Source organism: Streptomyces cucumeris (assembly GCF_024295805.1).
Taxonomy (GTDB): domain Bacteria; phylum Actinomycetota; class Actinomycetes; order Streptomycetales; family Streptomycetaceae; genus Streptomyces; species Streptomyces cucumeris.
Genome location: NZ_JANCLX010000023.1, coordinates 55,880 through 140,471 on the forward strand (window position 1 = coordinate 55,880; position 84,592 = coordinate 140,471).

At 71.3% G+C, this 84,592-nt stretch carries 78 protein-coding genes, 1 tRNA gene and 1 other RNA gene; 54 read left to right on the forward strand and 26 right to left on the reverse strand.

The window, feature by feature from the left end; all coding sequences use genetic code 11:
- Positions 1-276: 276 nt before the first annotated feature.
- The 3 genes from NMK44_RS28230 (at position 277) to NMK44_RS28240 (ending at position 3,739) form a co-directional block, all read left to right on the forward strand.
- A complete protein-coding gene (locus tag NMK44_RS28230; protein WP_254748224.1) occupies positions 277-1,587 on the forward strand; it encodes a serine/threonine-protein kinase in 1,311 nt (436 codons plus the stop codon).
- Positions 1,588-1,627: 40 nt separating this feature from the next.
- On the forward strand, positions 1,628-2,734 hold the full coding sequence (prfB, locus tag NMK44_RS28235; protein ID WP_254748226.1) for a peptide chain release factor 2: 1,107 nt from the start codon (positions 1,628-1,630) through the stop codon (positions 2,732-2,734).
- Positions 2,735-3,022: 288 nt separating this feature from the next.
- On the forward strand, positions 3,023-3,739 hold the full coding sequence (locus NMK44_RS28240) for a hypothetical protein (protein WP_254748228.1): 717 nt from the start codon (positions 3,023-3,025) through the stop codon (positions 3,737-3,739).
- A 120-nt stretch (positions 3,740-3,859) separates the two neighbouring features.
- Here the strand turns inward: NMK44_RS28240 and NMK44_RS28245 are convergent, their stop codons facing one another.
- Positions 3,860-4,063, reverse strand: a complete 204-nt coding sequence (locus tag NMK44_RS28245) for a hypothetical protein (protein WP_254748230.1) — start codon at positions 4,061-4,063, stop codon at positions 3,860-3,862.
- Positions 4,064-4,391: 328 nt separating this feature from the next.
- On the opposite strand from NMK44_RS28245, the gene ftsE reads away from it, so the two are divergent.
- The 5 genes from ftsE to ssrA all read left to right on the forward strand — a co-directional run bounded on the left by ftsE (position 4,392) and on the right by ssrA (position 8,263).
- Positions 4,392-5,081 (forward strand): cell division ATP-binding protein FtsE, encoded by a 690-nt coding sequence (gene ftsE, locus NMK44_RS28250; protein ID WP_254748232.1) that lies wholly within the window; start codon positions 4,392-4,394, stop codon positions 5,079-5,081.
- Between the two features lie 9 nt (positions 5,082-5,090).
- Positions 5,091-6,002 carry a permease-like cell division protein FtsX gene (gene ftsX, locus NMK44_RS28255; protein WP_254748234.1) on the forward strand — a complete coding sequence of 304 codons (912 nt, stop codon included), beginning with the start codon at positions 5,091-5,093 and terminating at the stop codon, positions 6,000-6,002.
- A 68-nt stretch (positions 6,003-6,070) separates the two neighbouring features.
- The gene (locus NMK44_RS28260; RefSeq protein ID WP_254748236.1) at positions 6,071-7,273 is read left to right on the forward strand and encodes a S41 family peptidase; all 1,203 of its coding nucleotides are present in this window, start codon (positions 6,071-6,073) and stop codon (positions 7,271-7,273) included.
- Between the two features lie 18 nt (positions 7,274-7,291).
- The gene (smpB, locus tag NMK44_RS28265) at positions 7,292-7,771 is read left to right on the forward strand and encodes an SsrA-binding protein SmpB (RefSeq protein WP_254748238.1); all 480 of its coding nucleotides are present in this window, start codon (positions 7,292-7,294) and stop codon (positions 7,769-7,771) included.
- Between the two features lie 122 nt (positions 7,772-7,893).
- Positions 7,894-8,263, forward strand: a transfer-messenger RNA (tmRNA) gene (gene ssrA / locus NMK44_RS28270).
- Positions 8,264-8,320: 57 nt separating this feature from the next.
- Here ssrA and NMK44_RS28275 read toward each other — a convergent pair.
- Entirely contained in the window at positions 8,321-9,217 is an 897-nt protein-coding gene (locus tag NMK44_RS28275) for a DUF2867 domain-containing protein (protein ID WP_254748240.1), read from the reverse strand.
- A gap of 51 nt (positions 9,218-9,268) precedes the next feature.
- Here NMK44_RS28275 and NMK44_RS28280 point away from each other — a divergent pair, with 51 nt between their 5' ends.
- Together NMK44_RS28280 and dacB are read left to right on the forward strand one after the other, a co-directional pair.
- Positions 9,269-9,874 (forward strand): TetR/AcrR family transcriptional regulator, encoded by a 606-nt coding sequence (locus NMK44_RS28280; RefSeq protein WP_254748242.1) that lies wholly within the window; start codon positions 9,269-9,271, stop codon positions 9,872-9,874.
- Positions 9,875-9,933: 59 nt separating this feature from the next.
- On the forward strand, positions 9,934-11,529 hold the full coding sequence (gene dacB / locus NMK44_RS28285) for a D-alanyl-D-alanine carboxypeptidase/D-alanyl-D-alanine endopeptidase (RefSeq protein WP_254748244.1): 1,596 nt from the start codon (positions 9,934-9,936) through the stop codon (positions 11,527-11,529).
- A gap of 219 nt (positions 11,530-11,748) precedes the next feature.
- On the opposite strand, the gene NMK44_RS28290 is transcribed toward dacB, so the two are convergent.
- Positions 11,749-14,649: a glycoside hydrolase family 3 C-terminal domain-containing protein gene (locus NMK44_RS28290; protein WP_374215359.1), complete on the reverse strand. Its 2,901-nt coding sequence runs from the start codon at positions 14,647-14,649 to the stop codon at positions 11,749-11,751.
- A gap of 402 nt (positions 14,650-15,051) precedes the next feature.
- Complete coding sequence (locus NMK44_RS28295) at positions 15,052-16,338, reverse strand: MFS transporter (RefSeq protein WP_254748246.1); 1,287 nt, start codon at positions 16,336-16,338, stop codon at positions 15,052-15,054.
- Between the two features lie 84 nt (positions 16,339-16,422).
- On the opposite strand from NMK44_RS28295, the gene NMK44_RS28300 reads away from it, so the two are divergent.
- The 6 genes from NMK44_RS28300 (at position 16,423) to NMK44_RS28325 (ending at position 24,457) form a co-directional block, all read left to right on the forward strand.
- Positions 16,423-17,379, forward strand: a complete 957-nt coding sequence (locus NMK44_RS28300) for a LysR family transcriptional regulator (RefSeq protein ID WP_254748248.1) — start codon at positions 16,423-16,425, stop codon at positions 17,377-17,379.
- A gap of 151 nt (positions 17,380-17,530) precedes the next feature.
- The gene (locus NMK44_RS28305; RefSeq protein WP_254748250.1) at positions 17,531-18,958 is read left to right on the forward strand and encodes a nitrate/nitrite transporter; all 1,428 of its coding nucleotides are present in this window, start codon (positions 17,531-17,533) and stop codon (positions 18,956-18,958) included.
- 155 nt (positions 18,959-19,113) lie between these two features.
- Positions 19,114-20,268, forward strand: coding sequence for a uroporphyrinogen-III synthase (locus tag NMK44_RS28310; RefSeq protein ID WP_254748252.1), 1,155 nt, complete (start codon positions 19,114-19,116; stop codon positions 20,266-20,268).
- 374 nt (positions 20,269-20,642) lie between these two features.
- A complete protein-coding gene (locus NMK44_RS28315; protein ID WP_308358591.1) occupies positions 20,643-21,164 on the forward strand; it encodes a sigma-70 family RNA polymerase sigma factor in 522 nt (173 codons plus the stop codon).
- Positions 21,161-21,922 carry an anti-sigma factor family protein gene (locus NMK44_RS28320; protein ID WP_254748254.1) on the forward strand — a complete coding sequence of 254 codons (762 nt, stop codon included), beginning with the start codon at positions 21,161-21,163 and terminating at the stop codon, positions 21,920-21,922. The genes NMK44_RS28315 and NMK44_RS28320 overlap by 4 nt, the downstream gene beginning before the upstream one ends.
- 147 nt (positions 21,923-22,069) lie before the next feature.
- Positions 22,070-24,457 (forward strand): HelD family protein, encoded by a 2,388-nt coding sequence (locus tag NMK44_RS28325; RefSeq protein ID WP_254748256.1) that lies wholly within the window; start codon positions 22,070-22,072, stop codon positions 24,455-24,457.
- A gap of 227 nt (positions 24,458-24,684) precedes the next feature.
- Here NMK44_RS28325 and NMK44_RS28330 read toward each other — a convergent pair whose 3' ends face one another.
- Entirely contained in the window at positions 24,685-24,891 is a 207-nt protein-coding gene (locus NMK44_RS28330) for a cold-shock protein (protein WP_254748258.1), read from the reverse strand.
- A gap of 261 nt (positions 24,892-25,152) precedes the next feature.
- Between NMK44_RS28330 and NMK44_RS28335 the strand changes: the two genes are divergently transcribed.
- Positions 25,153-26,574 carry an NAD-dependent malic enzyme gene (locus NMK44_RS28335; RefSeq protein WP_254748260.1) on the forward strand — a complete coding sequence of 474 codons (1,422 nt, stop codon included), beginning with the start codon at positions 25,153-25,155 and terminating at the stop codon, positions 26,572-26,574.
- Between the two features lie 255 nt (positions 26,575-26,829).
- Positions 26,830-27,111 carry an HU family DNA-binding protein gene (locus NMK44_RS28340; protein ID WP_014179130.1) on the forward strand — a complete coding sequence of 94 codons (282 nt, stop codon included), beginning with the start codon at positions 26,830-26,832 and terminating at the stop codon, positions 27,109-27,111.
- Positions 27,112-27,294: 183 nt separating this feature from the next.
- Here the strand turns inward: NMK44_RS28340 and murA are convergent, their stop codons facing one another.
- On the reverse strand, positions 27,295-28,638 hold the full coding sequence (gene murA / locus NMK44_RS28345; protein ID WP_254748262.1) for a UDP-N-acetylglucosamine 1-carboxyvinyltransferase: 1,344 nt from the start codon (positions 28,636-28,638) through the stop codon (positions 27,295-27,297).
- 240 nt (positions 28,639-28,878) lie between these two features.
- On the opposite strand from murA, the gene NMK44_RS28350 reads away from it, so the two are divergent.
- From NMK44_RS28350 to NMK44_RS28395, 10 genes are all read left to right on the forward strand, one after another.
- Positions 28,879-29,466, forward strand: coding sequence for a YqgE/AlgH family protein (locus tag NMK44_RS28350; protein WP_254748264.1), 588 nt, complete (start codon positions 28,879-28,881; stop codon positions 29,464-29,466).
- Between the two features lie 106 nt (positions 29,467-29,572).
- Positions 29,573-29,872: a DUF3039 domain-containing protein gene (locus NMK44_RS28355; protein WP_254748266.1), complete on the forward strand. Its 300-nt coding sequence runs from the start codon at positions 29,573-29,575 to the stop codon at positions 29,870-29,872.
- 176 nt (positions 29,873-30,048) lie between these two features.
- Positions 30,049-30,471, forward strand: a complete 423-nt coding sequence (locus tag NMK44_RS28360; RefSeq protein ID WP_254748268.1) for a recombinase family protein — start codon at positions 30,049-30,051, stop codon at positions 30,469-30,471.
- A gap of 133 nt (positions 30,472-30,604) precedes the next feature.
- On the forward strand, positions 30,605-31,933 hold the full coding sequence (locus NMK44_RS28365) for an extracellular solute-binding protein (protein ID WP_254748270.1): 1,329 nt from the start codon (positions 30,605-30,607) through the stop codon (positions 31,931-31,933).
- On the forward strand, positions 31,930-32,919 hold the full coding sequence (locus NMK44_RS28370) for a carbohydrate ABC transporter permease (protein WP_254748271.1): 990 nt from the start codon (positions 31,930-31,932) through the stop codon (positions 32,917-32,919). Before NMK44_RS28365 ends, NMK44_RS28370 begins: the two co-directional genes overlap by 4 nt.
- The gene (locus NMK44_RS28375) at positions 32,916-33,785 is read left to right on the forward strand and encodes a carbohydrate ABC transporter permease (protein ID WP_254748272.1); all 870 of its coding nucleotides are present in this window, start codon (positions 32,916-32,918) and stop codon (positions 33,783-33,785) included. The genes NMK44_RS28370 and NMK44_RS28375 overlap by 4 nt, the downstream gene beginning before the upstream one ends.
- Positions 33,786-33,804: 19 nt before the next feature.
- The gene (locus NMK44_RS28380) at positions 33,805-35,511 is read left to right on the forward strand and encodes a beta-N-acetylhexosaminidase (protein WP_254748273.1); all 1,707 of its coding nucleotides are present in this window, start codon (positions 33,805-33,807) and stop codon (positions 35,509-35,511) included.
- Between the two features lie 272 nt (positions 35,512-35,783).
- Positions 35,784-36,683 (forward strand): FAD binding domain-containing protein, encoded by a 900-nt coding sequence (locus tag NMK44_RS28385; RefSeq protein WP_254748274.1) that lies wholly within the window; start codon positions 35,784-35,786, stop codon positions 36,681-36,683.
- Positions 36,680-38,833, forward strand: a complete 2,154-nt coding sequence (locus NMK44_RS42150; protein WP_308358593.1) for a 2Fe-2S iron-sulfur cluster-binding protein — start codon at positions 36,680-36,682, stop codon at positions 38,831-38,833. The genes NMK44_RS28385 and NMK44_RS42150 overlap by 4 nt, the downstream gene beginning before the upstream one ends.
- Entirely contained in the window at positions 38,830-41,154 is a 2,325-nt protein-coding gene (locus NMK44_RS28395) for a xanthine dehydrogenase family protein molybdopterin-binding subunit (protein ID WP_254748275.1), read from the forward strand. The genes NMK44_RS42150 and NMK44_RS28395 overlap by 4 nt, the downstream gene beginning before the upstream one ends.
- 96 nt (positions 41,155-41,250) lie before the next feature.
- Here NMK44_RS28395 and NMK44_RS28400 read toward each other — a convergent pair whose 3' ends face one another.
- The 4 genes from NMK44_RS28400 to NMK44_RS28415 all read right to left on the reverse strand — a co-directional run bounded on the left by NMK44_RS28400 (position 41,251) and on the right by NMK44_RS28415 (position 45,171).
- A complete protein-coding gene (locus NMK44_RS28400) occupies positions 41,251-41,985 on the reverse strand; it encodes an ATP-binding cassette domain-containing protein (RefSeq protein ID WP_254748276.1) in 735 nt (244 codons plus the stop codon).
- A complete protein-coding gene (locus NMK44_RS28405) occupies positions 41,982-42,569 on the reverse strand; it encodes a hypothetical protein (protein ID WP_254748277.1) in 588 nt (195 codons plus the stop codon). Before NMK44_RS28405 ends, NMK44_RS28400 begins: the two co-directional genes overlap by 4 nt.
- Positions 42,566-43,849 carry a DUF7224 domain-containing protein gene (locus NMK44_RS28410; RefSeq protein WP_254748279.1) on the reverse strand — a complete coding sequence of 428 codons (1,284 nt, stop codon included), beginning with the start codon at positions 43,847-43,849 and terminating at the stop codon, positions 42,566-42,568. Before NMK44_RS28410 ends, NMK44_RS28405 begins: the two co-directional genes overlap by 4 nt.
- A gap of 839 nt (positions 43,850-44,688) precedes the next feature.
- Entirely contained in the window at positions 44,689-45,171 is a 483-nt protein-coding gene (locus tag NMK44_RS28415; protein ID WP_254748281.1) for a hypothetical protein, read from the reverse strand.
- Positions 45,172-45,393: 222 nt separating this feature from the next.
- Here NMK44_RS28415 and NMK44_RS28420 point away from each other — a divergent pair, with 222 nt between their 5' ends.
- On the forward strand, positions 45,394-46,191 hold the full coding sequence (locus tag NMK44_RS28420; RefSeq protein WP_254748404.1) for a polysaccharide deacetylase family protein: 798 nt from the start codon (positions 45,394-45,396) through the stop codon (positions 46,189-46,191).
- 16 nt (positions 46,192-46,207) lie between these two features.
- On the opposite strand, the gene NMK44_RS28425 is transcribed toward NMK44_RS28420, so the two are convergent.
- Positions 46,208-47,056 carry a DUF1963 domain-containing protein gene (locus NMK44_RS28425; protein WP_254748283.1) on the reverse strand — a complete coding sequence of 283 codons (849 nt, stop codon included), beginning with the start codon at positions 47,054-47,056 and terminating at the stop codon, positions 46,208-46,210.
- Between the two features lie 80 nt (positions 47,057-47,136).
- On the opposite strand from NMK44_RS28425, the gene NMK44_RS28430 reads away from it, so the two are divergent.
- Both NMK44_RS28430 and NMK44_RS28435 read left to right on the forward strand, forming a co-directional pair.
- Positions 47,137-47,832: an alpha/beta fold hydrolase gene (locus NMK44_RS28430; RefSeq protein WP_254748285.1), complete on the forward strand. Its 696-nt coding sequence runs from the start codon at positions 47,137-47,139 to the stop codon at positions 47,830-47,832.
- A gap of 14 nt (positions 47,833-47,846) precedes the next feature.
- Positions 47,847-48,650 carry a HEAT repeat domain-containing protein gene (locus NMK44_RS28435; protein ID WP_254748287.1) on the forward strand — a complete coding sequence of 268 codons (804 nt, stop codon included), beginning with the start codon at positions 47,847-47,849 and terminating at the stop codon, positions 48,648-48,650.
- On the opposite strand, the gene NMK44_RS28440 is transcribed toward NMK44_RS28435, so the two are convergent.
- Positions 48,651-49,076: an ATP-binding protein gene (locus tag NMK44_RS28440; RefSeq protein WP_254748289.1), complete on the reverse strand. Its 426-nt coding sequence runs from the start codon at positions 49,074-49,076 to the stop codon at positions 48,651-48,653.
- 112 nt (positions 49,077-49,188) lie between these two features.
- On the opposite strand from NMK44_RS28440, the gene NMK44_RS28445 reads away from it, so the two are divergent.
- Together NMK44_RS28445 and NMK44_RS28450 are read left to right on the forward strand one after the other, a co-directional pair.
- A complete protein-coding gene (locus NMK44_RS28445) occupies positions 49,189-49,998 on the forward strand; it encodes a helix-turn-helix domain-containing protein (RefSeq protein WP_254748291.1) in 810 nt (269 codons plus the stop codon).
- Complete coding sequence (locus tag NMK44_RS28450; RefSeq protein WP_254748293.1) at positions 49,995-50,183, forward strand: DUF397 domain-containing protein; 189 nt, start codon at positions 49,995-49,997, stop codon at positions 50,181-50,183. Before NMK44_RS28445 ends, NMK44_RS28450 begins: the two co-directional genes overlap by 4 nt.
- Here the strand turns inward: NMK44_RS28450 and NMK44_RS28455 are convergent.
- From NMK44_RS28455 to gntA, 4 genes are all read right to left on the reverse strand, one after another.
- Positions 50,165-51,085 carry an AraC family transcriptional regulator gene (locus NMK44_RS28455; protein ID WP_254748295.1) on the reverse strand — a complete coding sequence of 307 codons (921 nt, stop codon included), beginning with the start codon at positions 51,083-51,085 and terminating at the stop codon, positions 50,165-50,167. The genes NMK44_RS28450 and NMK44_RS28455 overlap by 19 nt on opposite strands.
- A 98-nt stretch (positions 51,086-51,183) precedes the next feature.
- Entirely contained in the window at positions 51,184-51,981 is a 798-nt protein-coding gene (locus NMK44_RS28460) for an RNA polymerase sigma factor (RefSeq protein WP_254748297.1), read from the reverse strand.
- Positions 51,974-53,020 (reverse strand): hypothetical protein, encoded by a 1,047-nt coding sequence (locus tag NMK44_RS28465; RefSeq protein WP_254748298.1) that lies wholly within the window; start codon positions 53,018-53,020, stop codon positions 51,974-51,976. The genes NMK44_RS28460 and NMK44_RS28465 overlap by 8 nt, the downstream gene beginning before the upstream one ends.
- Positions 53,021-53,239: 219 nt before the next feature.
- Entirely contained in the window at positions 53,240-53,932 is a 693-nt protein-coding gene (gene gntA, locus NMK44_RS28470; protein WP_254748300.1) for a guanitoxin biosynthesis heme-dependent pre-guanitoxin N-hydroxylase GntA, read from the reverse strand.
- 389 nt (positions 53,933-54,321) lie between these two features.
- Here gntA and NMK44_RS28475 point away from each other — a divergent pair, with 389 nt between their 5' ends.
- From NMK44_RS28475 to NMK44_RS28485, 3 genes are all read left to right on the forward strand, one after another.
- A complete protein-coding gene (locus tag NMK44_RS28475) occupies positions 54,322-54,885 on the forward strand; it encodes an RNA polymerase sigma factor (protein WP_254748301.1) in 564 nt (187 codons plus the stop codon).
- 26 nt (positions 54,886-54,911) lie between these two features.
- Positions 54,912-55,655 carry a hypothetical protein gene (locus tag NMK44_RS28480; protein ID WP_254748303.1) on the forward strand — a complete coding sequence of 248 codons (744 nt, stop codon included), beginning with the start codon at positions 54,912-54,914 and terminating at the stop codon, positions 55,653-55,655.
- Between the two features lie 220 nt (positions 55,656-55,875).
- Positions 55,876-56,487: a hypothetical protein gene (locus NMK44_RS28485; protein WP_254748304.1), complete on the forward strand. Its 612-nt coding sequence runs from the start codon at positions 55,876-55,878 to the stop codon at positions 56,485-56,487.
- A 116-nt stretch (positions 56,488-56,603) separates the two neighbouring features.
- Here NMK44_RS28485 and NMK44_RS28490 read toward each other — a convergent pair whose 3' ends face one another.
- Positions 56,604-57,371 carry a sulfite exporter TauE/SafE family protein gene (locus tag NMK44_RS28490; protein WP_254748315.1) on the reverse strand — a complete coding sequence of 256 codons (768 nt, stop codon included), beginning with the start codon at positions 57,369-57,371 and terminating at the stop codon, positions 56,604-56,606.
- 114 nt (positions 57,372-57,485) lie between these two features.
- Here NMK44_RS28490 and NMK44_RS28495 point away from each other — a divergent pair, with 114 nt between their 5' ends.
- The 5 genes from NMK44_RS28495 (at position 57,486) to NMK44_RS28515 (ending at position 61,652) form a co-directional block, all read left to right on the forward strand.
- A complete protein-coding gene (locus NMK44_RS28495; RefSeq protein ID WP_254748317.1) occupies positions 57,486-58,508 on the forward strand; it encodes an L-histidine N(alpha)-methyltransferase in 1,023 nt (340 codons plus the stop codon).
- Positions 58,509-58,609: 101 nt separating this feature from the next.
- The gene (locus NMK44_RS28500) at positions 58,610-58,753 is read left to right on the forward strand and encodes a hypothetical protein (protein WP_254748319.1); all 144 of its coding nucleotides are present in this window, start codon (positions 58,610-58,612) and stop codon (positions 58,751-58,753) included.
- Positions 58,754-58,811: 58 nt separating this feature from the next.
- Positions 58,812-58,955: a hypothetical protein gene (locus NMK44_RS28505; protein ID WP_254748321.1), complete on the forward strand. Its 144-nt coding sequence runs from the start codon at positions 58,812-58,814 to the stop codon at positions 58,953-58,955.
- Positions 58,956-58,965: 10 nt separating this feature from the next.
- A complete protein-coding gene (locus NMK44_RS28510) occupies positions 58,966-60,192 on the forward strand; it encodes a YcaO-like family protein (protein ID WP_254748323.1) in 1,227 nt (408 codons plus the stop codon).
- Positions 60,189-61,652, forward strand: coding sequence for a TfuA-like protein (locus NMK44_RS28515; protein WP_254748325.1), 1,464 nt, complete (start codon positions 60,189-60,191; stop codon positions 61,650-61,652). Before NMK44_RS28510 ends, NMK44_RS28515 begins: the two co-directional genes overlap by 4 nt.
- Here NMK44_RS28515 and NMK44_RS28520 read toward each other — a convergent pair.
- The 3 genes from NMK44_RS28520 to NMK44_RS28530 form a co-directional block, all read right to left on the reverse strand.
- Positions 61,624-61,695: transfer RNA gene (locus NMK44_RS28520), tRNA-Cys, on the reverse strand. The genes NMK44_RS28515 and NMK44_RS28520 overlap by 29 nt on opposite strands.
- 124 nt (positions 61,696-61,819) lie before the next feature.
- Positions 61,820-62,698 carry an alpha/beta fold hydrolase gene (locus NMK44_RS28525; RefSeq protein ID WP_254748406.1) on the reverse strand — a complete coding sequence of 293 codons (879 nt, stop codon included), beginning with the start codon at positions 62,696-62,698 and terminating at the stop codon, positions 61,820-61,822.
- An 83-nt stretch (positions 62,699-62,781) separates the two neighbouring features.
- A complete protein-coding gene (locus tag NMK44_RS28530; protein WP_302888738.1) occupies positions 62,782-63,609 on the reverse strand; it encodes an SAM-dependent methyltransferase in 828 nt (275 codons plus the stop codon).
- A 151-nt stretch (positions 63,610-63,760) separates the two neighbouring features.
- Between NMK44_RS28530 and NMK44_RS28535 the strand changes: the two genes are divergently transcribed.
- From NMK44_RS28535 to NMK44_RS28560, 6 genes are all read left to right on the forward strand, one after another.
- Positions 63,761-64,666 (forward strand): LysR family transcriptional regulator, encoded by a 906-nt coding sequence (locus NMK44_RS28535; protein WP_254748329.1) that lies wholly within the window; start codon positions 63,761-63,763, stop codon positions 64,664-64,666.
- A gap of 177 nt (positions 64,667-64,843) precedes the next feature.
- Entirely contained in the window at positions 64,844-65,413 is a 570-nt protein-coding gene (locus tag NMK44_RS28540) for a cysteine dioxygenase family protein (RefSeq protein WP_254748331.1), read from the forward strand.
- A gap of 43 nt (positions 65,414-65,456) precedes the next feature.
- A complete protein-coding gene (locus NMK44_RS28545; protein ID WP_374215358.1) occupies positions 65,457-66,599 on the forward strand; it encodes a YeiH family protein in 1,143 nt (380 codons plus the stop codon).
- 357 nt (positions 66,600-66,956) lie between these two features.
- The gene (locus NMK44_RS28550) at positions 66,957-68,753 is read left to right on the forward strand and encodes a DEAD/DEAH box helicase (RefSeq protein ID WP_254748333.1); all 1,797 of its coding nucleotides are present in this window, start codon (positions 66,957-66,959) and stop codon (positions 68,751-68,753) included.
- A gap of 413 nt (positions 68,754-69,166) precedes the next feature.
- Entirely contained in the window at positions 69,167-69,808 is a 642-nt protein-coding gene (locus NMK44_RS28555; protein WP_254748335.1) for an IclR family transcriptional regulator, read from the forward strand.
- A 91-nt stretch (positions 69,809-69,899) separates the two neighbouring features.
- Entirely contained in the window at positions 69,900-70,685 is a 786-nt protein-coding gene (locus NMK44_RS28560; protein ID WP_254748337.1) for a S16 family serine protease, read from the forward strand.
- Here NMK44_RS28560 and NMK44_RS28565 read toward each other — a convergent pair.
- From NMK44_RS28565 to NMK44_RS28580, 4 genes are all read right to left on the reverse strand, one after another.
- Positions 70,624-71,979: an MFS transporter gene (locus NMK44_RS28565; RefSeq protein WP_254748339.1), complete on the reverse strand. Its 1,356-nt coding sequence runs from the start codon at positions 71,977-71,979 to the stop codon at positions 70,624-70,626. The genes NMK44_RS28560 and NMK44_RS28565 overlap by 62 nt on opposite strands.
- A gap of 21 nt (positions 71,980-72,000) precedes the next feature.
- Positions 72,001-72,213, reverse strand: coding sequence for a hypothetical protein (locus tag NMK44_RS28570; RefSeq protein ID WP_254748342.1), 213 nt, complete (start codon positions 72,211-72,213; stop codon positions 72,001-72,003).
- Positions 72,214-72,235: 22 nt separating this feature from the next.
- Complete coding sequence (locus tag NMK44_RS28575; RefSeq protein ID WP_254748344.1) at positions 72,236-72,829, reverse strand: ArsR/SmtB family transcription factor; 594 nt, start codon at positions 72,827-72,829, stop codon at positions 72,236-72,238.
- Positions 72,830-72,911: 82 nt separating this feature from the next.
- Positions 72,912-73,379 carry an Lrp/AsnC family transcriptional regulator gene (locus NMK44_RS28580; protein WP_254748410.1) on the reverse strand — a complete coding sequence of 156 codons (468 nt, stop codon included), beginning with the start codon at positions 73,377-73,379 and terminating at the stop codon, positions 72,912-72,914.
- 146 nt (positions 73,380-73,525) lie between these two features.
- Here NMK44_RS28580 and hppD point away from each other — a divergent pair, with 146 nt between their 5' ends.
- From hppD to NMK44_RS28595, 3 genes are all read left to right on the forward strand, one after another.
- Positions 73,526-74,671 (forward strand): 4-hydroxyphenylpyruvate dioxygenase, encoded by a 1,146-nt coding sequence (gene hppD, locus NMK44_RS28585; protein WP_254748355.1) that lies wholly within the window; start codon positions 73,526-73,528, stop codon positions 74,669-74,671.
- Between the two features lie 209 nt (positions 74,672-74,880).
- Entirely contained in the window at positions 74,881-75,906 is a 1,026-nt protein-coding gene (locus tag NMK44_RS28590; protein ID WP_254748357.1) for a phage baseplate protein, read from the forward strand.
- 73 nt (positions 75,907-75,979) lie between these two features.
- On the forward strand, positions 75,980-77,347 hold the full coding sequence (locus NMK44_RS28595) for an FAD-binding oxidoreductase (RefSeq protein WP_254748359.1): 1,368 nt from the start codon (positions 75,980-75,982) through the stop codon (positions 77,345-77,347).
- Here the strand turns inward: NMK44_RS28595 and NMK44_RS28600 are convergent, their stop codons facing one another.
- Positions 77,348-78,097: an SCO2400 family protein gene (locus NMK44_RS28600; RefSeq protein ID WP_254748362.1), complete on the reverse strand. Its 750-nt coding sequence runs from the start codon at positions 78,095-78,097 to the stop codon at positions 77,348-77,350.
- Positions 78,098-78,596: 499 nt separating this feature from the next.
- On the opposite strand from NMK44_RS28600, the gene NMK44_RS28605 reads away from it, so the two are divergent.
- The 3 genes from NMK44_RS28605 (at position 78,597) to NMK44_RS28615 (ending at position 81,498) form a co-directional block, all read left to right on the forward strand.
- Positions 78,597-80,237 (forward strand): RDD family protein, encoded by a 1,641-nt coding sequence (locus NMK44_RS28605; protein WP_254748364.1) that lies wholly within the window; start codon positions 78,597-78,599, stop codon positions 80,235-80,237.
- Between the two features lie 76 nt (positions 80,238-80,313).
- Entirely contained in the window at positions 80,314-80,925 is a 612-nt protein-coding gene (locus NMK44_RS28610; protein WP_254748366.1) for an RDD family protein, read from the forward strand.
- A gap of 72 nt (positions 80,926-80,997) precedes the next feature.
- Entirely contained in the window at positions 80,998-81,498 is a 501-nt protein-coding gene (locus tag NMK44_RS28615) for an RDD family protein (RefSeq protein ID WP_254748377.1), read from the forward strand.
- An 11-nt stretch (positions 81,499-81,509) separates the two neighbouring features.
- Here the strand turns inward: NMK44_RS28615 and NMK44_RS28620 are convergent, their stop codons facing one another.
- Positions 81,510-81,806 (reverse strand): hypothetical protein, encoded by a 297-nt coding sequence (locus NMK44_RS28620; RefSeq protein ID WP_254748390.1) that lies wholly within the window; start codon positions 81,804-81,806, stop codon positions 81,510-81,512.
- 331 nt (positions 81,807-82,137) lie between these two features.
- On the opposite strand from NMK44_RS28620, the gene NMK44_RS28625 reads away from it, so the two are divergent.
- Positions 82,138-84,525, forward strand: coding sequence for an immune inhibitor A domain-containing protein (locus NMK44_RS28625; protein ID WP_254748392.1), 2,388 nt, complete (start codon positions 82,138-82,140; stop codon positions 84,523-84,525).
- Positions 84,526-84,592: the final 67 nt, after the last annotated feature.

The following is an 84,592-nucleotide window of genomic DNA, read 5'->3' on the forward strand; positions in this document are numbered from 1 at the left end:
GCGCCCGCCCCGCCGCCCCCCCCGGGGGCCCCCCCCCCCCCCGGGGGGGGGGGCGCCCCGCCCCCGGCCCCCCCCCCCCGTCCGTTCCCCGCTGCCCGTCCCTTTTTCCCCTTCCCGCGCCCTCCGATATCCCTCCGGCTTCGGTGATTTGTCGACATCTGAAGGGTGTTTTCCGCCGCAGAAGTGACAGTTGGCGTGGTCTGGCGCACCCAACGCGCCAGTAGCCGCGTAGCTTTGTCGCCAACGTGCCCCCCTGTCGGAGGATTCGGAGCAGTCTTGTCACGGAAGATCGGCAGCCGGTACACCGCGCACCAGGTCCTGGGACGCGGTAGCGCCGGCACGGTGTGGCTGGGCGAGGGGCCCGAGGGCCCCGTCGCCATCAAGCTCCTGCGCGAGGACCTCTCCTCCGACCAGGAGCTGGTCGGCCGTTTCGTACAGGAGCGCACCGCGCTGCTCGGCCTCGACCACCCCCGGGTGGTCGGCGTGCGCGACCTGGTGGTCGACGGCAACGACCTGGCGCTCGTCATGGACCTGGTCCGCGGTACGGATCTGCGCACCCGGCTCGACCGCGAGCGGCGGCTCGCCCCGGAGGCGGCGGTCGCCATCGCCGCGGACGTGGCGGACGCGCTGGCCGCGGCGCACGCGGCCGGGGTGGTCCACCGCGACGTCAAACCGGAGAACGTGCTGCTGGACATGCAGGGCCCGCTGGGGCCCGGCGGCGCGCACCCCGCCCTGCTCACCGACTTCGGTATCGCGCGCCTGGTCGACGCCCCCAGCCGGATCCGCGAGCGGCAGCCGCGCGGCCAGCAGCAGGGCCAGGGCCGCTCACCGAACCCGCGCAGTGTCATCGGCACCCCGGACTATCTGGCCCCGGAGATCATCGAGGGGCTGCCGCCGCGCGCCAGTGTCGATGTGTACGCCCTGGCCACCGTGCTCTACGAGCTGCTGGCCGGGTTCACCCCGTTCGGCGGCGGCCACCCCGGCGCGATCCTGCGCCGCCATGTGACCGAGACCGTGGCGCCGCTGCCCGGGATCCCCGACGAGCTGTGGCAGCTCCTGCTCCAGTGCCTGGCCAAGGCGCCCGCCTCCCGGCTGCGCGCCTCCGAGCTGGCGGCGCGGCTGCGCGAGCTGCTGCCGAGTCTGGCCGGATATCCGCCGCTGGACATCGACGAGCCCGATGAGCAGGAGGACGAGCGCGAGGGCGGCTATGAGGAGCCCGCCCCACGCGGCCCGGCCGCCGGGCAGCCGCAGCGGCGGCGTGGCGCGGTGCCGCTGGTCCCCGGCGCCGTACCGGACTCCAGCCGGGACACCCACACCAGCATGCGGGTGCCCAGCGCCGATGAGCTTGCGGGCGGCGCCCACGGCACCGCGCGCGCCCCCCGGGTGCACGGCCAGCGCCGGGCGGGCTCGGCCCGCAACCGGCCCTCGGAGGCGGTCCGCCGCCGCCGGGTGAAGGCCGCGGTGGTCTCGGTGGCCGCGCTGATCGCCATCGCGGTCGGCGGATGGCTGGCCACCGGCGGCGATGACGGCGGCGATCCGCCCAAGGGAGGGGAGCACTCCAGCTCCCAGGACGCCGGGAGTCCGTGACCGGGGCCGGTCAGTCTCCGGCAGCGGTTACGCTGGTGCCGTGGCAGTCGTCGATGTATCCGAAGAGCTGAAGTCCCTCTCCTCGACCATGGGGTCGATCGAGGCCGTCCTGGACCTCGACAAGATGAGGGCCGACATCGCCGTGCTCGAGGAGCAGGCGGCGGCCCCGTCCCTGTGGGACGACCCGGAGAACGCGCAGAAGATCACCAGCAAGCTCTCCTATCTCCAGGGGCACCTCCGCCGGACCGAGGAGCTCCGCGGCCGTATCGACGACCTCGAGGTGCTCTTCGAGCTCGCCGCGGACGAGGGCGACGATGACGCCCGCGCCGAGGCCGAGGCCGAGCTCGAGTCCGTGCGCAAGGCGGTCGACGAGATGGAGGTGCGCACCCTCCTGTCCGGCGAGTACGACGCCCGCGAGGCGCTCGTCAACATCCGCGCCGAGGCGGGCGGTGTGGACGCCGCCGACTTCGCCGAGCAGCTCCAGCGGATGTATCTGCGCTGGGCCGAGCGCCACGGCTACAAGACCGAGGTCTACGAGACCTCGTACGCGGAGGAGGCCGGTATCAAGTCGACCACCTTCGCCGTCCAGACCCCGTACGCCTACGGCACCCTCTCGGTCGAGCAGGGCACCCACCGGCTGGTGCGGATCTCGCCCTTCGACAACCAGGGGCGCCGCCAGACGTCGTTCGCCGGTGTCGAGGTGCTGCCGGTGGTCGAGCAGACCGACCACATCGAGATCGACGAGTCCGAGCTGCGGGTCGATGTGTACCGCTCCTCCGGTCCCGGCGGCCAGGGCGTCAACACCACCGACTCCGCGGTGCGGTTGACCCACATCCCCACCGGGATCGTGGTCTCCTGCCAGAACGAGCGGTCGCAGATCCAGAACAAGGCCACCGCGATGAACGTCCTCCAGGCGAAGCTGCTCGAGCGGCGCCGCCAGGAGGAGCAGGCCAAGATGGACGCGCTCAAGGGCGACGGCGGCAACTCCTGGGGCAACCAGATGCGTTCCTACGTCCTGCACCCGTACCAGATGGTCAAGGACCTGCGCACCGAGTTCGAGGTCGGCAACCCGCAGGCGGTGCTCGACGGCGAGCTGGACGGCTTCTTGGAGGCCGGGATCCGCTGGCGGAAGCAGCAGGAGAAGTAGTACCGCTCGATCCCCAAGTGGCCGCGTCCACGCCCTTTTTGGTCACAGTCCTGTACCCATGCATCACTCAAGGAAATGCATAGCGGACATCTCGGATGGAAATGACCTTGACGGTGATTTCAGATCACGGAAGGCTGACGCGCGGCATGCGTATGTCCGGGGCGCGTGTGAACGGGGACCAGCGGACCGCCGGTTAGGGCGGTGACCGCGGAACATGACACCCCGAGGGCCGTGGCCCCGCGCATAGCTGCTCCATTGACGAGTACAGCTACTGGGGGTAGCAGGCAGATGACGAAGAAGACGCGGCTGCGGATCGCGCGCATAGCCGCCGGCGCGGTGATCGCCGCCGGTGCGTCGCTCACCGCCGCCGGCGCCGCATCGGCCGTGGGTGTGGATGTCGGCATCGGTGGTGTCGGAGCCTCGGTCAGCGCCGATGAGCAGGGTGTGGACATCGGTGCGAGCGTGGGTGCTCCCGCGCCCGACCCGACCGATGAGCCCACGGACGACCCGACCGTGATCCCGACGCCGCCGACGGACCCGCCGACCGATGACCCGACGGACCCGCCCACGGACGACCCGACGGTCCCGCCCACCGGCGAGCCGACGGACCCGCCGACCGATGAGCCGACGGACCCGCCCACGGACGAGCCGACGGACCCGCCGACCGATGAGCCGACGGACCCGCCGACCAATGAGCCCACCGACCCGCCGTCGACGGACGACCCGACCGACGAGCCCACCAAGCCCGCCCCGGGCGGTGGCGGCGGTGACAACGGCGACGACTCCACCTGCACGGTGGACCTCGACAGCACCGACTGCGACGACAACACGGACACCGACAACGTCGGCTCCAAGCCGGTCGAGCAGGGCAAGGCCAAGGAGCAGCTCGCCGAGACCGGTGCCGGTCAGACCACGTTCCTGCTGGTCGGCGCCGCGACGATGATCGCGGGCGGAATCGGCTTCCGCTTCGTTCCGCGTCTGGTCAACCGCAACAACGTGGCCTGATCACCGAACGTAGCCACGATGGCCTGATCGTTCACAGGCCGTGAGTACGACGAGGGGCCCGGAGCGCTGCAGAGCTCCGGGCCCCTCGGTATGTCGGGGTGTGTGGTCGGCTACCGGGCGTCACGCTCCGGCGGCGGCCACCTCATGGGCGAGCAGGGCCACCGCGATCAGCCCCACCAGCAGCGCTATCAGAGCGGCCGGCGTCATACCGCCGAACAGCCCGTCCTGCTGCTGAAGGCGCTCCCTGCTGGCCCGGCAGACCGGGCAGCGGCCCTCGCTGACCGGGCTCGCGCAGTTGGCGCAGACGAGCCTGTCGTACGTCATGCGCTTTCTCCTCCCGCGCGGCGGTGCCGCAGTAGACACGGGCCCAACGCTCACGGAAATCGGTTGGTTCCCCTTCCACTGTGCCAGCTTCCGCCCGGTTCGGCGCGCCCCGCACGATTCCGTGCCGTATCCGTACCGGTTCCGTGGCCGCACCGAATGGCCCAGCGGTCAGTTTGTCAACCGTTTGCCCCCAATAGTGCCGTGAATAAACGCACCAAGGTGGATCGGCGCTGCGAGCTTGCACACGGTTCGCGTATGGTCACGCTCACCGACGGGAGCCGCTCAGGCAGCTGCCCGTACCGCTATCCAGGTCGACCGTGGTGCTTCAGTGATCCGATTCGACAACGTATCCAAGACCTACCCCAAGCAGACCCGGCCCGCACTCCGGGACGTCTCGCTCGAGATCGAGAAGGGCGAGTTCGTCTTCCTGGTGGGTTCCTCGGGGTCGGGAAAGTCCACCTTCCTGCGACTTCTCCTACGGGAGGAGCGGGCCAGCCATGGCGCGGTCCATGTGCTGGGCAAGGATCTCGCGCGGCTGTCCAACTGGAAGGTGCCGCAGATGCGCCGCCAGCTCGGGACGGTCTTCCAGGACTTCCGGCTGCTGCCCAACAAGACGGTCGGCGAGAACGTGGCCTTCGCGCTCGAGGTGATCGGCAAGCCGCGGACCGCGATCCGCAAGACCGTGCCCGAGGTGCTCGACCTGGTGGGGCTGGGGGGCAAGGACGACCGGATGCCCGGTGAGCTCTCCGGCGGTGAGCAGCAGCGGGTGGCCATCGCGCGCGCGTTCGTCAACCGTCCGATGCTGCTGATCGCCGACGAGCCGACCGGCAACCTGGACCCGCAGACCTCCGTCGGGATCATGAAGCTGCTGGACCGGATCAACCGGACCGGTACCACCGTCGTCATGGCCACGCACGACCAGCAGATCGTGGACCAGATGCGTAAGCGCGTGATCGAACTTGAAAAGGGCCGTCTCGTCCGCGACCAGTCCCGCGGCGTCTACGGCTACCAGCACTGAAAGGACGCCATGCGCGCCCAGTTCGTCCTGTCGGAGATCGGCGTCGGTCTCCGCCGCAATCTCACGATGACCTTCGCGGTGATCGTCTCCGTCGCCCTCTCGCTCGCCCTGTTCGGCGGGTCCCTGCTCATGCGCGAGCAGGTGAGCACGATGAAGGGCTACTGGTACGACAAGGTCAACGTCTCGATCTTCCTCTGCAACAAGAACGACAAGGAGACCTCGGCCAACTGTGCCAAGGGGGCCGTCACCGAGGCCCAGAAGCAGGACATCAAGTCCGAGCTCAAGCAGATGAACATCGTGGAGTCGGTGCACTTCGAGACGAGTGAGGAGGCGTACAAGCACTACAAGGAGCAGTTCGGGGACTCGCCGCTCGCCGACTCGCTGACCCCGGATCAGATGCAGGAGTCCTTCCGCATCAAGCTGAAGGACCCCGAGCGCTATGACGTCATCTCCACCGCCTTCGCCGCCCGTCCAGGGGTGCAGGAGGTGCAGGACCAGAAGAAACTGGTCGACGACCTCTTCAACCTGCTCAACGGTATGAACTTCGCGGCACTCGCGGTGATGGCGCTGATGCTGGTGGTCGCGCTGATGCTGATCGTCAACACGGTCCGGGTCTCGGCGTTCAGCCGCCGCCGGGAGACCGGGATCATGCGGCTGGTCGGCGCGTCCAGTTTCTATATCCAGATGCCGTTCATCATGGAGGCCGCCATCGCGGGGCTGCTGGGCGCGGGCTTCGCCTGCGTACTGCTGGTCAGCGGGCAGTACTTCCTGGTCAACAACTGGCTGGTGGACAAGATCGACGTGATCAACTTCATCGGCTGGGACGCGGTGCTCGCCAAGTTGCCGCTGGTACTGGCGATCGGGCTGCTGATGCCCGCCCTCGCGGCCTTCTTCGCGCTCCGCAAGTATCTCAAGGTGTGACATTCGCCCCGGGCGCCGTACCGGACAACCCCCCGTACGGCGCCCGTTGGTGCCCTACACTCACCGGCATGTCGGGCCCGTGTTTGTTCGTCCAACCCCGCCGCATTCGCCGTGGGGCCGCCCTGACATTGGTCTTCGTGAGCGTGCTGGCCACCGGCGCGGCAGCCGGTTCCTGGGACGCCGAGGCGGAGAACGGACGCCACCCCGGAGCGGATCGGATACCGGCGCACGCGGTCCTGGGCTCCGTGGAGAGCGAACAGGTGAAGGCGGCCGCGGCCGCCGCCCAGCAGGACGGCAAGTCCGGCTCCGAGGCCGCCCGCGAGGTCGTCAGCCGCAGCGGCGACCGCTGGGGCGCCGTCTACAGCGCCCGGGAGTACGAGGGGTTCCGCCGCAATCTCGACGGTGTCTACGTGGGCACCGGCATCTCCGCCCGCCAGGGCCGCGAGGGCCGGATCGAGGTGGACCGGGTGCAGCCCGGCAGCCCCGCCCGCAAGGCCGGGATCCGCTCCGGTGACCGGCTGCTGACCGTCGACGGGGTACGCGTCACCGGGCGTCCCGTCACCGATGTCGTCACCCGGCTGCGCGGCCGCGCCGAGCATGCCGCGGGCAGCCCGGTGACCCTCGGACTGCGACGTGACGGGCAGAGCTGGCGGCAGACCCTGCACCGGGCCCGGCTGGCCACCGAACCGGTGACCGTGGACCGCCTCGGCGGTCCGGACGCCGGGGCGGTACGGATCAAGGTCGACTCCTTCACCCGGGGCTCGGGCGAGCGGGTCCGCCGCGCCGTACGCCGCGTCCCGGACGGCGAGGGGATCCTGCTCGACCTCCGCGGCAACTCCGGCGGACTGGTCACCGAGGCCGTGACCACCGCCTCCTCCTTCCTCGACGGCGGCCTGGTCGCCACCTACGACGTCCGCGGTTCCCAGCGCGTTCTGGAGGCCAGGCCGGGCGGGGACACCCGCAGCCCGCTGGTGGTCCTGGTCGACGGCGGCACCATGAGCGCCGCCGAGCTGCTCACCGGCGCCCTCCAGGACCGTGGCCGCGCCGTGGTCGTCGGCTCCCGGACCTTCGGCAAGGGGTCGGTGCAGATGCCCAGCGAGCTGCCGGACGGCTCGGTCGCCGAGCTCACCGTCGGCCACTACCGCACCCCCGCCGGCCGCAGTGTGGACGGCGAGGGCATCTCCCCCGATCTGTCGGTCACGGGCGACAGCGGACCCGGCGCCGAAGCCCGCGCCCGCACGGTATTGAGTGGCCTCGGGGGCGGGTCCTAGTGCGAGAATGGCCTCGCTATGGCTAAAGAGACGGGTCGCAAGCTGATCGCGCAGAACAAGAAGGCGCGGCACGACTACAACATCCTGGACACGTACGAGTGCGGTCTGGTGCTCACCGGGACCGAGGTGAAGTCGCTGCGCCAGGGCCGGGCCTCGCTCGCGGACGGCTTCGCGCAGCTCGACGGCGGCGAGGCGTGGCTGCACAACGTGCACATCCCCGAGTACTCCCAGGGGACCTGGACCAATCACTCCGCGCGGCGCAGGCGGAAGCTGCTGCTGCACCGGGCGGAGATCGACAAGCTGCTCGGCAAGACCCAGGAGACCGGGCATACGCTCGTTCCGCTGGCGCTGTACTTCAAGGACGGCCGGGCCAAGGTCGAGATCGCCCTCGCCAAGGGCAAGAAGGAGTACGACAAGCGGCAGACCCTGCGCGAGAAGCAGGACCGCCGTGAGACCGACCGGGCGATCTCGGCGGCCAAGCGCCGCCAGCGCGCCTGACCGGCCCTGCCGGGACGGCAGCGGCGGGGCGGCGGGAATGATGTGGCCCCCTCGCGCGTTGGTCACCTATGATGGCGCTGTGCCCCTCCGAGGGCGCGGCACCACCTTTGAAAACACCACATGGGGATGATCGGTTTCGACAGCGGCTGTCGAAGCAGGGGAAGCGAGCCGAGGAAGCGGCAATGATCTCGTAAACCATATGTCGCAACCAATAATCGCCAACACCAAGCGCGATTCCTTCGCCCTCGCTGCCTAAGTAGCGACTTGCGAAGTGTCAGCCCGGGGATGTTCCCGACCCGGATCCTGGCATCGACTAGGGAACTAAACCACTAGACCCGGTCACGGGGTGTAGTGGGAAATCAAACAGTGACTGAGCCCGTCGGAGACTTGTCCGCGTGATCTCCGGGGCCGAGAAAATCACAGCGGACTGCGCTCGGAGAAGCCCTGTTTCCGCACCGGTGGACGCGGGTTCGATTCCCGCCATCTCCACTCATCCCATGTACGACGAAGGCCCTGCCGGAAGGCAGGGCCTTCGTCGTTGTCACGTGTTCACTGGCCTACTCGCAGTGCCCGTTCCCCGGCGCTCGGTGCGGCCAGGGCCAGACGGCGGTGGGTGCGGCGCAGCGCCAGCCGGGCCATGACCGGGTGGAAGCGTCTGACCACCCCGAAGTAGAGGCGTCCGCGTGCGTTGTGCGTGCGGACGACCGTGCTGAGCGTGATGTGCCCGGGCTCGACGAGGACGGACGCCCGGAAGTCCAGATGCCCGGCGTCCTCGCCCAGCAGCACTTCGCCGTCGGCGCGCCCCCGGACGGGGAAGGACGCGCCGCGCAGCACGTCCCGCCACGCTTCCGGGTCCCGGGGCATCCCGGGGTGCAGCTCCATGCGCCAGGCGTCGGAGAAGTCGGTCCGCTCGAAGGCGGTACGGGCCAGCCGGGCGGCGTCCGGCACGGTTGCGGCGACCGGCTTGTCCCACAGCACCCGGTGCAGCAGCCGGACCCACGGCGACCAGAGGAGCGGGGCCCGGTGCGTTCCGGCCGCGACCCGCTCGATGTTGTCGAAGAGCTCCTCGACCACCGTGTCATGGGCCCAGCGGACGGCCAGGGTCCACACCAGCCACTGCGTACCGCGCTGCCGTTCCTCCAGTACGTGGCGGACCCGGCAGCGGCCGGGCGCCAGCGGCTCCACGGCCAGTTCGTGGAAGCCGTGCTCCCCGGGGGTGAAGACGAACCGGACCCGGCGGCCCGGCTCGTAGGCGGTGACCCGGTAGTGGACGAAACCGTGGCCGCCCTCGGCGCCGACGCCGAGCGGGCGGTCGAAGCGCATCGGCGGCCAGGCCGGGCTCGGCCAGATCGGGTCATGGGCGGAGGAGAGCCGGTCGAGCAGGGCTCCGACCGCCTCGGCGGGGGCTTCGATGGTGCGTTCGTGGATGTTGCGGACCGTACGCATGCGTACCGTGCACCTCCATACGCTGCCGTATGTTTTACCGTACGGTACCGTATGGTCATGGTGCAGCGGCGAGTGCGGGGTCCCCAACGCGACGGCGCCAAGCGGCGGTTGAGCGCGCGGGACTGGGCCGACGCGGCACTCACCGCCATCGGCGAGGGCGGGCTCGCGGCCGTGGCCGTCGAACCGCTCGCCGCCCGGCTGGGCGCCACCAAGGGCAGCTTCTACTGGCACTTCCCCCACCGGGACGCGCTGATCGAGGCCGCGCTCGCCCGGTGGGAGGAGATCTCCACCGAGGCGATCATCGCCGAGCTGGAGGGCGACCCGGATCCCGAGCGGCGGCTGCGCAGGCTCTTCGCGGAGGCGACCGCGTCCGCCGCCGAGGACACGCTGGAGGTCTCCCTGCTGGCCACCGCCAACCATCCGCAGGTGGCCGCGGCGCTGGGGCGGGTGAGCGACCGCCGGATCGGCTATCTGGCACGGCTCTTCACCGAACTGGGCTTCCCGCCGGAAGAGGCGCGCCGCCGGGGGCTGCTGGCCTACACCAGCTATCTCGGCCACACCCAGCTCGTCCACGCGGTGCCCCGGTCCCTGCCCGCCGACGCGGAGCGGACCCGCTATCTGGAGTCGGTCATCGCCACGCTGCTGCGCCGGGACTGACGCGCCGCGGCGTGCGGCGCCCTGTCGCCGCGGTCCGCGGTGCGGGATGCTCCGGTGGCATGAGGAGACCTGAGAGTCGCGTGAACCGCCGTACGCGCGCCTGGACCTGGCCCGTGGTCCCCCTTGTCATCGGGCTGGCCTGCACGCTGAGCTGGAGCTCCCCGGCCGGTGCGGACACCTCCCGCCCCGGACTCGGCGGGGCCATCGACACCATCCTCGACGACCCCTCCCTGAAGGGCGGCGCCGCGGGGGTGGTGGTCGCCGACGCCAGGAGCGGCGCCCTGCTCTACCGGCACCGGCCCGACGACCGGCTGATGCCCGCCTCCAACACCAAACTGCTCACCTCCGCCGCCGCGATGGGGGTGCTCGGCCCCGACCACCGCTTCCGCACCGACGTCCTGACCGACGGCACCGGCCACGGCCGTACCCTCCGCGGCGATCTGTATCTGCGCGGCACCGGTGATCCGACCCTGCTCGCCGCCGACTACGAGCGGCTGGCCGAGGCGGTCGCCGATGCCGGGATCCGCCGGGTGACCGGGCGGCTGGTCGCCGATGACACCCGGTTCGACGACCAGCGGGTCGGCCGCTCCTGGGCCGCCGACGACGAGTCCTCGTACTACGCCGCCCAGATCTCCGCGCTGAGCGTGGCCCCGGACACCGACTACGACGCGGGCAGCGTCATCGTCGAGACCACCCCGGGCGCCCGGCCCGGCGCCCGCCCGACGGTCGCGGTCACCCCCAGGACCCCGTACGCGCGCGTGGTGAACCACGCCACCACCGGTGCCGCGGGCAGCGGCAGCACCCTCACCGTCGAGCGCGGCCACGGCTCCAACACCCTCACGCTCAGCGGCAGCGTCCCCGCCGGGGCGGCCGCCGCCAAGGAGTGGGTCAGCGTCTGGGAGCCCACCGGCCACGCCGCCGCCGTCTTCGCCGACGCGCTGGCACGGCACGGGGTGCGCGTCGCCGGTGACACCCGGCTCGGCCGGGCCACCCCGGACGGTGCCCGGCCGCTGGCCGCGCACCGCTCCATGCCGCTCAAGCGGCTGCTGGTCCCCTTCATGAAGCTGTCCAACAACATCCACGCCGAAGTGCTCACCAAGGCCATCGGCTACGAGACGGCGGGGCGCGGCACCTGGACCGCGGGACTGGCCGGTGTCTCCGACTGGCTGAAGAAGCAGGGCGTGGACGTCGGCACGCTGCGCCAGGTCGACGGCTCGGGGCTGTCCCGGATGGACAACGTGACGGCCGGGCACTTCACCGAACTGCTGCTCTCGGTGCGGCGCCAGCCCTGGTACGCCGACTGGTACGCGGCCCTGCCGGTGGCCTGCGACCCCGACCGGCTCATCGGCGGCACCCTGCGCACCCGGATGTGCGGCACCCCCGCCGCGGGCAACGCCCGCGGCAAGACCGGCTCCCTGACCGGCGCCTCCGCGCTCTCCGGGTACGTCACCGACGCGGACGGCAGGGAGCTGGTCTACAGCGTGGTGTTCAACAACTACCTCGTGCCGTCGGTGAAGCGGCTGGAGGACGCGATCGTGGTCACCCTGGCGAAGTCCGGCGCGGACGGCACGGAGACGGTCCGCCCCCGCCCGGCCCCCCGCTCGGCCCAGTCCCCGGCCCTGGAATGCGCCTGGACCAAACCACACACCTGCTAGGTCCTGTCCTGTCGATCTTCGTGGATCAGGCCGCGGCGTCTGGTGCCGTAGCTCGCAAGGCGGAGGGTCGTCCTTGTACTGGGCGTACTCGGATGATCCCGACAACGCGGCGAGGTGCGGTGCCAGGCGTCGCGGGCCCACGAAGATCGGCAGGACAGGGCCTAGCCGCCGACGGGGGCCCGCCCGACGCCCGGGCGGCCCCCGCTTTCCCAGCGGATCTCAGCGGAGCGCGAACGTGGTGACGCGGACGCCCTTGCCGAGGATCAGGTGGACGTCGCGGCGGCCCGCCGCGGCGGTCAGAGCGGTGGTCACCGTGCGGTAGGCGTAGCGCGAACCCGTGCTCGGGACACGGGCCGTGGCGGCGAGCGGGCCGGTGGGGGAGTCCAGGCGGACCTGGATCGTGGCGGCGCCCGCCGTCTCCTTCGCCGCCCGCACGGTGAACCGTGACGCGCCCCGGCCGAGGTCCGCGTCGCGGAAGACCAGACGCCCGCCGCCCGGACCCGCGGCGACCGCGTCCCCGCGCACCTTGGAGGCGTCGGCCAGACGGGTGCCCGCATAGTCGTCGAAGTCCGCCGCCCGTGTACGCCGGGACAGATCGCGGGGCGGGATCGTCTCACCGCGCACCCGCCACTCCGTACGGGTGCGGATGTCGCCCGCGGAGGCGCCCATCCGCAGGTCGTAGGTGCCGCTCTCCACCACCCAGCGGCGCCGGGTGACGTCCCAGTGCGCGAGGTCGGCGGTGCGCAGCGGCAGCCGGACCGTCGTCGTCCGGCCGGGCTCCAGCGTCACCCGGCGGAACGCCCGGAGCCGCTGCCGCGGCTGCTTGTCGCGGGAGGTCCGCTGGTGGGTGTAGAGCTGGACGACCTCGTCGCCCGTCCGGGACCCGGTGTTGGTCACCGGGACCTCGACCCCGCCCGGGACCCGCCGCGCCTGGCCGTAGCGGAAGCTGGTGTACGACAGCCCGTGGCCGAAGGGGTAGAGCGGACGGCCGCGGAAGTACTGGTAGGTGCGGTCGGAGCGGATGATGTCGTAGTCGAGGATGCTCGGCAGGTCCCGCTGCGAGCGGTACCAGGTCTGGGTGAGCCGTCCGGCCGGGTTCACCCGGCCGAAGAGGACGTCGGCGAGGGCGTGGCCGGTTTCCTGGCCCGCGTGGGTGGTCCACAGCAGCGCCGGGGCGTGCTCCTGCTCCCAGTTGAGGGTGGTGGGGTAGCTGTTCTCGACCACCACGACGGTGCGCGGGTTGGCCCGTTTGACCGCCCTGACCATCTCCTCCTGCTGCCGGGCGAGACCCATGTCGGTGCGGTCGTGGTCCTCCTTGCCGTTGATCAGCGGCATCGAGCCGACCACGACGACGGCGGCGTCCGCGCCACGGGCGGCCTCGGCGGCCTCCCGCGCCCCGTCCTTCCGGACCTCCCGGGTGTAGTGGGTGGCGTCCTCGCGGGTGGCGAGGGCGAGCGTGCCGTCCGCGCGCGCCGCCAGGTACTCCTTGTCGCCGAACCAGCTCTCCTGGGTGTCATAGCCCGCGTAGCGCAGCAGGTACGTGCCGTCGGGCTGCCGTTCCAGCCGGAACTGCTGCTGGACGAACCAGCCGTTGGGCTCGGTCTGGTCGTTGACGAAGGTGCCGTCCTCGTGGAGCCCGACGTAACGGCCGTTGGCGGCGGCCCGCAGGGCCGCCACTCCGCCGCCCCAGTCGTAGACGTCGAACTCCCCGGCCGACCCGGCCGGGCCGGCGCTCTCCCTGAGCGGGGCCCCCGCGGCACCGCCGCCCGCGGTGACGTAGGCGCCGGTCTCCGCGTTCCGCAGGGCGATACGGTCCACGCCCTCGCGGCTGGTGACGGTGCCGGAGCCGGCGGCCGCCAGCCGCTCGGCGATGCCCTTCCGCGGGGTGACCCGGTAGGGAAGGGTGCCGGAGTACCAGTCGGTGTAGAGGGTGTCGGAGAGCGGGCCGACCACCGCGACCCGGCGGGTGTGCGCGGGATCCAGCGGAAGGGTCCGGTTCCGGTTCTTCAGCAGCACCATCGCCTTGGCCGCGGTCTCGCGCGCCAGCGCCCGGTGGGCGGGGCTGTCGATGACCGACGGGCCGATGTCGCCGTAGCGGCCGCCGCCCGGGTCGAACTCGCCGAGCCGAATGCGCAGGGAGACGGTGTGCCGGACGGCCCGGTCCACGTCCGCGACGCGGATCAGCCCCCGGTCCAGCGCGGTGCGCAGGGCGGCGCGGGTGGGGCCGGGGTCGGTGTTGTCGTTGGTGAAGCTGTCGATGCCCGCCTTGAGGGCGGCGGCGTCCGCCTCGGGCGGGGTGGGGTAGTAGTTCTGCACCCCCGGCAGCAGATTGCCCGGCGCCTGGGCGTCGGTGACGTGGAACAGATCGCGCCGGGTCCAGCGGCGCACGGTGTCGTTGAGATCCGGGTTGACCGTGTTGGGACGGCCGTTGACCAGGTTGTACGCCGACATCACCCCGGTCGCGGCATCGGCGGCGACCGCGGGCCGGAACGCGCCCTCGTCGTACTCGTGCAGCACGCGGGGGCGGAGGTCGGAGGAGGTGGTGGTGCGGTTCACCTCGTTGTTGTTGGCGAGGTAGTGCTTCAGGGTGGGGGCGGTCTTGAGGTGGTCGGGGTCGTCGCCCTGGAGCCCCTTGCCGTACGCGGTGGAGAGGGCGCCGGTCAGGAACGGGTCCTCGGAGTAGCCCTCCTCGTTGCGGCCCCAGCGGGGGTCGCGCAGCAGATTGACCACCGGGGCCCAGACGTTGAGCCCCCAGCCGGCCGGGCGCTCCCGCTGGAAGCCGCGGGTCTCGTCGCCCACGGCCGAACCGACCCGCCGCATCAGCGAGGGGTCCCAGGCCGAGGCGAGCCCGATCGCCTGCGGGAAGACGGTGGCCTCGCCGAGCCAGGCCACTCCGTGCAGGGCCTCGGTGCCGGTCTTGAACGGCCGGATGCCGAGTCGGGGGATGGCGGGCTGGTACTGGTGGAGCAGCGAGATCTTCTCGTCGAGTGTGAGCCGGTGCAGCAGATCGTCCACCCGTGTCCGCAGCGGCAGCCGCGGATCGCGGAACGGATAGCCGCTCTGCGCCCCGGCCGGGACCGGGCTCGCCGGTGGTAAGCCGGTCAACAGGGCGACGGCCAGGGCTGATGCGGCGAAGGCGCGGAGGGCCGCGCGACGGCGCTGGGGCCGGGCGGCGGAGCCTGTCACGAACACGTACGTCCCCTCGGGTAGCGGCGGTTCGACGTCCGGGCGCGAAACCGCACCGTAGCGCCGCCGTATACCCACTCGCGCCCCCACACCCGCAAGTTGCCCCCATCGGCCCAGCGGTGGCCTCCCCGGCCGGGGAGAGCGGGGAGGCCCGCGGCCACCACCCCCGGGACCTCCCCGGCCGGTCGGTCCGGCCGGGGCGCGGGCTTCGGGCCCGACCGGTGGGCCGGTGCGGGCGGTGCGGCGCGCATCCGTCCGGCGGGCCGTCGGCCCAGCGGTCTGCCGCGGGCCCGCGCGGGTCCGGGCCCGGGAGGTGCTCCTCCCGGGGCCCCGGGGTCAGGTTGGCGTTCTCCGGCGGTGGGTCGTCAGGGCCGCGGTCAGGGCGAGGGTGGCGGCTGTTACCGGGGTGGTGTAGGCGGAGGCGGAGCCCAGGTGGTCCGCCGTCCAGCCGCCCGCCGCCGCGCCCGCCGAGATGCCGATGAGCAGAGCGGTGTAGACCGTGGTCATCCCCTCGTTGAGGCGGGCGGCCGGGACCAGCCGGTGGACCAGGGACATCCCGGTGATCATCGTGGGCGCGGTCGCCATGCCCGCCAGGAAGAGCAGCGGGGCCAGGGCCGCCAGGCTGTCCGCCGCCAGCAGCGGGAGGACGGCCACGGCCATCGCGGCCACCCCTGTCACGAACCGGGTGGACAGCGCGCCCCGCAGCGGGAGCGCCCCGAAGACCAGCCCGGCGGCGCAGGAACCGGCCGCCTGGAGGGCGAGGACCGCGCCGCTCGCCCCGGCGCCGCCGAAGGACCGTACGGTGGCGACCGTCGCGACCTCCATGGAGCCGAACACCGCGCCCGTCGCCAGGAACGTGCCCAGCAGGGCCCGCATCCCCGGGGTGCGCGCCAGCGGGACGGCGCGCTCCCCGGCGGCGAGGGGCGGGTGCGGCGGGGGTTCGGTGCGGCGCCGGGCGGCGAACAGCAGGGTGCCGGTCACCAGCAGCGCCGCCGCCGTGATCAGACCGGCCTCCGGGAAGACCGCCGTGCACAGCACCATGGCCAGCGCGGGGCCCGCCATGAAGCAGACCTCGTCCACGACCTGCTCGAAGGAGGCGGCCGTGTGCCGGGCGGCCGCGTCGTCGGGGTGGAGCGCCGCCCAGCGGGCGCGGGTCATCGCACCGAGGCTGGGGACGCCCGAGGAGCCCGCCGCGCAGAGGAACAGCGCCCAGGCCGGGGCGCCGTGGTGGACGCACAGCACCATCGCGGTGGCGCCCAGCGCGAACACCGCCACCGAGGGCACCGCGATCCGCGCCTGTCCGTACCGGTCCACCAGCCGTCCGAGCAGCGGGCCGGTCACCGCGGTGACCGCGACCCCGGTCGCCGAGACGGCGCCCGCCAGGGCGTAGGAGTCCCGCGCGATGGCGACCATCAGCACGTTGGCCACCCCGAGCATCGCCCCCGCCAGCCGTCCGGTGAACGCCGCGAGCGTGAACGCCAGGGCGCCCGGGGTGGCGAGCAGCCGCCCGTACGGGGCCAGGAACGCCGGGAGCCGACGCGGACGACGACGGCGGCGGGTCCGGCCGCGGGCGGGCGGCGGAACACGGCGGACGACGGGCCGGGAGGCAAGGAAGAGGATCACCCCTCTACGGTCCTGGCCGGGCCCGTTTCCCGTCCAACACCTGATCGGGCCCCATTGACGCATCTGGGTTGTCAATATGGAGGGGTGAACCGGGACATCGAACCGCGGCTGCTGCGGGCCTTCGCCGCCGTCGCCGACGAACTGCACTTCACCCGTGCCGCCGCCCGCCTCTACGTCGCGCAGCAGGCGCTCAGCCGCGACATCCGCAGGCTGGAACGGGAGTTGGGCGCCGAGCTGTTCGTCCGCACCACCCGTCAGGTCGCCCTGACCGCCGAGGGCGAGCGGCTGCTGCCGTACGCGCGGCGGGTGCTCGCGGCGCAGGACGAACTGGCCGCGGCCGCGGGCGGCGGGAGCGACCGTCCGCTGCTGGTGGACGTGGGGGCGCCGGTGTCCACCGGCAGCCGGGTGCTGGACGAGGCGCGGCGGCGGCTCGCCGCCGACACCGAGCTGGTGGCCCGCTATCACAGCGGCCTCACCGGCGCCGCCGCCGAACTGCTCGCCGGGCGCCTGGACGTCTCCTTCGGCCGCGCCCGCGGTCTGGACCCGGCGGTGCTGGCCGGTCTCGAACACCGCCCGGTGCGGTACGAGCGGATCGCGGTCGTCCTGCGTGAGGACCACCCGCTCGCCCACCGGGAGCGGATCCCGCTGGCCGCCCTCGCGGGCGAGACCCTCTACGCCGCCGCGGGCAATGCCGCCACCGCCGAGTGGACCGATCTGGCCGGGCAGTTGTTCGCCGGGCGCGGGATCGCGGTGGCCGAGCCGTTCCCGGAGATCGAGGGCGAGGCGGAGTTCATCCGGATGGTGACCAAACGGCGCTGGTCGGTGCTGGCGAGCGAGGAGTTCGTCCAGGTGCCCGGTACGGTGCTGCGCCCGCTGATCGACCCGGTGCCGCTCTCCCCGGTCTCCGTCGTCTGGCGCAGGGGTCTGCGCCACCCCGGGCTGACCGCGCTGCTCACCGCCGCGCACGACCTCGGCGCCCGTCACCGCTGGCTGGACCGCCCCCGCAACGCCTGGCTGCCGCGCCCGGAGGACAGGCACTGACGACCGCGGCGCGCACATGCTCCCCCGGCCCTCACCGCCCCGTGTCCGCCCGGGTGAGAGCAAGGTTTCGCCGGTGTCACCTGCCGCCACAGGCCGGTAACGCGCCCTCCCTAGCGTCGGTGGCGACACCGAGCACCGTGGAGGCGCCGCGATGACTGCCCCGACCACCACCACCGCACGCAAGGGGGGCCGCTGGATCGAGCGGTGGGACCCGGAGGACGAGACGTTCTGGCGGGAGACCGGCCGCCGGACCGCCACCCGCAACCTGGTCTTCTCCATCCTGTCCGAGCACATCGGCTTCTCGCTGTGGAGCCTGTGGTCGGTGATGGTCCTGTTCATGGGGCCCGAGTACGGCGTGGACCCGGCCGGGAAGTTCTTCCTGGTCGCGATACCGACCCTGGTCGGCGGGGTGCTGCGGGTGCCGTACACCTTCGCGGTGGCCCGCTTCGGCGGCCGCAACTGGACGGTGATCAGCGCCGCGCTGCTGCTGGTCCCGGCCGTCGCCGCCGCCGTGGTGATGGAACCGGGCACCTCGTACACCACGTTCCTGGTGGTGGCGGCGCTCACCGGGGTGGGCGGCGGTAACTTCGCCTCCTCGATGACCAACATCAACTCCTTCTACCCGCTGCGCGAGAAGGGCTGGGCGCTCGGGCTGAACGCCGGGGGCGGCAACATCGGCGTCCCGGTGATCCAGCTCGTCGCCCTGCTGGTCATCGGGACGGCCGGGGCCGCCCATCCGCGGATCGTGCTCGCCGTCTACATCCCGCTCGTCGTGGTGGCGGCGGTGCTCGCGGCGCTGTTCATGGACAACCTGGCGCCGGTGCGCAACGACACCGGCGCGGCGCGGGAGGCGGCCCGCGATCCGCACACCTGGATCATGGCGCTGCTCTACGTCGGCACCTTCGGTTCCTTCATCGGCTACAGCTTCGCCTTCGGCCTGGTGCTCCAGAACCAGTTCGACCGCACCCCGCTCCAGGCCGCCTCGCTCACCTTCATCGGCCCGCTGCTGGGCTCGCTCATCCGCCCGGTCGGCGGGCGGCTCGCCGACACCTACGGCGGGGCGCGCATCACCCTGGTGAACTTCGCCGCCATGGCCGCCGCGACCCTCGTGGTCGTCTACGCCTCCGCCCAGCGCTCCCTGGGGATCTTCCTCACCGGGTTCATCGCCCTGTTCGTCCTCAGCGGCCTGGGCAACGGCTCCACCTACAAGATGATCCCCGGGATCTTCCAGGCCAAGGCCGTCGCCCGCGGTCTGGCGGGGGAGGAGGCCGCGGCGTACGGACGGCGGCTGTCCGGTGCGGCGATGGGGCTGATCGGGGCGGTCGGCGCGCTCGGCGGGCTGGGGATCAACCTCGCCTTCCGGGAGGCGTTCCTGACCGCCCACTCCGGCACCCCCGCCTTCGTCTCCTTCCTCGCCTACTACGCCCTGTGCTCCGCGGTCACCTGGGCCGTATACCTGCGTGGCGGCCGCGCGGCGGTGCCGTCCGACGAGGCCGGGACACGGGCGCCGGGGACGCCTGGGACGCCTGGGACGCATGAGCCGCGGGCCCAGCGGCAACCCGCCTACGCGGACGTCTGAGCCTCCCCGCGGCACGCGGCGTGCGGCCGGCGGGAAGCCACCGGCCGTACGCCGCGTTACACCTGGGTAACCTCCGCGAACCGCGGCCGTCACGGGGCGGCGGCAGGATGCGGAGTCCGGAGGGGCCCATACGACAGTGAACCGGGACGAGAGCCATGCACCGAGACCAGAACACCGTGGGCCCGCTGGCCGGGTTCACCGTCGGTGTCACCGCCGCCCGCCGGGCCGATGAGCTCGGCGCCCTGCTGCGGCGGCGCGGCGCCGAGGTGATGCACGCGCCCGCACTGCGCATCGTGCCGCTCGCCGATGACTCCGAGCTGCTCACGGCCACCAAGCGGCTGCTCGACCAGGCCCCCGACGTGGTCGTGGCCACCACCGCCATCGGCTTCCGCGGCTGGGTCGAGGCCGCCGACGGCTGGGGTCTGGGCGAGGCGCTGCTGGACCGGTTGCGCGGCGTCCGGCTGCTGGCCCGCGGACCCAAGGTGCGCGGCGCCATCCGTGCCGCCGGGCTCACCGAGGAGTGGTCACCGGCCTCCGAGTCGATGGCCGAGGTGCTGGACCGGCTGCTGGAGGAGGGGGTCGACGGCCACCGGGTCGCGGTCCAGCTCCACGGTGAACCGCTGCCCGGTTTCGTGGAGTCGCTGCGCGCCGGGGGAGCGGAGGTGGTCGGGGTGCCGGTCTACCGCTGGATGCCGCCGGAGGACATCGCGCCGGTGGACCGGCTGCTGGACGCCACCGTCGCCCGCACCCTGGACGCGGTCACGTTCACCAGCGCCCCCGCCGCCGCGAGTCTGCTGGACCGGGCCGAACAGCGGGGTTTGCAGAGCGAGTTGCTCGACGCGCTGCGCCATGACGTACTGCCCGCGTGCGTCGGTCCGGTGACCGCCCTGCCGCTGGAGGCCCATGATGTGCCGACCAGCCAGCCCGAACGGTTCCGGCTCGGTCCGCTCGTCCAGCTCCTGTCCCAGGAACTCCCCGGCCGGGTGCGGCCGTTGCCGGTGGCCGGACGGCGGCTGGAGATCCGCGGCCACGCCGTGGTCGTGGACGGTGAACTGCGCGCCGTACCGCCCGCGGGGATGGCCCTGCTGCGCGCCCTGGCCCGCCGTCCGGGGTGGGTGGTCGCGCGCGCCGAACTGCTGCGCGCGCTGCCGGGGGCGGGGCGCGACGAGCACGCCGTGGAGACGGCGATGGCCCGGCTGCGGACCGCGCTGGGCGCCCCGAAGCTGATCCAGACCGTGGTCAAACGCGGCTACCGGCTGGCGCTGGACCCGGCCGCGGACACCAAGTACGGCGATGAGGCGGCCGGTTAGCTCAGGGCGAGTGAGCCGAAGGGGCGCGACCCTGTCGAAAGGGAGAGCGCGCGGAGGCCCCGAGGAACGAGGGGTCGAGCACGGTCGACCGTCGGCAGGGGCTTCAGCGCCCCGGAGGCGAACCGAGCCCCAAGTGCGCATGACGCAGGCCCCGGATGGGGGGACCGGGGCCTGCGGGGCGGAGATGGGGAGGGAGCCCTTCCTGGTGACCGGCACCCGCCCGGTGCCGGCTTCTCGGTCTCCAGTACGTGCCGAATACCCGGAAGCGTTCAGTCCGGAATTGCGGTGAACGTCACAGGAATCACGGTGAACGCCGTGCCATTCCCGCCCGTACCCCCCTCGACCCGGCGGCTTGCGTACGCAAAGATGCCCTCGTGACCGAGAGGACGACACCGGACGACGCGCTGATGCGCGCGCTCTACGCGGATCACGCGGGCCCGCTTCTCGCGTTCGTCCTGCGCTTGGTGGCGGGCGACCGCCACCGCGCGGAGGACGTGGTCCAGGAGACGCTGCTGCGGGCCTGGCGCAATGCGGACCAACTCCAGCGCGCGGGAGGGTCGGTGCGCCCCTGGCTGGTGACCGTGGCCCGCCGCATCGTCATCGACGGCCACCGCCAACGCCGCGCGCGCCCCCATGAGGTGGACGCCTCGCCCCTCGAGGTCATGCCCGCCGCGGACGACATCGACCGCGCCCTGCGCCAGATGACCCTCTCCGACGCCCTCGCCGATCTCACCGATGCGCACAGACAGGCGCTCGTCGAGACATACTTCAAGGGACGGACGGTGAGTGAGGCGGCCGAGGTGTTGCGCGTACCGCCGGGGACGGTGCGTTCCCGGGTCTTCTACGCGCTGCGCTCCCTGAAGCTCTCGCTCGAGGAAAGGGGGGTGACGGCATGATGCCGGCAGCGGACGACCAGCAGCACACCGCCGTCGGCGCCTACGCGCTCGGCGTGCTCGACCCCGCCGACGCGGCGCGCTTCGAGGAGCACCTCATCGGCTGCGACCGGTGCGCCGCCGAACTCGACGAGCTGATGGGCATCCCGCCGCTGCTGGCGGAGTTCGCCACCGCCCCCGACGGCCGGCCGATCCCGGATCCCGCCGGGCTCACCAGCGGCCCCGGGCCCGAGCTGCTCGACCGGCTGCTGGAGGACGTCACCGCCGGCCGCAAGGCGGCCGGCAGACGGCGGCTCTACCTCGTCGCCGCGGCCGCCGCCCTCATCGTCGGCGGCCCGCTCGCGGGTGCGGCCCTCACCTCCTCCTCCGGGGACGACGGCACGAAGCCGGTGGCCGGCGCGGCCAAGGAGATCTACGAGCAGGGTCAGCGGAAGTTCACCGCGGTCGACCCCGTCACCAAGGTGGACGCCTCCGTCTCCCTCGAACAGAAGGGCTGGGGCACCGCCGTCGCCCTGAAGCTGGGCAATGTGAAGGGCCCGCGCTCCTGCGACCTGGTCGCCGTCGGCAAGGACGGCCACGAGGAGACGGTGACCACCTGGGCCGTGCCCACCTCGGGCTACGGCGTCAAGGACGGCGACGGCTCGCGCTGGAGCAAGGAGCCGCTGTACGCCCAGGGCGGCGCGGCGATGAACCAGGAGGACATCGCCCGGTTCGAGATCCGCACCCTGGACGGCGAACGGCTGGCCAAGGTCGAGCTCTGAGGGTGCCCGGGGCGCCCTCCCCGGTCACCGCCGCGATCGGCGGTGACCGGTCCGACCTGCGGGCCCGACCCGCACGGGAGACGCCCGAGCCGGTGCAAAAGGGGTGTACGGTTGACGGCTGCCCTAGGGAGACAGAAGGGGGCTTGGGTGGCCGCGCAGAACGCCACGCATGACAGCCGCACGGCTCCGCCGCCGGGCGGCGGGGACGGGATCCGGGACCGCGAGATCCGGACCGAGCAGGCACATCTGGACCGGGTGTACCGGCGCCTCGAGGAGAAGATCCACGAGGCGGAGTTCCTCATGGACGACGCCGCCAAGCGCGGCCAGGTCGGCACGCCCGGCGCGCTCGCCGAGCGGGACGCCCAGGTGTTCCGTGCCGGGGTCCACCTCAACCGGCTGAACAGCGAGTTCGAGGACTTCCTCTTCGGCCGGATCGACCTGCTGCTCGGCAAGGACGGCGAACGCGGTCCGGACGGTGCCTACACCTCGGTGGAGCCCGCCGACGGCGCCATCCGCGCCGGGGAGGACGGCGACCGCGCGGAGATCGCCGAAACCCTGCACATCGGCCGGATAGGGGTGCTGGACGCCGACTACGCCCCGCTGGTGATCGACTGGCGGGCACCCGCAGCCGCGCCGTTCTACCGCTCCACCCCGGTCGCCCCCGGCCGGGTGGTCCGCCGCCGGGTCATCCGCAGCAAGGGCCGCCGGGTGCTCGGCGTCGAGGACGACCTGCTGCGCCCGGAGCTGACCGCGACCCTCGACGGCGGCGCGCTGCCGGTGGTCGGGGACGGGGCGCTGATGGCCGCGCTGGGCCAGGCCCGCGGCCACACCATGCGCGACATCGTCGCCTCCATCCAGGCCGAACAGGACATGGTGATCCGGGCCCCCGCCGCCTCCGTCACCGAGGTCGAGGGCGGCCCCGGCACCGGCAAGACCGCCGTCGCGCTGCACCGCGCCGCCTACCTGCTCTACCAGGACCGGCGCCGCTACGCGGGCGGCATCCTGGTGGTCAGCCCCACCCCGCTGCTGGTCGCCTATACCGAGGGCGTGCTGCCCTCGCTGGGCGAGGAGGGCCAGGTCGCCATCCGCGCGGTCGGCTCCCTGGTGGACGGCGCCGAGGCCACCACCTACGACGATCCGGCCGTGGCCCGGATCAAGGGCTCCTCACGGATGCAGAAGGTGCTGCGCAGGGCCGCCCGCGGCGCCCTGGAGATGCCCCGCGGGGGCAGACCCGGTGCGGGCCGCGGGGAGAGACCCGGCCGCCCGCCCGAGCGGCTGCGGGTGGTCGCCTTCGGCGCCCGTGTGGAGCTGGAGGCCGATGAGCTGCGCCGGATCCGCCAGCACGCGCTGGGCGGCACCGCCCCGGTCAACCTGCTGCGCCCCCGTGCCCGCCGGCTGCTGCTGGACGCGCTGTGGACGCGCTCCGGCGCCCAGCGGCGCTACACCGACCCCGAGCTGGCCGCCGAGGCCCGGGAGGGGTTCGACGAGGACATCTCCACCGAGGACGTCTTCCAGGACTTCCTGGACGCCTGGTGGCCCGAGCTGACCCCGCGCTCGGTGCTCGCCGCGATGGCCGACGAGAAGCGGCTCGGACGCTGGTCCCGCCGGGTGCTCAACCCGCGCGAGACCCGGCTGGTGGCCCGCTCCCTCACCCGCCTGGGCGAGGACGGCCAGGGTCCGCTGTCCGTCCACGACGTGGCGCTGCTGGACGAGCTCCAGATGGTGCTGGGCGCCCCCGCGCGCCCCGCCGCGCCCCGGGAGGCCGATCCGCTGGACCACCTCACCGGACTGGACGAGCTGACCACCCACGCCGACCGGACCGCGCAGCGCCGCGGCCGCGCCGACCGGCTGGAGCGCGAACGGACCGACTACGCCCACGTCATCGTGGACGAGGCACAGGATCTGACGCCCATGCAGTGGCGGATGGTGGGCCGGCGCGGCCGGCACGCCACGTGGACGGTGGTCGGCGACCCCGCGCAGAGCTCCTGGTCCGATCCGGAGGAGGCGGGGGCCGCACGGGACGAGGCGCTGGGCACCCGGCCGCGCCGCCGCTTCACCCTGACCGTCAACTACCGCAATCCGGCGGAGATCGCGGACCTGGCCGCCCGGGTGCTGGCGCTCGCCATGCCCGGCACCCCGTCGCCCGAGGCGGTCCGCTCCACCGGTGTCGCACCGCGGTTCGCGGCGGGGGAGAACGGCGGCTTGGGCGCGGCGGCGCGCGCGGAGGCGGTGCGGCTGCTGGAGGAGGTCGACGGCACCGTCGGCGTCGTCGTGGCGATGAACCGGCGTGAGCAGGCGCGCGGATGGCTGGAGGGCCTCGGCGACCGGGTGGTGGCACTGGGCAGTCTGGAGGCCAAGGGGCTTGAGTACGACGCGACGGTGGTGGTCTCCCCGGCGGAGATCGCCGATGAGTCCCCGGCGGGTCTGCGGGTGCTCTACGTGGCGCTGACCCGGGCCACCCAGCGGCTGACGGTGGTGTCGGGGGAGCGGGACGAGCCGGATCCGCAGGGCGTCCCGGACCTGCTGCGGGACTGACGCGGCCGGTGCCGGCGGGCGCCGTCCGGAGGGTGACGACAGCCCCGGAAATCAACCCCCGAGGAGGGAATCGCTTCCGGGGATGGTTTGTTAGCCTTGCTGTGGCACCGGCTCGATCCAAGCCCCCGGGCCCAACCTTCGTCGCTTCGAGCGACCACTTGCCGCGAGGCGAGCATGGCGGGTCGGTGCCACCCTACGCATCGGAAGAGGTCCGTTTCCTGGGCGGTCTAGCCCAGGACGCGGACCTCTTCGGCCTGCGGGCCCTTGCGGCCCTGGACGATCTGGAACTCCACCCGCTGATCGTCGGCGAGGCTGCGGTAGCCGTTGCCGTCGATCGAGCTGTAGTGGACGAAGACGTCCGGCCCGCCGCCCTCCTGGGCGATGAATCCGTAGCCCTTCTCGGCGTTGAACCACTTGACCGTGCCCTGAGCCATGCCTGCGCTCCTCGCTGTCCTTCGACGCTGTGCGCGGCAGAGCCTAGGACGGCGCGGTCGGCGGACGGTCCGCCTCGCGGGGGGTTCGCGCGAAGGAGTGGGGCTTTCCACTCCGCTGACCCCACTCTCGTATGTCAGAACAATATGTCCGAAAGTCGGGCCGGGTTACCTGGTACCGGAAGGTAGGTGTAACCATCTGAGGATGCGGCCGCTTCCCCGTGGCCGTACACCTGAAACAAGGGAAAGCAGAGGAAGACGGCCATGGCAACGGCGCCCAGCGTCTCGTACTCGATGACGGTCCGGCTGGAGGTGCCCGCGAGCGGTACCGCGGTCAGCCAGCTGACCACGGCCGTGGAGTCCTCCGGTGGCTCCGTCACCGGCCTCGACGTGACCGCCTCCGGTCACGAGAAGCTCCGGATCGACGTCACCATCGCCGCGACCTCGACCGCCCACGCGGACGAGATCGTCGAGAAGCTGCGGGGCATCGACGGGGTCACCCTCGGCAAGGTCTCGGACCGTACGTTCCTGATGCACCTCGGCGGCAAGATCGAGATGTCGTCGAAACACCCGATCCGCAACCGTGACGACCTCTCCATGGTCTACACCCCCGGTGTCGCCCGGGTCTGCCAGGCGATCGCGGACAACCCCGAGGACGCCCGGCGGCTGACCATCAAGCGCAACAGCGTCGCGGTGGTCACCGACGGCTCCGCGGTGCTGGGCCTGGGCAATATCGGCCCCAAGGCCGCGCTGCCGGTCATGGAGGGCAAGGCGGCCCTGTTCAAGCGGTTCGCGGGCATCGACGCCTGGCCGCTCTGCCTGGACACCCAGAACACCGACGAGATCGTCGCGATCGTGAAGGCCATCGCCCCGGGTTTCGCCGGGATCAACCTGGAGGACATCTCCGCGCCCCGCTGCTTCGAGATCGAGGCCCGGCTGCGCGAGGCGCTGGACATCCCGGTCTTCCACGACGACCAGCACGGCACCGCCATCGTGGTGCTCGCGGCGCTGACCAACGCGCTGCGGGTGGTCGACAAGAAGATCGGCGACGTGCGGGTGGTGATGTCCGGCGCGGGCGCCGCGGGCACCGCGATCCTGCGACTGCTGATCGCCGCGGGCGTCAAGCACGCGGTCGTCGCGGACATCCACGGTGTGGTGCACGCCGGGCGCCAGGACCTGGTCTCCGCGGACCCGGAGTCCCCGCTGCGCTGGATCGCCGACAACACCAACCCCGAGGGCGTCACCGGCACCCTGTGCGAGGCGGTGCGGGAGGCCGACGTCTTCATCGGCGTCTCCGCCCCGAACGTGCTGGGCGGCGAGGACGTGGCCGCCATGGCCGATGACGCGATCGTGTTCGCGCTGGCCAACCCCGACCCCGAGGTGGAGCCGGCGATCGCCCGCCAGACCGCCGCCGTGGTCGCCACCGGCCGCTCGGACTTCCCCAACCAGATCAACAACGTACTGGTCTTCCCGGGTGTCTTCCGCGGGCTCCTGGATGCGCAGTCCCGTACCGTGAACACGGAAATGATGCTGGCGGCGGCCCGCGCGCTGGCGGATGTGGTCCACGACGAAGAGCTCAACGCGAACTACATCATCCCCAGCGTCTTCAACGACAAGGTGGCGGGCGCGGTCGCCGGAGCCGTGCGCGACGCGGCCAAGGCTGTGACCGGTACCACGGCGGTCTAGGCCGGGCACGGCGCGTCGCGTGCTGTGGGGTCCACGGCGCACCCATAGGGTGGCGGGCAGAAAAACGACCGCCCTGGCGCTTTTCGTGTGACTCTCCGGGGTTCCGGATTGGCTTTCCCGCCACAGGTGGGGGCAGGATGCGTTCCGGGCGCGAGGGTCTGAACAGCAGACCCGGGTCCGGGGACTGTCCGAGGGCCCTGGCAGCATCGGCTTCGATCTCACGCCTCATTGGCAAGATGAACACGGGAGTACAACATGAACCGCAGTGAGCTGGTGGCCGCTCTGTCCGAGCGCGCCGAGGTGACCCGCAAGGACGCCGACGCCGTTCTGGCCGCCCTCGCAGAGGTGACCGGCGAGATTGTCGCCAAGGGCGACGAGAAGGTCACCATCCCCGGCTTCCTGACCTTCGAGCGCACCCACCGTGCCGCTCGCACCGCGCGCAACCCGCAGACCGGCGAGCCGATCGAGATCCCGGCCGGCTACAGCGTGAAGGTGTCCGCGGGCTCCAAGCTCAAGGAAGCCGCCAAGGGCAAGTAAGCGTCCGTACGAAGGGGCGGCCACCCGTTGGGGTGGCCGCCCCTTCGCCGTGTTCCGGGGCCGCTGAACCGCCTTCTGGCGCCGTTCTCGCCCCGTTCACGCCGAGCGCCGGGCCGCGGGAGCGGCCCGGCGCGGGCTCAGGGGTCGGTCACGGGCGGATATGCCCGGAATGGTGCAGTCGGGTCAGACCGTGTCGCCGCCGCCCGGCAGCTCGACCTTGGCGCCCAGCTCCATCAGCTTCGCCATGAAGTTCTCGTAGCCGCGGTTGATCAGGTCGATGCCGTGCACCCGCGAGGTGCCCTGCGCGGCCAGCGCCGCGATCAGGTAGGAGAAGCCGCCGCGCAGGTCGGGGATGACCAGATCGGAGCCCTGGAGCCTGGTGGGGCCGGAGACGACCGCCGAATGGAGGAAGTTGCGCTGGCCGAAGCGGCAGGCGGAGCCGCCCAGGCACTCCCGGTAGAGCTGGATGTGCGCGCCCATCTGGTTCAGCGCCGAGGTGAATCCCAGCCGGGATTCGTAGACCGTCTCGTGCACGATGGACAGGCCCGACGCCTGCGTCAGGGCGACCACCAGCGGCTGCTGCCAGTCGGTCTGGAAACCGGGGTGGACATCGGTCTCCAGCGCGATGGCGTTGAGTTTGCCGCCGGGGTGCCAGAACCGTATGCCCTCGTCGCCGATGTCGAACGCGCCGCCGACCTTCCGGAAGGTGTTGAGGAAGGTCATCATCTCGCGCTGGCGGGCGCCGCGGACGAAGATGCTGCCCTCGGTCGCCAGCGCCGCGCTCGCCCAGGAGGCGGCCTCCAGCCGGTCCGGCAGGGCGCGGTGGTTGTAGCCGCCCAGTTTGTCGACACCGGTGATCCGGATGGTCCGGTCGGTGTCCATGGAGATGATGGCGCCCATCTTCTGCAGGACGCAGATGAGGTCCTCGATCTCCGGCTCGACGGCGGCGTTGGAGAGTTCCGTCACACCCTCGGCGAGCACCGCGGTCAGCAGCACCTGCTCGGTGGAGCCCACCGAGGGGTACGGCAGCCGGATCTTCGTGCCGCGCAGCCGGTGCGGGGCCTCCAGGTACTGGCCGTCGTCGCGCTTCTCGATGGTCGCGCCGAACTGGCGGAGCACGTCGAAGTGGAAGTCGATCGGACGGCCGCCGATGTCGCAGCCGCCGAGGCCGGGGATGAAGGCGTGGCCGAGGCGGTGCAGCAGCGGACCGCAGAAGAGGATCGGGATCCGCGACGAACCGGCGTGCGCGTCGATGTCGGCGACGTTGGCGCTCTCCACGTGCGTGGGGTCGAGCACCAGTTCGCCGGACTCCTCGCCGGGGCGCACGGTGACCCCGTGCAGCTGGAGCAGACCGCGGACCACCCGGACATCACGGATGTCGGGGACGTTGCGCAGCCGGCTCGGCGCACTGCCGAGGAGAGCGGCGACCATGGCCTTCGGCACGAGGTTCTTCGCGCCGCGGACACGGATCTCGCCCTCGAGCGGCGTACCGCCATGGACGAGCAGGACATCGTTCTCGCGGGTCATCTGGTCTCGCGTTCCTGTGACGGGCAAGGGGCCAAAAGGCAAGAGTAATGGCCGTCGAGACCCCCTCCGTAAGCCTCCTGCACCGGTCGTGACGTCATGAATCGGACGGAACACGTTCCGTTTCCGTCCGCGAGCCGACAGTCATGTGCGCCGCTCCTGCTGTCGTACGCCCCGACCTGCCCTCATACGGGAGTCGGATTCCACTCCCCGTCCGGGGCGGATTTGCGGGATCATGTGGCCATGACGGAGGTGTCCTCGCTCACAGGACGGCTGCTTGTCGCGACACCCGCGCTGGCCGACCCGAACTTCGACCGCGCGGTGGTGCTGCTCCTCGACCACGACGAGGAGGGCTCCCTCGGTGTGGTGCTGAACCGTCCCACCCCGGTGGGGGTCGGCGACATCCTGGAGTCCTGGGCCTCGCTGGCCGGGGAGCCCGGGGTGGTCTTCCAGGGCGGTCCGGTGTCGCTGGACTCCGCGCTGGGCGTGGCCGTGGTGCCGGGCGAGAGCGGCCGGGAGTCGGCGCACAGCGAGGACGGACCACTCGGGTGGCGCAGAGTGCACGGGGCGATCGGACTGGTCGACCTGGAGGCGCCGCCGGAGCTGCTGGCGGCTGCCGTGGGCAGTCTGCGGATCTTCGCGGGGTACGCGGGCTGGGGGCCGGGCCAGCTCGAGGACGAGCTGTCCGACGGCGCCTGGTACGTGGTGGAGTCCGAGCCCGGGGACGTCTCCTCACCGGCTCCGGAGCGGCTGTGGCGGGCGGTGCTGCGGCGCCAGCGCAGCGAGCTGGCGATGGTCGCCACCTATCCGGACGACCCCTCGCTGAACTAGTCCGGTGAACTGGGCGGGCCCGGGGCGGTCCTGGGCCGGTCACCGGCCGGAACGTGGCCGGTCGCACATCCGCCGCACCGTGCGGGCATGAGTACCCTAGGGCTGTATGAGCACTCTTGAGCCCGAGCGCGGGGCAGGCACGGGGACCCTCGTTGAGCCGACACCGCAGGTGTCGCACGGTGACGGCGACCACGAGCGCTATGCCCACTATGTGCAGAAAGACAAGATCATGGAGAGCGCGCTCTCCGGATCTCCGGTGGTCGCACTCTGCGGCAAGGTCTGGGTCCCGGGACGGGACCCGAAGAAGTACCCGGTGTGCCCGATGTGCAAGGAGATCTTCGAGGGCATGGGCTCCGGCGGAGACGACAAGGGCAAGGACGGCGGCAAGGGCGGCGGCAAGAAGTAGCCCCCCGGCGCCCTAGGGCCCGCCCCCGCTTCACGGCCCCGCGTCCCCGTTTCGGATTCCGGTTGCGTTCCGCTTCGCCTTCCGCGCGGGTGGTCCGGGAGCGCCGCCCGCACCGGCCGGTGACGGTTGACGCGTTCCCGGCGTCACGGCCGTGCCCGACCACTAGTGTCGCTCCCATGAGCGGGCGTGCGGAGAGCGGATCGGTGTCGCGCGCGGTCTGTCTGGTGTTCGGGGCGCGGGAACTCGACGAGTCCGACGCGCCCGACACGGAAGCCGCGGGCACCTACTGCCAGTTCGAGAAGGACTGGGACGCCCAGCTTGCGCGCTGTGCGCGGCTGGCGGAGGAGCGCGGCTACGCGTCCGCGGGCAGTTGTGTGGTCTCGGCGTCGCAGCCGGCCCTGCCGCGCCTCCTGGACTGGGCGGACGACCCGGGGTGCGAGATCGTCCTCGTCGCGAGCGCCCGTCTCCTGGCGCGGATCGAGCGCTCCTGGCCGGACTGGACCGAGGTGACGGACCGTCTGAAGAGGTCCGGCGCACGGGTCGAGGCGGTTCCGTATCCCGAACCGACCTACCCCGGCGAAGAGTTGCAGAAGCGGTAGCGGCAAACTTCCTGTGTCACGGAGTGGTTGAGACCTCTTGTCGCGGGCACCCAACGTTCCTTAGCCTCACGCATATTGTGCTGAGCGAAATGCGCGTTGCGTTATGTGCAACGCCCTGCTGCTAAGGGTGTCCATGAAGCTGTCCAAGCCCCCCATGCTCTCCCGACGTGTCACCGCTCCCGCGGCGGCGCTGGTCCTCGCGGGGCTGACCGCCACCGCCTGTGCGCCCTCCACGTCCGACAACAGTTCCAAGAACGACGAGAAGACCGGCACCATGCGGGTCTGGCTCTTCCGCGAGGTCAACAACAAGCCGAAAGAAGACGTGGTCGATGCCGCCGTCGCCGACTTCAAAAAGGAACATGACGACGTAAAGGTCGATGTCAGCTACATTCCCGTCAACACCCGGGCACAGAAGATCAAGGCGGCCTTCAACGACCCCAAGAGCGCTCCCGACCTGATCGAGTACGGCAACACGGACACCGCCGGGTATGTGAAGGACGGCGGACTGCTCGACATCAGCAAGGAGTTCGGGGCCTGGGACGAGGCCATGAACACCGACCCGACCACGGAGTACTCGGTCACCATCGGCGGCAAGGTGTACGGTGCGCCGCTCTTCGTCGGGGTGCGGGCGCTCTATTACCGCAAGGACGTCTTCAAGGACCTCGGCCTCAAGCCGCCGGCCACCCAGGACGAGCTGATTTCGACCGCCAAGAAGATCCGTTCCAAGCGTCCGAATATGTACGGTCTCGCGGTGGGTGGCGCCTCCACCTATGCCGCGATGCCGTTTATCTGGGCCAACGGCGGCGATATCGCGACGGAAAAGGGCAAGTTCGGCTCCAACGAGTACGACGCGGCCATCGACAGCGCGGATGCCAAAAAGGGCATCAAGGCGTACAGCTCGCTCTTCGGGAACGACAACTGCCCGGCCGCCAAGTGCGCCCAGTGGGGCGGCAACGACACCGTCCAGGCGTTCGCCTCGGGCAAGGCGGCCATGGCGATCGCCGGTGACTTCAACCATCAGGCCATCGAGGCGGGCAAGGCCAAGGGCAAGTACGCGGTCGTCCCGCTGCCGGGTGTGAAGAAGGGCCAGGTGGCCCCCGCGTTCGCAGGTGGGAACAATCTGGGCATCCTCAAGAGCACCAGCCACCGCACCCTCTCGGTCGAGCTGCTGAAGGTCCTGGCGGGCAAGAAGACCCAGACGAAGCTGTTCGGCGCGATGGGCTTCCTGCCCACGTTCACCGATGTCCGGGGCGCCGTCGCGCAGCAGGACCCGTTCGTCAAGCCGTTCGTCAAGACCCTCTCGGACAGCGCCAAGTTCGTCCCGGCCCACCCCGGATGGGCGGCGATCGACGCCCAGCTTGTGCTGCCCACCATGTTCCAGCAGGTCGTCAGCGGCCGGAAGAGCGTCGATGACGCCGCCTCCGACGCGGCGAAGAAAATGGACGAGGCATTCGCACAGTGAGTCCCGGCACCACCACCAAGCACGGCAGGCCGCGCGCGGCCGCGCCCGCCCACCGGCGCGGGCCGGGCGGGGGAGGAGCCACGGGAGCCAGGCGGCGGAGGGCCTGGACTCCCTGGTTCTACCTCGCCCCGGCCCTCGTCGTCCTGGCCGGGCTGCTCGTCTACCCGATCTACCAGCTCGGGCTGATCTCCTTCCTGGAGTACACCCAGGCCCAGGTCAGCGGTGGCGAGCCCACCACCTTCCAGGGCTTCGCCAACTACTCCCAGCTCTTCGGCGACAGCCAGTTCTGGGAGGTCACCACCGCCACCCTGGTCTTCGCCGCCGTGTGCGTGGTCTCCACCCTCGCGGTGGGCTGCGCGCTGGCGGTGCTGCTGACCCGGGTGCGCGCCCTGCCGCGGCTGGCGCTGATGCTGGCCGCGCTGGGCGCCTGGGCCACCCCTGGCATCACCGGCTCCACCGTCTGGGTCTTCCTCTTCGACCCCGACTACGGACCGGTGAACAAGGCCCTGGTGTGGCTCGGGCTCTCCGGGTTCGAGGACTACTCCTGGACCTACGACCGCTACAGCGCCTTCGCGCTGGTGCTGCTCGAAGTGGTCTGGTGCTCGTTCCCGTTCGTCATGGTCACCGTCTACGCGGGCATCAAGGCCATCCCGGAGGAGGTGCTGGAGGCCGCCTCCCTCGACGGCGCCTCCCACTGGCGGACCTGGCGTTCGGTCATGGCCCCCATGCTCCGGCCGATCCTGATCGTCGTCACCATCCAGTCGATCATCTGGGACTTCAAGATCTTCACCCAGATCTATGTGATGACCGACGGCGGCGGGATCGCCGGGCAGAACCTCACGCTCAACGTGTACGCGTACCAGAAGGCGTTCGCGTCCTCGCAGTACAGCCTGGGCTCGGCGATCGGCGTGGTGATGCTGCTGATCCTGCTGGTGGTCACCCTGGTCTATCTGCGGCTGCTGCGACGTCAGGGAGAAGAACTGTGAGCCGTTCCCGCGCCCGGCTGCGGGTGCGCCGCCCCTGGCGGCTGCTGGCCGAGGCCACCGCGCTGCTGGTGGCCGCCGTGGTCGCCTTCCCGCTCTACTGGATGGTGCTGTCCGCCTTCAAACCCGAGGGCGAGATCCAGTCCACCCACCCCCGCCCCTGGACCACCTCGCCCTCGCTGGACTCCTTCCGGCGCGTCTTCCAGCAGGAGGACTTCGGGCGCTACTTCCTCAACAGCCTGTTCGTGGCGGTCGTGGTGGTGGTCGCCTCCGCGCTGATCGCCTTCCTCGCCGCGACCGCGGTCACCCGGTTCCGCTTCCGGTTCCGCACCACCTTGCTGATCATGTTCCTGGTGGCCCAGATGGTGCCGATCGAGGCCCTGACCATCCCCATGTTCTTCCTGATGCGGGACCTGGGGGAGTCGGTGCCGGGCATCGGGCTCAACACCCTGGGCTCGCTGATCGTGCCGCATATCGCCTTCTCGCTGCCGTTCGCCATCTGGATGCTGCGCGGCTTCGTCAAGGCGGTGCCCGAATCGCTGGAGGAGGCGGCCCACCTCGACGGCGCCAGCCGGTCCCGCTTCCTGTGGCAGATCCTCTTCCCCCTGGTCTTTCCCGGACTGGTCGCGACGAGCGTCTTCTCCTTCATCTCCGCCTGGAACGACTTCCTCTTCGCCAAGTCGTTCATCATCAGCGCGACCGAGAACTCCACGCTCCCGATGGCGCTGCTGGTCTTCTTCAAGGACGAGGGCAACGACTGGGGAGGGATCATGGCCGGGTCCACCGTCATGACCCTCCCCGTGCTGGTCTTCTTCGTACTCGTACAGCGCCGACTGGTCTCCGGGCTGGGCGGCGCCGTGAAGGACTAAGGACTAAGGACACACATCCATGCCCGGACCCGCCGGTCCCCACCCCGCCCCGACCCCCGCCCACGGTCTGATCCCGGCCCCGCGGACGAGCTGGGCCACCCGGCCCGGCGGCGGGGCGGGGTACGTACTCGACGAGCACACCCGGATCGAGGCCCGTCCCGGCACCGAGCGGGTGGCCCGCTGGCTGCGCGCCACCGTCGGCGCGGCCACCGGCCTCCCGCTGGCGCCGCACCACCCCGCGGAGGGCGACGGCGGGCAGGTCGTCCTGCGCCTGGACCCCGACCTGGAGCGGCGGCTCGGCGCCGAGGGCCACCGCGTCGTGGTGGACGGCCGGGGAGCCGTCATCGAGGGCGGCAGCGAGACCGGAGTCTTCTGGGGCGCCCAGACCTTCCGTCAGCTCCTGGGCCCGGAGGTCTTCCGCCGGGCGCCCGTCGACCCCGCCCGGCGCCAGTGGCGGCTGCCCGCCCTCGGCGTCGAGGACGCGCCCCGCTTCGGCTGGCGCGGTCTGATGCTGGACGTGGCACGGCACTTCCTGCCCAAGGACGGGGTCTTCGCCTATATCGACCTGCTCGCCGCGCACAAGCTCAACGTGCTGCATCTGCACCTCACCGACGACCAGGGCTGGCGACTGGAGATCCGCCGCTATCCGAAGCTCACCGAGGTCGGCGGCTGGCGTCCGCGCACCAAACTGGGCCACCGCGCCTCCCCGCTGTGGGACCCGCGCCCGCACGGCGGTCACTACACCCAGGACGACATCCGCGAGATCGTGGCCTACGCCGCCGAGCGGCACATCACCGTGGTCCCCGAGATCGACATCCCCGGGCACTCGGGCGCCGCCATCGCCGCCTATCCGGAGCTGGGCAACTCCGACGTCGTCGACACCTCCTCGCTCGGTGTGCTCACCACCTGGCGCACCAATCCGAACGTACTCTCCCCCACCGACCACACGCTCCGGTTCTACGAGAACGTGCTGGAGGAGGTGCTCGAACTGTTTCCCGGCACCTTCGTGCACCTCGGCGGCGACGAATGCCCCAAGGACCAGTGGAAGGCGTCCCCGGCCGCCCAGGCGCGTATCCGCGACCTCGGCCTGGCGGACGAGGACGAGCTCCAGAGCTGGTTCATCCGGCACTTCGGGCTCTGGCTCCGGGAGCGCGGCCGTCGGCTGATCGGCTGGGACGAGATCCTGGAGGGCGGCACCGCGCGCAGCGGCGGACTCGCGCCCGGCGCCGCGGTGGCCTCCTGGCGCGGCTACGCGGGCGGTATCGCCGCGGCCCGCGCCGGTCACGACGTGGTCATGTGCCCCGAACAACAGGTCTACTTCGACCACCGGCAGGCGGCGGGCGACGACGAGCCGGCGCCCATCGGCTACGTCCGCACCCTGGAGGACGTCTACCGCTTCGAGCCGGTTCCCCCACAGCTCGGCGAGGACGAGAGGGACCGGGTGCTGGGCGCCCAGGCGAATGTCTGGACCGAGGTGATGGAGGACCGCCGCCGCGTCGACTACCAGACCTTTCCCCGCCTCGCCGCCTTCGCCGAGGTCGTCTGGTCCGCCCTCCCGCAGCCGTCCGAGCGGGACTTCACGGAGTTCACCGGACGGATGACGGAGCACTACGCGCGGCTGGACGCCCTGGGCGTGAGCTACCGGCCGCCCAGCGGCCCCCACCCCTGGCAGCGGCGCCCCGGCATCCTCGGACGTCCGCTCGACGGAGCGCCCCCGATCGTGTGAGCCGTCCGCAAGCGGCGCACTCCGGCGCCCCGCCCCTGCCACCGTGGACCCCGCACACGCCCAAGTCGTACAAGGGTCCCTGAAACGTGGCAATCCACACCGGCCGGAGACATCGCCATAAACCCGTACCATCCCCCAGGTCAGGGACGGATCCACGGATCACGGACCCTCGTGACGGCGGACTCCGAAGATGTGCCAGAGTTGCCACGTCCGGGCTGTCAGCACGTACCGTACGGCGCAACAGCCGGGACACCGGGGAAGGGGCAGCTGGGTTGACCACGCACGCACCGCAGGCGGCGCACACGGTGACGTTGCCGGGCTCGCTCGATGAGGCCGTGGCGGCACTGACCGCCATGCCTGCCGCCGTGCCCGTCGCGGGCGGCACCGATCTGATGGCCGCGGTCAACTCCGGCCTGCTGCGGCCCGCCGGACTGGTCGGCCTCGGCCGGATCAGCGAGATCCGCGGCTGGCGCTATCTGGACGGACACGCCCTGCTCGGCGCCGGACTCACCCACGCCCGGATGGGCCGCCCCGACTTCGCCGCGCTGATCCCGGCGCTGGCCGCGGCCGCGCGGGCCGCCGGACCACCGCAGATCCGCAACGCGGGCACCCTCGGCGGCAACATCGTCAGCGCCGCCCCCACCGGCGACGCGCTGCCGGTGCTGGCCGCCCTGGAGGCCACCGTCATCATCGCCGGGCCCGAGGGCTCCCGCCGCGAGATCCCGGTGAGCCATCTGCTGGCCGGGGTCGAGATGCTGCACCCCGGTGAACTCGTCGGATTCGTCCGGGTTCCGCTGCTGCACGCCCCGCAGACCTTCCTCAAGGCCACCGGCCGCACCGGCCCCGGGCGGGCCACCGCCTCGGTCGCCGTCGTCCTCGACCCCGCCCGGCGCGGAGTGCGCTGCGCGGTCGGGGCGGTCGCGCCGATGCCGCTGCGCCCGCTGGAGGCCGAGCGCTGGGTCGCCTCGCTGATCGACTGGGACGGTGAGCGCGGCCCTCTGGACCCGCAGGTCACCACGGCCTTCGGTGAGTACGTCGCCGCCGCGTGCATCCCCGACCCGGCACCGGCGGAGGACGGTGGCGAGCAGGTCACCCTGCCGCCCGCCGCACTGCACTTGAGGCGTACGGTGGCAGCCCTGGCCCGCCGAGCACTGGGGAGGGCACTCGCGTGAGTGACGAACAGCAGCCGCACCGGCCGGAACCGGGGAGCGGCTGGCAGCCGATGCCGCACGGCTCCGACTGGGACGCCGACTCGACGGCGTTCGTGCAGCTTCCGCCCGACTACGCCTTCCCGGACCCGGCCGACCCCTCCGGCGGCTGGGACCCGCTCGCCGCGCCCGGCACGGGCTACACCCCGCCGCCGCTGCCCGGCGGCCATGGCGGACACGACGGCCACGGCGCGCCCTCGCAGGGCGACCAGTGGCAGCCCGCGCCCGGCCACGGCCCCGGCGGCCACGACCCGGGCGCCACCGGGCAGTGGACGATGCCCGCCGACGTCCGCGCCGACACCGACGGCTACGGCTACGGCGGCCACCCCGCCCCGTACGGCACCCACCACGCGAACCAGTGGCCGGCCCCCGCCGAGGACCCGCACACCCCGCAGACCGGTCACTGGCCGGTGCAGGGCGCGGAGCCGGTGGACGACTGGCCGGTGCCCGCCTCCTCCGACGACGGCACCGGCGCGCCGGTGCACACCAGCCAGTGGACGATCCCGGTCGCGGGCGACGAGGTGGACGAGACCGGTGAGTACCGGGTCGACGACCACCCCGGCCCGGCCGCCCCGCCGTACGGCGGCGCCCCGGGCGGTCCCCGCGATCAGCAGACCACCGCCGAGTGGCGGATGCCGTTCGCCGACGCCGGGCCCGGACCGCGGCCGGACCACCGGACCGGCCAGTGGCCCTCCCCGGCTGCCACCGAGAGCACCGGGCACACCGAGAACACCGACGAGTCCGGCGAGTACGCGGCCGAGGGCCGTGCCGCGGCCGCGCCGCGCCCGGCCCCCGCCCGCCGTCCGCTGCGGATGCCCGGCACCGGGGACCGCGTGGCGGACGACACCGCGGCCGACCAGGCCGCCGAGCGGACCTGGCACGGCTCCGCCGGGGACTCCGGCGAGTTCCCGGCCGGGGGCGCCCACACCGGTCTGCGCACCCCGCCCCACGGCAGCCCCGTGCCCGGCGCACCGGTCGACGACTGGCCCGTGCCCGGTGACTCCGGCGCGTACCCGGCGGCCCCCGAGCACGGCGGCCGCAGCACCCCGCCGCACGGCAGCCCGGCCCCCGGCCTTCCGCAGCAGCGCGGCCGGCAGGGCGAGTTCACCGGGGAGACGCACGCCAGGGACAGCCACGGCCGGGACGCCCTCGGCCACGCCCCGCACCCGGCCCCCGAGGACGGGACCGAGGCTCCCGCCGGTGACGCCGCCCCGCACCCCGGGACCGGGGCCGACGGCGCCGGGGACCAGGAACAGGGCGCGGCCGGGGACGAGTTCACCGAGGCCCAGGAGGCGCCCGGGACGGCCGCGTCCGACGAGGACCCGGCCGACACCCCGGCGGACGCCCCCGAGGCCGCTGACGCCCCCGCCGAGCCCCTTCCGGCCGGCGCCCCGTCCGACCCGGAGTCCGGTGACCCGGAGCGGGACGCCCCGGGGTCGGACGCGGACGACACCGCCGCGGCGGCGGACGGCGAGCCGGACCCGCTCCACAGCGAGCACCCGCAGGCGTCGTACGTCCTCCACGTCAACGGCGCGGACCGCCCGGTGACCGACTCCTGGATCGGTGAGTCCCTGCTCTACGTGCTGCGCGAGCGGCTCGGCCTCGCCGGGGCCAAGGACGGCTGCTCCCAGGGCGAGTGCGGGGCCTGCTCGGTTCAGGTGGACGGCCGTCTGGTCGCCTCCTGCCTGGTGCCCGCCGCCACCGCCGCGGGCTCCGAGGTCCGCACCGTCGAGGGGCTGTCCGTGGACGGTCGGCCCTCCGACGTCCAGCGCGCCCTGGCCGAATGCGGCGCCGTGCAGTGCGGGTTCTGCGTACCCGGTCTCGCGATGACCGTGCACGACCTGCTGGAGGGCAACCACGCCCCCACCGACCAGGAGACCCGCCAGGCCATCTGCGGCAACCTCTGCCGCTGCTCCGGCTACCGCCCGGTCGTCGACGCCGTGCGCGAGGTCGTCGCCGCCCGCGAGGCGGCCGACGAGGCCGCGGCCGAGGACGCCGGGGACGGGGCCACCGCCCAGGACGGGGCCCGCATCCCGCACCAGTCCGGTCCGCACGGGCCCGGCGGCGACGGCAGCGCGAACGGAACCGGCAGCGGCAGCGGAAGGGCATCATGACCGGAATCGCGGACGGCGCCGGAGCCGTCACCGCAACCCCCGCCGCCGGTACCCCCGTCCAGCCCCCGCCGCCCTCCATGGGCCTGGGGATCTCGCTGCCCGCGCATGACGCGGTGGCCAAGACCTCGGGCACCTTCCCGTACGCGGCCGACCTGTGGGCCGAGGGGCTGCTGTGGGCCGCCGTGCTGCGCTCACCGCATCCGCACGCCCGCATCGTCTCCATCGACACCGCCCAGGCCGCCCGGATGCCCGGTGTCCACGCGGTGGTCACCCACACCGACGTGCCCGGTGACGCCGCCCACGGCCGCCGGGTCGCCGACCGTCCGGTCTTCGCCAAGGACGTCGTCCGCCACCACGGCGAGCCGATCGCCGCCGTCGCCGCCGACCACCCCGACACCGCCCGGCTCGCCGCCGCCGCCATCGCCGTCGAGTACGAGGTGCTGGACCCGGTCACCGATCCCGAGCAGGCGTTCGCCGCCGAACCGCTGCACCCCGACGGCAATCTGGTCCGCCACATCCCGCTGAGCTTCGGCGACCCCGATGTCGTCGGCGAGGTGATCGTGGAGGGCCTGTACCGGATCGGCCGCCAGGACCCGGCCCCCATCGGCGCCGAGGCGGGCCTCGCCGTACCGCGCCCCGACGGCGGTGTGGAGATCTACACCGCCTCCACCGATCCGCACGCCGACCGCGACCTGGCCGCCGCCTGCTTCGGCCTTGAGCCCGAGCGCGTCAAGGTCGTCGTCACCGGGGTGCCCGGTGCGATGGGCGAGCGCGAGGACCCCGGGATGCAACTGCCGCTCGGGCTGCTCGCGCTGCGCACCGGCCACCCCGTCAAACTCGCCGCCACCCGCGAGGAGTCCTTCCTCGGCCACCCCCACCGCCACCCCACCCTGCTGCGCTACCGCCACCACGCGGACGCCGAGGGCAGGCTGGTGAAGATCGAGGCCCAGATCCTGCTGGACGCGGGCGCCTACGCGGACTCCTCCGCCGATTCGCTCGCCGCCGCCGTCTCCTTCGCCTGCGGCCCCTACGTCGTCCCGCACGCCTTCATCGAGGGCTGGGCGGTGCGCACCAACAACCCGCCCTCCGGCCATGTCCGCGGCGAGGGCGCCATGCAGGTGTGCGCCGCGTACGAGGGCCAGATGGACAAGCTGGCCGCCAAGCTGGGCATCGACCCCGCCGAGCTCCGCCTGCGCAACGCCATGACCACCGGCGATCTGCTGCCGACCGGACAGACCGTCACCTGTCCGGCTCCGGTCGCCGAACTGCTGGAGGCCGTGCGGGAGGCCCCGCTGCCGCCGCTCCCCGCGGACGAACCCGAGGAGGAGTGGCTGCTGCCCGGCGGCGCCGAGGGCGCGGGCGACCCGTCCGCCGTCCGCCGCGGTGTCGGCTACGCGCTGGGCATGGTCCATATGCTCGGCGCCGAGGGCACCGACGAGGTCTCCACCGCCACCGTCAAGGTCACCGGTCCCGTCGCCACCGTCATCTGCGCGGCCGTCGAGACCGGCCAGGGCTTCACCACCCTGGCCCGTCAGATCGTGCAGGACGTCCTCGGTATCGAGGAGGTCCACGTGGCCCCCGTCGACACCGACCAACCCCCGGCCGGACCCGCCTCGCGCGGCCGTCACACCTGGGTCTCGGGCGGTGCCGTCGAACGCGCCGCCAAGATGGTCCGCACCCAGCTCCTCCAGCCGCTGGCCCATAAGTTCGGCATGTCCACCGAGCTGCTGACCATCGCCGACGGCAAGATCACCTCCTATGACGGGGTGCTCAGCACCACCGTCGAGGAGGCCCTGGAGGGCAAGGAGCTCTGGGCCACCGCCCAGTGCCGCCCCCATCCAACCGAACCCCTGGACGAGACGGGCCAGGGCGACGCCTTCGTCGGCCTCGCCTACTGCGCGGTGCGCTGCGTCGTCGACGTGGACATCGAGATCGGCGCCGTCCGCGTCGTCGACATGACCGTCGCCCAGGACGTCGGCCGGGTGCTCAACCCCCGTCAGCTCCGCGCCCGGATCGAGTCCGGGATCACCTTCGGCATCGGCACGGCCCTCACCGAGAACCTCCGCACCTCCCGGGGTGTGGTCCGGCACCCGGACCTCACCGGCTACGCCCTGCCGACCGCCCTGGACGTCCCGGAGATCCGGATCGTCAAACTGGTCGAGGAGCGCGATGTGGTGGCCCCCTTCGGGGCCAAGGCCGCCAGCGCGATCCCCATCGTCACCTCCCCGGCCGCCGTCGCCGCCGCCGTCCGCGCCGCCACCGGCCGCCCGGTCAACCGGCTGCCCATCCGCCCGCAGTCCGCGGTGGTCAACCGGGGCTGACGCCGCCTCAGGGCACGAAGAGGGGGCCGGCGGATACCGGGTGACGTGGCGGCGCTGTGTGCTACCGCCGGCTTCGCCGTGTGGCCGGTGACAGGGTCATCGGGTACTGCCGAGAAGCGCTGAATAGGCGCCCTCCGCTGCCCGCCCGGCAACAGTGCCGGGTGGTGTGTGCGAGAAGAAGGTGTCGGTCGTGCCGGTGTGGAGTATGGACCCCTTGTTCAGAACGGTGACGTGATCGGCGTCCTCAGCCAGATCTGCGACATCGTGGGTGGACATCAGCACGCGGATATCAGGGGTGAGCGTATTGAGGAGATCGCGGAACACACGCCGTTGATGGGGATCCATGCCGGCGGTCGGCTCATCGAGAAGCAGAATCCGAGCACCGTGCACGAGGGACGCGGCGACGCCGACGCGGCGAAGCTGCCCTCCTGAGAGGCGGGAGGTCCTGGTCTGGGCCTCTCCGGCGAGTTCAACACGGGCCAGCGAACGACGGGCCTCCCGCCATGCGTCAGCACGGCTCATGCCTTTCAACCACCCCACGTACGCGACATATTCACGTGCGGTCAGAGAGGGCATGGGCGTAATGGTCTGCGGCATCCACGCGACTGCGCTGCGATACGTCTTCGTCAGGGACGGAACCCCGTCCAGGCGCACAGAACCCTTACTGGGGCGGGTGACTCCGGCCGCTAGTCTGAGAAGGGTCGACTTTCCCGCGCCATTTGGTCCCAGGAGGATGGTCAGTCCGGCGGGGAGTTGGTAGTCGAAATCCTTCAGAATCGGTGCTTGCCAACGTCGATATGCATAGGTGCAGGAGTCCAGCTCCAAGGTCATGCCAGTTTCCTCGATGTGTGGAGTTGGGCAATCAGGCCGATGGTGAACATCACGCCCGAGCCGAGCGCGGCATGAACCGCGTCCACGGGCTCGGGAATGATGGTCCAGGGGCGAGGGTCGTTGGGCGTGCGAAAGCCTACGAAAAGCACAGCCATGATCCATGCGAACGGAGCCATCACCGCAGGTGGGCCTGCCCATCTGCGTGCGACCAGCATGAGACCGGTAAGAAACACGGTGTTGCGTCCGATGGCGAGAGGCTCGGGAGAGGTCGTAAGAACTGCCGAGGCGAGGCTCAGGGCCATGGCCGCTGTCACGAAGGTGACCGTCAACCCTATGTCCAGCAGGGTCACACGACGTTGTGCGGCATGCTCCGGCGCCTCCAGCCTGGACTCAAGGCACATCATGAGGCCGGAAGCCAGGCACACCGGAATGAAGAGGGAGGCCCTGACCTGGACAGCGCCTCCGGAGGAGAATGCCGGGAGGAAGGTGGTGAGATTGTGGAGCATCGCCACCAGAACGGCGAATGCGGCCAGTGTCGGAGGAAGGACCCAATGGACCCGGCGTGCTTTGACCCACCATCTCATGTGCGCTTCCCGCAAGCGGTGGTAACGCTCTGCCTGTACCACGTTGCTTGGTTTTTCTTGGGCATGGCCAGTACCTTGTCCACTTCCTTGCGGACTGCCGCTACCCGTGCCGGTGAACTGTCGAAATCTTCCTGCCTCGCCGCAATTTCGCGTTGATACTCTTCTTCTTCGCCCGTCACCTTGGCGGCCCATAGTTTCACGGCACGGGCAGTGGCGGGATCCGGTCGGGAACAGGGGAACCCGACTACGGCTTTCAGAGTGCGGTAGCGAACATTGCCGTCTCGTGCCCCGAGAGAGAGCTGCACGCGCCAGACCGAACGACTCGACGGTCTATAGGAACGGCCGTCCGTGAGTCGATCTGTGACAGTGGCGGGCGATGCCTTGAGGCCCACTTGGCGCAAGTCGCCGAGAACAGCGATTACGTCCTTCCGTACGGTCTCGATATTGCTTGCCGTAGCTTCGGGCATACAGACTCGTGGAGCCTTCCCTTCGCATCGCATCGGTGCATTTCCTGCGGTCACCGGGGTGTTCGCGTCCCACCCCGTGACCACACTGCGGCCACCAATGACTCCAACCGCGGCGAGAGTGCAGGCAAGTGTCGCCTTCAAGAGCGAAGACCGTAGCGGGAGCCATAGGGCGGCGAACCCCAACGCGGTGCCTCCGGTGAAGAGCAGAGGAGGCACAAGAGAGGAGACCGGAATGAGTTCGCCGAAATCTACGGACTCGATGAGTTGCCCGGAAACGTGACGCATCCAGTAGGAAGTGGTCGTCACGGAGAATGCGACCAGGTAGAACACGAGTGCAGCAAGTGTCGGGGCCGCGAAAAGCTGAGGAACCCAGAACCCCACACCAAACCCGATGACGAGGTGCGCTGCACACAATGTCATGCCCATAAAGAGCGGGTAGAGGCTTCCTGAGGTGGGTGTGACACCAGTTTCGACCAATGCCAATGTGACTGGCAGGAGCAGCATGACCCACGAAACGGCCAACACGGGAAGAAGTGCGTTGGCTGCGATTCGATACCGTGATCGGACCGGGCTCAGATCCCATATCCCGACCTTGCGTAGACGCCCGCTCTCCCAGGCAGCCAAACCGGAGGCAGCAGCATAGGCAAACGCATATGTGGGGCCCAGCGCCTGTGAGGTGATGGTGGGTGCATATCCGAAATTTTCCCCGTCGGGCGCGCCCCCGCCGACAAAGTAATAGAACAAGGTCAAGGCGATGACAACCGGGGCAGCCCACATGGCACTGCTGCTGCGCAACGATGTGAAGATCTTCAAGGGGGGTCCTGGTGATTGGATATGGGAAGGGGTGCTCAGGCATGAGCACCCCTCAGTCAGTCCGCCCGCGCTCTAGTCGCCCGCAGTGGTATCGACTTTCACGCTGTCCACATCGAGCGAAGGGGCATCCACGGTGTCGTCGTCGACTTCGAGGATGCTGAAGTAATAATTCCCTCCGTCCAAATTGTGCCATTCGCCATGGCTGGTGGAATCTCCGTCACGGTTACTGAAGCAATCAGTGAAGCGCTTTGTGTCGAATCCTGGGTCGGGCCGAAAGTCACGAGACTGCCACAGTCTTATCGTGGTGCTCTTCGAGTGGCGACTTGTTGAGCAGTCCTTGAAAATTACCTGCGTGTAGTCCCTGTCGTCCCATCGGTGAGACTCGAAACCAGGACGCGCGTTTTTTATGTGACCTCCCCAGTTGGCAAATGCGGAAGGAGTGACAATGAGCGTTAATGCTGAGGAAATTCCAAGGACCGTTGCTATTCGTCGAGCCGTGGACATGGTGATATCCCTTGAAGAAAGGAATGGCAGTGGTCAACCTGGCGGGTCGCGCTGTGACGCTGCGCATGAGCCAGTAGTGCGAAATAGCATTGATTACGGCGAGCAACCGGACAAGTCGTACAGAGCGCCAGATGCAGGGTCATCGTAGCAAGTCATTGGTCAAGTCGGCTGTCGCAGGCGAATGGTGATGGTGTGCCACATGCTTTTCTGCCATCCCTCTCCGGTGGCCCTCTCTGCTCCGTGCCTCACGAAGGGATGCTCACTTCCCCACGGCACGCAGAAGGGCCCGCACCCCCGAGGGGTGCGGGCCCTTCGTTCCGCTGGTGCGCGTGGTGTCAGGCGCGCACGCCCAGGGAGGACGAACACCGGCTGCCCGAGGAGCTGGTCATGCACAGCTTGATGGAGAGCCGCTTGCCCTCGGCGACGTTCTTGGTCCGCTGGACGCGGTCGCCGGACCCGCTGGGGCTGATCTTGATGCCCACGGACGCCTCACCGCGCGCGCCGAGGCCGTCACCCATGAAGTCGGAGACGTACAGGGTGTCGCCCTGGGGGTACATGGTGCCGCCCGGGTCGGCCTGCCAGTGGGCCTCGGCGACGATGTTCCCGTTCCGGTCCTTGGCCCAGACGGTGCCGTCGCCGCCGATGTCGGCGCGGGAGCCGAAGGAGACGTTGGGAGCCGCCGCGGCCGAGGCGACCGGCCGGTGGTGGTCAGGGGTGACCGGCGCGTGGTTGTCGGCGAAGGCGGGCGAGGTGAACAGGGCCGTGAAGACGGCCGCGGCGCCCGCCGCGGCGGCGGTACGGGCGAGGATGGATGCCATGGTGGTATTCCCCCGTTTCAGTCATGAAATGTACGACTCCACTGTGCCGTTGCGCCGCCGAAGCGTCGTTAGCGCTGAGCCCACAGCCGACTTGGCAATGCGTTCACACACCGGGCGTTCATGAGGTTTGTGCGAGATAGGTAACAGAGGGATCCCAACCCGCCGAGTTTCCGTCCTCCTGGGTGCGAGAGCGGCACAGGAGACATGGGGAGCGAAGCGGACATGGGACGGCACCGGATCATGGGGACGAACGGCCGGACGCTGGTGGCGGCCGTGGGTGTGGCGGGGGTGACCGCCCTTGCCGCCGTGTGGACGGCGCAGGCCGGTTCCGTGGAGTCGGTGCCGAGCGCGGCCCCGAAGCCGCGTCCGATCGTGGGCCAGACCTCGAAGCCGGATCCGAAACTGCCCGCCCCCCTGGTCAACATGGACATCGCGCACGCCTCCGAGAAGGGCGCCAAGGGCGTCAACATCACCATCGACGACGGCCCTGACCCGAACTGGACCCCGCAGGTCCTGGAGGTGCTCAAGGCCAACAACGCCAAGGCCACCTTCTGCATGGTGGGCCCGCAGGCACAGGCCCACCCGGACCTGGTGAAGGCGGTCGTCGCGGGCGGGCACCGGTTGTGCGACCACTCCATGTCGCACGACACCTCGATGGACAAGAAGTCCCGCGCCTACCAGTCCAAGGAGGTCCTCGACGCCCGGCGGATGATCGTCAAGGCGTCCGGGGGCGTCAAGCCGCTCTACTACCGCGCCCCGGGCGGTGCGTTCACCCCCTACAGCCGCCAGATCGCCGCCGCCCAGGGCATGCGGCCGCTGGGCTGGAACGTGGACTCCAAGGACTTCGAGAAGCCGGGCGCCGACGCCATGGTCAACACCGTCAAGAACGAGATCCACAACGGCCCGACCGTGCTCTTCCACGACGCGGGCGGCGACCGCGGCCAGACCGTCGAGGCGCTGCGCCGGATCCTCCCCTGGCTGAAGCAGCAGGGCTACACCTTCGGCTTCCCCGTCCGCTGACGCCGACGCCCCGGCGTCACCAGTGGTCCGGGGTCGGGACCGCCCGGCCGAAGTCGCCCGCGCGCAGCGCGTCGGTGGGGATCGACCAGTGCATCCAGCCGCCGTCGCCGCCGATCAGCCACTCGGCATACGGCCCGAGCTGGAGCAGGTGGTGATAGTCGTTCGGGTCTTCGCCGGACGGCACCAGCGGTGCGGAGCCGGTCGGGAACTCCGGCCGCCCGAAGGCGATGTCCTCGGAGTCGAGTGCGCCCGGCCGCTCCTTCCAGCCGGGGAGCCGGTCCAGGACGAAGACGTCCGGCATGGCCCTGGCCGTGTCACCGGCATCGGGCCCCAGGTCCAGCGTGTCCCACGCCGGGTCCCAGACGTCGGGGAAGGCGAACCCGGGGGTGACCGCCCACTCGACCGTGCCGAAGACGGTCGACCGCGCGGGTGCCTCGGCGGCGACGGCGTACGCGGAACGGGCCGCGACCACCCTGCTCAGCCGGGGGTCGGTGGGGCCGTAGCGGGAGAACGGCTCCCAGGCCCCGGGGTCGTGCCGCTCGGACTCCACATCCAGATAGAAGAAGTTGAGCAGGCCCGTCCCGGCCGGGAGCACACCGCCGAGCCAGGGTGCCAGGGCGTCGGTGTCGAGGACCGCGAACAGGCTCAGCGGAACGCCTTCGCACATCGGCCAGGGCGTGCCCGGTTCGAGCATCGCCCGCCCGCCGAACCGGCTGTGGCCGGTTTCCCCGGGAGCGGCCTCGGTGAGCGCGAAACCGGGCCGGGCGAGGCCGACGAAGCGGCCGGCGAGCTCCGGGCCGAGCCCCCGCGCGCAGAAGTCGCGCAGGGCGGCGAGGGTGGTCTTCGGGTCCGTGGCGGCGTCCATGACGGCATTCCAGCATCCGCCGCCGACAACCCGGGCCCGGGGTCACCCCGGTTGTCGGAGCCACGCGCTACGTTGCCGACATGGCTGAATTCGTACTCGTGGCAGGGGCCTGGCTCGGCGCGTGGGCCTGGGACGACGTGGTGCCGGAGCTGCGCGCCGCCGGGCACGGCGCGCATCCGCTGACGCTGTCCGGGCTGGCCGACAAGCAGGGCGTAGCGGCCGGACAGCAGACGCACGTCCGGGACATCGTGGACGAGATCGAGCGCCGTGACCTGCGCGATGTCATCCTCGTCGGCCACAGCTACTCCGGGATCCCGGTCGGCCAGGCCGCCGAGCGGATCGGCGGTCGGCTGGCCCGGATGGTCTTCGTCGACGCCAACGTCCCCGTGGACGGCGAGTCGTTCGTCATGAGCTGGCCGGACGGCCGGTCCACCGTCGAGGCGTCGTGCGCCGCCCACGACGGCTTCTGGGCCCCGCTCGGCGCCGGTGACTTCGCGGGCCAGGGCCTCACCGACGAACAGATCACCCGTATCGTCACCGGCGCCACCCCGCACCCCGGCGCCACCCTCACCGAGCCCGCCGCCCTCGCCCGTCCCCTCGGCGGTCTCCCGGCCACGTACGTCAAGTGCCTGCTGGACGGCCCCGAGCCGGGCCCCGACGCGGCCCGGCTGCTGGCCGGCGACCGTTGGCGGCTGGTCGAGCTGGACACCGGCCACTGGCCGATGTTCTCCCAGCCTCACGAGCTGGTCCGGATCCTCCTCGACGCGGCAGCCTGAGCGGGGCTCCTGATATGGCGATGTTCGTCCACCTGACGTCGGCGGCCAACGCGCCGCGGATCCGGCGGTCCGGGATCCGCGCGGCCGGTCACGGACAGGGCGGTGCGCGCGGTGTGTACTGCTTCCCGGTGCTGCCCTCGTACACCCTCACCCACCAATGGCTGCGCGAGCTGGGCCGGTCCGGCAGCAGGGGCGGTCTGGTGGCCGTCCACATACGGCTGGACGACGCCCAGCCGGTTCTGGCCGGCCACTACCGGGACCGGCGGCGGGGCGCCCAGGAGACGGTCCCGGCGGCCGAGGCGGTCCGGCGGATCGCCGCGCTCGACGACCCGCGCGGCTGGGAGGTGTTCGTCCCCCGGGCGATCCGCTCGCGCGAGATACACCGTGTCCGCAGCGCGCCCCAGGTCGTCGGCTGGCGCCACTGGCCCGACGCGCACGGCGTCCGCCCCTGCACCTGCAACGGCTGCCGGGTGCGCGGCGAGTACGGATCGCGGCGGCTGCGCGAACGGCTGCCGCATCCGCTGGACGGCCCGCCGCCACCGACCAGGGTGCTGCTCTCCCGCATCGCCGAGGCGGGTGACCCCGGAGACCCCTCGGTGCTGCGGGAGATCCTGCACTGGTTCTCCGGGCGCCGACGCGGCCCGCTCGGCCAACTGGCCCGCCTGGCCGCCCATCCCGACCCCACGGTGCGGGAGGAGCTGGTCTGGACGGTCGGCCGCTGGACCACCCCCGGCGTCAGCGAGCTGCTGGACGGCCTCGCCGGTGATCCGCACCCGGATGTCCGCGAGGCGGTGGAGGAGGTCAGTGAGCCGTGGTGATCACTGGCTCTTGGGCGTCAGCTCGGCCCACACCGTCTTGCCGACCAGCCCCGGGGTGACGCCCCAGCGGTCGGCCAGCTCCTCGACGAGCAGCAGCCCGTGCCCGGACTCGCCCGGCCCCTCCTCCTCCGGCCTCCGGCGCACGGCGGGCAGCCGGTCCGTACAGGCGTCCCGCACCTCGATGCGGAGGGTGCCGCCCGCGACCTTGAGTGTCAGTCGGACGTTGCGCCCCGGGACGCGGCCGTGAAGCGCGGCGTTCGCCGTCAGCTCGGCGATGATCAGCTCCGCGTTCTCCACCGGAAGACCCCAGGTGACGAGCCGTTCGGCGGCCATTAACCGACCGAGCTTGGCGCCTTTGCGGCTGGCGGAGAGCAGCACGGTGAAGTGCGAAACGGAGGTGTCGGTTCGAGTGATTTGTTGGCTCACGTCACTCAGAGTGGCCGTCTGTGCCTAGGCTGAAAAGTAGCCACGGGGATACGAGCGGTGACTGTCCGCCCGTTGCCCGGCCATGTCCGGATGACGTTGGGAGTGGGCCGGTATGGAGGACGAGGAGAGCGCGGCCGTGCTGCGGGCCGTCGGTCGCCAGATCAAGCTGTGGCGGGAGGCGGCCGGGCTGAAACAGGCCGAACTGGGGGCCGCGATCGGTTACGGAGAGGAACAGGTCTCGGCGGTCGAACGGGCCAGGCGGATCCCCAGCCCCGGGTTCCTGGACAAGGCGGATGAGGTGCTGGGGGCGAGCGGCAAGATCTCCGCGATGAAGAAGGATGTCGCGGAGGCGCGGTACCCGAAGAAGGTTCGGGATCTGGCGAAGTTGGAAGACGAAGCCGTCGAGTTGGGCGGGTATGGCAACCACAACATCCACGGTCTGCTCCAGACGGAGGAGTATGCCCGCGCGCTGTACGAGATGCGACGACCGTCTTTCACGGAAGACGAGATCGAGCGCTACGTCGGGGCGCGACTGGCCAGGCAGGAGATCTTCGAGCGTCGGCCTCGGGTCATGTTGGCTTTTGTCCAAGAGGAGGTGACGTTGCGGCGCCCACTCGGGGGCAAGATGGTGTTGCAGCGACAGCTCGAACACCTCTTGGAACTAGGCCAGTTGCGGCATGTCGAGATCCAGGTGATGCCGACCGTCCGTGAGGATCATGCTGGCATGGGTGGCGAGTTGGGCGTGCTGAAGCTCAACGACGGCGCGACGGTGGGCTACTCCGAAGCTCCGCTCACCAGTCGCGTGATCTCCAATCCCAAGGAGGTGCAGATCCTTGAACTGCGGTATGGGATCATCCGGGCGCAGGCCCTCACGCCGCGTGAGTCTCTGGCCTTCATCGAGAAACTGCGGGGAGAGACATGACCCTCAAGCCCGACGAGTGGATCAAGAGCAGCTACAGCGCCAGCAACAGCAACGACTGCGTTGAGGTCGCCGCAGACCCCTGCGGCAGCATCCACATCCGCGACTCCAAGGTCCCCGACGGCCCCCGGCTGGCCGTCACCCCGGCCGCCTGGACCGCCTTCCTCGGCTACGCCTCGCGGCGATAGGCGCCGGGGGAGACGCCCTCCCAGCGGGTGAACGCGCGGACGAACGAGGCCGCGCCGCTCATGCCGGCCTCATGGGCGATGCGTTCCAGCGTCCATGAGGTCGTGCTGAGCAGCTCCCGCGTCCGTTCGTGCCGTACGGCGTCCAGCAGTTCCCGCCATGACGTGTTCTCGTCGCTCAGCGCGCGGCGTAAGGTCCGTTCGCTGATCTGCAGGAGGGCGGCGACGTCCTGGGCGCGGATACCGCGCAGGTCGGACGTCTGGAGTATCGCCTTGGCCCGGTTGGCCGCCGATTCCTGGCGCCGGAGCTGCGCCAGCAACGCGTCCGCGTGGCGGCGGTGCAGGGCGGTGAGTGCGGGGTCCGTCGGGTTCCACCGCCGGTGGGCGTCCGCCGTCGGGACGACGATCTCGTAGCGGGGACGCTCGAAGAGCACCGGACAGCCGAAGACCTCGGCATAGTGGCCGGGGTCCCCGCCACAGGGGTGGGCGAAGGAGACGGAGCCGGGTGCCCATCCCGGACCGGTCACCCAGCGCGCGGCGGTGACGATCCCGGCGAGCCCCGCTTCCACCTGCTGGGGCTCGACCGGTACGGGCGGCACCTCGTACAGCAGCCGGGTGTACTGTCGCTCGCTGGCGAGGCTGAACCTCCCCGCCTCGTTGACCAGTGACTGGTACCGGATGCCGACCTCCGCCGCCTCGGCGAGGGTCGCGCAGTTCATGACGAGGTGGCCGACCACATGAAGGGCGCTGGGGCGGCGCCGGATGCCGAAATCGACCCCGGCGTGGGGATTTCCCGTGTCCTCCAGGATGGCGAGCCACAGATCACGGACGGACGTGCACGCGATGCGCTCGTCGGGCAGCGGCTGGGGCAGGGACTCCGCACATGCGGGAAATTCATCGGCCACCGCCTGAGCGTAACTGGCCGCGACAGACGGTTTCATGGGGTCGGACACCCGGCGCAGTCAACAGTTTGTCAGCTATGGGGTCAACCTGGGGGAAAGCCCTAGTGGCCGAGGTGCGGCAGCGCGTTCCCGGCCGCGATTCCGACCAGCGTTCCGACCGCGCAGGAGAGGGTGTACACGAGATACGCGACGGAACGGCCGCCGGGTGAAGAGGGCGGTGGCGGACTCGTTCCGTAGCCCGCATTCTTGAGATGGAGGTATGCGGCCCGCGGCCACCAGCCCAGCAGTGCCGGCGGAAGGCTTTGGTAGGCATACCGGTCCGGCTCTTCCAGGCGGTCGAGGCCGGCGGTGGAGACGAATGTGTCGCGTGCGCTTCTGTAGGCCTCCATGAGCGCGCTCCGGGGAATTCCGGTCACCTGGGAGGCGAGTTCCGCGGTGTCCGATTCGATCAATCCATGCCACAGCAGACGCTGTTCGACGGCGGGCAGAGCGATGAAGGCGCGGTTGAGATCGATGCCTTCCGGGAGTTCCCAGAGGGCGCCCTGGGCGACCCAGGTCCGGAATCCGGGAGAGGCCAGTGCGGGATCGCGTGAGGCCAGTTTGACCGCCGCGTGGCGGACCCGGTCGAGCAGATGGAGCCGGACACAGCCCATATAGCGGTCGCGGAAGACGGATTCGACCGTGTGGATGGCGCGCAGCAGGTCGGCGAACGCCTGCTGCGCCAGCGCGCGGGCGGATGCGTCGTCCTGGACGCAGCAGCGCGCGTAGCAGAGCACCGCCGCGTAGTGGCGGCTCGCCAGCAGGTCGAACAGCCGTGTCTCGCCGGAGCGGATCCTCGGGAACGTGGCCGCGTCGCTGGGGTGCGAGCGCGACGCGGGCTCGTGGGGGCGTTCACCCATGGGCGGAGCCGTCGCCGGAGCAGTTCGCGTGGTCGAGCGCGTCGGTCCGCTGCTGGCCGGTGAGGAGGTCATGGGTGTAGCCCGTCCCCATGCCGACCACCAGGCCCACGGCGGCGAGGCCCAGACACGCCTTGCGGTCCACGGTGCGCGGGGCTCCCGGCGGTCTGCTGGCAGCGGGAAGGGGCTGCGCGGTGTGCGGCGTGGGGGAGGGCGGCACCAGGGCCGCGCTCATGACCATGGCGATATCGGCCCACGGAGTCCGGCCCACCGATTTCTGCCGGAAGTACTGCCGCCCCGGCCACCAGCCGAGGACGGCCAGCGGCAGTTGCCGGGCGACCGTGGCGTCGAACCCCGCGATGCGGTGGAGGGTCCGGGTGCACCGGTCGCAGCCGGAGTGATGGGCGTCGGTCAGCCCGTCCCCACGCCCCTGGAGCAGCCGGGACATCTCCTCCATGCACACGCTGTTTCCCAGGGTGGCGATGAGGAGTTCGGCGTAGTGGTCGCGCAATCGACTGCGGGCCAGCAGGGAAGCGCCGGGAAGGAGATTCCGGTCCACCCCGGAAACGGCGGACACCAGCGGGGATTTCTCGTCCTCCGCCGTCGTGTGCCACAGCAGTGTCTGATCCGTGGCGGACAATTGGTGGAAGGACTGGGATAATTGGGCCGCGTTCTCCGCGGGCCATGGGCAGCCGTCCGCCACCCAGCCCGCGAACGGTATTCGCCGTCCGGCCCGCCGATGGCCGCAGCGCCGGGCAGCCTCATGACGGATGCGATACAGGAGAAAGGCGCGAACGGATTCGGGGCGGCGGGTATCGCGCGGTGCGGACAGCAGTGCCCGGAGCTGGGTGAACACCTGCTTCACCAGGGCCCGGCTGCGATTGCGGTCACCACCGGTGCAGCATGCCGCATAGGCGAACGCCGCCCGGCAGTGCCGGAGATAGAGCTTGCGGAAGCGAGTGGCCTCCGTCGTCTGTGTGGACCACAGCAGCGCTTGGTCGCTTTCGAAGCCGGGCAAGGCCACCGATTGGTACACGCTCATATGGACTTCTGTGCTCCCTCGGCCGGTGCTCGTCCTCTGCGAGGAAACTAGAAAAATCCATCACCGATGTCATTGACGCAACCGGCCACATCGTTGATCCAACCGGTCTGCCGGGAAGCGATGGCCTTTCGGAAAAGACCGATGCCCCGGCAGCCGGAAGCGGCTGCCGGGGCATCGGCGGGTGTGTGGAGCGGAAGGACTCCCGGGGTCGGACCGGGATCAGGCCGGGGGCGGACCCATCAGTGCGGGCTCGCGCTCGCCCTCACGGGCGGCGAACGGGCACTGCCAGTCCGCGGGCTTCGGGCGGCCGGAGTAGCGGCGGGTCTCCGAGAGCTGCTCGTACTCGAGCAGGTTGGGATTTATGTCGCCCTGGAGCTGGATGTCCTGCTTGCGGATCTTCTCCGCGAGCCGGTCCCACATGTTCGCGCCCTTGATGCGATCGAACTGCTCATGGGAGTTGAAGGCCAGCATCGGGAAGGGAGGACGGCGGCCCCAGCGGCGGTGCGTCTCATGGAGACCGATGACGAAGAAGGGATGACCGGCGACGCTGTAGGCGAACTCCTGGGCCTGCGGATCGGAGGAATAGCCCTCGGCCCAGCGATAGGACCGGGCGTCCTGTTCATGCAGGAGCTGGAGCTGTTCCCACAGCAGCTCCTCGAACCGCAGCTCGTCCACCCCGCGGGGCTGCTCGAACGTCGCGATGAAACTCGTGAACGACCGGGCGCTCCAGTCCGCCCCGTCCACGAAATCCGCGAGATCGAGTGCCATCAGCCGGGCCGAATCCTCGGAACCCATCAGGTCGTAGTGACGATGGGTGATGCCACCCTTGCGCCAGGCGGAGCGTCCCGCCAGGCAGGCGAACCGGTCACCCAGGATGAACCGCTCCACCTCGTCACGTGCGTCCAGTGTCATGGCCAGCCTTCCTTCCAACTACGTGCCTCCTCGCTGGGAGCTCATCTCCTTCTCACATCCGAAGGCGCCCGCCCTGATCACCTGCGTACGAGTACGGGGAGAACGGAGAAGGTCGCCTCGCTGATTGTGACCGCCGACGGCCCGTAGGCGAAATCCGTATGCGGCCCCGATGCCTCGACGGCGGTGTGAGATGCGTCGGCGACGGAAGGGACGGTTCCGCCTATACTGCGCCGCCCTCCGGCCGGAACTAGTAATCATTGCTCTATCGGCCCGATCTTGAGGTGCCTAGGGTCGCCGGAATGCACGGGGTATGGCTGTTCGGTCACAGGCGGGGAGTCCCGCGCGCGGCAGCCGTGTGGTGGCTGCCCCGGGGACGCTTCCGACCGGGTGTGACCGTCCTGTCACAGGCCGGGGGCGGCGAGGACGTCGGTCTGGTGACGCTGCGGCCCGGGGAGGCCGGGGCAGCGGCGGCCCAGGAGGACGCTCTGGGGTATCTGTACCGGGCGCACCGGCTGTCCCTGGTGCGGCTGGCGGTGCTGCTCGTGGGCGATCAGGCGACGGCCGAGGACGTGGTGCAGGATGTGTTCACGGCGGTGTGCCGCCGGTGGCGGGTGCTGGACGACGGCAGGAGCGTGCTGCCGTATCTGCGGCGGGCCGTGGTCAACCGGGCCCGGTCGGTGCTGCGCCGCCGCCGGGTGGCCAACGCGTTCCGGCCGGACCCGCAGCGGCACGTGGACTCCGCGGAGGACACCGTGCTGCTGGCGTCCGAACACCGTGAGGTGCTGGCGGCGCTGCGCCGACTGGCTCCCCGGCAGCGGGAGGTCCTGGTGCTGCGGTACTGGGCGGGGTTGTCGGAGGCCGAGATAGCCGAGGCGATGGACATCTCCAAGGGAGCCGTGAAGTCGATGACCCACCGGTCCCTGGCCGCGCTGCGCAAGCGGATGGAGTCGTGACCGGCGTGGCGCCGGGGGAGGATCCGGTGGAACGGCAGACGTCCGAGGCGGCCGAGGCCGGGGAACTGGAGGAGCTGCTGCGGGCTGCCATGGTGGCGCGGACCGCGCGGGTCACCGGAGGGTCGCTGCGGCCGGAAGGGGTTCGGTCCGCGCAGACCGCCCGTACGGGCCCCAGGTGGCGGCCGCGGCCCCTGCTGCTCGCCGGGGGAGCGGTGGCCGCCGCGTTACTCATGTTCGTCATGGCGGTCGTCGTTCCGCACCGGTGGGGCGAGGACGAGCGGCACCGGCAGGTGGCGCCCGCCGCCCGCCGGGTCGCGCTGCAGGGGGTGAGTTTCGAGGTGCCCCGGGGCTGGACGGTCTGGCAGCCCGACCGGGGTGTCCAGGCATGTGTCCAGCCGCCCGGTGTCCCGCACGACATCGACCACTGCCAGTCCAGGGGTATCCAGATCGCCACGCGGACCGGGGACCAGAGCGAGGCCGTGGAGGAGGACGACGGCTGGCAGGCGCAGCCGTTCTGCTGGACCAAGAGCGGGAAGGCGGCCCCGTTCGACGCGATCCGGACCAGCCGTCTGAAGGACCGGTCCACCCTGAAGGTCTCCGGCCGTCAGGCCCACTACCGGGCGTGGCGTGTGACGTGCGCCAGTGGCCAGGTCTTCACGGCCCGGCTGTGGTGGATCCCCCGCCATGAGCTGAGCATCCGTGCCTACCGGCTCGGCCCGCGGGACGTGGGCCGGGCCGAGCGGCTGGTCTCCTCGCTCATCGTGCGCTGAGCGTTGCGCAGGGGCTTGGGAGCGGGCTTGGGAGCGGGCTCGGGGACGGCCTCGGGAGCGGGCCGGAAATTCTTCTGCGGAACCAGGCAACCTTCACGCGCCCCGCGCGTGTATCTGGCAGGTCGCCTCAGCGGCCCGGACCGGCGTATCCGCCGCGTCCCGATCGTCGAACGCAAGGCCGGGCCCGTGCCCGGCCACCACCATGAACGAGGTTCCCCCCATGACTTCCCGCTCCCGAAGCTGGATCGCCGCCGCTCTGCTGACCGGGGTGCTGGCCACCCTGCCCGCCTGCAACAACGACGACTCCTCCGGCAAGGACTCCTCCGCGAAGGGTTCTTCGTCCGAGGGCGCGTCCGGCAAGGAATCCGGCTCCGGCAAGGAATCCGGCTCCGATTCCGGCTCCGATTCCGGCCAGGACGGCTCCGGCCAGGACTCCCAGGTGGCTCCCGGGGAGAAGGACCCTGCCGGTGGCGGTGGCTCCGCCTGTCGCAGCCTGACGGCGACAGCCGAGGTGAAGGCGGCGGTGAAGGCCGCGTACTCGCGCTCGTTCTCCCAGTTCCAGCACGTCAAGCCCACCCCTGGCAGCTTCTACTACGGCCAGTGCGGCGGCACACGCTATGCGGGCACCACGTTCTCGCTGACGGCTGGCCACTCGGAGAAGGAGGCGGTCGGTATGCAGGACGAGGGGGCGACCATGAAGTACTTCAGCTCCACCGGCGGCGACTGGTCCTACCTCGCGTCCGGCGCGCTGGAGCTGGCCGAGGGCTGCAAGGCCGTCAAGCAGATCCCGGCCGAGATGGCGCGGGTGTGGGGTGACTGCCCGGCCGGGTGAGGACACGGCCGTGGCCCGTTCCCCCCGGGGCCAGGGCCGGTGCAGGGGCCCCGGCGGCGATCATGCCGTCGGGGCCCCTTCTGCGGTGACCGCCGTGGTCCGCGGTGCGGGGGCGGTTACCGCGCCACGAGCTGGACGATCGCCACGGTGCCCACCGTCACGATGAGCGCGCGCAGCACCTTTGGGCTGAACCGGCGGCCCACCGCGGCCCCTATCTGACCGCCCAGGGCGGAGCCGACCGCGATCAGGGCGACGGCCGTCCAGTCGAAGTGGGCGGCGAAGAGGAAGAAGACCGCGGCGACGGAGTTGACCACGGCCACGTAGACGTTCTTGGCTGCGTTGAGGCGTTGCAGGGGTTCGTCGAGCAGCATGCCCATCAGGGACATGTAGATGATCCCCTGGGCCGCCGCGAAGTAGCCGCCGTAGACGCTGGCCAGCGTCAGACCGATGAAGAGCAGCGGGCCGCCGTCCTGGTGGACCGGGCCGCCCGATCTCTCACGGCGTTCGCGTACCGCCCGGCTGATCCTCGGCTGGAGGATGACCAGCACCAGCGCCAGGCCCACCAGCACCGGCACGATCGTCTCGAAGGCCGTACTGGGCAGTGCCAGCAGCAGCGTGGCCCCGGCGAGACCGCCGATGAGGGCGGCCGAACAGAGCTTCAGGATGCGGCGGCGCTGGCCGGTGAGCTCCTTGCGGTAGCCGATCGCGCCGCTGATGGAGCCCGGGACCAGCCCCAGCCCGTTGGAGACGGTCGCGGTGACGGGCGGCAGACCGGTGGCCAGCAGAACGGGGAAGGTGATCAGTGTCCCGGAGCCGACGACGGTGTTGATGGCCCCCGCGCCGGTGCCCGCCGCGAAGACGGCGGCCATCTCCCACGGAGTCACGCCGACTCTTTCATGGTGCAACTGGTACCCATGGGCGACGACGGTAGATCACGATCGGTCCGCTGACCAGCGGTGGCTGGACCGACATGGATGGCCGGCGATCTACTCTGCGTCATGGGTACACGACAGCACGCGGTGACGCCGCGCGAAGACTTCCCCCGTCTCTACTCCGCGGCACAGGTGGCCGCCCTCGTCGACTCGCTCGGCCACCGGGCCGAGTTCCCGTACGAGCTGACCTACCTCGGCGACGGCAGCGAAATGTGGCGGGAGGGCGAGGAACAGTCCGACCCCGCCGCCGCGCCGAGGCTGGGCGAGCTCGACACGATCATCACCCGTCACGCCGGGCAACTCCTCTCCCTCGCCCCGGCTTCAACGGCGGTGGAGATCGTCGATCTCGGGCCGGGAACGACGCGTCCCATCCGCGGTCTGATCCGCCACCTGCTGGACGCCGACCGCCTGGCCGGTTATCGCGCCATGGACATCAGCGCCGAGCTCCTCGAACTGGCCAGGCGGAACCTGCGGGCCGACTTCCCCGGTCACGCCGAGGGCTTCGAGCTGGGCCAGGGCGACTTCACCGGACCCGATCTCGCCCGGGTCCTCACCGCCGGGCGGATATCCGGCCACGGTGGCACCGATCCGGTCCGCTTCGTCGTGCTGGCCGGCGCGACGGTGTACAACTTCGCCGATCCGGCCGAGGTCCTGCGCCACGTACGGAGCGCCATGAGCGACCGGGACGTGCTGCTGCTGACCCTGCGCATCGACACCGGTGTCGACCGGCCCCCGTTCATGGACGAGGTCAGCGTGGGCGGCCCGTACAAGCCGCAGCAACTGGCGGGGCTGGATCTGATCGGTGTGGACCGCTCCTGGTACGTCACGGAAACCGGGTTCGACCGCGAGCGCAGCGAAGTGTTCGTCCGGGCACGGTTCCTGGAGCCGGTCGCCGTGACCTTCGACGTCGGACCGGACCGGAGGACGGTCTCGTTCGAGCCGGGCGACACCGTGCTCGTCTGGCGCTACCTCTACCAGGACAGCGCGGCGGTGGCCGATCAGCTCACCCGCTGCGGGCTTCGGGTGCGCCTGTTCGAGCACGGCCAGGACAAGCAGATCGTCCTCGTGGCCGCGGCGCCGGAACGGTGAGCGCCGTGGCCCGCCCGGCAACAACCGGACAAGATCCTCTGGGCGTGCCAGGAGTCGGCTAGATTTCTTCGAAATGGCGTTCTATGGCGAGGGGTTGGAAGATGAACCTGAAGTTTCCCACCGTGGCAGAACTCCGTGAGGAGCACGACCTCGGCACGCTCAAGCCGGTGAGCCGGGACACCTGCTGGTCCGTCCAGCTCAAGGACGACGACGGCCTTGAGCCCGCCGACGTGCAGGTCGTCTGACGGTCCTGGGACCGGCTGGATCTCGTCGACAAGTCTTTCCGCAGCGAAGGGTTGGAAGATGAACCTGAAGTTCCCCACCGCGGCAGAACTCCGTGAGGAGCAGGACCTCCGCACGCTCAAGCCGGTGAGCCGGGACACCGGCTGGAACGTTCACCTGAAGGACGACGACGGCCTTGAGCCCGCCGACGTCCAGGGAATCTGACGGTCAAGGAGTGAGCTCCACGGCCCCCGTCGGCCCCGCCGGGCGCGGCGGGGGCGCCCCCCGGCCCGGCGCGGACGGGGGGGTGGCGCCCACCCGGCTCTCGCCGGACGACACCCGCAAAGCCCGTGTGTCCGGCACCCACCGCGTGCTGGCCCCCGCCGAAACACTGCGCCGGATCGAGCCACTGCTGCCGGTCGTCGGTATCACCCGGCTCGCCGATGTCACCTGGCTCGACGACATCGGCATACCGGTCCACCAGGCCATCCGCCCCGGCTCCCGGACGATCTCGGTCAGCCAGGGCAAGGGGCTCACCCACGAGCTCGCCAGGATCTCCGCCGCCATGGAATCGATCGAGTCCTGGCACGCCGAGCGCCTGGATCCCGGCGAAGTGACCGCGACCGTGGCCGACATGGAGCCGATCTGCGGCTATCGCGTCCGGGATCTGCCCCTGGAGCCCCGCCACCACCTCTGGCCCGGCGTGGAGCTCGAATGGACGGCGGCACGCCGCCTGGACGACGGCGCTGACACCTTCCTGCCAACCGAGCTGCTGCGCCTGGACGGCCGGGTGCGCGACACCTGGATGCCGCCCCTGTTCGTCCAGAACAGCAATGGGCTGGCCGCTGGGAACACCGTCGCCGAAGCGGCACTCCACGGCCTCTACGAGGTCATCGAACGCGACTGTCTGGCCCGCGCCGGGACGGGCACCTCACCGGCCCTGGACCTGACCACCGTGGACGGCCCGGCCCGGGAACCGCTGGAGCTCATGGAGGCGGCCGAGGTCGAGGTCCGGGTCGAGGTGCTTCCCTCGCCCACCGGGCTCGCCTGTTTCCTGGCCACCATCTGGAGCGAGGAGTTCCCGGTGCTCTTCGCCGGTGCCGGGGCCCATCTCGACCGTGACGTCGCCCTGTGCCGTGCCCTGACCGAAGCCGCGCAGTCGCGCGCCACCCAGATCGCCGGAGCCCGGGACGACCTCACCACGGGCGCCTACCGGCGCGCCGCCGCGGGCTGGTCCGGGCCTTCCGCATCGCTTCCGGAGGCCGGTGGGGTCACCTATGACGGCATCGCCTCCGTCCGTAACGCATCCCTCGCGGACGATCTGCGCACCACCGTCGCGAGTGTCCTCTCCGTGACCGGACGAGCCCCGCTGGTCGCGGACCACACCCGGCCGGAGTTGGGCATCCCCGTCGTACGGGTGGTCTGCCCCGGGCTCGGCCACGAGACGGCGTTCACCTCATGAACCGGTACCTCCTGATCGGCCCCAGCCTGCCGGACGCCGCCGACCTGCCCGCTACCGACGGCATCACCGTCCTGCCCCCGGTGGCCGCCGGGGACCTGCTGGAACTCGCCCCGCGGCGCGGAGACGTCGTCGGCATCGCCGACGGCTACTTCCGCCAGACCCGGGCCGTCCGGCACAAGGAGATCCTCACGCTGCTCCAACGCGGTGTGACGGTCCTCGGGGCCGCCAGTATGGGCGCCCTGCGCGCGGCCGAACTCGACACCTTCGGCATGCGCGGAGTGGGCCGCGTCTACCGCGACTACCGTGACGGCCGGCTGACGGCCGACGACGAGGTGGCCCTGGTGCACGGCCCGGCGGACGAGGGCTACCGGCCCCTCTCCGAAGCGCTCGTCAACATCCGGGCGACCCTGCGCCTGGGTGTGCGGGACGGGATTCTCGACGCCCCCACCGCCGACCGCCTCATCGCCGCCCTGGCACGGCGGCCGTACCGTCTGCGCTCCTACCCGGCGCTCCTCCGGCTCGCCCGCGAGACCGGGACACCGCCCGCTCAGGCCGAGGCGCTCCGGCGGCTGTGCACCACCCGGGCCGTCGACCTCAAACGGGACGACGCACTGCGACTGGTCCACGAACTGCGCACGGCCGACGGGAGCCGTGCGGAGGAGCCCACGGGCCACTCGCCCGCCTCGGGCGTCGCACCCACGCTCTACGCGCACCGCTGGCAGTTGCTGGCCCGGTCCGTCGCGACCGGGGACGGTGAGGCCGCCGAGATGAGCGTGCTGCGGATGTGTCAGCTCTTCGCCCGCGACTACCCGGACTTCTACCGGGACCTGGTCCTCGGCCATCTGGTCCGGGAGTGCGCCGCCACCTGCCGGACCCGGCCCGGGGGAGCACTCCTCGACGGGGCGCTGGAGCATGCGCGGCATCGCCATGTCATCCCCGGCCACCGGCCGGGCGAGCCCGGGGACCTGGCCTTCCTCGACCTGTGGCTGACCCCGGCGGAGCGGGCCGCGCACCCGCTCAAGGACCAGCTCGGCCGCTTCCTCGTGCGGAGCTTCCAGCTCACACCCGGAGTCCCCGCGGACCATCTGGCGCTGGAAGCGCTGCGCCGGCGGCCGGTCTTCCCGGCGGCGGCGAAGCTGGTGACCGCGGCACGGTCGGTGAACGGCCACGCACAGCGGACTCGGCCCGCCTTCGACGTCCACACCCTGTCGGCGAGCCGTGTCTCGGCCCATATCGGCGAACGGTGGGGAGCCGAGGACGGGGCGCTGGAACTGCACGCCCGGGACCGGGGCATGAGCTCGCGGGACATCCTGATCGCCGCGGCCCGGCCGTACCACCTGCTGTCCAGGTACAACCCGGAGCTCATGGAGCTGCGGATCGGCCGGCCGGACGGGAGCCCGTCGTCGGGGAGCCCGTCGTGCGGGAAGTCGGAGGCCGTGGCGGGATTCGAACCCACGTAACTCGCTTTGCAGGCGAGCCCCTGAACCACTCGGGCACACGGCCGGTGTGTCGTGCTGTGCTTCGACGATAGGGCGGGGTCCGGTGGGGTATCAACGCGTCGGCCAGGGCTGCCATACGACTGACACGCCCCGTTCACAGTGGGCCCGGGACCGGCCCCGCCGGGGGTTCACGGGCGGGCGGGGCGGCCCGCGAGGAAGTCCTCGACCAGCGGGCGGAAGAGGTCCGGCTCGTCCACCCACGGGTAGTGGCCCACCCCGTGCAGCGGCTGGGTCCGGCCGTCGGGGAAGGACTCCGCGACCAGTTCACCGGCGCGTACGCCGGTCACCGCGTCCCGGTCGCCGGTCACCGTCAGCACGGGGCAGGGGACTTCGCGCAGCCGGGCCAGCACCGCGCGGCGCCCCGCCTCGTCGACGCCCTGCCAGAAGCCCGCGCGCGGCACCGGGCCGAGCTGTTCGCCCTCGGCCGCGGCGTGCGCCCGCTGGGGTTCGTCCCAGCGGCCGTACGCCATCGGGGCGGCCTGGAGCAGCAGCCTGCGCACCTCGGTGAAGTCGGAGGTGTCGGGCAGGAGCTGTACCGCGACATACGCCTCCTGCCACCACGGCTCGTCCGCGCGCGCTTCGAAGATCTCCCGGGCGTCCTCGGGCAGTTCGCCCTGGAGCCGGGCGCCCGGACAGACGAGGACGAGATGGGTGAGGTGCTCGGGGTGTGCCGCCGCATACGCCTGGGCCGTGGCCGCCGCCGCGTCGTGCGCCAGCAGCGGGAAGCGGTTCAGCCCCAGATGGCGGCGGAGCGCCTCCAGGTCCTCGGCCAGCCCGGGGAAGGAGTATCCGCTGGGGTCGGTGGCCGGAGGGGAGTCCCCGGTGCCGCGGCTGTCGGGGATGATCAGCGTGTGCTGCGCGTCCAGCCCGCCGAGATCGCCCAGGTAGGCGGCGTCCCGCCCGGGCCCGCCGGCCAGACAGATCAGCGGCGGCCGCGCGGAGCCGTCCCGGGCCTCCAGGACGCGGTAGGCCAGCTCGGTGTTGTCGTACGACGTGTAGTGCGGCATAGAGGTCAGCTTGCCCGAAGAGCCCCGGCTCAGCCCGAAGACACCGGGGCGTGTGACAGCGGTCATCGCCTCCGGGGGGTCTGTCAGGGTTTGCGCGCCACCCCGCCGTAGGCGGCGATGTCACGAACCCCGGCCCGCTCGGGATCGGGGCGGCGCCAGTGGGTGATCTTCCCGAAGCCCGGCTCCAGCAGCTCCAGACCGTCGAAGACGGTGCGGAGCTGGTCCTGTGTGCGCGGGTAATAGGGCACACCGCCGGACTTGCTGTACTCCTCACACATCCGTACGTAGTACGGGCTGTCGGTGGTGCCGTCCCAGTGGACCAGATGACTGCCCGGGGGCACCGCGGCCAGCACTGTCCCCACGATGCGCAGCAGGTCGTCGTGGGTCCTGGCATGTCCGAGCACACCCATGAACATCACGCCGACCGGCCGGGTGAGGTCGAGGATGCCGCTGACCTCCCCGAGGATGTGCTCGGGGTTGTTGAAGTCGGCTTCCACGTAGGTGGTGACACCCTCGTCGGTCACGCTGGTCAGCAGGGCCCGTGCGTGGGTCAGCACCAGGGGGTCGTTGTCGACGTAGACGACATGGGCGTCGGGGGCGATGTCCTGGGCCACCTCGTGGGTGTTCCGCATGGTGGGCAGGCCCGTGCCGATGTCGAGGAACTGCCGGATGCCGACCTCGCCGGCCAGATGCTCGACGGCGCGGATCAGGAACTTGCGGCTCTCGGTCGCCATCTCCCCGATGTCGGGGTCGATCTCCAGGGAGGCGTCGCCGACCTGACGATCGATCTCGTAGTTGTCCTTGCCGCCCATCCAGTAGTTCCAGATCCGCGCGGAATGCGGGATGTCGGTGCGGATCTCGTCAGCCACGGGGAGGGTCCTCCAACGTCGTCGGTCACGGACACTCACCATTCAACTACTGTGCGCGCACGGCCCGCAATCGCCGGACGGCGCCTCCGCCCGCGGGGAGGTCACCGGATGTGATCCATGACGCAAAAGCGATGGTGGGGGTGATCTTCTCCCGACCCAATATGTGCTTATGTTTTCCGCCTATGATGCGAGGGTGTTCGATTCCCGGCACATCAAGACGTTCCACGAGGTGGTCAGCGCCGGTTCCTACTCGGCGGCCGCCCGTGCCCTCGGCTATACCCAGCCGGCCATCACCCAGCAGATGAAGGCGCTCGAACGTGCCGTCGGCAGCCCGCTGTTCATCCGGGTCGGCCGCGGGATGCGGCTCACCGAGGCCGGGGAGACCCTGGCCCGGCACGCGGACACCATCCTGTCCAGCATCTCCACCGCCCAGCAGCAGATGAACGCCATCACCCGGCTGCGCTCGGGCCGGGTGCGGGTGTGCGCCTTCCCCAGCGCCAACGCCACCCTCATCCCCGAGGCCATGTCCCGGCTCGCCGCCAGCCATCCGGGGGTGCGGGTGGAGCTGCTGGAGGGTGAGCCGCCGGAGTCGCTGGAGCGGGTGGTGCGCGGCGAGTGCGACATCACGCTCGCCTTCACCTACCCCGGGCTGCATGAGGAGGTCCCCGCCGAACTGGTGGCGATCCCGCTGATGGAGGACCAGCTCACGGTGCTGCTGCCGGCCGGGCATGCGCTGGCCCGGCGGCGCGCGGTCAAGCTGGCCGAGCTCAGCGAGGAGCGCTGGATCGCCGGATGTCTGCGCTGTCGCGCCAACTTCCTGCACGAATGCGCCGAGCAGGGCTTCGCCCCCGATATCGCCTTCACCACCGATGACAACCTGGTGGTGCAGAGCATGGTCGCGGCGGGGCTGGGGGTCGCGATGATGCCGGGTCTGGTGCTGTCGTTCCTGTGCCACCAGAAGGTGACCGGCCGCGCCCTGGACCCCGCCTCGCGGCGCCAGGTCTCGGCGTATGTGCTGCGGGAGCACCTGGAGATTCCGGCGACGGCGCGGGTGCTGGAGGAGCTGAAGACGGTGGCGGGGAACCGGGTCGGCTGCTGACCGCCGCCTGATCCTCGGCTGACTTCCGTCCGACTCCCGCTCGATCCCCACTCGGTCCCCGGTCGATCCCCGCTCGATTCCGGCGGCTGTCCGGAGGGGTCATCCATAAGCGGAATTTAGGGGAGGCCAAGAAACCGTCGTTGGACGTGATGGAGTGCGCGGCCGCACGCTGCCGTTATGACCACCACGCCGATCGAACCCACCGTCTCCCGCGTCACGGCGCGCCTCGGCGCGTTCGTCGACGGCGTACGCGAGGCCGTCGGACGCGGCCTGCCGCCGGACGTCACCGCCTACCTCGTCGGTGAGCGGCTCGCGCCCTTCCTCGGCGCGGACGATCTGCTCACCCCCGAACAGCGCGAGGGGCACGCCGACCGCTACCGCCAGCACGTCCTGCACGCCGAACCGGACGGCAGCTTCTCGATCGTCGCCCTGGTCTGGCTGCCCGGCCAGCGCACCTCGATCCATGACCATGTGTCCTGGTGCGTGACCGGTGTCCACGAGGGCGAGGAGCACGAGCGCCGCTACCGGCTGGTGCCGGACGGGCTGAGCTCGCGGCTGGTCGCCGAGAAGGACGTCGTCAATCCGCAGGGTTCGGTGTGCGGGTTCGCGCCGCCCGGAGATATCCACAGGGTGTGGAACGCCTGCGGGACCAAGGCGATCTCGATCCACATCTACGGCGCGGACATCGCCCGGCTGGGCAGCAGCGTACGGCGGGTGTACGAACTGCCGACGGAGGACGAGCTGTGAGCGCCGCCCGCTCCACCCGTCCGGCCCGTGACGCGGTGACGGCGTGGCGCTGACCGGGGCGCGGGCCGCCGGGCGGCTGACCGCCGTACCTCCCGTGGCGCGCGCCGGAGCCGCCGTACCGGGCCGTGGGCTGCCCGCCCCGACGAAGGGGCTCGCCCTGGCGGCGGCCGGGGTCGCGGTCGCCTGGTGCGTCCACCGGCTGGTACCGGCCGTCCCCCTGCTCACCGCGGCCGTGGTGCTCGGCATCACGGCCGCCCATCTGCCGGGGGTGCGCGGGCTGGTGCGCGGCGCCTGCCGCCCGGGGCTCTCGCTCGCGGGGAAGCGGCTGATGCGGCTGGGCATCGTGCTGCTGGGGCTCGGACTCGGACTCGGCGATGTGCTGGGCCTGGGCTGGGCCACGGTGGCGATGGTGTTCGGCGTGGTCGCGGCCACCTTCTTCGGCACCTGGTGGCTGGGGCGCCGGATGGGGCTGCGCGGCGACCAGCCGCTGCTGATCGCCACCGGCTACTCGATCTGCGGCGCGTCCGCGATCGGCGCGGTCAGCGAGGTCTCGGAGAGCGACGAGCGGGACGTGGCCACCTCGGTGGCGCTGGTGACGCTGTGCGGCACCCTCGCCATCGCCGTACTGCCGCTGCTCCAGGGCCCGCTGGGGCTGAGCGACGCGGAGTTCGGCCGGTGGGCGGGTGCGAGTGTGCACGACGTCGGCCAGGTGGTGGCGACCGCGCAGACCGCCGGGGGCGCCGCGCTGAACGACGCGGTGCTCGTCAAGCTGGTGCGAGTGGCGCTGCTCGCACCGCTGGTCGCGGCACTGGCGCTGTCCGTACGGGCACGCCGGAACGCGACCAGGGCGGCCGTGCAGACCGGCACGGCCGCGGGGGGCGATGAAGCCGGGGACGCGGGGGGTGCGGAGCGGACGGGGACGCGGCGGCCGCCGCTGGTTCCGCTCTTCGTCCTCGGCTTCCTGGCCATGGCGGCCGTACGCAGCACCGGCGTGCTGCCCGCGGCCGCGCTCGACACCGCCGGTGACGTACGCGAACTGCTCCTCGCCGCGGCCCTCTTCGGCCTCGGCAGCGCGGTCCACCTGCCCTCGCTGTCCCGCACCGGGGCGCGGGTGGCGGCGCTGGGGCTGTGCGCGTGGGTGGTCATCGCGGGCGTCTCCTACGCGGGCGTCCTGCTGACGGCCTGACCGTCCGCGCCCTGGGGCGGCCCCGCCCACGGCGGGTCCCGCTCCGGGGGTGCGCCGGACGGGCCGCCGGGCTGGGCCTGCCCCCCCCGGGCCTTAGCGCGCCCCGCGGCGCCCGGCAGCGTGCCTTGCCGCGGCGTAGGGAGCACCCAGGTGCGCCCCGCACGAAGGCGCCCCCTCGCCGTGCGGTCCGCCCCGACGGCGGTAACCCCCGGTGCGCGGCGCGCAGTCCGGCGGATGCGGTGTGAGCCTGGTCCCACCCGGGGGTGGTCTCGTGGCGTACCCCCGAAGCGTGAACGGCGGCACAGGTAGGCTGACGCGGTTCCCGAACGACGCCGCCGAGCCAGCCCGACGGAGACCGTGAGTACTACCGCCGCCAGCACCAGTCACCACCTCTCGCCCGCCTTCCCGGGCCGGGCGCCCTGGGGTACCGCGAGCAAGCTGCGCGCCTGGCAGCAGGGCGCCATGGACAGGTACATCCAGGAGCAGCCGAGGGACTTCCTCGCGGTCGCGACGCCCGGCGCCGGCAAGACGACCTTCGCGCTGACCCTCGCGTCCTGGCTGCTGCACCACCATGTGGTGCAGCAGGTGACCGTCGTCGCGCCCACCGAGCACCTGAAGAAGCAGTGGGCGGAGGCCGGGGCGCGGGTGGGGATCAAGCTGGACCCGGAGTACAGCGCGGGCCCGCTCGGCAAGGAGTACCACGGGGTCGCGGTGACCTACGCGGGCGTCGGCGTCCGGCCGATGCTGCACCGCAACCGCGTCGAGCAGCGCAAGACGCTGGTGATCCTGGACGAGATCCACCACGCCGGTGACTCCCGCTCCTGGGGCGAGGCGTGCCAGGAGGCGTTCGAGCCCGCGACCCGGCGGCTGGCGCTCACCGGTACGCCGTTCCGGTCGGACACCAACCCCATCCCCTTCGTCACCTACGAAGAGGGCAACGACGGTATCCGCCGCTCCTCCGCCGACTACACCTACGGCTACGGCAACGCGCTCGGCGACGGGGTCGTGCGGCCGGTCATCTTCCTCTCCTACAGCGGCAATATGCGCTGGCGCACCAAGGCGGGCGACGAGATCGCGGCCCGGCTGGGGGAGCCGATGACCAAGGACGCGGTCTCCCAGGCGTGGCGCACCGCGCTGGATCCGCGCGGCGACTGGATGCCGAACGTGCTGCGCGCCGCCGACCAGCGGCTGACCGAGGTCCGCAAGGCCATCCCGGACGCGGGGGCGCTGGTGATCGCCGCCGACCAGGAGTCGGCCCGCGCCTACGCCAAGCTGATCCGTGAGATCACCGGCAGCAAGGCCACGCTGGTGCTGTCCGACGAGGCCGCGGCCTCGCAGCGGATCGAGGACTTCAGCCACTCCGAGGACCGCTGGATGGTGGCGGTCCGCATGGTGTCGGAGGGGGTGGACGTACCCCGGCTGGCGGTCGGGGTGTACGCCACCACCATCTCCACCCCGCTCTTCTTCGCCCAGGCCGTCGGCCGTTTCGTACGGTCGCGGCGGCGCGGTGAGACCGCGTCGGTCTTCCTCCCCACCATCCCGATGCTGCTCGGCTTCGCCAATGAGATGGAGGTCGAGCGCGACCACGTCCTGGACAAGCCGAAGAAGGACGGCGAGGAGGAGAACCCGTACGCGGAGGAGGAGAAGCTCCTCGAGGAGGCCGAGAAGCAGCAGGACGAGGACACCGGCGAACAGGACCAGCTCCCCTTCGAGGCGCTGGAGTCGGACGCGGTCTTCGACCGGGTGCTCTACGACGGCGCCGAGTTCGGGATGCAGGCGCACCCCGGCAGCGAGGAGGAGCAGGACTACCTCGGCATCCCCGGGCTGCTCGAACCCGACCAGGTGCAGATGCTGCTCCAGCGGCGGCAGGCCAAGCAGATCGCGCACAGCCGCAAGCGGCCGGACGCGGAGGCCGATCTGCTGGAGATGCCGGCCGAGCGGCGTCCGGTGGTGACCCACAAGGAGCTGCTGGAGCTGCGCAAGGAGCTGAACACCCTGGTGGGCGCCTATGTCCACCAGAGCGGCAAACCGCATGGCGTGATCCACACCGAACTGCGCCGGGTGTGCGGCGGACCGCCGAGCGCGGAGGCCACGGCCGGGCAGATCCGGGAGCGGATCAAGAAGGTCCGGGAGTGGGCCACGCGGATGCGCTGACCGGCGCACGGGATACGCCGCGCGGCGCGCGGGGCGCATCCCGATGGCGGATGAGGGAGTGCGGCGCACGGTCGCACTACCCCTCACACCCTTCACAACCTCTTTTATGGACCGCCGCCAACTCGCCACTCAATATCCGGGCATATGGCGCTAAACACCTCAATTCACAGCCCGAGAGGGCGATGGCGGCGGAAACCTGTGCTCGGATTCTGGACGGACTCTTCCGCTCAGCGGACCGGCTCGCTAGCGTTCGGGCACGCACACGCCCCGTGGCAGCGCCGCCGCGGAGCGCAGCCGGATGCGTAACTGCGTAACCCAGCCACCGCGACCGGCGGCCTCTGCGCGCGCCGTCGTCGGGACCGGCGGTGCACCTCCGCGAAGAGCCGCCCACCCATCACCGAGGAGGGGGCGTCGTGACCGCGGAGACCTCCCAGACGCTCGACCGGGGACTGCGCGTCCTCAAACTGCTCGCCGACACCGACCACGGGCTGACCGTCACCGAGCTGTCCACCAAGCTCGGCGTCAACCGCACCGTCGTCTACCGACTCCTGGCCACCCTTGAGCAGCACTCCCTGGTCCGCCGTGACATCGGTGGCCGGGCACGCGTCGGGCTGGGGGTGCTCCAGCTCGGCCGCCAGGTGCATCCGCTGGTCCGGGAGGCGGCACTGCCCGCGCTGCGCTCCCTCGCCGAGGACATCGGCGCCACCGCCCACCTCACCCTGGTCGACGGCACCGAGGCCCTCGCGGTCGCGGTCGTCGAGCCGACCTGGACCGACTACCACGTGGCCTACCGGGCCGGGTTCCGGCACCCGCTGGACCGGGGCGCCGCGGGCCGGGCGATCCTGTCCGCCCGCGCGGCCCGCGCCGACGATCCGGGGTACGCGCTCACCCACGGCGAGCTGGAGGCGGGCGCGAGCGGCGCCGCCGCCCCGCTGGTGGGGGTGACCGGAATAGAGGGCAGCGTGGGTGTGGTGATGCTCTGCGACGCCGTACCGGAGCGGGTCGGCCCGAGGGTGGTGGACGCCGCCCGGGAGGTGGCCGAGGCCCTGAGCTGAGGGGCGCCGGGGCACTGAGGTGACGGGCGCGGGGCCCCTGAAGGTGACGGGCGGGGAGAAGATCGTCCCGCGCGTCAACTAGATTCACCCCATGCCTGCCGTCTCCCCCCGCGCCCGCGTCCTCCTGATCTGCTCGGCGATCGTGCTCGCCCTGCTGGCGGTCGCCGCGTTCGCCCCGCTGCCGTTCACCGTCGCCCAGCCGGGCACCACGGTGAACGTCCTGGGCTCGGACCGCGGCAAGCAGGTGATCACCATCTCGGGGACCGACACCCGCAGGACCAGCGGACAGCTACGGATGACCACGATCCAGGCGACCGGGCCGGACGCCACCGTGCGGCTGAAGGACGTGGTCAGCGGCTGGCTGGACACCGACCGCGCGGTGATGCCGCGCGACTCGGTCTACGTGGGCGGCACCACCGAGGAGATCGAGCGGCACAACGCCGAGGAGATGGAGAAGTCGCAGTCCACCGCCACCAGCGCGGCACTCGGCTATCTCCACCGCTCGGCGAAGGACGTCAAGGTCACCCTGCGGCTGGCCGATGTGGGCGGGCCGAGCGCCGGACTGCTGTTCTCGCTCGGCATCGTCAACAAACTGGACGGCGACGGCCGCGGTGGCGACCTCACCGGCGGGCGGACGATCGCGGGCACCGGCACGATCGACGCCAAGGGCAAGGTCGGCGCGGTGGGCGGCGTCCCGCTCAAGACTCAGGCGGCCAAGCGGGACGGTGCGACCGTCTTCCTGGTACCCAAGGCCGAGTGCTCGGACGCCGAGGCCGAACTGCCGAAGGGGCTCCGGCTGATCCCCGTCACCACCCTCAAGGGCGCGGTGTCGGCTCTCCAGGCCCTGCGCTCGGGAGGGGCGGTCCCGCGCTGCTGAGCCCGACCGCGGCGGGGCCCGGGGCGTGGCCCCCGGCCACCGGTTCGCGGTCCAGACCGCACCACACCGGGAAGGTCAGCGGGCTCAGCGTCACCAGGAAGTACACCGAGCCGGTCACCAGGAACGCGGTCGTCAGCCCGGCGCCGTCCACCAGATAGCCGGCTGCGAGCCCGCCCAGCGGAATCGCCACCCACACCCCCGAGGTGATCGCCCCCATCACCCGGCTGCGCAGCTCGTCCGGTACGGCCTCGTAGGTCACCGTGGTCAGGATCGGATTGAGCATGCCCGCCGCGATCCCGCTGATCACCATCGTCACGGCGAGCGGCTGGAGGCCGGGGACGAACGCGGCGACCAGGAACCGCGGCAGTCCGCAGAGCAGGAAGCAGACGCCGAAGACGGTACGGCGGGAGAAACGGTCGCCCAGCGCCCCGTAGAGCAGCGCGCCCGTCAGCGCACCCCCGCCGAACAGCGCGGACACCAGCCCGAGATCGACCGAACCGTCGAGGTCGCGTTCGGCGTGCACGGGCAGCAGCACCGAGGAGTAGCCCTGGTCGAGGCCGTTGGTGGCCATCACCATCAGCACGATGGCCAGCAGCAGCCGGTGGTGCAGCAAGAAGGCGTAGCCCTCGCGGAGTTCGGCCCGGTACGCGCGGAGCGAGACCGGGGCCGCCGCGCGGCGCGGGGCGGCGGCGGGCAGTCCGCGCAGCCCCGCCGCGATCAGCAGCGCGGAGACCCCGAAGGTCGCGGCGTCCAGCAGCAGGACGGAGGCCGGACCGAGGAAGGCGATGAGCACGCCCCCGAGGGCCGTGCCCACCATCCGGGCGCCGCGCGAGGCACCGTCGTAGAAGCTGGCCGCGCGGCTGAGGGTGGTGCCCGCCCGTTCGGCCAGCGCCGGCACCAGCACCTCGCGGGCCGTCTCGCCCGGTGCGTGGAGCAGTCCGGCCACCGCCATCAGCGCGCAGAGCTGCCAGAACCGCAGCACCCCGGCGAAGTGGAGCAGCGGGATCGCGGCGACGGCCACCGCGCACAGTGCGTCGGAGGCGATCGAGACCCGCCGCCGCCCCAGCCGGTCGATGACCGGCCCGCCGACGACGGCGGAGACGATCACCGGAAGGGTGGCGCAGAAGGCGACGAGTCCGGCCCTGGCGGCGCTGCCCGTGGTCTGGAGCACGAACCACGGGACGCCGATCAGGGTGAGTGAATTCCCCGCGATGGAAACGGTGTTGGCGGCGAGGACGAGTGCGAGTGGCCGCCGGTCGGGTCTGTCGTCCCCTAATCCTTTGTTGCCGTTCATGGTCCCCCCTGTGCGTCCCGGTCAGTAGTCGAGCCGTGCCGTCAGTGTCGTCCGTGCCGTTCCCGGGCCGCGCGGTGTCGCCATCCGCAGCCCGACCTCCACCAGCGTCCAGCCCACCCGGGTGCGCAGCGGCTGGGCATCGGGGCGGCGGCGCGCGGGAGCTTCCCGGGCCTCGTGCTCAAGTCTTTCGGCGCGGATGCGGTGCAGCCGCAGATGGATGTCGTCGCCGTGCATAGGTGTCCCCCCTGAGGTTCGGTCAGTGCTCGTCGCGTGGGAAGGCGTGCAGATGGATCCGGACCCGGGCCGAGTTCTCGGTGTCCTGGTCCACCTCCTTCTCGCGGTAGCTCTCGATCACTTCATGCAGCTTGTTACGCATTTCCCCGGCGAGTTCGGGCGTCAGCCGGAGTTTGAAGTCGCTCATGTCCGCGGCTTCCCGCCACTCCGTGGACCAGGTGTGGATGCTGCCGATCCAGGTCGACAGCTCCTGGCCGTGCACGGTGGCCCACTCGTGCAGCAGGGTGCTCATCGCTCCGCGCACGGCCGGGTCGGGGTGGGTGTGGAAGTCGTTGCCCACGCGGGTGCCCCGCTGGGCCGGCTTCCACCACCGCTCACGGCCCTTGCCGCGCTCCGGGTCGTCCATGACGAAGCCGTGTGCGGCGAGCTGTCGCAGGTGGTAGCTGGTGGCACCGCTGGACTCGCCCAGCCGCTCGGCGAGTTGGGACGCGGTCGCCGGTCCGTACTCGCTCAGCGCGCCGAGCAGGCGCATCCGCAGCGGGTGCGCGAGCCCGCGCAGGGAGCGCGGGTCGAGCTGCCGTACGTCGTCGGGCAACGGCTTCTCGTTCTGTGCCATGCCTGGAAGCGTAAGCATGCAAAGATTCCGTTGCAAGCACTTCTTTGCAGCGGAACCTTTGGATCCGCGGACAGCCCTCCGGTCAGTCCAGCGCCGCCTGCTGCACCAGCGGGATGATCCGCAGCGGTACCGGGTTCTCCATCACGATCGCCGTCGAGGCCCGGACGATCCCCTCGAACCCCACGACCAGGTCGATCACCCGCTGGAGATCGGCGTTGGAGCGGGCGACCAGCCGGCACAGCATGTCGCCGTGGCCGGTGGTGGTGTGCAGCTCCAGCACCTCCGGGACCCCCGCGAGATGTGTCCGTACGCTCGCCCCCTGGCCCTGTTTGATCTCCAGCGTGGCGAACGCGGTCACCGGATAGCCCAGCGCCGCCGGATCCACCTCCGGGCCGAAGCCGCGGATCACCCCCTGCGCCCGCAGCCGGTCCAGCCGCGCCTGCGCCGTACCGCGCGCCACCCCGAGGCGGCGGGACGCCTCGAGTACGCCGATCCGCGGCTCATCTGCGAGCAGCTCGATCAGCCGGGCGTCGAGCCCGTCGATTCCCATGGACACCTCCCTGCACAGGGTGACCACCCCTGTGATGGTGGTCACCCTGTGCAGAATGCCGCCAGCGGTCGCTGGATGGCTATACAGAGTGCCCAGTGATTTCGCGAACTATTGCGCACCCTGAGTCCCGGGGAGACGCTTCCGGTATGACTGAGATCCTGAACCCCACCCCGTCCACCGCGCGGCAGGCCGATCCCTTCCCGGTGAAGGGGATGGACGCGGTGGTCTTCGCGGTCGGCAACGCCAAGCAGGCGGCCCACTACTACGCCACCGCCTTCGGCATGAAGCTGGTGGCCTACTCCGGACCGGAGAACGGCAGCCGGGAGACCGCCTCCTACGTCCTCGTCTCGGGCAGCGCCCGCTTCGTGTTCACCTCCGTCATCAAGCCCAGCACCGCATGGGGCCGCTTCCTCGCCGGGCATGTGGCCGAGCACGGCGACGGGGTCATCGACCTGGCCGTCGAGGTGCCGGACGTACGCGCCGCGTACGCCTACGCCGTGGAGCACGGGGCCACCGGCATCGAGGAGCCGCACGACATCAAGGACGAGCACGGCACGGTGGTGCTCGCCGCGATCCGCACCTACGGCGACACCCGCCACACGCTCGTCGAGCGCACCGGTTACGACGGCCCCTATCTGCCCGGGTTCGTGGCCGCCGACCCCATCGTGGCACCGCCGGAGAAGCGCACCTTCCAGGCCATCGACCACTGCGTGGGCAATGTCGAGCTCGGCAGGATGAACGAGTGGGTCGCCTTCTACAACCAGGTCATGGGCTTCACCAATATGAAGGAGTTCGTGGGCGACGACATCGCGACCGAGTACTCGGCGCTGATGTCCAAGGTCGTCGCCGACGGCACCAAGAAGGTGAAGTTCCCGATCAACGAGCCCGCGATCGCGAAGAAGAAGTCGCAGATCGACGAGTACCTGGAGTTCTACGGCGGGCCGGGCGTCCAGCACATCGCGCTCGCCACCAACGACATCGTCTCGACGGTCCGTACGATGCGGGCCGCAGGCGTCCAGTTCCTCGACGTCCCGGACTCGTACTACGACACCCTCGGCGAGTGGGTCGGTGACACCCGGGTGCCGATCGACAAGCTGCGCGAGCTGAAGATCCTCGCCGACCGCGACGAGGACGGCTATCTGCTCCAGATCTTCACCAAGCCGGTCCAGGACCGGCCGACCGTCTTCTTCGAGATGATCGAGCGCCATGGCTCGATGGGCTTCGGCAAGGGCAACTTCAAGGCCCTGTTCGAGGCGATCGAGCGCGAGCAGGAGAAGCGCGGCAACCTCTGATCCACCCCCACCGACGGCCCCGGGCGACCCCCCACCGCCCGGGGCCGTCGGTATGCCCGGAAGCGGATGCCGGGCGGCCGCGCATCCGGCTGTGCGGGTCCCGCGAGAAAAATCTGAACCAGGGGTGGGAGGGGCGCCCCCTGCGTCTACACTCTCGGCGATCTGATCACTCCAACATGGCGTGGTCACATGGGAGTTGTGGAGTTCGCATGTCCGAGGACACATCCGACACGGGGCGGCTGACCAGGCGCAGGTTCGCCCTCGCGGGCGGCGCCGCGGCCGCCGGAGCGTTCGCCGCCTTCGCGGCCCGCACCGAGGCGTCGGCGGCGGTCGAGGGGGGCCGGTTCGACCTGACCGTGCCCTCCACCCAGCTTGTGCGCGAGAGGACCCCGCACAACAGCACGGTGCTCCAGTCCTTCGCGTTCGACGACACCAACAAGCACCTCTACACCGTCCAGCTCATGGAGGGCGGGATCCGGCTGGACGGTGAGCCGGGCCCCGTCTCCGGCGCCGACCGGGCCGCGCGCGGCGACCTGTGCCTGACCAGGATGTCGCTCACCGGCACCGAACTGGGCTTCATGTACCTCAAGGGGTTCGGGCACGGTGTGGCCATCGGCTGCGAACCGGCGGGAACCACCGCCCAGCTCTGGGCCGAATCCGACGCCGACCCCGACTCCGGCTACGGGCGCGCCATCAGCCGCTTCCGGTTCGCCGCCGGAACGGTGCTGTCCAGCGGTTCGTCCTCGCTGGTCAAGCATCGGCCGGTACCCGGTTCGACCGCCAACCAGCCCGCCGTCGACATGCTCAACAAGCGGCTGCTGATGCGCTACCGGCTGGGCGGCGTGCCCCGCTACCGGCTGATGGAGCTGACCGACGTCACGGCCGGGCGGTACTCCGCGGTGCACGACATACCCCAGACCGGGGTGGCGGCGGACGAGACCTTCCAGGGCTTCGCGGTGCTCGGCGACTACGTCTACCAGCTCACCGGCACCGCCTACACCGGTGAGGACGGCACCAATCCGCCCTCCGGCCACGGCAACACCTATGTCTCCTGCCTCGATCTGCGCAGCGGCGAACTGGTCCAGCGGGCCCGCACCGAGGCCGCGTACTCGCTCGACTACCGCGAGCCGGAGGGGATGGCGATCCAGCTCACCAGCCCCCGGCGGCTGTGCATGGGCTTCGCCTCGGGAGTCGGGGGCGACCGCAAGGTGAGCGTCTACTACAAGTCCCAGTAGCCCGGCCCGGTCCGGCCCCTCGTCACGGCGGTGCGATCTTCCCCGGCGGGCGGCCGGGTGCGACGCTGGACATATGACCGACCTCATCGAGCTGCTGCGGGAGGGCCTCCCCGAGGAGGCGGTGCTGACCGACCCGGATGTCACCGGGGCGTACGCACACGACATGGCGAGCTTCTGCGAGGCGGGAGCGCCCGCCGCGGTCGTCCTCCCCCGCACCGTCGAGCAGGTGCAGCACGTCTGCCGCACCGCGACCGCCCTGCGCGTCCCCGTCGTCCCGCAGGGCGCGCGCACCGGACTGTCCGGCGCGGCCAATGCCTCCGACGGCTGCATCGTGCTGTCGCTGGTCAAGATGGACCGCATCCTGGAGATCAACCCGGTGGACCGGATCGCGGTGGTGGAACCGGGCGTGGTGAACGCGGCGCTGTCCCGCGCGGTGATGGAGCGGGGGCTGTACTACCCGCCGGATCCGTCCAGCTGGGAGCAGTGCACCATCGGCGGCAACATCGGCACCGCGTCCGGCGGGCTGTGCTGTGTGAAGTACGGGGTCACCGCCGAATACGTCCTGGGGCTCGACGTGGTGCTGGCGGACGGGCGGCTGCTGAGCACCGGCCGCCGCACCGCCAAGGGCGTCGCGGGCTATGACCTCACCCGGTTGTTCGTCGGCTCCGAGGGCAGCCTCGGCATCGTCGTGCGGGCGGTGCTCGCGCTCAAGCCCAGCCCGCCCCAACAGCTCGTGCTGGCCGCCGAGTTCCCCTCCACGGCCACCGCGTGCGACGCCGTCTGCCGGATCATGGAGCGCGGGCACACCCCGTCGCTGCTGGAGCTGATGGACCGCACCAGCGTCCGCGCGGTCAACGCGATGGGCGCCATGGGACTGCCGGAGACCACCGAGGCGCTGCTGATGGCCGCGTTCGACACCCCCGACCCGGCCGCCGACCTCGCCGCCGTCGGGGAGCTGTGCGCGGCGGCGGGCGCCACCGAGGTGGTCCCCGCCGAGGACGCCGCCGAATCGGAACTGCTGCTGCGGGCCCGCCGGATGACCCTGACCGCCCTGGAGGCGGTCAAGGGCGTCACCATGATCGACGACGTCTGCGTACCGCGCTCCCGGCTGGCCGAGATGATCGACGGCACGGCCGCCATCGCCGAGAAGTACCGGCTGACCATCGGTGTGGTCGCGCACGCCGGGGACGGCAACACCCACCCCACCGTCTGTTTCGACGCCACCGACCCGGATGAGTCCCGGCGGGCCCGGGAGTCGTTCGACGAGATCATGGCCCTCGGTCTGGCGCTGGGCGGCACCATCACCGGTGAGCACGGGGTCGGCGTCCTCAAGCGGGAGTGGCTGGCCCGTGAACTCGGCCCGGTGGGAGTGGAGTTGCAGCGCGGCATCAAGGGCGTCTTCGACCCGCTGGGCCTGCTGAACCCGGGCAAGCTCTTCTGATCACCGGGAGGAGCCCGGGCCGGACGGGCTGCCGGACCCCGACGGGGTGGGGGTGGCCGTGCCCGATGCCGTGGGCCCGGGGCGGCTGGTCGACGAGGGCTTGGGAGGCTTGGGCGTATGGCTCGGCCGTCGGCTCGGGGTCTCCTTCGGCGGTGTGCGGGTGGCCGACGGTGATGCGCTGGTCTCCTCGGGCTCCGGTGCGCTGGTGCTCGGGGACGGCCGGGGCGCGGGCGTCGTGGGCGGGGGAGCGGTGAACGTGGGCCGCGACTGACGGCTGGCCCGGTCCGGTGCGCGCGACGCGGACGACGCCGCGCTGCCGGGGGTGGACTCCGGCGGATCGGCCTCCGGCTTCCGGGGCGTTCCGCCGTCCCGCTCGGACACCGTGTGCGACGGGCTCTGGGAACGCTGTGTCAGCAGCAGCGAACCGGCGGCGAGTCCGCCGACCACCGCGAGGGCCGCCACCGCGACCGCCCTGCGGCGCCGCTTGCTCCCGCCGGAGGCACCGCGCCGCCGTGCGTGGGCGGGCTCGGTGAGCGTCAGGGCGCCGGGCCCGAGCTGTGCGGTGAGCGGCGCGACGGTCTCCGGCGCGGGCGCGCCCCCTCTGCGGTCGGGCCCGAAGACCTCTTCGGCGATGGCCTGCGAGCTCAGCGCCTTGGGGTCGGCCGGTCCGGCCAGCGGGTCGTACGCCCCGCATTCCGGACAGGTCACGGCCGCGTTGAGGGTCCTGCGGCACGACGCGCAGTAGTCCATCTGTTGCCCTTCCGTTCGTCGGCACGTTCCGCGCCGCCCCTGCTGGGGCGATCGGCCCGGGTGCGGCTCGGGTTCCGCGCCGGTTGGTGCGGTCCGCCGTCCGGAGCGATGTCACGTCACGGTAACGGCCGACCGGAACGAGGTACGCCGGACCACCCTCAGGTGTTCAACCCCAGCCCCGCTCGACCCCCCACCGTGGCCCGACTCACACCGGCCCGAGGGTGGGTCAACACGGCGGGACGGGTCGGGGGGTGGTGGTGCCGGGGACGGTACGCGGCGGAGCCGGGCCGTCCCTACCGGCGCGTAGGGCTCGCACGGGAGGGTGGCGTGAACGCGTGACGGGCACATGACGGCGTCACGTCTGATAGACCTTGACCCGCGCGCTCCGTGTTGCACTGCGGCTCTTCTACGGCAGACTGCTGAGGCCCCCCACCCGCGAGGCACCGCTCCGGCGCAGCGCAGGAGACACGGCAGACGTAGATATGGGATATCGGAGATCATGAGCGCCTCTACCTCAGGGTCCACGGACGGCAGCTCCATTCCTGGCTTTTATCCGGATCCGTCCATCCCCGGCTACATCCGTTACTGGAACGGCGCGGCCTGGGTGCCGGGCACCAGCAGGCCCGCGCCGGCCGAGGGCGAGTCCCTGCCCGCGCCGCCCCCCGGGGTGACCCACACTCAGGTGCTCCCACCGGTGGGGGACGAGACCGGCCCGATGTTCCTGGACGAGGACCCTTCGCCAGGACCGGCGGAGGGGACCGGCGGGGCGCTGCCGGAGCTACGCCCGCGCGGTGAGATGGACGTCCGGGACACCGGTACCGGGGGCGCGGGGACCGCACCGGTGCCGCCCGGCGGGACGACGCCTCCGGTGGACTGGGACGATCCGCGGCGGCTGCACGGCTCCCGGCCGGAACCCGCGACCGCCTGGCAGGCCGACACCTCACGGCAGGCCGGGTTCGGCGGTGAACAGGACCGACGGATCTCCTGGGGCTCGGAGCACGACGGCCCCGGCGGTGCCCCGGCCGGACCGCTGCCCGGGGTGCCCGATCCGCGCCGTGCGGCGGAGGACCCGGCGAGCGGCGGCGACCAGCGGGGCGGCGGCCCGGACAACTCCACGCTGACCATCCGCGGGGGCGGCGCCCAGCCGCCGAAGGACCGTTCCACCCATGTACTGCCGTCGGTGCGACGGAACCCTGAACTGCCCCCGGCGGACGGCAGGGAGAACACCCCGGCCGCCGACCAGGGCCAGGGCCAGGGGCAGGGGCGGGACCAGGGGACGATGGCGTTCGGCCCGGTCGGCAGTGGCGGAGCGGGCCAGGGCGCCGGTACGGCCGGTCCCGCCGGTGCCGCGCCCCCGGCCCAGCCTCCGCAGCAACAGCGTCCCCAGCCCCAGCCGCAGCCGCAGCCGCAGCCGCCACACCAAGCGCAACAGGCCCAGCTGGCCCAGCAGCCGCAGCCCCAGCCACAGCAACCGCAGCCCCACGGCGGCGTACCCCCGCAGAGCGGTGCCCCGGGCGCACCGGCCTGGCAGCAGCAGGTGCACCAACTCGCGCAGCAAGGCGCCCCGCAAGGCGCCCAGCAGGGCGGGCCCGAGGGCGTCATCCCGTGGAAGCCGCCCGCCGACAACCCCTTCCTCCAGGCCGCGCAGGCCGAGGGGCGGCCCGCCGCGCTCGGCCGCCGGCTGCTCGCCCGGCTGATCGACACCGTCGTCCTGCTCGGCATCGTCGGCGCCGCCGCGCTGCCCCTGTGGAGCAGGGCGAGCGACCACATCGACGAGAAGGTCGAGACGGCGAAGCAGACCGGTGAGACCGTCACGGTCTATCTCCTGGACGGCACCACCGGCGCCTACCTCGGCGCCGTGGCCGGACTGCTGCTGGTCCTCGGCATCCTGCTGGAGGCGCTGCCCAGCGCCGTCTGGGGCCGCACCCTGGGCAAGAAGCTGGCCGGGGTGCGGGTCCTGGACATCGAGGGGCACGACAAGCCGTCGTTCGGCGCCGCGCTGCGCCGCTGGCTCGTCTACTCGGTGCTGGGACTGCTGGTCATCGGGGTGCTGAACGTGCTCTGGTGCCTGTTCGACCGCCCGTGGCGGCAGTGCTGGCACGACAAGGCGGCGGGCACCTTCGTGGCGGCGTCCGGCTGAGGCGGATGGACCATCCGGGTCGCCCGAACGGGGTGTGCCGGATGCGGTGACCCCGGCTCCGGGTTCGACTCGGGCCATGAGCACCGACCAGCCGCCCCCCGGGGCCGATGAGCCCCGGGACCGGGGCAGCGATCCGTTCGCCAAGCATCCGCCGACCGAGGGCACCTCCGAGGGCACCGGCGGTACCGGGGGTACCAACGGCACCCCGTACGGCGAACACCGTGACGAGGGCGATCCGCTCGCGGGTATGCCCCCGCTGGCCCATCTGGGCCGCCGTCTGATCGCCCGGATCATCGACGCGCTGCTCATCGGTATCCCGGTGGGGCTGATCATGGCCGCGATCCTGGGCGGATACGACCCGGTGGACGGCAGCGCCCGTTCGTCCAGCGTCACCGTGGTGTACGCGCTGGTGTACTTCGTCTACGAAGGATTGATGCTCACCCGCTACGGCCAGACAGTGGGGAAGAAGGCGATGAAGATCCGGGTGGCGATGCTGGAGAACGGCCAGCCACCGGTCGGTCAGCCCGGCTGGGTGCGGGCCGGGGTCTATGCCCTCCCCGAGATCGTGCCCTGTTGCGGGTTCATCTTCTGGCTGATCAACGTCTTGTGGTGCACCTGGGACCGGCCGTATCGGCAGTGTCTGCACGACAAGGCGGCCAAGACCGTGGTGGTGTCCGCCGCGCCCTGACGCCGGATCCGCGCGAAGCCGCCACCGACCCTGAGCTACCGGGCGGCCAGGGGCTGCTGATGTAATCGGGGCATGAGCCCCGAGCCGCTGTCGCCACCGCAGACTCCCCAGCTCCCCGGGATGCCCCCGCTGGCGACGCCCGGTCAGCGCTTCGCCGCGCGGCTCGTCGACACCCTCGTCCTCGGAGTTCTCTGGGCGGTCGCCCTGGCGGCGACCGGTGCGCTCCAGTACTCGATGGACCACCCGGGCGAACAGGACATGGCCAGGGTGACCCTGGCGCTGGTGCTCACCATGGCGGTCTATTTCGGCTACGAGGGCACGATGCTGTCCCGCACGGGCCAGACGCTCGGCAAGAAGCTGCTGCGGATCCGTGTCGCGATGCTCGCCGACGGGGACGTCCCGGCGCGCCGGGGCTGGGTGCGGGCCGCGGTGTACGCCCTGCCGGGGATGCTGGTGCCGGTGCTGGTCGGCACGGTGTTCTGGCTGGTCAACTCGGTATCGCTGTACTGGGACAAGCCGTACCGGCGGGCGCTGCACGACAAGGCGGCGCGGACCGTGGTGGTGACGGCGTGAACCGGGCGGTCTCAGCCGTGGAACGAGTGCTCGCCGACGCCCGCCGTACCGGCTGAGGCGCGCGCCGCGGTACCCGCGCGCGGCCGGTGCGCACGGACCGCACGGGAGCCCCGGGGCGTATGGGGCGCACGGGCCGCGCGGGCGAACGGGCCGGTGACGGCCACCAGGAGCCCGAGCAGCAGACCGGCCACCGCGATGATCCCCACCCACAGTGCTGACCTGGCCTGGGACACCAGCAGCAGGGCGAAGGTCGAGACGATGACGGTGGCCGAACCGTAGGCGAGCTGTGCAGGAGTCGGACGCGGCATGGCGAGATCCGTCCTCAAGGCATCGGTATGCGGGGGGTTATGCGTCTGGCAGGAGTCAGGCTGATGTGCACAGCCCAAATGACTCTACGGTGCTGGATGCCCGACGGGGAGCGCCGGTAAGCGTGACCTCACCCACGGTGCCGTTGCATGAGGGGCGCACGGAATCATCACGCCGTCCAACTGGCGAGATGGGCGCGCCCGTTGACGTTCGGTGACCGGTATCCGGCGGACCGGTTAACGTACTTGTCCTACCAATCCAAGTCAAGGTCTGTCTTTTCTCCTGCCACTCCGGTCAAATGTCCGCACCGGCGTAAAGGGGAGGAATCAACAAGTGAAGAGTCAACGGAGGGCGGCCAGATCGGCTGCCATAGCCACGGTGGTGACCGCGCTCGGTGCTGCGGCCCTGTCCACCGGCATGGCACAGGCGGACACCCCGTCTACGCGAGTTGAGCGTCAGGACCCGGCGCCCGCGAAGACGGATGTGAAACACGATCTGGCCGGCCCCTACAGCAAGACGCAGGACGCGCAGCGCGAGGAGGCCCTGCGTCAGGTCATCTCCGGGGACGCGAAGACCGCCAAGCGCGGCGGCTCGCAGGTGGTGAAGCTCGGCAAGGGGAAGTACGTCGAGCTGGCCCGGGAGAAGACCGACAAGATCTTCACCATCCTGGTCGAGTTCGGCGACAAGGTCGACAACACCACGATGGTCGACCCGGACGGCGACGGTCCGAAGCCCCCGGTGAAGAAGTACGGCGGTGACCCGGGCCCGGCGCACAACACCATCGCCGAGCCGGACCGCAAGGACGACAACAGCACGGACTGGAAGAAGGACTTCAACCGCAAGCACTTCCAGGACATGTACTTTTCCAAGGACAAGAAGAAGGAGTCCCTGAAGAAGTACTACGAGCGGCAGTCCTCCGGCCGGTACTCGGTCGACGGTGAGGTCTCCGACTGGGTCAAGGTCGACTGGAACGAGGGCCGTTACGGGTCCAACTACTGCGGTCAGACCAACTGCTCCAACGCCTGGGACCTGATCCGCGACGGGGTCAACCAGTGGGCCAAGGACCAGAAGGCGGCCGGCCGTACCGACGCGCAGATCAAGGCCGATCTGTCGAAGTACGACCAGTGGGACCGCTACGACCACGACAACGACGGCAACTTCAACGAGCCCGACGGCTACATCGATCACTTCCAGATCGTGCACGCCGGTGAGGACGAGTCCGCGGGCGGCGGCGCCCAGGGCGAGAACGCGATCTGGGCCCACCGCTGGTACGCCTACGGCACCGACGCCGGCCGCACCGGCCCGGCCGAGAACAAGGCCGGCGGCGCCCAGATCGGTGACTCCGGCATCTGGGTCGGCGACTACACCATGCAGCCGGAGAACGGTGGCCTTGGTGTCTTCGCCCACGAGTACGGCCATGACCTCGGTCTGCCGGACGAGTACGACACCAGCGGCAAGGGTGAGTCGTCGGTGGCCTTCTGGTCGCTGATGTCCTCCGGTTCCTGGCTGGGCACCGGCAAGGACTCCATCGGTGACCTGCCCGGTGACATGAACGCCTGGGACAAGCTCCAGCTCGGCTGGCTGAACCACGCGACCGCCAAGGCGGGCAAGAAGTCGACCCACACCCTGGGTGTCGCGGAGTACAACACCAAGGACAAGCAGGCGCTGGTCGTCGAGCTGCCCGCCAAGCCCGTCACCACCGAGGTGGTCAAGCCCGCCGAGGGCGCCAAGCAGTGGTGGAGCGGGATGGGGGATGACCTCAAGAACACCCTCACCCGCTCGGTGGACCTCACCGGCAAGTCCAAGGCCACCCTGGACCTCCAGGGCTGGTGGGACATCGAGGAGAACTACGACTACCTCTACGCCGAGGTCTCCACGGACGGCGGCGCCAACTGGACGCCGGTGGACGGCACCGCGGACGGCAAGGCCATCCCGCGGGACGCCGGTGACAAGCCGGCCCTGACCGGCACCTCCGGCGCGTACAAGAAGCTCTCCTTCCCGCTGGACGCCTACGCGGGCAAGAAGATCGACCTGCGCTTCCGCTACCAGACCGACGGCGGGGTGGCGCAGAAGGGCTTCGCCGCCGACTCCCTCACGCTGACCGCGGACGGCTCCCCGGTCTTCTCGGACAACGCCGAGGGGGACGACAACGGCTGGACCAGCAAGGGCTTCTCGCGAATCGGCAGCTCCTTCACCAAGGACTACCCGCAGTACTACCTCGCGGAGAACCGCCAGTACGTGTCGTACGACAAGACCCTCAAGACCGGTCCGTACAACTTCGGCTGGACCTCCACCCGTCCCAACTGGGTCGAGCACTTCCCCTACCAGAACGGTCTGCTGATCTGGAAGTGGGACACCTCGCAGCCGGACAACAACGTGAGCGCCCACCCGGGCACCGGTCTGATCCTCCCGATCGACGCGCACCCGACCGCCGAGAAGTGGGCCGACGGCTCGCTCATGCGAAACCGGTTCCAGGCGTATGACTCGCCCTTCAGCTCGTTCCGCAGCGACGGCTACACCGTCCACAAGGACGGCAAGGCCGCGAAGATCAAGAGCAAGACGGGCATTCCGGTCTTCGATGACGGTAAGAACACGTACTGGGACAGCAGCAACCCCACCGGTGGCGTCAAGATTGCTGACACCGACACCCGGATCAAGATCCTCAAGGAGCGCAAGGACGGCTCCAAGATGACCGTACGCGTCGGACCGTCAGCTTCATAGTTCAACAAAACTGCGTTTTCGCAGGTCAAAACGGTAGCGGCCGTCGCCCCCTAGCGGGCGGCGGCCG

Excerpts from the sequence above, each read along its gene's own strand:
- NMK44_RS28305 (WP_254748250.1), top strand. The coding sequence starts at position 17,531 with ATGACTGCCCCGACCACCACCACCGCACGCAAGGGGGGCCGCTGGATC.
- hppD (WP_254748355.1), top strand. The coding sequence starts at position 73,526 with ATGACTGAGATCCTGAACCCCACCCCGTCCACCGCGCGGCAGGCCGAT.
- NMK44_RS28400 (WP_254748276.1), bottom strand. The coding sequence starts at position 41,985 with ATGACCTTGGAGCTGGACTCCTGCACCTATGCATATCGACGTTGGCAA.
- NMK44_RS28465 (WP_254748298.1), bottom strand. The coding sequence starts at position 53,020 with ATGAGCGTGTACCAATCGGTGGCCTTGCCCGGCTTCGAAAGCGACCAA.
- NMK44_RS28380 (WP_254748273.1), top strand. The coding sequence starts at position 33,805 with ATGCCCGGACCCGCCGGTCCCCACCCCGCCCCGACCCCCGCCCACGGT.
- NMK44_RS28355 (WP_254748266.1), top strand. The coding sequence starts at position 29,573 with ATGAGCACTCTTGAGCCCGAGCGCGGGGCAGGCACGGGGACCCTCGTT.
- NMK44_RS28540 (WP_254748331.1), top strand. The coding sequence starts at position 64,844 with ATGACCACCACGCCGATCGAACCCACCGTCTCCCGCGTCACGGCGCGC.
- NMK44_RS28595 (WP_254748359.1), top strand. The coding sequence starts at position 75,980 with ATGACCGACCTCATCGAGCTGCTGCGGGAGGGCCTCCCCGAGGAGGCG.
- NMK44_RS28310 (WP_254748252.1), top strand. The coding sequence starts at position 19,114 with ATGCACCGAGACCAGAACACCGTGGGCCCGCTGGCCGGGTTCACCGTC.
- NMK44_RS28600 (WP_254748362.1), bottom strand. The coding sequence starts at position 78,097 with ATGGACTACTGCGCGTCGTGCCGCAGGACCCTCAACGCGGCCGTGACC.
- NMK44_RS28365 (WP_254748270.1), top strand. The coding sequence starts at position 30,605 with ATGAAGCTGTCCAAGCCCCCCATGCTCTCCCGACGTGTCACCGCTCCC.
- NMK44_RS28245 (WP_254748230.1), bottom strand. The coding sequence starts at position 4,063 with ATGACGTACGACAGGCTCGTCTGCGCCAACTGCGCGAGCCCGGTCAGC.
- NMK44_RS28420 (WP_254748404.1), top strand. The coding sequence starts at position 45,394 with ATGGGACGGCACCGGATCATGGGGACGAACGGCCGGACGCTGGTGGCG.
- NMK44_RS28435 (WP_254748287.1), top strand. The coding sequence starts at position 47,847 with ATGGCGATGTTCGTCCACCTGACGTCGGCGGCCAACGCGCCGCGGATC.
- NMK44_RS28615 (WP_254748377.1), top strand. The coding sequence starts at position 80,998 with ATGAGCCCCGAGCCGCTGTCGCCACCGCAGACTCCCCAGCTCCCCGGG.
- NMK44_RS28590 (WP_254748357.1), top strand. The coding sequence starts at position 74,881 with ATGTCCGAGGACACATCCGACACGGGGCGGCTGACCAGGCGCAGGTTC.
- dacB (WP_254748244.1), top strand. The coding sequence starts at position 9,934 with ATGAGGAGACCTGAGAGTCGCGTGAACCGCCGTACGCGCGCCTGGACC.
- NMK44_RS28240 (WP_254748228.1), top strand. The coding sequence starts at position 3,023 with ATGACGAAGAAGACGCGGCTGCGGATCGCGCGCATAGCCGCCGGCGCG.
- NMK44_RS28445 (WP_254748291.1), top strand. The coding sequence starts at position 49,189 with ATGGAGGACGAGGAGAGCGCGGCCGTGCTGCGGGCCGTCGGTCGCCAG.
- NMK44_RS28430 (WP_254748285.1), top strand. The coding sequence starts at position 47,137 with ATGGCTGAATTCGTACTCGTGGCAGGGGCCTGGCTCGGCGCGTGGGCC.
- NMK44_RS28340 (WP_014179130.1), top strand. The coding sequence starts at position 26,830 with ATGAACCGCAGTGAGCTGGTGGCCGCTCTGTCCGAGCGCGCCGAGGTG.
- gntA (WP_254748300.1), bottom strand. The coding sequence starts at position 53,932 with ATGACACTGGACGCACGTGACGAGGTGGAGCGGTTCATCCTGGGTGAC.
- NMK44_RS28505 (WP_254748321.1), top strand. The coding sequence starts at position 58,812 with ATGAACCTGAAGTTCCCCACCGCGGCAGAACTCCGTGAGGAGCAGGAC.
- NMK44_RS28610 (WP_254748366.1), top strand. The coding sequence starts at position 80,314 with ATGAGCACCGACCAGCCGCCCCCCGGGGCCGATGAGCCCCGGGACCGG.
- NMK44_RS28515 (WP_254748325.1), top strand. The coding sequence starts at position 60,189 with ATGAACCGGTACCTCCTGATCGGCCCCAGCCTGCCGGACGCCGCCGAC.
- NMK44_RS28450 (WP_254748293.1), top strand. The coding sequence starts at position 49,995 with ATGACCCTCAAGCCCGACGAGTGGATCAAGAGCAGCTACAGCGCCAGC.
- NMK44_RS28565 (WP_254748339.1), bottom strand. The coding sequence starts at position 71,979 with ATGAACGGCAACAAAGGATTAGGGGACGACAGACCCGACCGGCGGCCA.
- NMK44_RS28580 (WP_254748410.1), bottom strand. The coding sequence starts at position 73,379 with ATGGGAATCGACGGGCTCGACGCCCGGCTGATCGAGCTGCTCGCAGAT.
- NMK44_RS28605 (WP_254748364.1), top strand. The coding sequence starts at position 78,597 with ATGAGCGCCTCTACCTCAGGGTCCACGGACGGCAGCTCCATTCCTGGC.
- NMK44_RS28320 (WP_254748254.1), top strand. The coding sequence starts at position 21,161 with ATGATGCCGGCAGCGGACGACCAGCAGCACACCGCCGTCGGCGCCTAC.
- NMK44_RS28570 (WP_254748342.1), bottom strand. The coding sequence starts at position 72,213 with ATGCACGGCGACGACATCCATCTGCGGCTGCACCGCATCCGCGCCGAA.
- NMK44_RS28330 (WP_254748258.1), bottom strand. The coding sequence starts at position 24,891 with ATGGCTCAGGGCACGGTCAAGTGGTTCAACGCCGAGAAGGGCTACGGA.
- smpB (WP_254748238.1), top strand. The coding sequence starts at position 7,292 with ATGGCTAAAGAGACGGGTCGCAAGCTGATCGCGCAGAACAAGAAGGCG.
- NMK44_RS28575 (WP_254748344.1), bottom strand. The coding sequence starts at position 72,829 with ATGGCACAGAACGAGAAGCCGTTGCCCGACGACGTACGGCAGCTCGAC.
- NMK44_RS28560 (WP_254748337.1), top strand. The coding sequence starts at position 69,900 with ATGCCTGCCGTCTCCCCCCGCGCCCGCGTCCTCCTGATCTGCTCGGCG.
- ftsX (WP_254748234.1), top strand. The coding sequence starts at position 5,091 with ATGCGCGCCCAGTTCGTCCTGTCGGAGATCGGCGTCGGTCTCCGCCGC.
- NMK44_RS28485 (WP_254748304.1), top strand. The coding sequence starts at position 55,876 with ATGACTTCCCGCTCCCGAAGCTGGATCGCCGCCGCTCTGCTGACCGGG.
- NMK44_RS28260 (WP_254748236.1), top strand. The coding sequence starts at position 6,071 with ATGTCGGGCCCGTGTTTGTTCGTCCAACCCCGCCGCATTCGCCGTGGG.
- NMK44_RS28620 (WP_254748390.1), bottom strand. The coding sequence starts at position 81,806 with ATGCCGCGTCCGACTCCTGCACAGCTCGCCTACGGTTCGGCCACCGTC.
- murA (WP_254748262.1), bottom strand. The coding sequence starts at position 28,638 with ATGACCCGCGAGAACGATGTCCTGCTCGTCCATGGCGGTACGCCGCTC.
- NMK44_RS28395 (WP_254748275.1), top strand. The coding sequence starts at position 38,830 with ATGACCGGAATCGCGGACGGCGCCGGAGCCGTCACCGCAACCCCCGCC.
- NMK44_RS28280 (WP_254748242.1), top strand. The coding sequence starts at position 9,269 with ATGGTCATGGTGCAGCGGCGAGTGCGGGGTCCCCAACGCGACGGCGCC.
- NMK44_RS28275 (WP_254748240.1), bottom strand. The coding sequence starts at position 9,217 with ATGCGTACGGTCCGCAACATCCACGAACGCACCATCGAAGCCCCCGCC.
- NMK44_RS28525 (WP_254748406.1), bottom strand. The coding sequence starts at position 62,698 with ATGCCGCACTACACGTCGTACGACAACACCGAGCTGGCCTACCGCGTC.
- NMK44_RS28405 (WP_254748277.1), bottom strand. The coding sequence starts at position 42,569 with ATGAGATGGTGGGTCAAAGCACGCCGGGTCCATTGGGTCCTTCCTCCG.
- NMK44_RS28415 (WP_254748281.1), bottom strand. The coding sequence starts at position 45,171 with ATGGCATCCATCCTCGCCCGTACCGCCGCCGCGGCGGGCGCCGCGGCC.
- NMK44_RS28530 (WP_302888738.1), bottom strand. The coding sequence starts at position 63,609 with ATGGTGAGTGTCCGTGACCGACGACGTTGGAGGACCCTCCCCGTGGCT.
- NMK44_RS28360 (WP_254748268.1), top strand. The coding sequence starts at position 30,049 with ATGAGCGGGCGTGCGGAGAGCGGATCGGTGTCGCGCGCGGTCTGTCTG.
- NMK44_RS28425 (WP_254748283.1), bottom strand. The coding sequence starts at position 47,056 with ATGGACGCCGCCACGGACCCGAAGACCACCCTCGCCGCCCTGCGCGAC.
- NMK44_RS28350 (WP_254748264.1), top strand. The coding sequence starts at position 28,879 with ATGACGGAGGTGTCCTCGCTCACAGGACGGCTGCTTGTCGCGACACCC.
- NMK44_RS28495 (WP_254748317.1), top strand. The coding sequence starts at position 57,486 with ATGGGTACACGACAGCACGCGGTGACGCCGCGCGAAGACTTCCCCCGT.
- NMK44_RS28460 (WP_254748297.1), bottom strand. The coding sequence starts at position 51,981 with ATGGGTGAACGCCCCCACGAGCCCGCGTCGCGCTCGCACCCCAGCGAC.
- NMK44_RS28500 (WP_254748319.1), top strand. The coding sequence starts at position 58,610 with ATGAACCTGAAGTTTCCCACCGTGGCAGAACTCCGTGAGGAGCACGAC.
- NMK44_RS28335 (WP_254748260.1), top strand. The coding sequence starts at position 25,153 with ATGGCAACGGCGCCCAGCGTCTCGTACTCGATGACGGTCCGGCTGGAG.